Origin of the sequence: Nocardia sp. NPDC058114, from assembly GCF_042884695.1 — a bacterium.
GTDB lineage: Bacteria > Actinomycetota > Actinomycetes > Mycobacteriales > Mycobacteriaceae > Nocardia.
Genome location: NZ_JBHVTK010000007.1, coordinates 172,622 through 287,964, shown reverse-complemented (window position 1 = coordinate 287,964; position 115,343 = coordinate 172,622). Strand labels below are relative to the sequence as shown.

The 115,343-nt window shown below is 68.0% G+C and carries 98 protein-coding genes, 1 tRNA gene and 1 pseudogene (2 of these 100 running past the window's edge); 52 read left to right on the top strand and 48 right to left on the bottom strand.

The window, feature by feature from the left end:
- Positions 1–663 carry the beginning of a cytochrome c oxidase subunit I gene (ctaD, locus tag ACFVVI_RS25670; RefSeq protein WP_378991529.1) on the bottom strand. Its footprint begins 1,080 nt before the window's first position, so only the first 663 of its 1,743 coding nucleotides appear in the window; its start codon is at positions 661–663; its stop codon lies off the left edge, out of view.
- 297 nt (positions 664–960) lie between these two features.
- On the opposite strand from ctaD, the gene ACFVVI_RS25665 reads away from it, so the two are divergent.
- From ACFVVI_RS25665 to ACFVVI_RS25625, 9 genes are all read left to right on the top strand, one after another.
- Complete coding sequence (locus tag ACFVVI_RS25665) at positions 961–1,764, top strand: VOC family protein (protein ID WP_387447206.1); 804 nt, start codon at positions 961–963, stop codon at positions 1,762–1,764.
- A gap of 188 nt (positions 1,765–1,952) precedes the next feature.
- Complete coding sequence (locus ACFVVI_RS25660) at positions 1,953–2,372, top strand: AMP-binding protein (RefSeq protein ID WP_379312008.1); 420 nt, start codon at positions 1,953–1,955, stop codon at positions 2,370–2,372.
- 144 nt (positions 2,373–2,516) lie between these two features.
- On the top strand, positions 2,517–16,043 hold the full coding sequence (locus tag ACFVVI_RS25655) for an amino acid adenylation domain-containing protein (protein WP_387447204.1): 13,527 nt from the start codon (positions 2,517–2,519) through the stop codon (positions 16,041–16,043).
- The gene (locus ACFVVI_RS25650) at positions 16,040–17,050 is read left to right on the top strand and encodes an ATP-binding cassette domain-containing protein (RefSeq protein WP_378633221.1); all 1,011 of its coding nucleotides are present in this window, start codon (positions 16,040–16,042) and stop codon (positions 17,048–17,050) included. The genes ACFVVI_RS25655 and ACFVVI_RS25650 overlap by 4 nt, the downstream gene beginning before the upstream one ends.
- A complete protein-coding gene (locus tag ACFVVI_RS25645; RefSeq protein WP_378991522.1) occupies positions 17,047–17,865 on the top strand; it encodes an ABC transporter permease in 819 nt (272 codons plus the stop codon). The genes ACFVVI_RS25650 and ACFVVI_RS25645 overlap by 4 nt, the downstream gene beginning before the upstream one ends.
- Complete coding sequence (locus ACFVVI_RS25640; protein WP_378991521.1) at positions 17,865–18,653, top strand: ABC transporter permease; 789 nt, start codon at positions 17,865–17,867, stop codon at positions 18,651–18,653. The genes ACFVVI_RS25645 and ACFVVI_RS25640 overlap by 1 nt, the downstream gene beginning before the upstream one ends.
- Positions 18,654–18,701: 48 nt before the next feature.
- The gene (locus ACFVVI_RS25635) at positions 18,702–19,796 is read left to right on the top strand and encodes an ABC transporter substrate-binding protein (protein WP_378991520.1); all 1,095 of its coding nucleotides are present in this window, start codon (positions 18,702–18,704) and stop codon (positions 19,794–19,796) included.
- Positions 19,797–19,882: 86 nt separating this feature from the next.
- Positions 19,883–20,791: a dioxygenase gene (locus tag ACFVVI_RS25630; RefSeq protein WP_387447201.1), complete on the top strand. Its 909-nt coding sequence runs from the start codon at positions 19,883–19,885 to the stop codon at positions 20,789–20,791.
- A 93-nt stretch (positions 20,792–20,884) separates the two neighbouring features.
- Entirely contained in the window at positions 20,885–22,612 is a 1,728-nt protein-coding gene (locus tag ACFVVI_RS25625; RefSeq protein WP_387447199.1) for a PQQ-binding-like beta-propeller repeat protein, read from the top strand.
- A 22-nt stretch (positions 22,613–22,634) separates the two neighbouring features.
- On the opposite strand, the gene ACFVVI_RS25620 is transcribed toward ACFVVI_RS25625, so the two are convergent.
- A complete protein-coding gene (locus ACFVVI_RS25620; protein WP_387447198.1) occupies positions 22,635–23,312 on the bottom strand; it encodes a TetR/AcrR family transcriptional regulator in 678 nt (225 codons plus the stop codon).
- Between the two features lie 95 nt (positions 23,313–23,407).
- Here ACFVVI_RS25620 and ACFVVI_RS25615 point away from each other — a divergent pair, with 95 nt between their 5' ends.
- The gene (locus ACFVVI_RS25615; protein WP_387447197.1) at positions 23,408–24,700 is read left to right on the top strand and encodes a lipase family protein; all 1,293 of its coding nucleotides are present in this window, start codon (positions 23,408–23,410) and stop codon (positions 24,698–24,700) included.
- Entirely contained in the window at positions 24,694–26,247 is a 1,554-nt protein-coding gene (locus ACFVVI_RS25610; RefSeq protein WP_387447196.1) for an AMP-binding protein, read from the top strand. Before ACFVVI_RS25615 ends, ACFVVI_RS25610 begins: the two co-directional genes overlap by 7 nt.
- Before the next feature lie 245 nt (positions 26,248–26,492).
- Here ACFVVI_RS25610 and ACFVVI_RS25605 read toward each other — a convergent pair whose 3' ends face one another.
- Positions 26,493–27,644 carry an epoxide hydrolase family protein gene (locus tag ACFVVI_RS25605; RefSeq protein WP_378991514.1) on the bottom strand — a complete coding sequence of 384 codons (1,152 nt, stop codon included), beginning with the start codon at positions 27,642–27,644 and terminating at the stop codon, positions 26,493–26,495.
- Positions 27,645–27,707: 63 nt separating this feature from the next.
- Here ACFVVI_RS25605 and ACFVVI_RS25600 point away from each other — a divergent pair, with 63 nt between their 5' ends.
- A complete protein-coding gene (locus tag ACFVVI_RS25600; protein ID WP_387447194.1) occupies positions 27,708–28,670 on the top strand; it encodes a helix-turn-helix transcriptional regulator in 963 nt (320 codons plus the stop codon).
- 18 nt (positions 28,671–28,688) lie between these two features.
- Here the strand turns inward: ACFVVI_RS25600 and ACFVVI_RS25595 are convergent, their stop codons facing one another.
- Positions 28,689–29,384 (bottom strand): alpha/beta hydrolase, encoded by a 696-nt coding sequence (locus ACFVVI_RS25595; protein WP_378991512.1) that lies wholly within the window; start codon positions 29,382–29,384, stop codon positions 28,689–28,691.
- 112 nt (positions 29,385–29,496) lie between these two features.
- Between ACFVVI_RS25595 and ACFVVI_RS25590 the strand changes: the two genes are divergently transcribed.
- Positions 29,497–30,474, top strand: coding sequence for a cupin domain-containing protein (locus ACFVVI_RS25590; RefSeq protein WP_387447192.1), 978 nt, complete (start codon positions 29,497–29,499; stop codon positions 30,472–30,474).
- Positions 30,475–30,526: 52 nt separating this feature from the next.
- On the opposite strand, the gene nrdF is transcribed toward ACFVVI_RS25590, so the two are convergent.
- Complete coding sequence (nrdF, locus tag ACFVVI_RS25585; protein WP_056812336.1) at positions 30,527–31,489, bottom strand: class 1b ribonucleoside-diphosphate reductase subunit beta; 963 nt, start codon at positions 31,487–31,489, stop codon at positions 30,527–30,529.
- 393 nt (positions 31,490–31,882) lie between these two features.
- On the opposite strand from nrdF, the gene ACFVVI_RS25580 reads away from it, so the two are divergent.
- The 3 genes from ACFVVI_RS25580 (at position 31,883) to ACFVVI_RS25570 (ending at position 34,950) form a co-directional block, all read left to right on the top strand.
- Complete coding sequence (locus ACFVVI_RS25580) at positions 31,883–32,869, top strand: hypothetical protein (protein WP_387447191.1); 987 nt, start codon at positions 31,883–31,885, stop codon at positions 32,867–32,869.
- A 19-nt stretch (positions 32,870–32,888) separates the two neighbouring features.
- Entirely contained in the window at positions 32,889–33,833 is a 945-nt protein-coding gene (locus tag ACFVVI_RS25575; RefSeq protein WP_387447189.1) for a hypothetical protein, read from the top strand.
- Between the two features lie 136 nt (positions 33,834–33,969).
- Positions 33,970–34,950 (top strand): peptidase, encoded by a 981-nt coding sequence (locus tag ACFVVI_RS25570; protein ID WP_387447187.1) that lies wholly within the window; start codon positions 33,970–33,972, stop codon positions 34,948–34,950.
- On the opposite strand, the gene mgtE is transcribed toward ACFVVI_RS25570, so the two are convergent.
- Both mgtE and ACFVVI_RS25560 read right to left on the bottom strand, forming a co-directional pair.
- The gene (gene mgtE, locus ACFVVI_RS25565) at positions 34,947–36,395 is read right to left on the bottom strand and encodes a magnesium transporter (protein WP_378991507.1); all 1,449 of its coding nucleotides are present in this window, start codon (positions 36,393–36,395) and stop codon (positions 34,947–34,949) included. The genes ACFVVI_RS25570 and mgtE overlap by 4 nt on opposite strands.
- 361 nt (positions 36,396–36,756) lie before the next feature.
- Positions 36,757–37,332, bottom strand: coding sequence for a TetR/AcrR family transcriptional regulator (locus tag ACFVVI_RS25560; protein ID WP_387447186.1), 576 nt, complete (start codon positions 37,330–37,332; stop codon positions 36,757–36,759).
- An 80-nt stretch (positions 37,333–37,412) separates the two neighbouring features.
- On the opposite strand from ACFVVI_RS25560, the gene ACFVVI_RS25555 reads away from it, so the two are divergent.
- Entirely contained in the window at positions 37,413–38,099 is a 687-nt protein-coding gene (locus tag ACFVVI_RS25555) for a DUF899 family protein (RefSeq protein WP_378991504.1), read from the top strand.
- Here ACFVVI_RS25555 and ACFVVI_RS25550 read toward each other — a convergent pair.
- The gene (locus ACFVVI_RS25550) at positions 38,078–38,605 is read right to left on the bottom strand and encodes a hypothetical protein (protein WP_387447185.1); all 528 of its coding nucleotides are present in this window, start codon (positions 38,603–38,605) and stop codon (positions 38,078–38,080) included. The genes ACFVVI_RS25555 and ACFVVI_RS25550 overlap by 22 nt on opposite strands.
- A 185-nt stretch (positions 38,606–38,790) precedes the next feature.
- Here ACFVVI_RS25550 and ACFVVI_RS25545 point away from each other — a divergent pair, with 185 nt between their 5' ends.
- Both ACFVVI_RS25545 and ACFVVI_RS25540 read left to right on the top strand, forming a co-directional pair.
- A complete protein-coding gene (locus ACFVVI_RS25545; protein WP_378991502.1) occupies positions 38,791–39,783 on the top strand; it encodes an LLM class F420-dependent oxidoreductase in 993 nt (330 codons plus the stop codon).
- 41 nt (positions 39,784–39,824) lie between these two features.
- On the top strand, positions 39,825–40,280 hold the full coding sequence (locus tag ACFVVI_RS25540) for an RDD family protein (protein WP_387447184.1): 456 nt from the start codon (positions 39,825–39,827) through the stop codon (positions 40,278–40,280).
- Between the two features lie 17 nt (positions 40,281–40,297).
- Here ACFVVI_RS25540 and ACFVVI_RS25535 read toward each other — a convergent pair whose 3' ends face one another.
- Entirely contained in the window at positions 40,298–40,786 is a 489-nt protein-coding gene (locus ACFVVI_RS25535) for a DUF3558 family protein (RefSeq protein WP_387447183.1), read from the bottom strand.
- A 156-nt stretch (positions 40,787–40,942) separates the two neighbouring features.
- Positions 40,943–41,071, bottom strand: coding sequence for a hypothetical protein (locus tag ACFVVI_RS25530; RefSeq protein WP_378991498.1), 129 nt, complete (start codon positions 41,069–41,071; stop codon positions 40,943–40,945).
- Between the two features lie 118 nt (positions 41,072–41,189).
- Between ACFVVI_RS25530 and ACFVVI_RS25525 the strand changes: the two genes are divergently transcribed.
- Together ACFVVI_RS25525 and ACFVVI_RS25520 are read left to right on the top strand one after the other, a co-directional pair.
- Entirely contained in the window at positions 41,190–42,674 is a 1,485-nt protein-coding gene (locus ACFVVI_RS25525; RefSeq protein WP_378991497.1) for a cellulase family glycosylhydrolase, read from the top strand.
- Positions 42,675–42,745: 71 nt separating this feature from the next.
- On the top strand, positions 42,746–43,186 hold the full coding sequence (locus tag ACFVVI_RS25520; protein ID WP_378991496.1) for an RDD family protein: 441 nt from the start codon (positions 42,746–42,748) through the stop codon (positions 43,184–43,186).
- A 68-nt stretch (positions 43,187–43,254) separates the two neighbouring features.
- Here ACFVVI_RS25520 and ACFVVI_RS25515 read toward each other — a convergent pair whose 3' ends face one another.
- The 5 genes from ACFVVI_RS25515 to ACFVVI_RS25495 all read right to left on the bottom strand — a co-directional run bounded on the left by ACFVVI_RS25515 (position 43,255) and on the right by ACFVVI_RS25495 (position 47,905).
- Positions 43,255–44,037 carry an NUMOD3 domain-containing DNA-binding protein gene (locus tag ACFVVI_RS25515; protein WP_378991495.1) on the bottom strand — a complete coding sequence of 261 codons (783 nt, stop codon included), beginning with the start codon at positions 44,035–44,037 and terminating at the stop codon, positions 43,255–43,257.
- Positions 44,038–44,069: 32 nt separating this feature from the next.
- Positions 44,070–46,199, bottom strand: coding sequence for a class 1b ribonucleoside-diphosphate reductase subunit alpha (gene nrdE, locus ACFVVI_RS25510; RefSeq protein WP_378991634.1), 2,130 nt, complete (start codon positions 46,197–46,199; stop codon positions 44,070–44,072).
- A gap of 11 nt (positions 46,200–46,210) precedes the next feature.
- Entirely contained in the window at positions 46,211–46,684 is a 474-nt protein-coding gene (gene nrdI / locus ACFVVI_RS25505) for a class Ib ribonucleoside-diphosphate reductase assembly flavoprotein NrdI (RefSeq protein WP_378991494.1), read from the bottom strand.
- A gap of 30 nt (positions 46,685–46,714) precedes the next feature.
- Positions 46,715–46,948, bottom strand: a complete 234-nt coding sequence (gene nrdH / locus ACFVVI_RS25500; protein ID WP_358063548.1) for a glutaredoxin-like protein NrdH — start codon at positions 46,946–46,948, stop codon at positions 46,715–46,717.
- A 387-nt stretch (positions 46,949–47,335) separates the two neighbouring features.
- The gene (locus tag ACFVVI_RS25495) at positions 47,336–47,905 is read right to left on the bottom strand and encodes an NAD(P)H-dependent oxidoreductase (RefSeq protein WP_378991493.1); all 570 of its coding nucleotides are present in this window, start codon (positions 47,903–47,905) and stop codon (positions 47,336–47,338) included.
- 96 nt (positions 47,906–48,001) lie between these two features.
- Here ACFVVI_RS25495 and ACFVVI_RS25490 point away from each other — a divergent pair, with 96 nt between their 5' ends.
- Together ACFVVI_RS25490 and nadE are read left to right on the top strand one after the other, a co-directional pair.
- Complete coding sequence (locus tag ACFVVI_RS25490) at positions 48,002–48,649, top strand: TetR/AcrR family transcriptional regulator (RefSeq protein WP_387447281.1); 648 nt, start codon at positions 48,002–48,004, stop codon at positions 48,647–48,649.
- A gap of 6 nt (positions 48,650–48,655) precedes the next feature.
- Positions 48,656–49,480: an ammonia-dependent NAD(+) synthetase gene (nadE, locus tag ACFVVI_RS25485; protein ID WP_378633155.1), complete on the top strand. Its 825-nt coding sequence runs from the start codon at positions 48,656–48,658 to the stop codon at positions 49,478–49,480.
- Between the two features lie 24 nt (positions 49,481–49,504).
- Here the strand turns inward: nadE and ACFVVI_RS25480 are convergent, their stop codons facing one another.
- From ACFVVI_RS25480 to moaA, 3 genes are read right to left on the bottom strand one after another with little or no spacing between them, the layout of a single operon-like run.
- The gene (locus ACFVVI_RS25480; RefSeq protein WP_387447182.1) at positions 49,505–49,867 is read right to left on the bottom strand and encodes an iron chaperone; all 363 of its coding nucleotides are present in this window, start codon (positions 49,865–49,867) and stop codon (positions 49,505–49,507) included.
- 2 nt (positions 49,868–49,869) lie between these two features.
- Positions 49,870–50,112, bottom strand: coding sequence for a MoaD/ThiS family protein (locus ACFVVI_RS25475; RefSeq protein WP_056812377.1), 243 nt, complete (start codon positions 50,110–50,112; stop codon positions 49,870–49,872).
- Positions 50,105–51,163, bottom strand: a complete 1,059-nt coding sequence (gene moaA / locus ACFVVI_RS25470; protein ID WP_378991486.1) for a GTP 3',8-cyclase MoaA — start codon at positions 51,161–51,163, stop codon at positions 50,105–50,107. The genes ACFVVI_RS25475 and moaA overlap by 8 nt, the downstream gene beginning before the upstream one ends.
- 142 nt (positions 51,164–51,305) lie before the next feature.
- Here moaA and glp point away from each other — a divergent pair, with 142 nt between their 5' ends.
- From glp to ACFVVI_RS25455, 3 genes are read left to right on the top strand one after another with little or no spacing between them, the layout of a single operon-like run.
- Positions 51,306–52,511 (top strand): gephyrin-like molybdotransferase Glp, encoded by a 1,206-nt coding sequence (gene glp, locus ACFVVI_RS25465; RefSeq protein ID WP_387447181.1) that lies wholly within the window; start codon positions 51,306–51,308, stop codon positions 52,509–52,511.
- Positions 52,508–53,590, top strand: a complete 1,083-nt coding sequence (gene moaCB / locus ACFVVI_RS25460; protein ID WP_387447180.1) for a bifunctional molybdenum cofactor biosynthesis protein MoaC/MoaB — start codon at positions 52,508–52,510, stop codon at positions 53,588–53,590. The genes glp and moaCB overlap by 4 nt, the downstream gene beginning before the upstream one ends.
- On the top strand, positions 53,583–54,014 hold the full coding sequence (locus ACFVVI_RS25455; RefSeq protein WP_387447179.1) for a molybdenum cofactor biosynthesis protein MoaE: 432 nt from the start codon (positions 53,583–53,585) through the stop codon (positions 54,012–54,014). The genes moaCB and ACFVVI_RS25455 overlap by 8 nt, the downstream gene beginning before the upstream one ends.
- Positions 54,015–54,016: 2 nt before the next feature.
- Here ACFVVI_RS25455 and ACFVVI_RS25450 read toward each other — a convergent pair whose 3' ends face one another.
- The 3 genes from ACFVVI_RS25450 to ACFVVI_RS25440 all read right to left on the bottom strand — a co-directional run bounded on the left by ACFVVI_RS25450 (position 54,017) and on the right by ACFVVI_RS25440 (position 57,528).
- Positions 54,017–55,048: a CobW family GTP-binding protein gene (locus ACFVVI_RS25450; protein ID WP_387447178.1), complete on the bottom strand. Its 1,032-nt coding sequence runs from the start codon at positions 55,046–55,048 to the stop codon at positions 54,017–54,019.
- Between the two features lie 127 nt (positions 55,049–55,175).
- A complete protein-coding gene (locus tag ACFVVI_RS25445) occupies positions 55,176–56,804 on the bottom strand; it encodes an N-acetylmuramoyl-L-alanine amidase (RefSeq protein WP_387447177.1) in 1,629 nt (542 codons plus the stop codon).
- A 187-nt stretch (positions 56,805–56,991) separates the two neighbouring features.
- A complete protein-coding gene (locus ACFVVI_RS25440) occupies positions 56,992–57,528 on the bottom strand; it encodes a sigma-70 family RNA polymerase sigma factor (protein ID WP_378991478.1) in 537 nt (178 codons plus the stop codon).
- A gap of 242 nt (positions 57,529–57,770) precedes the next feature.
- Here ACFVVI_RS25440 and ACFVVI_RS25435 point away from each other — a divergent pair, with 242 nt between their 5' ends.
- Entirely contained in the window at positions 57,771–58,106 is a 336-nt protein-coding gene (locus ACFVVI_RS25435; RefSeq protein ID WP_378991476.1) for a hypothetical protein, read from the top strand.
- A gap of 9 nt (positions 58,107–58,115) precedes the next feature.
- On the opposite strand, the gene ACFVVI_RS25430 is transcribed toward ACFVVI_RS25435, so the two are convergent.
- The 3 genes from ACFVVI_RS25430 to ACFVVI_RS25420 form a co-directional block, all read right to left on the bottom strand.
- Entirely contained in the window at positions 58,116–59,603 is a 1,488-nt protein-coding gene (locus tag ACFVVI_RS25430) for a nitrilase-related carbon-nitrogen hydrolase (protein ID WP_387447176.1), read from the bottom strand.
- 76 nt (positions 59,604–59,679) lie between these two features.
- On the bottom strand, positions 59,680–60,360 hold the full coding sequence (locus ACFVVI_RS25425) for a response regulator (RefSeq protein WP_378991474.1): 681 nt from the start codon (positions 60,358–60,360) through the stop codon (positions 59,680–59,682).
- Positions 60,357–61,451 (bottom strand): sensor histidine kinase, encoded by a 1,095-nt coding sequence (locus ACFVVI_RS25420; RefSeq protein ID WP_387447175.1) that lies wholly within the window; start codon positions 61,449–61,451, stop codon positions 60,357–60,359. The genes ACFVVI_RS25425 and ACFVVI_RS25420 overlap by 4 nt, the downstream gene beginning before the upstream one ends.
- A 215-nt stretch (positions 61,452–61,666) precedes the next feature.
- On the opposite strand from ACFVVI_RS25420, the gene ACFVVI_RS25415 reads away from it, so the two are divergent.
- Entirely contained in the window at positions 61,667–62,635 is a 969-nt protein-coding gene (locus tag ACFVVI_RS25415) for a cation diffusion facilitator family transporter (RefSeq protein ID WP_378991472.1), read from the top strand.
- A 510-nt stretch (positions 62,636–63,145) separates the two neighbouring features.
- Here ACFVVI_RS25415 and ACFVVI_RS25410 read toward each other — a convergent pair.
- Positions 63,146–66,505, bottom strand: coding sequence for a WD40 repeat domain-containing protein (locus tag ACFVVI_RS25410; RefSeq protein ID WP_387447174.1), 3,360 nt, complete (start codon positions 66,503–66,505; stop codon positions 63,146–63,148).
- A 99-nt stretch (positions 66,506–66,604) separates the two neighbouring features.
- On the opposite strand from ACFVVI_RS25410, the gene ACFVVI_RS25405 reads away from it, so the two are divergent.
- From ACFVVI_RS25405 to ACFVVI_RS25395, 3 genes are all read left to right on the top strand, one after another.
- Positions 66,605–67,102, top strand: a complete 498-nt coding sequence (locus tag ACFVVI_RS25405; RefSeq protein WP_378991469.1) for a hypothetical protein — start codon at positions 66,605–66,607, stop codon at positions 67,100–67,102.
- A gap of 214 nt (positions 67,103–67,316) precedes the next feature.
- Positions 67,317–67,967 (top strand): hypothetical protein, encoded by a 651-nt coding sequence (locus ACFVVI_RS25400; RefSeq protein WP_387447173.1) that lies wholly within the window; start codon positions 67,317–67,319, stop codon positions 67,965–67,967.
- Positions 67,967–68,647 (top strand): hypothetical protein, encoded by a 681-nt coding sequence (locus ACFVVI_RS25395; RefSeq protein ID WP_387447172.1) that lies wholly within the window; start codon positions 67,967–67,969, stop codon positions 68,645–68,647. Before ACFVVI_RS25400 ends, ACFVVI_RS25395 begins: the two co-directional genes overlap by 1 nt.
- Positions 68,648–69,182: 535 nt before the next feature.
- Here ACFVVI_RS25395 and ACFVVI_RS25390 read toward each other — a convergent pair.
- Both ACFVVI_RS25390 and ACFVVI_RS25385 read right to left on the bottom strand, forming a co-directional pair.
- Positions 69,183–70,544, bottom strand: coding sequence for a lipase family protein (locus ACFVVI_RS25390; RefSeq protein ID WP_387447171.1), 1,362 nt, complete (start codon positions 70,542–70,544; stop codon positions 69,183–69,185).
- Positions 70,541–71,689 carry an esterase/lipase family protein gene (locus tag ACFVVI_RS25385; protein ID WP_378991461.1) on the bottom strand — a complete coding sequence of 383 codons (1,149 nt, stop codon included), beginning with the start codon at positions 71,687–71,689 and terminating at the stop codon, positions 70,541–70,543. Before ACFVVI_RS25385 ends, ACFVVI_RS25390 begins: the two co-directional genes overlap by 4 nt.
- Positions 71,690–71,881: 192 nt before the next feature.
- On the opposite strand from ACFVVI_RS25385, the gene ACFVVI_RS25380 reads away from it, so the two are divergent.
- Positions 71,882–73,156 carry a PucR family transcriptional regulator gene (locus ACFVVI_RS25380; RefSeq protein ID WP_387447170.1) on the top strand — a complete coding sequence of 425 codons (1,275 nt, stop codon included), beginning with the start codon at positions 71,882–71,884 and terminating at the stop codon, positions 73,154–73,156.
- 43 nt (positions 73,157–73,199) lie between these two features.
- On the opposite strand, the pseudogene ACFVVI_RS25375 reads toward ACFVVI_RS25380, so the two are convergent.
- A pseudogene (locus tag ACFVVI_RS25375) lies at positions 73,200–73,526 on the bottom strand (transglycosylase family protein); the annotation flags it as partial.
- Between the two features lie 397 nt (positions 73,527–73,923).
- Here ACFVVI_RS25375 and ACFVVI_RS25370 point away from each other — a divergent pair.
- Positions 73,924–74,418 carry a DM13 domain-containing protein gene (locus ACFVVI_RS25370; RefSeq protein ID WP_379314650.1) on the top strand — a complete coding sequence of 165 codons (495 nt, stop codon included), beginning with the start codon at positions 73,924–73,926 and terminating at the stop codon, positions 74,416–74,418.
- A 66-nt stretch (positions 74,419–74,484) separates the two neighbouring features.
- On the opposite strand, the gene ACFVVI_RS25365 is transcribed toward ACFVVI_RS25370, so the two are convergent.
- Positions 74,485–75,117 (bottom strand): response regulator, encoded by a 633-nt coding sequence (locus ACFVVI_RS25365; RefSeq protein WP_378991457.1) that lies wholly within the window; start codon positions 75,115–75,117, stop codon positions 74,485–74,487.
- Between the two features lie 93 nt (positions 75,118–75,210).
- Positions 75,211–76,407 (bottom strand): sensor histidine kinase, encoded by a 1,197-nt coding sequence (locus ACFVVI_RS25360; protein ID WP_387447169.1) that lies wholly within the window; start codon positions 76,405–76,407, stop codon positions 75,211–75,213.
- Positions 76,408–76,730: 323 nt separating this feature from the next.
- Between ACFVVI_RS25360 and ACFVVI_RS25355 the strand changes: the two genes are divergently transcribed.
- Positions 76,731–77,291, top strand: coding sequence for a heme-binding protein (locus ACFVVI_RS25355; RefSeq protein ID WP_378633096.1), 561 nt, complete (start codon positions 76,731–76,733; stop codon positions 77,289–77,291).
- Positions 77,292–77,341: 50 nt separating this feature from the next.
- On the opposite strand, the gene ACFVVI_RS25350 is transcribed toward ACFVVI_RS25355, so the two are convergent.
- The gene (locus tag ACFVVI_RS25350; protein ID WP_387447168.1) at positions 77,342–78,295 is read right to left on the bottom strand and encodes a DNA polymerase domain-containing protein; all 954 of its coding nucleotides are present in this window, start codon (positions 78,293–78,295) and stop codon (positions 77,342–77,344) included.
- A 176-nt stretch (positions 78,296–78,471) separates the two neighbouring features.
- Here ACFVVI_RS25350 and ACFVVI_RS25345 point away from each other — a divergent pair.
- The 3 genes from ACFVVI_RS25345 to ACFVVI_RS25335 all read left to right on the top strand — a co-directional run bounded on the left by ACFVVI_RS25345 (position 78,472) and on the right by ACFVVI_RS25335 (position 80,439).
- A tRNA-Glu gene (locus ACFVVI_RS25345) sits at positions 78,472–78,544 on the top strand.
- A 126-nt stretch (positions 78,545–78,670) separates the two neighbouring features.
- Positions 78,671–79,276, top strand: coding sequence for a QsdR family transcriptional regulator (locus tag ACFVVI_RS25340; protein ID WP_378991452.1), 606 nt, complete (start codon positions 78,671–78,673; stop codon positions 79,274–79,276).
- Positions 79,277–79,293: 17 nt separating this feature from the next.
- Positions 79,294–80,439 (top strand): acyl-CoA dehydrogenase family protein, encoded by a 1,146-nt coding sequence (locus ACFVVI_RS25335; protein ID WP_378633088.1) that lies wholly within the window; start codon positions 79,294–79,296, stop codon positions 80,437–80,439.
- A 55-nt stretch (positions 80,440–80,494) separates the two neighbouring features.
- On the opposite strand, the gene ACFVVI_RS25330 is transcribed toward ACFVVI_RS25335, so the two are convergent.
- The 8 genes from ACFVVI_RS25330 to ACFVVI_RS25295 all read right to left on the bottom strand — a co-directional run bounded on the left by ACFVVI_RS25330 (position 80,495) and on the right by ACFVVI_RS25295 (position 88,103).
- Complete coding sequence (locus tag ACFVVI_RS25330) at positions 80,495–81,715, bottom strand: cytochrome P450 (RefSeq protein WP_387447167.1); 1,221 nt, start codon at positions 81,713–81,715, stop codon at positions 80,495–80,497.
- The gene (locus ACFVVI_RS25325) at positions 81,712–82,965 is read right to left on the bottom strand and encodes a cytochrome P450 (protein ID WP_387447166.1); all 1,254 of its coding nucleotides are present in this window, start codon (positions 82,963–82,965) and stop codon (positions 81,712–81,714) included. Before ACFVVI_RS25325 ends, ACFVVI_RS25330 begins: the two co-directional genes overlap by 4 nt.
- Positions 82,965–83,513, bottom strand: a complete 549-nt coding sequence (locus ACFVVI_RS25320; protein ID WP_378633469.1) for an ATP/GTP-binding protein — start codon at positions 83,511–83,513, stop codon at positions 82,965–82,967. The genes ACFVVI_RS25325 and ACFVVI_RS25320 overlap by 1 nt, the downstream gene beginning before the upstream one ends.
- A 43-nt stretch (positions 83,514–83,556) precedes the next feature.
- Entirely contained in the window at positions 83,557–83,901 is a 345-nt protein-coding gene (locus ACFVVI_RS25315) for a DUF742 domain-containing protein (RefSeq protein ID WP_378991448.1), read from the bottom strand.
- A complete protein-coding gene (locus tag ACFVVI_RS25310; protein WP_378633077.1) occupies positions 83,898–84,308 on the bottom strand; it encodes a roadblock/LC7 domain-containing protein in 411 nt (136 codons plus the stop codon). Before ACFVVI_RS25310 ends, ACFVVI_RS25315 begins: the two co-directional genes overlap by 4 nt.
- Positions 84,305–85,699 (bottom strand): sensor histidine kinase, encoded by a 1,395-nt coding sequence (locus tag ACFVVI_RS25305; RefSeq protein ID WP_378991447.1) that lies wholly within the window; start codon positions 85,697–85,699, stop codon positions 84,305–84,307. Before ACFVVI_RS25305 ends, ACFVVI_RS25310 begins: the two co-directional genes overlap by 4 nt.
- 197 nt (positions 85,700–85,896) lie before the next feature.
- The gene (locus ACFVVI_RS25300) at positions 85,897–87,102 is read right to left on the bottom strand and encodes an SGNH/GDSL hydrolase family protein (RefSeq protein ID WP_387447279.1); all 1,206 of its coding nucleotides are present in this window, start codon (positions 87,100–87,102) and stop codon (positions 85,897–85,899) included.
- Between the two features lie 2 nt (positions 87,103–87,104).
- The gene (locus ACFVVI_RS25295; protein ID WP_387447165.1) at positions 87,105–88,103 is read right to left on the bottom strand and encodes a saccharopine dehydrogenase NADP-binding domain-containing protein; all 999 of its coding nucleotides are present in this window, start codon (positions 88,101–88,103) and stop codon (positions 87,105–87,107) included.
- A gap of 118 nt (positions 88,104–88,221) precedes the next feature.
- Here ACFVVI_RS25295 and ACFVVI_RS25290 point away from each other — a divergent pair, with 118 nt between their 5' ends.
- Positions 88,222–89,136, top strand: a complete 915-nt coding sequence (locus ACFVVI_RS25290; protein ID WP_387447164.1) for an AraC family transcriptional regulator — start codon at positions 88,222–88,224, stop codon at positions 89,134–89,136.
- Between the two features lie 3 nt (positions 89,137–89,139).
- Here the strand turns inward: ACFVVI_RS25290 and ACFVVI_RS25285 are convergent, their stop codons facing one another.
- Both ACFVVI_RS25285 and bla read right to left on the bottom strand, forming a co-directional pair.
- The gene (locus tag ACFVVI_RS25285; protein ID WP_387447163.1) at positions 89,140–89,280 is read right to left on the bottom strand and encodes a hypothetical protein; all 141 of its coding nucleotides are present in this window, start codon (positions 89,278–89,280) and stop codon (positions 89,140–89,142) included.
- Between the two features lie 6 nt (positions 89,281–89,286).
- Positions 89,287–90,204: a class A beta-lactamase gene (gene bla / locus ACFVVI_RS25280; RefSeq protein ID WP_387447162.1), complete on the bottom strand. Its 918-nt coding sequence runs from the start codon at positions 90,202–90,204 to the stop codon at positions 89,287–89,289.
- Between the two features lie 168 nt (positions 90,205–90,372).
- Between bla and ACFVVI_RS25275 the strand changes: the two genes are divergently transcribed.
- From ACFVVI_RS25275 to ACFVVI_RS25265, 3 genes are read left to right on the top strand one after another with little or no spacing between them, the layout of a single operon-like run.
- Positions 90,373–91,248: a LysR family transcriptional regulator gene (locus ACFVVI_RS25275; RefSeq protein WP_378991439.1), complete on the top strand. Its 876-nt coding sequence runs from the start codon at positions 90,373–90,375 to the stop codon at positions 91,246–91,248.
- 26 nt (positions 91,249–91,274) lie between these two features.
- On the top strand, positions 91,275–92,168 hold the full coding sequence (locus ACFVVI_RS25270; RefSeq protein ID WP_378991631.1) for a serine hydrolase: 894 nt from the start codon (positions 91,275–91,277) through the stop codon (positions 92,166–92,168).
- Positions 92,169–92,208: 40 nt separating this feature from the next.
- Positions 92,209–96,288, top strand: coding sequence for an arabinosyltransferase domain-containing protein (locus tag ACFVVI_RS25265; RefSeq protein ID WP_387447161.1), 4,080 nt, complete (start codon positions 92,209–92,211; stop codon positions 96,286–96,288).
- Positions 96,289–96,352: 64 nt separating this feature from the next.
- Here ACFVVI_RS25265 and ACFVVI_RS25260 read toward each other — a convergent pair whose 3' ends face one another.
- Positions 96,353–97,441: an alpha/beta hydrolase gene (locus ACFVVI_RS25260; protein WP_378991437.1), complete on the bottom strand. Its 1,089-nt coding sequence runs from the start codon at positions 97,439–97,441 to the stop codon at positions 96,353–96,355.
- Between the two features lie 259 nt (positions 97,442–97,700).
- Here ACFVVI_RS25260 and ACFVVI_RS25255 point away from each other — a divergent pair, with 259 nt between their 5' ends.
- Positions 97,701–98,864: a metallophosphoesterase gene (locus tag ACFVVI_RS25255; protein WP_387447160.1), complete on the top strand. Its 1,164-nt coding sequence runs from the start codon at positions 97,701–97,703 to the stop codon at positions 98,862–98,864.
- Positions 98,865–98,903: 39 nt separating this feature from the next.
- On the opposite strand, the gene ACFVVI_RS25250 is transcribed toward ACFVVI_RS25255, so the two are convergent.
- Positions 98,904–99,611, bottom strand: coding sequence for an LppP/LprE family lipoprotein (locus ACFVVI_RS25250; protein WP_387447159.1), 708 nt, complete (start codon positions 99,609–99,611; stop codon positions 98,904–98,906).
- Between the two features lie 175 nt (positions 99,612–99,786).
- On the opposite strand from ACFVVI_RS25250, the gene ACFVVI_RS25245 reads away from it, so the two are divergent.
- From ACFVVI_RS25245 to ACFVVI_RS25220, 6 genes are all read left to right on the top strand, one after another.
- Positions 99,787–100,143, top strand: a complete 357-nt coding sequence (locus ACFVVI_RS25245) for a PadR family transcriptional regulator (protein ID WP_378991431.1) — start codon at positions 99,787–99,789, stop codon at positions 100,141–100,143.
- Positions 100,143–101,477: a permease prefix domain 1-containing protein gene (locus ACFVVI_RS25240; RefSeq protein ID WP_387447158.1), complete on the top strand. Its 1,335-nt coding sequence runs from the start codon at positions 100,143–100,145 to the stop codon at positions 101,475–101,477. Before ACFVVI_RS25245 ends, ACFVVI_RS25240 begins: the two co-directional genes overlap by 1 nt.
- 48 nt (positions 101,478–101,525) lie before the next feature.
- Complete coding sequence (locus tag ACFVVI_RS25235; protein ID WP_387447157.1) at positions 101,526–102,923, top strand: 3' terminal RNA ribose 2'-O-methyltransferase Hen1; 1,398 nt, start codon at positions 101,526–101,528, stop codon at positions 102,921–102,923.
- Positions 102,924–105,443: a polynucleotide kinase-phosphatase gene (locus ACFVVI_RS25230; RefSeq protein WP_387447156.1), complete on the top strand. Its 2,520-nt coding sequence runs from the start codon at positions 102,924–102,926 to the stop codon at positions 105,441–105,443. It begins immediately after the preceding gene.
- A gap of 77 nt (positions 105,444–105,520) precedes the next feature.
- Complete coding sequence (locus ACFVVI_RS25225; protein ID WP_387447154.1) at positions 105,521–107,011, top strand: DUF4246 domain-containing protein; 1,491 nt, start codon at positions 105,521–105,523, stop codon at positions 107,009–107,011.
- Between the two features lie 9 nt (positions 107,012–107,020).
- Complete coding sequence (locus ACFVVI_RS25220; protein WP_387447152.1) at positions 107,021–107,188, top strand: DUF4352 domain-containing protein; 168 nt, start codon at positions 107,021–107,023, stop codon at positions 107,186–107,188.
- A 67-nt stretch (positions 107,189–107,255) separates the two neighbouring features.
- On the opposite strand, the gene ACFVVI_RS25215 is transcribed toward ACFVVI_RS25220, so the two are convergent.
- Positions 107,256–107,945: a class I SAM-dependent methyltransferase gene (locus ACFVVI_RS25215; protein WP_378991423.1), complete on the bottom strand. Its 690-nt coding sequence runs from the start codon at positions 107,943–107,945 to the stop codon at positions 107,256–107,258.
- A 37-nt stretch (positions 107,946–107,982) separates the two neighbouring features.
- Positions 107,983–108,627 (bottom strand): dihydrofolate reductase family protein, encoded by a 645-nt coding sequence (locus tag ACFVVI_RS25210; protein ID WP_387447150.1) that lies wholly within the window; start codon positions 108,625–108,627, stop codon positions 107,983–107,985.
- Positions 108,628–108,687: 60 nt separating this feature from the next.
- Here ACFVVI_RS25210 and ACFVVI_RS25205 point away from each other — a divergent pair, with 60 nt between their 5' ends.
- On the top strand, positions 108,688–109,206 hold the full coding sequence (locus ACFVVI_RS25205) for a winged helix-turn-helix transcriptional regulator (RefSeq protein ID WP_378633032.1): 519 nt from the start codon (positions 108,688–108,690) through the stop codon (positions 109,204–109,206).
- A gap of 3 nt (positions 109,207–109,209) precedes the next feature.
- Here ACFVVI_RS25205 and ACFVVI_RS25200 read toward each other — a convergent pair whose 3' ends face one another.
- Entirely contained in the window at positions 109,210–110,226 is a 1,017-nt protein-coding gene (locus ACFVVI_RS25200) for a fatty acid desaturase family protein (RefSeq protein WP_378991421.1), read from the bottom strand.
- Positions 110,227–110,440: 214 nt separating this feature from the next.
- Entirely contained in the window at positions 110,441–112,756 is a 2,316-nt protein-coding gene (locus tag ACFVVI_RS25195) for an ATP-binding protein (RefSeq protein ID WP_387447148.1), read from the bottom strand.
- A 174-nt stretch (positions 112,757–112,930) separates the two neighbouring features.
- Here ACFVVI_RS25195 and ACFVVI_RS25190 point away from each other — a divergent pair, with 174 nt between their 5' ends.
- The 3 genes from ACFVVI_RS25190 (at position 112,931) to ACFVVI_RS25180 (ending at position 114,245) form a co-directional block, all read left to right on the top strand.
- Complete coding sequence (locus ACFVVI_RS25190; RefSeq protein ID WP_387447146.1) at positions 112,931–113,404, top strand: Zn-ribbon domain-containing OB-fold protein; 474 nt, start codon at positions 112,931–112,933, stop codon at positions 113,402–113,404.
- 150 nt (positions 113,405–113,554) lie between these two features.
- Positions 113,555–114,040 (top strand): nuclear transport factor 2 family protein, encoded by a 486-nt coding sequence (locus ACFVVI_RS25185; protein ID WP_387447145.1) that lies wholly within the window; start codon positions 113,555–113,557, stop codon positions 114,038–114,040.
- Between the two features lie 40 nt (positions 114,041–114,080).
- Entirely contained in the window at positions 114,081–114,245 is a 165-nt protein-coding gene (locus tag ACFVVI_RS25180; RefSeq protein ID WP_387447143.1) for a type II toxin-antitoxin system prevent-host-death family antitoxin, read from the top strand.
- A gap of 469 nt (positions 114,246–114,714) precedes the next feature.
- On the opposite strand, the gene ACFVVI_RS25175 is transcribed toward ACFVVI_RS25180, so the two are convergent.
- Positions 114,715–115,343, bottom strand: partial view of a hypothetical protein gene (locus ACFVVI_RS25175; protein WP_387447141.1) — the 3' end only. 898 nt of this gene lie beyond the right edge of the window; the window shows 629 of its 1,527 coding nt (coding positions 899–1,527); the start codon falls outside the window, past its right edge; it ends in the stop codon at positions 114,715–114,717.

Genomic DNA, 115,343 nt, shown 5'->3' with positions numbered 1-115,343 from the left:
CACCAGGACCGAGGTCACCGCGATGTTCCAGGTGAAGATCGGCATGCGGAACATGGTCATACCGGGTGCGCGCAGGCAGACCACGGTGGTGAGCATGTTGACGCCACCGAGGATGGTGCCCAGACCCGACACGGCCAGACCCAGGATCCACAGGTCGGTGCCGACACCGGGCGAGTGCAGGATGTCGGTGAGCGGCACGTACGCCGTCCAGCCGAAGTCCGCCGCGCCGCCGGGGGTCACGAAACCCGCGGTCGCCATCGAGCCACCGAACAGGTACAGCCAGTAGCTGAACGCGTTCAGTCGCGGGAAGGCGACGTCGGGGGCGCCGATCTGCAGCGGCAGGATGATGTTGGCGAAGCCGAACACGATCGCCGTCGCGTAGAACAGCAGCATGATCGTGCCGTGCATGGTGAACAGCTGGTTGAACTGTTCGGGCGAAAGGAACTGCAGACCCGGACGGGCCAACTCGGCGCGCATCAGCAGCGCCATGAGTCCACCGACCAGGAAGAAGCTGATCGCCGTCACCAAGTACATGGTGCCGAGCACCTTGGGGTCGGTGGTGGTGACCGCCTTGTAGAGGAACGAGCCCTTCGGACCGGTCCGGGCCGGATACGGTCGAGTCGCTTCCAACTGAGGGACTGGCCTGGGCTCTACCGCAGTCACTGATCCTCCTGAAGATGCCTGTACGTCACTCGCAGAGCCGGCCGCGCCTCCATGACGGACAGCAGCAGACATGCGTTGGAGTGAATCGTAAACCGTGCTGCCGCAGCATTCCGCGCGGGTCCTACTCTGTGTCGTATTCGGCGCGCCGTAGTTCGCGATCCCGATCTTCCTCCGCAGGTCGCGTGGGTGCAACGGTTGTCGGCGATGACTTTTCGGCGGTCGGCGCGTCATGATCGATGCCGACGCGCGAACATGCCAGCGTCGCTGACGCGCTACCCCTTCAGCCGAGGAGAAGTCATGTCGTTCAGCCCGAAACCCGGCGATCCCACCTGGGTCGACCTCTACACGACCGATCTCGACCGCGCGATCGCCTTCTACGGCGAGCTGTTCGGCTGGACCGCCGAACGCGGCGGCGAGGAATTCGGCGGCTACACCACCTTGCGCAAGGACGGGCGGGCGGTGGCGGGTGCGATGGGCCGCCACGACGATCCCGGCGACCCGTATCCGGACCGCTGGACCGTCTATCTGAACTCCCCCGATGCCCTGGCCACGACAGCCGCGGCGAGCGCGGCGGGCGGCAATGTGATCGTCGAGCCGATGGCGATCGCCGATCTCGGTGCGATGGCGGTACTGGCCGATGTCGGCGGAATCGGTGTCGGCGTCTGGCAGGCCGACACCTTCGCCGGCTTCGACGCGGTCGGCATCGTCGCGGACGGGACCTGGACCGACCATGTCGGCGTCCCGTCCTGGTTCGAGCTGATGACCCGCGCCTACGACGAGTCGCTGGTCTTCTACCGCGACGTCTTCGGCTGGCGCGACACCCTGACGATCGCCGACACCGCGGACTTCCGCTACACCACCATCCACACCGTTCCCCCCATGGGCGGCGGCGTTCTCGACGCCAACGGTCACCTCGCCGAGGGCGTGCCCGGCTCGTGGACGGTCTATTTCGGCGCCGACGACGTCGACAAGTCCGCCGAACACGCGGTGGCCCTCGGCGGCACCATCGCCTTCGAACCGATGAACACCCCCTACGGCCGCCTCGCCGGCCTGATCGACCCCATCGGCGCGCATTTCAGCATCGGCGGAAACGCCCGCTGAGGCGAGGCCACGGCGGTCGGCGGTGCGTGCACGAGGCCGCCGCCGCCGGGGTTCGCCCACCCAGGGGTGGTAATCGATCCCCCTGGGAGTCGGCGCATCAACGCTGGGGTTGCTGTCGGATCCCCCTCCCGAAGACGAGATTAGAGGTGTACCCACAGACACCCGTCAAGCCTTCGAAGGGGAACACGATGAGCACCCTGGTCACCGCACCCGCCGGCAACGTCATCCCGATGCGCAGCCGCTCCGGCGCGCCGGTCGCCGGTCAGCTCGCCGACGCCGATCTGGACCGTTGGGCGAACCGCCTGGCCCGGCTGCTGCTCACCCGTGGCGCCGACGCCGGCGACCGGATCGCCCTCGCTGTCGACCCCCGGATCGAGTCGGTGGTCGCCGAGGCCGCGGTGCGCAAGATCGGTGCGATCCCGGTGTCGCAGGCCGAGGGCGCGTCCACCGCCCCCGGCGCCGGATTCGGGATCACCACCAAGGCCCGCCGGGGCGAACTCGGCGGCGGCGCCGACTGGCTGGTGCTCGACGACCGCTCGACCCTGCAGCGCTATCTGGTCACCTCCGACGCGCCGCTGGCGGCCACGGAACTGCGCGCAGTCTGCTGAACCCATTCCGATGCGCTCGATACAGGTTCAGAATGAACATAGAGCGCAGTACGCAACGGCGGGTACTACCTACCAGGTAGCTACCCGACGGTCGGGAACCAGAGGTGAACGCCCAGCTCCAGACATGAGAACGCAGGTTCGCTCATGATCCAGTCCTCTTCGCATGCGTCGGATGCCGTCGCACCCGAAGGCCCTTTTCCCTTGTCGGCCGCCCAGCGCGGCATCTGGTTCGCCCAGCACATCGCGGGCGATACCCCCATCTCCATCGCCCAGTACGTGGAGCTGTCCGGCGCGGTCGACCTCGCGCTGCTGATCGACGCGGTCCAGCGGACCGGTCGTGAGTTCGGTACCGGCTATCTGCGGCTGGTCGATATCGACGGTCACCCCCATCAGGTCGTCGATCTGACCCTCGACGACGACGTGGCCGAACTGGATCTGCGTGACCGCCCCGACCCGGAAGCGGCCGCGCACGCGTGGATGCGCGCCGAGTACACCGCACCACTGGATGTGATGCACGACCGATTAGTCCGCATCGCCCTGGTGCGTGTCGCCGAGGATCGCTGGTTCTGGTACGCGCGCATGCACCACATCGTGCTGGACGGGATGGGCGCGCTGGCGCTGGTTCAGCGCGTCGGCGAGCTCTACAACGCCGCCTTCGACGGCCGTGAGCCGCCGGCCACCAAGGCCGAGCCGTTGCAGAAGATCGTCGATGCCGATCTGGCCTACCGCACCTCCGGCCGTTTCACCACCGACCGCGACTACTGGCGCGAGCACCTGGCCGCGCTGGCCGATCCGGTGACGCTCGCCGGCCGCGACGCCGAGGTCGACGCCCACCCCAACCGGGTATCGGGCGCGCTGCCCGCGGAGACCGGAACCCTGCTGGATTCGGTTGCGGCATCGGTGAATTCGGGTGTCGCGCCGACCGTGGTCGCGGCCTTCGGCGCCTATCTCGCCGCGATGACCGGCGCGCCGGAAGTGGTGCTGAGCCTGCCGGTCTCCGCGCGGACCTCGGCGACCCTGCGTCGTTCGGGCGGCATGCTCGCCAATGTCGTGCCGCTGCGCGTGCGCCTCGATCCCACCACCACCGTCGGGGCGGCGATTCTCGCCGTGCAGAGCGAGCTGACCGGCGCGTTGCGACGCCAGCGCTACCGCCAGGAGGACATCGTCCGAGATCTCGGCTGGGCGATGGACGAGGCGGCCTCGTTCGGCCCCGCCGTGAATCTGATGATGGTGGACACCAAGATCGCGCTGGGCCCGGTCGTCGGGCGGCTCCACGTGCTCACCTCCGGCCTGATCGACGACCTGTTCGTCAACCTGTACCCGGGCGTCGGCGGCGAGAGCACCCACATCGACCTGCAAGGCAACGCGAACCTGTACAGCGACGCCGACCTGGCGGGCCATCACGAGCGATTCCTGCTGTTCCTGCATCGGTTCCTCGTCGCCGGGCCGGACGCCCCGCTGTCGACGGTGCCCGTTCTCTCGGATGCCGAGCAGGCGGCCTCGGTGCCCGCGCGCGGCCCGGCCGGCGTCGCGACGCGCACCCTGCCCGAGATCCTCGCGGCGGGCGCCGCGCTCGACCCGGACGCGGTGGCGCTGCGCTGGGGTACCGACGACACACTGAGCTATCGCGAGGTCGACGACTACACCAATCGCCTGGCCCGCCTGCTGATCGCCGCCGGCGCGGGGCCTGAACACGCGGTAGCGCTGTCGATTCCGCGGTCCGCGGAGTCCGTGCTCGCCACCGTCGCGGTGGCCAAGACCGGTGCGCCGTTCGTTCCCATCGATCCGACCTACCCCGACGATCGCATCGAGCACATGATCGACGACAGCGGGGTGGTCACCGGCTTGACGGTCGACGAGGCGCGAAAGTCGCTGCCCGACAAGGTCGATTGGCTCTCGCTGGACGACCCGTTGATCACCGCCGAACTCGCCACCCATGACCCCGCGCCGATCACCGATGCCGACCGCACGGCCGCGATCGCGGCGGATCAGGTCGCCTATGTCATCTATACCTCCGGGTCGACCGGTCTGCCCAAGGGCGTGCTGGTCTCGCATCGCGGCCTGGCGAACCTCGCGGCGAGTTCGGGGGCCGGGTTCGGGGTCGAGCCGGACTCTGTGGTCGCCCACGCGGTCTCGCCGAGCTTCGACATCTCGGTCGAGGAGATCGTGGTGACGCTGGCCGCCGGTGCCACCCTCGCGGTGGTCCCGCCGTCGGCCTACGCGGGTGAGGACATGGCGCACGTGCTGCGCACCCACCGCGTCACCCATCTCAATGTCACCCCGGCGGTTGTCGGTTCACTCGACCCGGTGACGCTGCCCGACCTGCGCACGATCGTGGTCGGCGGTGACGCGTGCCCGCCGGAACTGGTGGCGAAATGGGCCGGGCGCTCGCTGATCAACGGGTACGGGCCCACCGAAACGACCATCACCACCACCCTGAGCGAACCGCTGGTGCCCGGCGCCCCGGTGACGATCGGCAGCCTGGTCGGTGGCGTCTGCGGCCTGGTCCTTGACCCGTGGCTGCGCCCGGTACCGGCGGGCACCGTGGGTGAGCTGTACCTCGCGGGCCCCGGTGTCGCGCGCGGCTACCACCGGCGCAGCGGCTTGACCGCGAGCCGGTTCGTGGCGAATCCGCACGCACCCGGCGACCGGATGTATCGCACCGGCGATCTGGTGCGCTGGACCGACGCCGAGGGCCGCGTCACCCTGGAATACCAGGGGCGCAGCGACTTCCAGGTGAAGGTACGCGGCTACCGGATCGAACTCGGCGAGATCGATGCCGCGTTGCAGCGGCTGCCCGAGATCGACTTCGCGATCACGCTCGGTGCCGAGTCGCCGACCGGCGCCACCGCGCTCGTCGCCTATGTCACGGCCGAGCCGGGTGCCGAGGTCCATCCAGAAGCGGTGAAAGCCGCTGTCGGCGAAACGCTTCCGGCCTATATGGTGCCCGCCGTGGTGATGGTGCTCGACCGGGTGCCGCTGACCCCGCTCGGCAAGGTGGACCGAAAGGCATTGCCCGCACCGGACTTCGGTGCGCGCACCGTCGCGAGCCGGGCTCCGTCCACGCCGCGCGAGGAAGCGTTGGCAGCCCTCTTCGCCGAGGTGCTCGGACTCGGCACCGTCGGTGTCGACGACAGTTTCTTCGCGCTCGGTGGCGACAGCATCGTGTCGATCCAGCTGGTCTCGCGGGCGAAGGCCGCCGGTATCTCGTTCAGCGCCCGCGATGTCTTCGAACGCAAGACGGTCGCCGCGCTGGCCGCTGTCGCCGACGACACCCAGGTACCGGTGGTGGACGAGCTGCCCGGCGGCGGGGTCGGCGCGGTGGAGCTCACCCCGATCGTGCACGCGATGGTCGAGCACCCGGACACCTGGGGACGCTACGGGCAGGCCGTCCTGATCGGGCTGCCCGACGGTTTCGACCGTCCGCGGCTCGCGGCGGCGCTCCAGGTGCTGCTCGACCAGCACGATCTCCTCCGCTCGTCGCTGCGACCGACGGCCGACGGCTGGGAATGGGTGGTGGCCGAGCCCGGTGCGGTCGACGCCGAGGATCTGATCGAGGTGACCCGGGCCGACACCGAGGACGCGGTCGAGCGCGCCTTGCAGAACGCCGCGGACCTACTCGATCCCCCCGCGGGTGTCGTCGCCCGGTTCGTGTTGGTCGAACGCGCCGACGCCGCCCCACTGTGCTGGCTGGTCCTGCATCACCTGGTCACCGACGGTATCTCCTGGCGAATCCTGTTGCCGGACTTGGCGACCGCATCCTTCGGCGGCACGCTCGACCCGGTCGGCACCTCCTTCCGCCGCTGGGCGCACAGCCAGCCCGAGAACGCCGCGACACGTCTCGACGAACTGCCGATCTGGCAGCGAATCCTGGCCACACCCGACCCGCCGTTCGCCCGCACCGACCGTCGCAGTGCCCACCGCGCGACGACCACCTCGACTCTTTCCGATCGGTCCGGCGACACGGCCCAGACCGCCGCGCCGGCTACCGCCTCCGAGCTGTCCGACCCGGTAGCGGAGACCGCCTGCGCCTTCGACCCCGCCCTCGACATGGTCGCCACGATGGCGCAGTGGCAGTCGACGGTGCCTTCGGACGTCGCACAGACCGTCTTGCACGGCGTGCCCGAGCAGTTCCATTGCGGCGCCGACGATGTGCTGCTGGCCGCGCTCGCCATGGCCGTATGCCGATGGCGCGACCGCACCGGCGCACTGCTGACGCTGGAGGGCCACGGCCGCGACGAATCCCTGCTGCCCGGCGCCGATGTCGCGCGCACGGTCGGCTGGTTCACCAGCGTGTACCCGGTCGCACTCGACCTGACCGGGATCGATCTCGGCGACGCGTTCGCCGGCGGCCGTGCGGCGGGTTCGGCGATCAAGGCCGCCAAGGAGCAGTTGCGGTCGGTCCCCGATCGCGGCGTGGGCTTCGGCTTGCTCCGCTATCTGAACGACGAGTCCGCCGCGGTACTGGCCGGCGCGCCGACACCCCAGCTGAGCTTCAACTATCTCGGCAGGGCGGTGACCGGCGACGATCCCTGGGTTCCGCGACGTTTCGCCGCGACCAACGACGACCGAGCCCCACTGGCCGCCGTCGTCGATATCAACGCGGTGCTGACCGATGCCGGGCTGGAAGTCACCTGGGCCTACGCGAGCAGACTGCTCGACGAGGCCGACGTGCGCGCGTTGGCCGAGCTGTGGTCGCAGGCCCTGCGCGCACTCGTCACCCATGCCGCGACCGGCGACGCGGGTGGCCGCACCCCCTCGGATTTCGCGCTCGTCACGGTCGATCAGCCGCAGATCGAGCGCTGGGAGCACACCTACCCGGCGCTCACCGACGTCTGGCCGCTCTCGCCGCTGCAATACGGCCTGCTCTTCCACGCGCTCTACGACTCCGACACCGCCGACGGTTACACGGTCCAATCACTGCTCACCCTCGCGGGCACGGTCGACGCCACCCGGCTGCGCGGTGCCGCACAGGCGCTCGTCGATCGGCACGAGAACCTGCGTGTGGCCTTCGTCGAGACCGACGACGGCCCGCGTCAGCTCGTCCTGTCCGCCGCCGAGATCCGTTGGGAAGAAGTAGATCTCACCGAGATCGCGGACGAAGACCAGCGAGCTCGCGAGCTCGACCGAGTGATCGAGCTCGACGCGCTGACCCGCTTCGACCTGACCCGGCCCCCGTTGCTCCGCTTCACCCTGGTCAGGACCGGCGCGGAAACGTTGCGGCTCATCATGACCAATCACCATCTGGTGCTGGACGGTTGGTCGACGCCGCTGCTGGTGCGGGAGCTGCTCACCCTGTACGTCACTGCGGGCGACACCTCGATGTTGCCGCCCGCCCCGTCCTACCGCGACTTCCTGTCCTGGCTCGGAGACCAGGATGCGGAGGCGTCGCTGTCGGCGTGGAAGCAGGCCATGGCCGGGATCGACACGCCGACCCGCGCCGTCCCCACCCTCGTCGGCATCGAGTCGACCGAGACCGCGATGCTCTCGCACGATCTGTCCTCCGCCACGGTCGCGGTACTCGAATCCGCGGCCAGAGAAGCGGGTGCGACCGTGAACACGCTGGTCCAGGCCGGTTGGTCGCTACTGCTGGCCATGCTCACCGGTCGCACCGATGTGGTGTTCGGCGCCACGGTGTCCGGTCGGCCGCCGGAGCTGCCCGGTGTCGAGGAGATGGTCGGGCTGTTCATCAACACCGTCCCGGTGCGGGTGACGCTGGATCCGTCGGAAAAGGTCCGCGACCTGCTTGCTCGCGTGCAGGCAGAGCAGGCGCGGCTCATGGACCACCAGCACGTCGGCCTCGCCGCCATCCACCGCGTGGTCGGGCTGGCCGAATTGTTCGACACGCTCACCGTTTTCGAGTCCTACCCCATCGATCGGGAGGCGCTGTCGCAGGCCTTGGACATCGCGGGCATGCGGGTGCTCGATGTCGAGGGCACCGACGCGACGCCGTACCCGTTGAACCTCATGGTGATTCCGCTGCGCGGCGAGGCCGGTGCGGGCGACGCCCTGCGCATCACGGTGAAGTTCATGGCCGATCAGCTGGAACCCACTGCGGCACAGATACTCCTGGACCGGTTCGTCCGGGTGCTCACCCAACTCGCCGAGAATCCGCACACCCTGGTTTCGCAACTGCGAAATTGCAGCGACGCCGAACTGGCCACGCTGGCACCGGTGCACGGGCCACCGCCCTTGCCGATGCGCACGCTGCCCGACATCCTCACCGCAGGCGCGCGCATCGATCCCGACGCGATCGCGGTCAGCTCGGGCGAGCTGCGAATGAGTTACGGCGACCTCGACGCCTGGTCCAACCGGTTCGCCCGGGTCCTGCTCCGCCGCGGGATCGGGCCTGAGATCTTCGTCGTGCTCGCGCTCACCCGGTCGCTGGAATCGGTGGTCGCCGTGTGGGCACTGGCCAAGACGGGGGCGGCCTTCGTCCCGCTGGATCCGAGCTATCCGGTGGAGCGGATCGAGCACATGCTCACCGATTCGAAGGCCCCGATCGGCGTCACCGTGACGGCTACCGGCGAAGACCTGCCCGGGTCCATCGACTGGCTGCTGCTCGACGACCTGAACACCATGCGCCGCGCCATGCTGGTCTCGGACGCGCCGATCACCGACGCCGAACGCGGCGGCCCGCTCGATATCGACCACACGGCCTACCTGATCTACACCTCCGGTTCCACCGGCAAGCCGAAGGCGGTTCTGCTCAGCCATCGCGGCATCGCGAATCTCGTTGCTGCCCAGCGCGAAACCCTGGCGCTCGACCCGACCGCCAGCGCACTCCAGGTCGCCTCTCCCAGCTTCGACGCCTCGGTCTTCGAGATGCTGACCGCGCACGCGGCGGGTGGACGCCTGGTGGTCTCACCGCCGGAGGTCTACGGCGGCGGCGAACTCGAGACGCTGCTGCGCACCGAGCGGGTCACCCACGCGGTGATCACCCCGTCGGCGCTGGCGACGATGGAGCCCACCGATCTCACCGAGCTGCGGGTGCTGTCGGTGGCCGGTGAGGCGGCCACCCCCGAGCTCATCGAGAAGTGGGCCGCGGGCAGGCGGATGGTGAATCTGTACGGCCCCACCGAGTTCAGCATCTGGGCAACCGGTCCCGCCGAACTGCTCCCCGGCGAACCGGTCACGATCGGCGGACCGATTCGCGGTGCGACACTGGTGGTGCTGGACAGCTGGTTGCGTCCGGTGCCGGTCGGCATCGCCGGTGAGCTGTATCTGGCCGGGCCCGCGCTGGCGCGCGGCTACTTCAACCGGTTCGAGATGACCGCGAGCCGGTTCGTCGCCAACCCGTTCGGCGTCGCCGGGGAACGGATGTACCGGACCGGCGACATGGTGCGCTGGGTCACGGGCGAGAACGCCGCGCTCACCCTGGAATACCTGGGCCGCAGCGACTTCCAGGTGAAGATTCGCGGCCTGCGGATCGAACTCGGCGAGATCGACGCGGTGCTCTCGCGCGACGCCGAGGTCGACTACGCGGTGACGATCGGACGCGAAGGACCGGCGGGCGCCACCGTGCTCGTGTCCTACGTGCTCGCCGTGCCCGATGTCGCACTCGACACCGAACGGTTGCGCGCTCAGGTCGCGGCGGAACTGCCGGGATACATGGTGCCCGCCTATATCGTCGTCCTGGACGATATCCCGCTCACTCCGGTCGGCAAACTGGACCGCAAAGCCCTGCCGATACCGGACTTCTCGGCCACCCAGCAGTCCTACCTCGCACCGCGCACACCGATCGAACAGGCCGTCGCCGCGGTGTTCGCCGATGTCCTCGGCAGCGAACGGGTGAGCGTCGACCAGTCCTTCTTCGAACTCGGCGGCAACTCGCTGAGCGCGACGAAGGTTGTCGCCCGGGTCAATTCGGCGCTCGGCTCCACCATCGCGCTGCGTGATCTCTTCGACGCGCCGAGCGTCGCCCAACTGTCGGCGCGGGTCGTCCCCGCCGCCGAGGGCAGTCCTGGCCTGCCCGCGCTGGCTCCCCGCCTGCGCCCGGACCGCATCCCCCTGTCCCCCGCCCAGCAGCGTATGTGGGTGCTCAATCAACTCGACCCCGACTCGTCGGCCTACAACATCGCGATCGCCCTGCGCCTCACCGGAACCCTCGATGTGGAAGCCATGCGCCGCGCTCTCGCCGACGTGGTCGAACGACAGGAGAGCCTGCGCACCCGCTATCCCGCCGACGCCGAGGGCCCGCGTCAGGTTGTCGTCGGCATCGATACCGCGGTTCCGTCGATGCCGCTGATCGACACCGAAGACGGCGCGCCACTGCGTGAGCAGATCAACGAACTGGCAGGCACCGGCTTCGACCTCACCCGTCAGGCACCACTGCGTGTCGGCCTGTTCCGCCTCAACAGTCACCCAGCCCAGACCGGACCCCGCAATGCCTATCGATCCGAAGACCCTGTGTCAGTGCATGTCATCGTCCTCGTCGTACACCACATCAGCGCCGACGGCGCATCGATGGCCCCCCTGGCGGCGGACCTGGTCGCCGCCTACTCGGAGCGGGTGTCGGGTACAGCACCCACGCAGCCGCCGCTCACGGTGCAGTACGCGGACTTCGCGCTGTGGCATCGCGAGCTTCTCGGCAGCGCGACGGATTCGGAGTCCGTGGCAGCACAGCAGATCCGGTACTGGCGCGAAACACTCGCGGGCGCACCGGATGCGCTGGAACTGCCCACCGATCGCCCCCGTCCGGCGGTGCAGACCATGAGCAGCGACGATATCGACTTCACCGTCGACGAACAGACCCACCGTGCGCTGATCGACTTCGCCGCCGCGAACAATGTCAGCGTCTTCATGGTCGTCCACGCCGCCCTCGCGGTGCTGCTGGCCCGGCTCGCCGGTACCGGCGATGTCGTCATCGGCACGCCGATCGCGGGTCGCGGTGCGGCCGCGCTGGACGATCTCGTCGGCATGTTCGTCAACACCCTCGCCCTGCGCACGCCGGTCGACCCCGGCACCGGCTTCCGGCAGCTGCTCGCCACCGTCCGCGACACCGACCTCGACGCCTTCGGCCACGCCGACGTACCGTTCGAGCAGCTCGTCGCGGCACTCGACCCCACCCGGTCGACCGCCCATCACCCGCTGTTCCAGGTGTCGCTGTCGCTGCAGAACTTCATCGAACCGGTGCTCGAACTGCCCGGGCTGCGTTTCGAGGTCGAGGACTTCGACCGCCGATCCTCGGCCTTCGACCTCACCCTGGACCTGCGCGAACGGTTCGACGAGACCGGCCCGGCGGGCATCGACGGCGTCCTCACCTACGCGACAGATCTGTTCGACGCCGCCACCGTCACCTCGTTCGCGACCCGATGGCGGCAGGTGCTCGCCACCGTCCTCACCGACATCGACATCCGCCTCGCCGATATCGACCTCCTCGCCGAATCCGAACGCGCGGAACTCGTCCCGGTCCACGGCCCCGCTACCGCGGGCACGACGACCTTGGCCGACCTGCTCACCGCCACCGCCGCGACCTTCCCCGACCGACCAGCCCTGGTTGCCGGCACTGCGACGGCCACCGCGACCCGGGCCACCGGCACCATCTCCCCGACCGAGCCCACCTCCGCCGACGCCGCGGCACAACCCACACAGGTATCCGACACGATCACCTACGGTGCGCTGCACGCCCGGTCGAATCAGTTGGCCAGGTTGCTCATCGAGGCGGGAGCGCACACGGAATCTGTGGTAGCCCTCGGTCTCCCCCGGTGTGTCGAGCTCCACGTCGGCATCTGGGCCGCGGCGAAGGTGGGCGCGGCGTTTCTGCCGGTCGACCCGAAACATCCGGCGGACCGCATCGACCACATGCTCTCCGATTCCGGCGCGCGAGTCGGGATCACCCTCGCCGCATACCGGCCGCAGCTGTCCGACACCACCCACTGGCTGATCCTCGACGACCCCGGCTTCGCCACCCGCGTGGGCGCCACCGACGACGCGGACCTCACCCCCGCGGAACTGCCGGTTCCGATCAGGGTCGAGAACCCGGCCTGGATGATCTACACCTCCGGCTCCACCGGTACCCCGAAGGGCGTCACCGTCACCCATCGAGGCTTGGCCGACCTGGTCGCCTCCCAGCGCACCGACCTCGCCCTCGACGAACACGCCCGGGTGATGCAGGTGGCCTCGCCGAGCTTCGACGCGTCGATCTTCGAGGCGCTCATGGCCTTCGGCTGCGGCGGCGCCTCGGTGATCGCCCCGCCGGATGTCTTCGGCGGCGCCCCCCTCGCGGAACTGATCGCCGCCGAGCAGGTCAGCCACATGGTGATCACGCCGTCGGCACTGGCCACCATCGATCCCGCCGACGTGTCGAGCCTGCGGGTGCTCGCGGTCGCGGGTGAGGCGGTCGGCCCCGATCTCGTCGCGCGCTGGTGCGGCGGCGCCGGCGGGCGGACGATGGTCAACCTGTACGGCCCGACCGAATACACCATCTGGGCAACAGGTTCCGCGCCGCTGTCCGCTGCGGAGCCGGTGACCATCGGCGCTCCCGTTCGCGGTGCGTCCGCACTCGTCCTCGACGACCGCCTGCGCCCGGTACCCGTCGGCGTCGCGGGTGAGCTGTACCTCGCGGGCACCGCGCTCGCGCGGTGCTACCACGCGCGGCCGAGCTTGACGGCAGCCCGATTCATCGCCGACCCCTTCGGCCTGCCCGGCGAATGCCTCTATCGCACAGGTGATCTGGTCCGGTGGACTCGCACGAACACCCCGGTACACAGCGTCCGCGCCACTCGGTCCGACAGCCCCGCCCTGTCCGAGAACCCCGCTGGCACGTCTCCAGGATTGGCGCTGGAATACCTCGGCCGCACCGACTTCCAGGTGAAGGTGCGCGGCCAGCGCATCGAGCTCGGCGAGATCGATGCGGTGCTCGGCGCCATCGACGGTGTCGATCTCGCGGTGACGCTGGGTGTTCCGGGGCCCACCGGCGCCACCGCCCTCGCCGCCTACCTGGTGCGCATGCCCGGCGCCGACCTCGACATCGCACATATCCGCGCCCTCGCCGCCGACACGCTCCCCGCGTACATGGTGCCCGCCGCGTTCGTGGTGCTGGACGAGATCCCCATCAACGCGGTCGGCAAACTCGACCGAAAAGCACTGCCGGAGCCGGTGTTCGTCACCGACGACACCCCGTACCGCGCACCGGAGACGCCGACCGAGCTGGTACTCGCCGAGGTCTACGCCGAACTGCTCGGTCGCGCACGGGTCGGCATCGACGACTCCTTCTTCGCCCTCGGCGGCGACAGCATCCTGGCCATCCAGCTCGTGACCCAGGCGAAGCTGCGCGGCGTGCACTGCACGCCGTTGCAGGTCTTCGAACACCGCACGGTGGCGGCGCTCGGTGCGGCCGTCGATGCCGCCGAGACGGTGGAAGCGCTGGCCGAACTGCCCGGTGGGGGCACCGGTGACCTGCCGCTGACACCGATCGTGCACTACATGGTCGAACGCGGCGGCGACTTCGACCGGTTCGCCCAGACCGCGGTGCTGGAACTGCCCGTCGGCATCGAACGCGAGCAACTCGTCGCCACTGTCTCGGCCGTGATCGACCGGCACGACATGCTGCGAGCCCGCCTGTGGGCAGCCGAGGACGGCTGGCGGCTGCGCGTGGCCGACCCCGGTTCGATCGAGGTCGACGCACTGGTGCACCGCACGGCCTTCGACGCCGCCATCGACCCGATCGAGCTGCGCGAATACGCCCAGACCGAGCTCGACTCCGCGATGAACCGACTGAATCCGGCGGACGGGGTCGTCCTGCAGTTCGTGTGGCTGGATCCGGTCGGCGACGCCGGCGCGCACACCGGGCCCGGACGCCTGATCATCGTCGCGCACCATCTCGCGATCGACAGCGTGTCGTGGCGAATCCTGGTGCAGGACTTGATCGCCGCATGGGCCCAGGTATCGGCGGGCGCCACCCCGATCCTCCCGGATATCGGCACCTCGATGCGGCGCTGGTCGCACGCCATGACCGAGCAGGCCCGTTCCGAGCGGCGCCGCGCCGAACTCCCGTACTGGCAAGCGGTGGTGCACGGCCCCGACCCGCTGCTCGGCGCCCGTCACCTCGATCCAGGCACCGACCAGGGCCAGACCGTCCGCCGCCTCGACATCGAGGTCGACGACAACACCACCACAGCGCTGCTCACCACCCTGCCCCGCCTGTTCCAGGGCAGTGTCACCGACGCGCTGTTCGCCACCCTGGCCGTGGCGCTGGTGCGCTGGCGTGCGCGCAGAGGCGTGGACGAGCCCTCGGCGCTGCTGCGTCTGGAAGGCCATGGCAGACAGGAAGAAGTCGTGCCCGGCGCCGATCTGTCGCGGACCATCGGCTGGTTCACCAACCTGTACCCGGTGCGCCTCGATCTCGCCGACATCGACATCGACGACGCGCTGGCGGGCGGCCCCGCCATGGGCGCGGCCATCCGCCGGGTCAAGCACGATCTGCTCGCGGTCCCCGACAAGGGCATCGGATTCAGCCTGCTGCGCTACCTGAATCCCGAAGCAGCCGAGCATCTTCCGACCCGGCTCCCCGGCCAGATCTGTGTGAACTACCTGGGCAGGCACACCTCGGTCGACACACCGCCCGGCCTGGAAGGTCTCGGCTGGCTACCCACCGACGCGCTCGGTGAGCTCGAGGCGGCCGAGCATCCGGAGGTGCCGATCATGTCGCCCATCGATATCAACGCCATGGTCGTCGGCAACCGGCTACAGGCCGACTTCGGTTACGCGGCACAGCTGCTGGATCGTGCGGACGTCGCCGAACTCGCGCAGCTCTGGGTCGAGGCACTCGACGCGGCGGCGCGATTCGCCGAAACCCCCGCGGCCCAGCTCGCTTCGGCCGACGAAGCCGCCGCCATGACCGCCCGCGCGGCAGCGGTCGCGGAGCCCGGACCGACCGGACTCGGTCTCGACGTGCTGCTACCGATCCGCCCCGACGGCGATCGACCCGCGCTGTTCTGCGTCCACTCCTCCTCCGGAATGTCGTGGAGCTACCTGGGGTTCGCCGAACAGCTCCGGCCGGGCCGCCCGATCTACGGGCTCCAAGCACCCGACCTCAGCGGCCGCGAACCCTCCGCCCGTTCCATCGAGGAATTCGCCCAGCGCTACGTGCGCGAGATCCGCGCGGTGCAGCCGAGCGGCCCCTATCACCTGCTCGGCTGGTCCTTCGGCGGACTCATCGCCCAGGCCATGGCGGTGCAACTGCAGGCGGCGGGCGAGCAGGTCGGCGTCGTGGCACTGCTGGACACCGATACCGCCGACATCGACGGCGACACCATCGAGCGCCTGTCGCCGGGTGCCTTCATCAACACCTTCGGCGCCATCTTCGGCATCGACGACGTGCCCGCCGAATCGACCGCCGAACAAGCGGCCGAGCTCATCACCGCCCGGCTCGGCGGGGTCGAGCTCATCGACGCGGCCACGATCGAGCGCATGGCGGGCTCCTACAACGCCTCCGCGGGCACCCGGACCGGATATCAGCGCCCGGTCTACCACGGCGACGTCGTCTATTTCCGCGCCACGGTCGATCCCGCCGAATGGATGGGCCCCGACGGCTGGCGGCCCTACGTCACCGGCGCCATCACCGACCACGACGTCGACGTGACCCACGACGACATGACCAATCCCTACGCACTGTCGATCATCTCGCCACTGCTCGATGACCACTTGGAAGCAGGAGACCGGATATGAGCGTCGAACACACTCTCGTGCAGAGCAACCCGCGCACCGGCGGCGTCGTGGTCGAAGGGATCGAGAAGTCCTTCGGCGACGTGCACGCGCTGCGCGGCGTCGATTTCGAGGCCGCCCCCGGTGAGGTGCTCGGCATCCTCGGCCCCAACGGCGCGGGCAAGACGACGATGGTGAACATCCTGTCCACCCTCGTCACGCCCGACAGCGGGCGGGCGGTGGTCGCAGGCCACGACGTCGTCGCCGACCCCGCCGCGGTGCGCAAACGCATCATGCTCACCGGGCAGTACGCCGCGCTCGACGACATGCTCAGCGGCTACGAGAACCTCGTCATGTTCGGCAGGCTGATGGGGCTGCGCAAACCGGCGGCGCAGGTCAGGGCCAGGGAACTACTCGGCGAATTCGATCTGGAGAAGGCGGCGAATCGGCGCGTCGGCACCTATTCGGGCGGCATGCGGCGCCGCATCGACATCGCGTGCGGTCTCGTGGTGCGACCCGATGTCGTCTTCCTCGACGAACCGACCACCGGCCTCGATCCCCGCAGCAGACAGGGCGTCTGGGATCTGGTGCGCAGCTTCAAGACCGCGGGGATCACCACCCTGCTCACCACTCAGTATCTGGAGGAGGCCGACGCGCTCAGCGACCAGATCATCGTGATCGACCACGGCGTGGTGATCGCCTCCGGCACCGCCGACGAGCTGAAACACCGCACCGGCGGAAGCTACTGCGAGATCGTGCCGCTGGATCTGGAAGGGCTACCCACCATCGTCGCCGCGCTCGGCTCGCTGCTTCCCGCGGAGAACCTGGCCGCGCTCACTCCCGAATCGGATCGCATCACCATCCCCGCGCCCGACGGTGCCAAGACACTCGCCGAGGCCCTGCGGCGACTCGACAACGCCTCGGTCGAACTCGTCGACATCGCCCTGCGCAGGCCCTCGCTCGACGATGTGTTCCTGCAGCTCACCGGTCACCTCGCCTCGACCGAGGACGAATCGGCGGCCACCCCATGACCGCCATCACCTGGAACACCTCCGTGCGCGCGACACCGGAGACGGTGCAGCAGTGGTGGGTCCTGAGCACCCGGCTGATCGTGCCCTCGATCAAAACCGGCGAGTTCCTCGCCTCGGTGCTCGCGCCCGCGGCCTTCACGGCCAGCTTCTACATCCCGCTGAAAACGGTGATGACGTTCTCCGGCAACGGTTTCAGCAGTTACGCCCAATACATGATGCCGCTGGTGATCCTGCAGGCCGCCGCGTTCACCGCCATCTCGGCGGCGTTCCGCTCGGCCACCGATTCCGTGGCGGGCCTCAACCGCCGCTTCGGCGCGATGCCGCTGCGCCCGCTGGTTCCGGTCGCGGCGCGGATGTCGGCCAACCTGTTCCGGCTGCTGATCGCGCTGGCCGCGGGGATCGCCGCGGGCTATGTGATCGGCTTCCGATTCCGGCTCGACGCCGCGCACACCCTCGGCTATCTGGCATTCTCGGTACTCATCGGACTCGCGTTCACCCTCGGCGCGGATGTGATCGGCACGCTGTCCAAGAGCCCCGAAGCCACCTCGCAGGCGCTGCTGCTGCCCCCGTTGATCTTCGGCATGCTCTCGACCGGTCTCGCACCGGCGAGCCAGTTCCCGGAGTGGATCCAGTGGTTCGTGCGCAATCAACCGGTCTCCCAGTTCGCGATCGTGTTGCGCGCGCTGGCCGGTGACACCAAGGGCAACGCCGGGACGGTGACCTGGTCGCTGGTGACCCCGTCGCTGCTCTGGCTGGCCGCGATGCTGGCGATCTGCGCGCCGGTGGCCATCCGGCTGAGTTCCAGGAGGGCCTGATGGCAGAACACTCGGAGACCTCGGCGGTGTCGCTGCTACGGCACACACTGATCCAGACCGAGCGGCTGCTGGTGCGCTGGGCACGCAACCCGGTCACGCTGCTCGAGACCTTGCTCATCCCCTGTCTGCTGCTGGTGATGCTCAATATCGTGGTGGGCGGTCAGATCGAGAAGTTCACCGGCGACGATGCCCTCTACGGCTCGGTGCCGATGGTCGCCCTCGTCGGCGCGCTGTCCGGCGCCGTCGCGAGCGGCGTGCTGCTCGGGCGTGAACGCGACGCGGGTCTGCTGGCCAGATTCTGGGTGCTGCCCGTGCATCGTGCGTCGGGCCTGATCTCGCGCATCCTCGCCGAGGGCTGCCGGATCCTGCTCGGCACCGTGACGGTGCTGATCGTCGGCTACCTGCTCGGGTTCCGCTTCCACCACGGTCCACTGGCCGGCCTGGTATTCCTGGCGATCCCCGTGGTGTTCGGCCTCGCCTTCGCCACCATGGTCACCGCCGTCGCCGTCTACAGCGCGAAGGCCTCACTGGTCGAGGGCATCACGATCCTGGCCTCGCTGATGATGTTCTTCAGCACCGGATTCGTGCCGCTCGTCGCCTTCCCGACCTGGATTCAGCCGGTGGTGCGCTACCAGCCGATGTCGGTGGCCGTCGACGCGATGCGCGGACTGTCCGACAAGGGTCCCATCGCCGTACCGCTGCTGCTCACCCTCGCCTGGTCCGGCGCCGCGCTCCTGGTGTTCGCCGTGCCCGCCGCCGTCGGCTTCCGGCGCGCGAGCCGCCGGTAGCTCGGCCCGCGGCATTCACGCCGTCGGCTACGCAGTACCCTCGTGCGCATGCTGGCGAGCGTCCGAAACCGCACCCGATTCCGTCGCACCGCAGAGCAGGGCGGGCGCGTCCGCTCACGCGGCGTCGTCGTGGCTGCCGCGGTGCTGTGCGCCGCCGTGTTCACCGCGGGATGCGCGGACAAGCACGACGACGCGAGCACGATCATCCGCACCACCACGAATATCGCCGGTGCGGGCGTGGTCGGGGCCGATCGCGACACCGCGACCGCGTGCCCGTTGCCGAGTGCGCCCGACGCGGGCCCCGGCGGCACCCGAACGGTGACTCACACCGCCGGTACCTCGCAGGTTCCCGCCGACCCGCAACGCATCGTCGTGCTCACCACCTCGGCGCTCGACGCGGCCTGCGCGGTCGGTCTGTGGGAGCGGGTCGCGGGCGCGGTGACCCTCGACGGCGACCGTTCGCAGCCGATGTACCTGGGGTACGGCGTGGTGAAGGTGCCCAGCATCGGACCGATCGGTCAGCCCGATCCGGCTCGCATCGCCGAGCTGAAGCCCGATCTGATCCTCGGCGACGTCGCACCGGCCGCGGGCGGGTACGAGGCGCTGAGCAAGATCGCCCCCACCGTGCTGATCGGTGCGGGCGGCAGCTGGCAGTCCGATTTCGCCGCTTATTCCGCGGGGATGAACCGCAACGATGCCGCCGAAACCGCCCTGCAGAACTACCTCACCGAGGCGCACGACCTCGGCGCCGCACTGAACGCGCGCCAGTCCCAAGCTTCGGTGCTGCGCTTCACCGCCGACACCACGCAGGTCCAGGGCGCCGAAACCTTCGCCGCCCACGTCCTGTCCGATGTCGGCGTCCAGCGTCCGACCGCCCAGCGCGGACCGTCCTTCGACATCACCGAAGCCGACCTCGCCACCAAAGCCGAAGGCGACGTCATCTACGTGATGTTCGACGGCCCGGACGGCGAGAAACACGGCAAACAGGTCCTGCGCTCCGACCAGTTCGAGGAACTGGGCGCCTCGACCGACAAGCGGGTCTTCGCGGTCGACGACAAGATCTGGCACACCACAGGGCTCACCGCCGCCCGCGCGGTCCTCACCGACCTGCGCAACAGCCTCAACGGTTACGTCACCGATTGACTCCCAGCTGACTCCCAGCGTCTTCGCAGTCCCAGCGCAGTCCACCTGCTTAGCGTGGTCGGCAACAAGGCAGCGAAGGAGCAGCTATGGGTGAGCACGATCTGGGACTCGGGCACGATCTTCGAGTGATGTCACGGCGGCGAGCGCTGAGTTTCCTCGGCGTCGCCGGGGTCGCGGCAGCGGCGGCGGGTTGCGCGGCCGCGACCGACAGCTCCGGCACGAGCACGAGCTCGGCCGGCAGCGCCACCTCCGCGTCAGCGCAAACACCCGCCGCGGCACCGCAGGAGACGGCGGGCCCCTACCCGGGTGACGGTTCCAACGGACCCAATGTCCTGATCGAATCCGGTGTGGTGCGCTCCGATATCACCACCAGCTTCGGCGCGTATTCCGGTACCGCCCAGGGTGTTCCGATGACACTCACGCTGAATCTGCGCGACCTCGTGAAGAACGCGGCAGGCACCGGAATGGCGGTGTACGTCTGGCATTGCGACCGCGAGGGCCGGTACTCCCTCTACACCGAGGGCGCCACCGAACAGAACTACCTGCGCGGTGTCCAGGTGGCCGACGACGACGGCACCGTACGGTTCACCTCGATCTTCCCCGCCTGCTACGCCGGGCGCTGGCCCCACATCCACTTCGAGGTCTACGACTCCCTCGCCACCGCGGTCGCGGGCGACAACGCGCGCCTCACCTCCCAGATCGCCCTCCCCCAAGACGCGTGCACCGCCGTCTTCGACGCCGACTCCGGCTACGTGAACAGCACCCGCAACCTGTCCGGCGTGACCCTCGCCTCCGACGGCGTCTTCGGAGACGGCTGGGACGCCGAACTGGCCACCGTCACCGGCACTCCGGCCACCGGCCTGTCCGTCGCACTCACCATCGGCGTAGCAGAAAAATCCCAGAACACCCAGTCCGACAACGGTTTCCCGGGCTCGCCTCCCTCCGGCAACGGGGCGCCGGGCGGCCCACCGCCCGGCGGCCCAGCACCCCGCTGACGAGTCCGCGGGTACTGACGCTGAACGGTCGGGTAGCCGTGAGCCCGCTATCCTCAGGACGCGACTCTGTCGCGCCATCGCTGGGGAGGGTCGATGAACAACAGCCGCACTACGTCTTTGCCACGGCTACCGGACTGTTCGCGGCTGGCAACGTCGACCGCAGCCCTCGGTACCGCGGTACTGATCGGTGGCGTCACGCTCGGCCTCTACAGTCGGTTCCTCGCCGCGGCGAACCCGGTCACGCCACAAGACGATGCTCCAGCCGAGCTACCCGATGCCCTGGGAATGTCGGCCATCGTGGTCGGCGGCGCGGCACTGCTCGTCGTCGCTGTCGTTCTCCTGGCGGCGCGACGACTGCGCGCCGCAGGTTTCGGCAACCCCGGCGTGACGATATATCTGGTCTCGGCCGTCGCCATCGGGCGCACAGTGCAACTGCACGTTCCGTCCGTCACGGAGCAGATATTCGAGCACTACACAGCCTTTCCCCGGCTGCCCACCGCGCTCGCCGCCTGGGTTCTCGTGTGCCTCGGCATCCTTGCCCTCTGCTATCCCCTCACCGTCGCACCACGTTTCACACCGACGACGCGCACGATCGCGGTGCCTGCCACGATCGGCCTGCTGCTGTGCGCGCTTGCCACCGGCGCGGCGCTGCGGGCCGGTGACGACGACCGGTCCGTCGACCATCGCACCGCCGCTTCGGTAGTCGCACCGCCGATCCCGAATCGACTGGGGCAAGAGCGATTTCGCATGGACCTGGAGGAAGGAAGCAGCACAGTCGTCGGTGGTCCCGGCTTCGTCGTCGGCACCACAGCCGGCATCACGGCCTATGACGGAGCGACGGGCACTTTCCGCTGGAACTACCTACGGCCGGACGCCGCCGAAAGCGGTGTTTTCCACCGCGCGGAAAACCTGCTGTCCATCCCGGCCGAGAATGTTGTCGTCACCAGCTGGAACCACCTGGGGTGGATCGCATTCGACGCCACCACCGGCGAAAAGCTCTGGACCGAATCCGAATTCGCCGATGACAGCCGATCCGAGATGCGAGTCGCCCGAGGCTTCGGCACCGCCGGCGAAACCGCGCTTGCCTTGGTCGATGACGAACTCTTCGGCGTTTCGCTCGGTAACTTCGCCCGGTACGACGCTCGCACCGGGCGACACATGTGGTCCGAACCTGCCCCACCCGAGGGTTGCGCCAAGAAGGGGTCGCAGATCGCGGTTACCGCCCCCGCGGTCTACCGCCTCCTGATCTGCCGCAATGCGGAGTCCGCGTGGACCACCGTTCTCGCACTCGATCCCGCTACCGGCACGCAGATCGCGAAGCGGGATCTCCCCAACCCCGACCCCGATCGCGCACCGACGGTTTCCGTGCGCAAGGACGCGCTGTCGGTCGACTGGCGCTACCGGAACGCACCGCTCGACCACCTGGTCGTCACCTCTCCCGAACTGCTCAGCATTGCCGCCGTCACAGCCGGCCATGTCGAGGTGATCGCCCTCGATCCCGCGACCGGCACGGTCGTCACCATCTCCGGGGATACCGGAATCACTCTGTCGGAGGGTGGGGATCCAGCTCGGTCACGGGCCGACCCCGTAGCACGATCGGTCAGCCTGAAACCGTCCGACTCGATGCTGCTGACCGAAGAACTGGTCACTGTCAGGGGGGAGCAATTGCGTACCTGGCGGCGAGAAGACCTCGCCGAGAACCCATCCCCGGTACCACTCGGATCCGGACAGGCTTCCCAGATCATTGCCGCACCCGGCATAATCCTGGTCCCCTTCACCGACAAATCCGCAGGCCGACAGCTGATCGGATTCGCGCCCTGACCACAGGCGCCGCACAGCGACCTCAGTGCCCTGAACGGTCCGCGGCGGCGGCCAGTCCCAGGTGCACGATCTCGATGAAGGCCGTGAGATCTCTGATCAGGACGTCGATGTCGCCTGTCGCGCCCGCGTCGGTGTGGAGCCAGTCGGCGACGGTTTCGAACAGGCCGCCGATCGCGGAGACAGCGAGGGCGTGCAGGTCGACGCCGATTCCCGCGGGGGGCACGAATCCGTATTCGCGCCACAGGGTTTCGAGGAACTGGGCGGCCCAGCGGCGGTTGACGCGCCGCTGCTGTTCGACCTTCGCCGAAATGCCGCTGGCCTCACCGAAAGTCACCTTCGCTACCCGGGGGTCGTCGACCATCGAGTGGGCGAAGGCGCCGATCACGGCGGCGACCACCTCGTCGCGGGTGCCCGGGGATTCCGACAGCGCGGTGGCGACCCTGTCCTGCGCGCGTTCGCTCTGCTGCTGCAGCAGCGCCAGATAGCAGTGTTCTTTGCTGTCGAAGAGCTCGTAGAAGGCCTTGTTGCCGACGAAGGCGGTCTGGCAGATCTGCTCGATCGCGGTGTTGACGTAGCCCTCGGCGGCGATCAGGTCGAAGGCGGCGGCCAGGATCTGTTCGCGCCTGCGCGCGCGGCGCTGTTCGGCGTCCAGGCCCTGGATGCGCCGGGAGCGGACTTGGCTCTTGTCGGTCGACGTCACGCAGCTCAGCCTACAGATTGCCGAATATAAACAAGAACTCTTGTTCTCAACAAGACGTCATGCTGTAATCAGCATCACCTATCGAAGGAGATGCCATGCAGCGCAGCACGGCCACCTGCCGGTCGCCCCGGCTCCGACGGCTCGGCGCCCGAGCCCTGCCCCTGCTCGCGATGACGGCGCTGGCGGCAGGGGGTCCGGCGGGCGCCCAGGATTTCGAACTGCCGCCACTGCCGAACGAGGCGCAGGTGTATCCGGCGGTCGTGCCGATCCCCACACCGCAGCACGACCCCTGGTACGCCGATCCGGCCGACCTCGCCGGCTACGCCAACGGCGAGGTGATCCGCAGCCGGGTGGTGCAGACCCACGTGCTCGGCCTCCCGGCTCCCGTACACACCACCCAGCTCCTGCTCCGCAGCTCCGACGTACACGACAACCCGATCGCCACCGCCACCACCGTGCTGATGCCGGGCATTCCGTGGCCGGGTCCCGGTGCGCGCCCGCTGATTTCGTATCAGGAGGCGATCGACAGCCTCGGCCGCCAGTGCAATCCGTCCTACACCCTGCGCGCGGGCATCCAGAAGGAGGTGGCCATCATGAGCCAGTTCCTTGCGGCGGGCGCGGCCGTGGTGGTCACCGATTTCGACGGCACAGAGAACACGATCATGTCGCCCAGCGAGGGCCGGATGGTGCTCGACGGCATTCGCGCGGCCCAGCGCGGCGGTCTCGGGCTCGACGCCGCACCGGTGGGGCTGTGGGGCTATTCCGGGGGCGGCAACGCGTCCGCCTCGGCCGCCGAGCAACGCCGCCACTACGCTCCCGAGCTCGACATCAAGGGCAGCGCACAGGGCGGAATCCCCGGCGACAAGGTCGCGATCGCCCCGTTCGCGATCTCGGGACAGCAGCCGCAAGCCAACTTCACCGGCTGGCTCGCCGTGCTCGGACTGGCTCGCGAATACCCCGAATTCGACGCCCAACTACAGCGATACCTGACTCCGGAAGGCCGCCGAGTGGCCGACGACCTGCGGGAACGTTGTCTCTACACTTCCGTGGCGACCACCCTGCTCCGCCCGATGACGCAGTACCTGACCGATCCGGAGGCCGCGCTGGCCGCCGCGCGACCCGCACTGTCCGCCGCGAGTTTCGGCAGACCCGAGAACACCCCCGATATGCCGCTGCTGATGTGGCATTCGACCACCGATCAACTGCTGCCCGCCGAACTGGCGATCGACACGATCGCCGCCGGCTACTGCGCCCGCGGCGTGAACATGCGGATGATCCGGGTGCCGTTCTCCGAGCACATCAGTGCCGAGATCGTCCCCGAACTGGGCACGGTCGCCTGGTTGCTCGCGGTCACCGCGGGCGCCGACCCGGGGCCGCGAGTATGTTGAGCGCCGCCAAGACCTCGCTACGCCAGATCCGCGCCCTGGCACGGGCCGGGATCATCGATCCGCGTCGTCCCGCGCAGATCCTGCGCACCGCCCGCACCATGCGCGCGTTCGGCCCGATCGCCGGTGGGATCCGTTCCTCGGCGCGCCGCGCACCCGACCGCATCGCGCTGATCTGCGACGGCGAGCGGGTCAGTTACCGGGAACTCGATCAACGCACCGACGCACTCGCGGCCAGCTGGCACGCCGGCGGCCTCGACGCGGGTGACACGGTCGGCGTGCTCTGTCCCGACGGAGTGCGGCTCGTCGAATCCATGGCCGCCACCGCGAAACTCGGCGCTCGACTGGTGCTGCTCAATACCGGCTTCGGCGCGGCGCAGTTGCGTGACGTGCTGGACCGGGAGCGGGTCAGCGCACTCGTGCTCGACCCCGCCCTGTCCACGATGGCTCAGGATCTACCCGAACGGATAGTCCTGCTGGACAGCGTGATTCGCTCCGACGCCCCACCGATCGGCACCCCCGCACAGCAGGGCGGTTTCGTCCTGCTCACCGGCGGCACCACAGGGACGCCCAAGGGCGCACCACGACGAGTCGAATCACCTTTGGCCGCCGCACAATTCGTCGACCGGGTCCCGCTCCGACGCGGGCAGACGGTGCTGCTGTGCGCGCCGCTGTTCCACGGCACCGCGCTGTCCCAGTTCATCCTCTCGCTGAATCTGGGGTCGACGATCGTGCTGCACGGCAGGTTCGACGCCACCCGCGCGCTCGCGCAGATCGCCGAGCATCGCGCCGACATGGTCGTGCTGGTACCGACCATGCTGCGCCGCGTCCTCGATCTGGGCCCGAAGTCGTTGTCCACCACCGATACCAGCTCCCTGCGAATCGTGTTCACCGCCGGAGCGGCGTTGCCGTCGGCGTTGGGCACCAGGGCGATCGACACCTTCGGCCCGGTGATCTACAACTTCTACGGCTGCACCGAAACCGGTACGGCCACCATCGCGACCCCGCGAGACTGGATCGCCGCACCGGGCACCGTGGGCAAACCCCCGGTCGGGATCACCGTCGCGCTCTACGACGCCGACGGCACCCGGATCACCGAGCCCGGCGCGGTCGGCACCGTCTACGTGGGCAACACCATCGCCTTCGAGGGCTACTCCGGTGGCGGGTCCAAGCAACTCCGTGGCGGTTTGATGAGCACGGGCGATCTCGGTCATTTCGATTCCGGCGGAAGGCTTTTCATCGACGGACGCGATGACGACATGATCGTCTCCGGCGGTGAGAACGTCTTCCCCGGCGAGATCGAGGACCTGCTCTACCGGCACCCGTCGATCACCGAAGCGGCCGTGATCGGTGTCCCCGACGAGGAATTCGGTCAGCGGCTCGCCGCGTTCGTGGTGGCCACGGGCGAGATGGACGCCGAGACCGTGCGCGACTACGTGAAAACCCATCTCGCCCGTTTCAAGGCTCCCCGCGACGTGCTGTTCGTCGACGAACTGCCCCGCACGCCCACGGGCAAGATCGATCGCCGCGGTCTGGCCGCGCTCGGCTGAACGGACCAGGCGGCGCCGACGAGGGGTCGGCGCCGCCGGCTCGATCGAGAAAACCACTGGTAGACGGCCGATTGCTATCATGGCCAGCAGTGCTCCATGACGTCGCGACGCCGCTCGGCCACCCCAGCGCTCGAGGAGGAACCATGGCTCAGCATTCCGATGATCGAGTCCCACCCGCATCCGACGACGCCGCCGATCTCGACCTGCCGTGGGCGCCCCGCGACCACCGCCCTGGGACCGCTGACTCAGCGCAGTCCGCGAAAGAACGCGCGGATGTCGCCGACCAGCAGGTCCGGCACTTCCATCGCCGCGAAGTGGCCGCCTCGATCGAACTCCGACCAGTGCACGATGTCGGCGGCGGCGTAGCGCCGGATCGCGATGTCCTCGGCGAAGACCGCGACGCCGACGGGCGTGGTCAGCGGCGTGGTCTCCCTGGAGCGGACGTGGGTGGCCTCGTAGTACAGCGCGGCGGATGAACCCGCGGTGCCGGTGAGCCAGTACAGCATCACGTTGGTCAGCAGCCGATCCCGGTTCACCGCGTCCTCGGGCAGGCCCGCGGCCGGGAACGTCCACTCCTTGAACTTCTCCACGATCCACGCGAGCTGGCCGATCGGCGAATCGTGCAGGCCGTAGGCCAGGGTCTGCGGGCGTGATGCCTGGATCGTGAAGTAGCCGTTGCCCTCGCCCTTGAACCGGGCGAGGCGCTCCAGCCGGGCGAGCTCGGCGGGCGTCATCGTCGCCTTCTCGTCGTCGGAGACCGGGCCGAACGGGATGTAACCGAAGGTCGCGGCATTGACGTGCACGCCGATCACCTTGTCACCGCCCGCGCGCCCCACCTCCGGCGTGACGAACGCGCCCCAGTCACCGCCCTGTGCGCCGTAGCTCTCGTAACCGAGCCTGCTCATCAACTCCACCCACGCCTTGCCGATGCGCGCCGGATCCCAGCCCTCCTCGGCGACCGGACCGGAGAAGCCGAAGCCGGGCAGCGACGGGATCACCAGGTGGAAGGCGTCGGCCGGATCGCCGCCGTGGGCCGCGGGGTCGGTGAGCGGACCGATCACATCGAGGAACTCGACGACCGAACCCGGCCAACCGTGCGTGAGGATCAGCGGCGTGGCGTCGGGATTCGCCGAACGTACGTGCAGGAAATGGATGCGCTGGCCGTCGATCTCGGTGGTGAACTGCGCGAACTTGTTCAGTTCCGCCTCGGCCGCGCGCCAGTCGTAGGAGGTGCGCCAGTATTCGGCCAGCTCGCGCAGGTACGCGACCGGCACACCGCGACTCCACTCGGCGCCGGGCTGCTCCGCGGGCCAGCGCGCGTCGGTCAGCCTGGCCTGCAGACAGTCCAGCTCGGACTGCGGGATGTCGAGGTGAAACGGGATGATCTCGTTGCTCATGAGGACAACGTTATGACCACAAGCGGACACCTTCTGTCCTATAGAACTGGCAGAGTCGAATTCGTGAAAGAAACTTCGGCGCGGCTGCTTCGGCTGCTCGCGCTCCTGCAAACCCGGCGCGAATGGTCCGGCGACGAGCTCGCCGCGCGCCTGGACGTGAGCACCAGAACGGTGCGCCGCGATGTCGACAAGCTGCGCGCGCTGGACTACCCGGTCCGCGCGGTGAAGGGCATCGACGGTGGGTACCACCTCGAGGCGGGCGCGCAGCTGCCGCCGTTGCAGCTCGACGACGAAGAAGCCGTCGCGATGGCGATCGCGCTGCGCACAGCGTCGATCAGCGGAGTGAGCGGCATCGGCGAGACCGCACTCAGCGCGCTGGTCAAACTCGAGCAGGTGCTGCCCGCGCGATTGCGGCACCGGGTGCACGCCATGCAGGTCTCGAACGTCCAGACCCCCGGCCGGGCTCGCGTCGATGTCGATCCGGCGGTGTTGTCCGCCATCGCGGCCGCGTGCCGCGACCGTCAACGCCTGCGATTCGACTATCGCAGCGGCGACCGCGAATCGCGTCGCGAGACCGAACCGCACGAACTCGTCACCTGGGGCCCACGCTGGTACCTCGTCGCCTGGGATACCGACCGCGACGACTGGCGCACCTTCCGCGTGGACAGAATGCAGCCCACCATCCCGGTGGGCCCGCGGTTTTCGCCGCGCGAGATCCCCGGTGGCAACGCGGCGCAACACGTGGCGAAAGGTGTCGCCCAACTCTGGCCCTACCGCGCCACCGTGCGGCTACACGTCCCCGCCGACTCCGAACAAGCGCGCTCGGCCGCCACCTACGGCACCATCGAACCGATCGACGCCGACACCTGCCGCCTGGAGATCGGCGCCGACAACCCGCGCGGCCTGACCTTCCTCCTCGGCGCCCTCGACACCGATTTCGACATCGAACGCGGCCCCGAACTGACCGAGCACCTACGCCGGATCGCCGCCCGCTACTCCCGCGCGATCAGCGTGGCGCCGGAGTAGCGCGGCGACGAAGCCGGGTCAGCCCGCGATGTCCAGCGCGGCCGCGTCGATCAGATCCACGACCGCGCCGGGCTGCGAGGCCAGCGAGGCATGGCTCGCGGCGAGTTCGATGGTCTTGCGCGGGTTCATCCGCGCGGCCATCCGCCGCTCGTTGTCGGGGTGGATCATCCGATCCTCGGTGGACACCTGGTACCAGGTGGGCTTCACCTTCCAGGCAGGCGCGGTCACCGTGTCACCGAACGTCGAGCCGAGTGGCGCCTTCTGCGTCACGGCCATCACCAGCGCTTCCTCGGAAGTCAGGTCCTGGCAGAAGCTTTCGTGGAACTTGTCCTGCGCGATCCACAGGTAACCGTCGGAGTCCGGCGCGATGTTCGCGAACGCGGCGGGCGGCAACTGCTCGCTGATCGCACCGGGGCTCTCCCCCGCATCGGGCGCGAAGGCCGCGACGTAGACCAGGCCCGCCACGTTGGGCAGATCACCGGCTTCGGTGATCACCGCGCCACCGTAGGAGTGACCGACCAACAGCACCGGGCCGTCGATCTGCGCCACCATTTTCCTGGTGCGCTCGGCATCGTCGGCCAGCGAGGTGAGCGGGTTCTCGACCGCGTACTGCCCCGGATAACCGCGTCGGTTCAATTCCACGATCACCTTCGCCCAGTGCGCGGCGCCACCCCAGAATCCATGGACCAGAACGATTGTCGGCTTGGCAGCCATTGCGAGGCCTCTCTCTCGGTCGGATTTCTCGCCTGCCGGATCGGCCCGATACCGCGGAGCCGATTGACGCGACGAGCACCATTGACGATATTTGGATGATGAGGCAAATACCATGACCAAAGACCCGGTATATTTTGCCGATCAACCGATCGTCGGTGATCCCCTCGCGCAAGACACCACCCTCGACGCCCTGTCGGACATCCTGCACACCGTCCGGCTGCGCGGCGATCGGCTCATCCGCTGCGCACCCCCGGCACCCTTCTCGATCGGGCTGCCCGGCGGCATCCGGCTGCTGCACATCGCCGAACGCGGGGACCTCGAGCTCCGCGTGGGCGGCCGGTCCTACACCCTGCGTGACGGTGATATGGCGCTGCTCGCGCGCGGCGACCCGCACGTGATCTCCGTGGGCACACCCTCGGTGCCCGCGCGCGGGCTCACCGCCGCCGACAGCGTCCGCCGCGTCACCGAACTCGCCGATCCGGCGGCGCCACGCTGGGTCACCGGCACCTTCGGCGTCGAGGAGGCTATCGCCGATCCACTGCTGTCGGTCCTGCCGCCGGTGGTACTGATCCGGGCGGGAGGCGACGACCGTGATTGGCTGACGCCGAGTCTGCACCTGCTCGTCGTCGAGATCACCGACGCCAGACCCGGTGCCGCAGTGATGATCTCGCGCATCCTGGACCTACTGTTCATCCACGCGCTGCGGGCCTGGTCCGCCGACGACACGACCGCGCCCGGATGGCTCACCGCCGCCCTCGACCCCGCCCTCGGTCCGGTACTCACCAGGATCCACAACAATCCGGACCGCGCGTGGCCGATCGCCGAACTCGCGGCCGAGGCCGCGATGTCGCGGTCCACGTTCACCGATCGGTTCACCCGGCTGCTCGGGCAGTCACCCGGCGCCTACGTCACCGACCGGCGCCTCGAACACGCGGCCCGCCTTCTCGGCTCGACGGCCGAACCGGTCGGCCGGATCGCCGGCGCCGTCGGCTATCACTCGGAAGCCGCGTTCAACCGCGCTTTCCACCGCCGGTTCGGCATGCCACCGCTGCGGTGGCGCAAACGCGGTCAGCCGAAGACCGCGCCATAGACAACGACGGCGCACCCGAACAGGTGCGCCGTCGTTCACAGTACTGGTGCGCTCAGAACTCCCAGTCCTCGTCTTCGGTGTTGATCGCCTTACCGATGACGTAGCTGGAACCCGAACCCGAGAAGAAGTCGTGGTTCTCGTCGGCGTTGGGCGACAGGGCCGACAGGATCGCCGGGTTCACCTCGCACTCGTCCTTCGGGAACAGGCCCTCGTAGCCGAGGTTCATCAGCGCCTTGTTGGCGTTGTAGCGCAGGAACTTCTTGACGTCCTCGGTGAGGCCGACCTCGTCGTAGAGGTCCTGGGTGTAGTCGACCTCGTTGTCGTAGAGCTCGAAGAGCAGCTCGAAGGTGTAGTTCTTGAGCTCGTCGCGCTCGGCCTGGGAGACCAGCTCGAGGCCCTTCTGGTACTTGTAGCCGATGTAGTACCCGTGCACGGCCTCGTCGCGAATGATCAGCCGGATCATGTCGGCGGTGTTGGTGAGCTTGGCCCGCGAGGACCAGTGCATCGGCAGGTAGAAGCCGGAGTAGAACAGGAAGCTCTCCAGCAGCGTGGAGGCCACCTTGCGCTTGAGCGGGTCGTCGCCGTTGTAGTAGCCCAGGACGATCTCCGCCTTGCGCTGCAGGTTGCGGTTCTCCTCCGACCAGCGGAAGGCCTCGTCGATCTCCTTGGTGGAGCACAGGGTGGAGAAGATCGAGCTGTAGCTCTTGGCGTGCACCGACTCCATGAACGCGATGTTGGTGTACACCGCCTGCTCGTGCGGGGTGATCGCGTCGGGGATCAGCGAGACCGCGCCGACGGTGCCCTGGATGGTGTCGAGCAGCGTCAGGCCGGTGAAGACCCGCATCGTGAGCTGCTTCTCGTCGGGCGTGAGGGTGTTCCAGGACGGGATGTCGTTGGACACCGGGACCTTCTCGGGCAACCAGAAGTTGCCGGTCAGCCGATCCCAGACCTCGGCATCCTTCTCATCGGGCACCCGATTCCAATTGATGGCCGACGCCCGATCGATGAGCTTCATTCCGCCTCCACACCTTTCCGCCAGACCTGTTGACCCGCACCCGCCGCCGTGCGCGAAGCCCTTCACCCACAAACACTACTCGTAGTGGGTGACAACCTCGGGGAGCACTACAGCTTGTGTTGCGGCGCGCGGAACTCGACCCGACCGGCCGAACACCCACACCACACACGCGGCCCCCATTGTGCGGCACGATCGCGAACTCACCACCATCGCATCGCCAGTGATTCGCCACATGTGTGCCGACACCCGCTGCACCGGTGAGCGCCGCCACTGCCCGGCGCACCCTGGCCCGGTGCGGATCCGGGGCGCCGATTCCGGCACACTGGGCATTCGACACGGCTCGAACGTGAGCCGGAGGGAGGCGGGAGTCATCCCGCGCGAGGGGGATTGTCGATGCTGTGGCGTCGTTGCGCGGTGGCCGCCGCTGTCATGATCGGGCTCACCGCCTGCCAGGAGGAGCTGCCCGGGCACCGGCCGGTCACCCCGATCGAGGCGGCGTCCGCGATGCCCGCGTACTGGAAGACGGCGCCGACCTCCGACGATCAGCGCCTCGAACTGCTGCGTCGGCTGCGCGCGATCGACCCGTGTGCGCTCATCCCCCGAACCGACCTGGCGAAGATCGGCACCTTGCTCGCGGTCGAGAACGACGGCCCGAACAAGTGCGAAGCAACGTTCGACTCCACTGAGAGCGGCAAGGGCACCTCGGTCAGCTGGGCGATCGGTGTCGCGCCGACCGGGTACGGCTGGGGACAGTCCCGGCGCGAGGAGGTCGACGGCATCACCGTCGGCGTTCTGCGCGATCTCGACAACGGCCCCCAGGTCGAAGGACAGCTCGACCGAAGTTGTCTCGCCACCGCGGCTTTCGCCAATACGACCACGCTCCCGGTCCACGTGCGAACACCACTGGGCACCGAACCGTGCCCGGCCGCCCAGTCCGCACTGGCCCGCGCAATGGGCGGACTCGCCGCCGAACCAGCACAGGGCACCTCCCCGGACACCCCGCGGACCGCGCTGCACGGCAAGGACCCGTGCGAGGTCGCCACCGCGCTCGACACTGCGGTCACCGTCCTCGACCTACGGATATGGTCCTGCCAGTTCACTTTCCGAGGTGCGGCCATCGATGTGGACTACGGCTACGAGGCGCGCGGCTACGCGGACACCGGCAAGTCCCTCTTCACCGTCAACGGCCACACAGGGTACGGCCCCAGCGACGACACGAGCGAATATGCCTCGTACACAGCGATAGTCGGCCCCAGCCTGCCCGGACCCGGATCCGAGCCGATGGGCCCCGCCGTCCCCACCATCCGGGTCTTCGGCACGGACCGTGCCGCCCTCGAATCCGTCCTCCGTTCGACCACCGAACTCTTCCCCGCCACCTGACCGGACAAGGAGAACCCCTGTGCGACAGCTCATCCTGATCGCCACCGCAGTGCTGACGATGGTCGCCTGCGGAAGCGAACCCGCACCGGACTTCATGCCCGAGGGTGGATTCTGGTCCACCGCAGCGGTTTCCGATCAGGAGAAGGTCGCGGTTCTGCGCAAGGTCAGGGCGATCGATGTGTGCGCGCTGCTCCCCCGCGTGGCACTGGGCACCCTCGGCACCGTGCGCGACATCGAGAACGTGCATCCGAATCAGTGCCGGCTCAGTATCGCCGTGCCGGGGCATCTCACCGGCATCGACGCGACCTGGAGTACCGGGGTGATGTTCGAGGGCGAGCCGAGCATGGACGGCCCGGTGGACGAGGAGTCGATGGGCGACGTGCGGGTGCTGTTCAACGACGAGCCCGCCGCGTCGGATGATCCGCAGGTGCGCGGGGCCTGTCAGGCGTGGGCGCGGTTCGTGGCGGGCGCCGACCTGTCCTTCAGCGTGCGGGCGCCGCAGGACGCGTGCGCGACGGCGAAGACGCTGGTGCGGATCGCGTTGACCGAGTGGCGCGAGGAGCCGCCCCAGGGTTCCTCGCCGGATTCGGATCGGGCGGTGATCACCGGAGCCGATCCGTGCGCGGTCGCGCCGTTGCTCGGCGTTCGGGTGCCGGTGGCCGATCAACGCGTCACCACGTGCAAGATGAGCGTCGACGGGCACGACGCGATCGTCACCTTCGACTACAACGAGGAACGCTCGATCATCGACGACACCCCGGCCTTCACCGTGGGCTCGCGCCAGGTGTACCGATTCGATACAGCCCAGGCCGACATGGCGTCGCTGTCGGCCGTCGTCGGTCCCGGACTCGCACCGGGACCGACCGACGCCCTGCTCGGTCGGCGCGTGCCGACGGTCTCGGTCACCGCCCACTCGACGATCGCGGAGAAGGTCATGCGCGAAACCTTGCCGTTGGTTCGCTGACACCTGAGCGCCGGTGCGATGACGACAACGTTCTGAGAACGACCTGGCGTGATGTTTGCACGAGAGTTGCCGTCACGGGCAGACTCGGTGGTCGGGCGCGGGTCCGGGCCCGTATCTGTCGAGGACAGGGGTGCCGATGGATCGCAGGATGACGCTGGCCGCTGCCGCGTTGCTCGTGTGCGCCGGATGCGGGAGTGACGACGCGGGCAACCCACCCGATTACGGGGAGCTGCCGCCGCCGCCCGCACCGGTGATACCCGCCCAGCCCCCCGAGTTCTGGTCGAAGGTCCCCCAGGATTTCGCCCAGCGAGCCGAGGTCGCCCAGGCGACCCGCCAGGTCGATGTCTGCGCGCTGCTTCCGCGCGACACGCTGGCACGGCTCGGCGAGGTCAAGAGCGTGACCGTCGGCCTGGATTCGTGCCGGGCCATCATCGGCAGCGACAAAGCCGGTGAGGGCTCGACCCTGACCTGGCACGCCACCCTGCTGAGCAGCCTGTCGGCCGGTGGCCGGGGCACCACGCGGCAGATCGGCGACGCGAACGTCCGCACGGTCCCCGACCGCGATACGGGCGAACCGCGGGCCTGCGGCGTGACCGCCCAGTTCCCGTCGAGCGCGGCCTTCTATCTCGGCCTTTCCACACCGGGCAAGAACCCGTGCGCGGTCGCCGACGAACTCGTGCCCGGCATGATCGAGCGCTGGCGACAGTCGCCGAAACAGGGCACCTCCCCCGACACCGCGCCGACGGTGCTGCTCGGCGCGGATCCGTGCACGGTCCGGGGCAGACTGGCCGGCGCCGTCCCCGACGACGAACAGCGACTCACTCAGTGCCTGTTCGGTTATCGCGGCGAGAAGATCACCGTGAGCTACGAGTACCGCGTGCCCGAGTATCTCGCCGCCAACAGCACCGAGGACCACATCAACGGCCGCACCGTGCACCGCTCGGTCTCGGTGTACGACAGCTCGATCCCGATCTACACCGCGGCCGTCGGCCCAGAACTGCCCGCCGAATCCACCGTTTTCGGCAGGCGCATCCCCGTGGTCGAGGTGGTCGCCGCCACCGACGACGTCGCGAAAGACGTCATGGCACAGGCGCTCACACTCTTTCCGCAGCGTTAGATCCCCAGCACGAGCTTCGCGGTCGTGAAGTAGATGATCAGCCCGGTCGCATCGACCAGGGTGGTCACCATCGGCGCCGACACGACCGCGGGGTCGATCCGGAACTTCTTGGCCAGCAACGGCATCGTGCCGCCGATGGTCGCCGCCCAGCCGCAGATGACCACCAACGTGATGGCCACGACGATGGCGATCTTCGGCCCCACGAACACCGTGCCGATCAGCAGTCCGGCCGCGGCCAGCATGCTGCCGAGCACCAGCCCGACCCGGCATTCGCGCCAGATCACCTTGAACAGATCCGAGACCCGCACCTCGCCGACGGCCAGCGCGCGCACGCACGCCGTCGCCGCCTGCGCACCCGCGTTGCCGCCCGCGCCGATCAGCAACGGGATGAACAGCGCCAGGCTCGCGGCCTGTTCGAGCGTCGTGGCGAACATGTCGGTGACACTCACGGTCAGGGTCGCCGCGAACAGCAGCAGCATCAACCACAGCGCCCGATACCGCGCCAGCTGGAACACCTTGGCGGCCATGTAGTGGCCCTCCCACGGCGCCGAACCGGCCTGCTTGGCGACGTCCTCGCTGTCGGCGGCCTCGAGCACCTCCATCGCGTCGTCGATGGTGAGCAGCCCGACCACCCGGTCCTCGCTGTCGACGACCACCAGGTTGATGAGGTTGGTGGAACTCATCAGCCGGGCGGCCTTCTCCGCGGCATCGGTGGCCCGCACGAACGGCGGCTCGGTGACGACTAGCTCGGACACCATCGCGTCCGGCGCGTGCAGCACCAGCTCGCGCAGTTCGACGATGCCGGTGAGGCGGCGGCCGCGATCGACCACGGGCAGCGTGTAGACCGTTTCGGCGTTGGCGCCCTTGGCGCGCACACAACCCAGCGCCTGCGCGACGGTCAGATTGTCCGGCAGCGCAACGACTTCCGGCGTCATGTACAGCCCGACCGAGCCCTCGGGGTAGCCGAGCAGCGTGGCGGTCATCCGGCGCTCGCGCGGGCTCAGCCCGGCGAGGACCTTCTTGGCGACCTTGGCGGGCGCTTCGTGCAGCATGCGGGCGCGGTCGTCGGGGTCCATCGCCTCGACGAGATCGCGAAAGCTCTTCTCGCGCAGGCCCTGCAGGATCTGCTGCTGGTCGACCGGCTCCAGCTCCTCGAACACGCTGAGCGCGCGCTCCTTGTCGAGCAGCCGGAACACGACACCGGCCTGCACGGCGTCCATGCGGGCCAGCGCGTCGGCGATGACGTGCGGCGGCCGGTTGTCGAGCCAGTCCAGGCCGCCACAGACCCGGTGGGTCTCGACGATGTCGCGCACCGATTCGGACAGGATCGCGAGCGCCTCGGTGACAGCGTGGTCTTCCACCGCCGCGCGGCGTGGTGAAACCACTTCGGGCACAACGGTTTCGGTGGGCACATGACGGGTGGTGACGAGATCGACGTTCGACATGATCGAGTCCTCTGGCGTGACAGCGCGCACGCCTGCGGCACGGACAGCTACAGGATGCGCGAGAAGTGGAACGAGTGACGGTGGTTCACACCGCGGGGCGTCCACCACCGAGGCCGGCACGCACAGACCGGACCGAGCAGGTCAGGATCGGCAGTACGAGGACGAAGGGGTGACGCCGCGCGGCCTTCGACTGGGAGGTTCGTTGCACATTGCAACCCCACCTCCTCGCAGTCGCCGCGGGTGATCGCTCCGCGGATCGCTTGGAGTACCCACTCGGGCACACCCTTCCACTGATGAGACTACATGCGAGGGCCGATCGTTTCACCTTCAGCTCGCGTACCACTGGTCACAGTGATACCGATCACACCACCGACGGCAGCCCCGCGATGACCGTGTCGACGGCCTGTTCGGCGAGCGGCCACAGTTCGGCGCGGTCCAGGTGCCGCAACGGCCCGCGCAACGCCAGTTCCGCGAATCCGTGCACGGTGGACCAGCAACTCCAGGTCGCACCCGCACGCGCCGCCGGAGCGAGCTCGCCGATGTGCACCATCATGTCGAGCGCGTCGGCGAGGGCGAGGTAGGCGGGCGAGTCGACGACCGACTCGGGCGAGGTGTCACCGGCACCGAAGAACGCGACCGCGAACCAGCCGGGCTCGAGCAGCGCGAACCCGATATAGCCGAGACCGACCGCGCGCAGGCTCGCACGACCGGTCGCGGGGCTGCGCTCCATCCCCTCGGCCATCCTGGACTCGATCGCGGCCGAGACCGCGCGCAGCAGGGCGCGCCGGTCGGGAAAGTGCCGGTAGGCGGCGTTCGGCGTGACGCCGACCTGGCGGGTGACCGCACGGATGGTCAAGGCGCCGGGGCCGCCGGCCCTGGTGAGTTCCAGCCCGGCCTCGACCAATGCCGCCGCGAGGTCACCGTGGTGATAGGCCAACTCTTGAAGCCCCTTTCGCCGGAGTGTACGGTGTGAACATATCAAATGTGCACGCCGTACACATTGAAGGGTGGCTCACCATGACCGCATTGCCCACCATCGTCGATCAGGACGTCTGGCAGGCCGAACTCGATCAGCTCCGGATCCGGGAGAAGGCCGCGACCCGCGAACTCGACGCCGTCGCCGCCCAGCGCCGGCGCATGCCCGCCGTCCGCCTGCCCGACTACACGCTCACAGCCGAAGACGGCAGCGGCGTTTCACTCGCCGAGGTCTTCGACGGACACTCGCAACTGATCACCTATCACCACATGTGGACACCGGGAAACACCTGGCAGTGCCCCGGCTGCACCGGCCTCACCGCGCAGTACGCACGACTGGACTTCCTCGACGGCTACGACGCGCGATTCGTCATCGTGACGCAGGGGCCGATGGACGAGGCACTCGCCTACAAGAAGCGCGTCGGCAACGCGATGACCTGGTATTCGACCGCCGACAGCCCGTTCGGCGCCGACATGGGCGCGGGCCCCGGCGCGGGTTTCGCCGTGAACACTTTCCTGCGCGACGGCGACACCGTCTACCGCAGCTGGCACACCGACGGCCGCGGCACCGAACAACTCGCCTACACCTTCGGCCTCATCGACGCGCTTCCCTACGGCCGCCAGGAGGAATGGCAGGACAGCCCCGAGGGTTGGCCGCAATCACCGACCTACAGCGGGTGGCCGAGCAGCAAGGACATCGCCGCGTCCTACGGCGATCCGAGCGTCTGACCTGCGAGATCCGCGCCGACCGCACGCTCGACCGCGGGCCAGTCGGGCGTGTGGGTCAGCCACGACGGGATCGGCCCGGTCTGCGCGCCGAACAAGTACAGCCTGGGCACCAGATCGCGCAGGGTCGCGTGCACTTCGAGCCGGTCGTCGATCATGTGCGTGATGCCGAGTTCGGCGCAGTGCGGCGCCTTGCCCGCGCGAGTTCTGCAGAAGCGCAAGTGTTCTCGGGCAATGCCGGTGCGGGCGGCGAAGTCGTGATGGTCGAGCCATTGCCTGGTGCGCTGTTCGATGCGCGGACCGCATTTCGAGATCACCCAGGCGTTGCCGTCGAAGCGGCTCACCAGCCGGTTGAGCACCGCGAACGCGCCGGGACCGGGTGGAGTGCTCATTGCTTCGTCGAAGCCGCCCGACAGGAATACGGTGTCCGCGGCGCCCGGTGTGAGCGCGGCCCCCTGAATCACTCGGCCGAAGTCGACGCCGAGGCGGGGTAGCGAAATATTGTTCATACGTCTGCAAGCATGCCCGGGTTTTCCCCGCGTGCCAACTGATTTTCGGCGCATAACGGCCGGTCCAGGGTTCAGCGCGGTGCGCGCACAATAGTTGCCTGAGCGCGTAGAAGTGGAACAGTGGATCTCGACAGCCGCGGCGTGTGGCGCGCCGCTCGAGTTCCATTCACTCCAGGAGAAAACCTGTGCGCTTCGGCATCTTCGTTCCCCAGGGCTGGCGGCTAGATCTGGTCGGTATCGAACCGGCCGACCAGTGGTCGGTGATGCGCGAACTGGCCCAGCGGTTCGACGCGGGCTCCGATTGGGAGTCGATCTGGGTCTACGACCACTTCCACACCACGCCCGTTCCCACCGACGAAGCCACCCACGAGGCGTGGACGTTGATGGCGGCGTTCGCGGCCACCACCTCCCGGGTGCGGCTGGGCCAGATGTGTACTGCCATGAGCTACCGCAACCCCGCCTACCTCGCCAAGGTGGCAGCCACCGTCGATCTCATCTCGGGTGGCCGGGTGGAGATGGGCATCGGCGGCGGCTGGTACGAACACGAGTGGCGCGCTTACGGTTACGGCTTCCCGTCCGCCGGTGAGCGCCTCGGCCGCCTCGACGAAGGTGTCCAGATCTTCCGCGAGGCGTGGAAGACCGGCCGAGCGACCCTGGACGGCAAGTACTACCAGGTCGACGACGCCATCGTGCACCCACGACCGTTGCAGGAGAACGGGATTCCGATCTGGATCGCCGGTGGCGGCGAGAAGAAGACCCTGCGCATCGCCGCCAAATACGCTGACTACACCAACTTCAGCGGCGACCCCGACGAGTTCGCCCGCAAGTCCGACATCCTGCGCCAGCACTGCGAAGAGGTCGGTACCGATTTCTCCGCCATCACCCGCAGCTCGAACTTCAACGCCATTGTGGGTACCACAGAAACCGAAGTGCAGGAACGACTCTCGACCATCGTCGACCGCTTCACTCCCTTCCTCGGCGCCGATGAGGCGAAAGCCCGTGTGCACGAACAGTTCGCAGCCAGCGCGGCCGTCGGCACCCCGGAACAAATCGTCGAACGCCTCACGAAGGTGAAGAACCTCGGCCTCGCGTACACCATCGTCAACTTCCCCGAAGCCGCCTACGACACCTCCGGCATCGAACTCTTCGAACGCGAGGTGATCCCGGCATTGGCGTAATCCACGGCCGGTCATAAGCGTCGCCACCTACCTTTTCGTCCATGAGCGACCCGGTGACCGTGCGGAACGAGGCGAAGGTTCTCGCCGCCGGATACGAGCGAGATGTTGACGGCCGACTGATCTTCGTTCCCGCGGTCCCCGACAAGCCGGAGTCGAAACCCGAGTTCCCGCTGCTCGCGACGAACACACACGGCAGCTCCACCTGGATGTGGCTCGCGTTCCCCATCGACATGGCACTGCACCTCGCGATCGGCGCCGCTGTCTGGTTCGTGTTCCCGACCCCGGTGGCCTTCGCGTACGGCGCCCTGGCCTGGCTGGCCGCCTCGTTCACCCACCGGACCTTCGTCCAGCGCCTCACCCGAACAACGCTCGGCAAGTCGCTGTTCGGCCTTCGAATCCGCTACGCCGACGGCACCTACCCCACCCTCGGCCGCCTCGTCGCAGAATGGTTTCGCGGCGCCGGTTGCACCATCGAACTCTGCTGCTCGTTCGGCTGAACCCAGTCGGACTCGGCTCAGGTCGGGAAGGTCGGAATGATCGAATCGCCCATGTGGCGCAGGGTGGCGCAGGCGTCGGCGGTCTGCTGGGTGGGGTTGTTCACCACGACCATGCGGATGACGCCTTGGGACGCGGCGAAGAGGATGTCGCAGGAGGTAGGGGTGTCGCCGAGGCGACGGCCGGCGCGGCCCGCGACCGTGTAGTCCGTGAAAGGTGTCGGACCTGCTTCCTTCTCGAACTCCGCGAGAGTTCGCGAGGTCGAGAACACCCTCAGGTAGGCGGTGGCGCCGGTCCATTCGCAGGTCTGCCAACCGGCGGACACCGCACCTGCCGCCACCTTCGTCGCGGGGTCGACACCGGCCTTCTGTAGTGCGTCCGCGGTGACTCCGGTGCACGGCTCGAACAATGCCTTCGGTTGCGCGGCCTCGGGCTCCGCGCTCGCGCATCCGACGAGCGTCGCCAACGCCAATCCTCCGGTCGCTACCACCATGAGCGCGCGCTTCATCCGTTCCCTCTCACCGTGCATCGCAAAACGCGGCCACGTTAACAAGGCTCGCAACCTCACCGAGCGATCGTTCGACAAGACTTGGTCCGGTCACCACCTCACTCACACCACGACTGTGACGAACACCCACACCCCGCACCGGCCACAGGCCGAGGGTTACCCCCGTTCACTGCCGGCGTGCTCCGACAGCGGATCCGCGATAGCCCAGCCCGCGGCCAGCAGCTCGTCGACAGCGGCGGCCAGGCAGATCCGGCATCGAACACGAAGCGATTCAGGCTCTTTCATGATTGTGGCCTTGACCACATCATGGCGGTCCGGCTATGTTCTCTCGCCAACAGACTTGGACATTCGTTCAGTTGAACGAGCGTCCACCTGGGGATCGAGGACGCAGATGATGAGGACGATGAGGCGACCGGTGCGCTGGATGACGGCGCTCGCACTCGCAGCCGGGCTGGCCGTGAGCAGCGCCCCGGTGACCGCCGACCCCGCGAGACCGCTGACGCCCCTGCGGGCACAGGGGTCGGCGTTGATCGACGGGTACGGACGCACCGTGCTGCTCCACGGGGTGAACACCGTCGACAAGGACGCGCCCTACCTGCAACCCGGTGACGGATTCACCCTCACCGACGAAGCGGCGGCGACACTGGCTCGGCACGGGTTCACCACAGTCCGGCTCGGGGTCTCGTTCGACGGACTGATGCCGACGGCGGGTGTTGTCGATACCGCCTACCTAGACCGGGTCGAGAATGTCGTGGATACCCTTGCCGCGCACGGCATCTACACGTTGCTCGACAATCACCAGGACGGATTGTCGAAGATCTGGAACGGCAACGGGTTTCCCGAATGGGCGATCCGCGCCCGGCCCGCGGACGGTGAGCCGAATCCCGGATTCCCGCTGTACTACCTGATGCCGAGCATGAATGCCGGGTGGGACGAGGTGTGGAACAACACCTACGGGGTGCTGAACCATCTGGGGGTGGCGCTGGGCGCGCTCGCCGAGCGCATGACCGGGCGCGCGAGCGTGCTCGGGATCGAGTTGCTCAACGAACCGTGGCCCGGCTCAGCGTTTCTCACCTGCTATCCCGACGGCTGCCCCGACTTCGACGTGAAATATCAACGGGCGCTGCAACAGCTGACCGATGCGGTGCGGGCACGCAATGCCACGGTGCCGGTGTTCTGGGAACCGAATGTCACCTGGAACGAGACCATGCCCAGCCACCTGGGCAAGAATCCACCGATCACCAGCCCGAACATCGTTTTCTCCCCGCACGATTACTGCATTCCCAGCCAGCTCGCGATCTACCTCGGCCTGCCCGAGGAGCTGCGCGCCCTGTGCCCGCCGCAGCAGGACCGGACCTGGTCGAACATCGACGCGTTCGCCGACCGCACCGACATCCCCACCATGGTCACCGAATTCGGCGACGGCGATCCGACTGTGTTGCGCAACACCACCACCCGGGCCGACGAACGGTTCGTCGGCTGGCACTACTGGCATTACAGCGCCCGCGACGGTGATCCTTTCCGCGGTGAACTCGGGCGCGAACTGGTCCGCACCTATCCACAAGCCACCGCGGGAATTCCCGATGGCATGGTCTTCGACTCCAGCACAGGTGATTTCGCGTATCGGTACCGGCCTCGCCAGGCCTCGGCGCCGACCGAGATCTACGTCTCGGATCTGTTCCATCCGGACGGCTACGAGGTGAAGGTCACCGGCGGCCGGGTCACCTCGGCGCCCGGCGCGCGCATCGTTACCGTGGAAGCCGACGGCACCGACCCGGTCACCGTTCGCATCCACCGCCCCGGCTCGGCGGGAGCGGATCTTCCCTCCGGCGGTGGCACCGGCTCGGCATCCGGATTCCCCTGGCTGTCATCGGGATCCGCGGGCTGACACCGGCGGTGATCAGGTCGGCAAGGTCGGCACCGGGTGCTTGTTAAGCGGTGTCGACCACGCTGACCTCCATGAGCAACGCAGCACCGTCCCGGCACGCGACGCGGGAGCGCGGATACGAACGTGACGCCGAGCCGATGTTCGTCACATCCGAAACGCGGGAGCGCTCGACAGACGAATTCCCGCTCACCGGACGCACTTCCAGCGGCGACGAGACCGGCGTGATCCCCGCGTTCCTCATCGATATGACGCTGCACGCCGCGATCGGCGCCACCGCCTGGTACCTCGCACCCGGCCCGACAGCCGTCCTGTACGGCCTCCTCGCCTGGCTGAGCGCGTCCTTCCTGCACCGCACGGTCATCCAGCACCTCACCCGGACAACGATCGGCAAGTGCCGGTACGGACTCCGACTGCGCTACGCCGACGGCACCTACCCGTCGACCTGGCAGCTCACCGTCCAGTGGTTCCGCGGCGGCTGGTCCTGCTTCGACCTCTTCAGCACTACCGACTGACACCAGGGACCGGATCGGCTCGCGACAAAGAATTTGGATTGCCTGACCCATCTGCTGGCAGCGAGGGTTCAGCTATCGGCATCCGGTTTGGGATCGTCGCGCGTCGCAAGATCCTCAACGCAATACGCACAAGATTCTTTGAACACAGCCTTGTTCGTATGATAGCGAGTGTGTGCGTTACGTCTGCTAGAGGGCATTGGCCGCCCCTTCCGAACAGCAGACATCTTCGCTCGAGTCTCGGCGCTGGCTGTCCGCCCGTAGTTCGGATTTCCCGCGCCGGTTCTCGTCTCCGAAAGGCGCAGACGCGATTGCTCCGACATCACACGGCCGAATCCAGGGTGTTCTGGGCCGAACTTCCCATAGTTCGGATTGGCTTCGCCTTCGTATGTGCCTTTGCGTTCGAGCGACCATTTCTCTCGCTGTGAAGCCGAGTGAGTGCGCCCGTGAAATGGATTCTCTTCGCCGTACCGACTCACACCGGGCCGACCAGTCGACCGGATCCGCGCCGCCTCCCGCATTTCCGCAGTCCAGACCACCCCAACAGGCCCGAGTCCGCCATCAGCCAGGTTGAGTAGCGGCTGGCCTTCCTTACGAAGGTACGCGATCCAATCGATCTCAGCCCGACCGAGCTTCTTCAGGCCCCATACCCAATCCAGGACATCCGCTATCACCTCGTCGCGGTCCTGTTTTCGCAGCCAGTCATAGAACGGGGTCTTTCGACCAGTGCTGGCGACCTTGAAGTGCTGACGGAGTCGCACATGCTCCGACTTTGTTGTCAGCCCTACGTAGCGGTAGTCGAACTCGGCGCGGAGGCGAACTCCGTAGATCACACCAGCAGTTGCCGTGCCCATCTGACCTCCGCGCCGAGTTTGCTAACGAGGAATTACAGCATGCAGCTGACGCAATTCTCTATTTCAGTCCCTTGCAAGGCCATTTGGCGCAATCGGATGTAGTAGAGCGTCTTGATTCCCTTGCGCCAGGCGTAGATCTGGGCTTTGTTGATGTCGCGGGTGGTTGCAGTGTCTTTGAAGAACAGGGTTAATGACAAGCCCTGGTCCACGTGCTGCGTGGCCGCGGCGTAGGTGTCGATGATTTTTTCGTAGCCGATTTCATATGCGTCAGCGAAGTACTCGAGATTGTCGTTGTCCAGGTAAGGGGCCGGGTAGTAGACGCGGCCGATCTTGCCTTCCTTACGGATCTCGATCTTCGACGCCACCGGGTGGATCGAGCTGGTCGAGTGGTTGATGTAGGAGATCGAACCGGTCGGCGGCACGGCCTGCAGGTTCTGGTTGTAGATGCCGTATTCCTGCACCGAGGCCTTGAGCAGACGCCAGTCGTCCTGGGTGGGGATGCGCACGCCGGCGTCGGCGAACATCTGAGCCACCTTGTCGGTCTTGGGTTCCCATGCCTGGTCGGTGTACTTGTCGAAGTACTCGCCGCTGGCGTACTTGGAGTCGGCGAACCCACCGAACGCGGAGCCGCGCTCCTTGGCGATCAGGTTCGAGGCCCGAATCGCGTGGTAGACCACGGTGTAGAAGTAGATGTTGGTGAAGTCCACACCTTCTTCGGAGCCGTAGTGGACCCGCTCACGCGCCAGGTATCCGTGCAGGTTCATCTGACCGAGGCCGATGGCGTGGGACTCGTTGTTGCCCTGCTCGATCGAGGGCACCGAGAAGATGTGGGTCTGATCCGAGACGGCGGTGAGCGCGCGGATCGAGGTCTCGATCGTCTGACCGAAGTCGGGCGAATCCATCGCCTTGGCGATGTTGAGCGAACCCAGGTTGCACGAGATGTCCTTGCCCACCTTGGAATACGACAGATCATCGTTGAATTCCGAGGGGGTGGAGACCTGCAGGATCTCCGAGCACAGGTTCGAGTGGGTGATCTTGCCCTTGATCGGGTTGGCCCGGTTCACCGTGTCCTCGAACATGATGTAGGGGTAGCCCGACTCGAACTGCAGCTCGGCGATCGTCTGGAAGAACTCGCGCGCCTTGATCTTCGACTTGCGGATGCGCTTGTCGTCGACCATCTCGTAGTACTTCTCGGTGACGTTCACATCGGCGAACGGCACACCGTAGATACGCTCGACGTCATAGGGCGAGAACAGGTACATGTCCTCGTTCTTCTTCGCCAGCTCGAAGGTGATGTCGGGGATCACCACACCGAGCGAGAGCGTCTTGATGCGGATCTTCTCGTCCGCGTTCTCGCGCTTGGTGTCGAGGAAACGGTAGATATCGGGGTGGTGGGCGTGCAGGTACACCGCGCCCGCGCCCTGACGCGCACCCAGCTGGTTCGCGTAGGAGAAGGAGTCCTCCAGCAGCTTCATGATCGGGATGACTCCCGAGCTCTGGTTCTCGATCTTCTTGATCGGGGCACCGTGCTCACGAATGTTGCTGAGCAGCAGCGCGACACCGCCACCGCGCTTGGACAGCTGCAGCGCGGAGTTGATGGAGCGCCCGATGGACTCCATGTTGTCCTCGATACGCAGCAGGAAGCAGGACACGGGCTCGCCGCGCTGCTTCTTGCCGGAGTTGAGGAAGGTGGGGGTGGCGGGCTGGAACCGGCCGTCGATGATCTCGTCGACCAGGTTGCTCGCCAGCACCTCGTCGCCGGCGGCCAGCGTCAGCGCGACCATGCAGACGCGATCCTCGAAACGCTCCAGGTAGCGCTTACCGTCGAAGGTCTTGAGCGTGTACGAGGTGTAGTACTTGAACGCGCCGAGGAAGGTCGGGAACCGGAACTTCTTGGCGTAGGCCTGCTGGAACAGCTGCTTGACGAAGGGGCGACCGTACTGGTCGAGCACCTCGGTCTCGTAGTAGTTCTCCTTGACCAGGTAGTCCAGCTTCTCGTCCAGATTGTGGAAGAAGACGGTGTTCTGGTTCACATGCTGCAGGAAGTACTGGTGCGCGGCCTCGCGATCCTTGTCGAACTGGATCTCGCCGTTGGGGCCGTACAGGTTCAGCATCGCGTTGAGGGCGTGGTAGTCGAGCACCTCGCCCGCCTCGCCGCGCACCGCCGACTGCTCTAGGCGTGCTGACTTGCCTGCCGGTGCTGTGGTTGCTGTTGCCAAAACAATCCCAATCCCTCTCGGACGCGCGCGACGTCCTCAGCGGTTCCCATGAGTTCGAAGCGATACAGATACGGCACCCCGCATTTTTGCGAGATGATGTCTCCTGCAACGCAATAGGTATCGCCGAAGTTCGTGTTGCCGGCCGCGATCACCCCGCGCAGCAGCGCGCGGTTGTGTGGGTCGTTGAGGAACTTGGCGACTTGCCGCGGAACGAGGTCCTTGTCGGGACGCTCTCCACCCATGACGTGCCGACCACCACCATAGGTGGGGGTGATCAGCACGTAGGGTTCGTCGATCCGCGGCGATTCAGCGGTGGTGTGTAGCGGAAGTCGAGTTGCCGGGAGACCGAGCTTCTCGACGAAACGATGAGTGTTCTCCGAAGCGCTGGAGAAGTAGACCAGCCCGCCCGGAGTCCTCTGCTCGGGCATGGCGCCTCCTTACCGGCGAACCGGTGCGAACTAGGCAGCCGCGACGGCGAGCGCCTTGATGCGATCGGGACGGAAGCCCGACCAGTGATCGTCACCCGCGACGACGATCGGCGCCTGCAGGTAGCCCAGCGCCATGACGAAGTCACGCGCCTCGTCGTTCTCCGAGATGTCGATGACGTCGTAGTCCACGCCGACCTTGTCGAGAGCCTTGTAGGTGGCGTTGCACTGCACGCAAGCGGGCTTGGTGTACACGGTGATGGTCATGATGGAAGTCCCTCTCTCCTATGCCTGATCCACAGCCTGTGATCCGTATGCAATGCACGAACGGGTGATGCTGCGCAAACTCCTGGATCTAGCGAAGAAAGCCCTGCTCGCAACCCCTTCCCTTGGGCCCGATCAGTGGTGGCTCCACACCGTCTTCCAGTACGACAGACACTACACCTAGTGTCCGACAGATGGGAACAACACAAGGTGTTGCGAGTCGCACGGATGTAATTCCCACGCGGTAAGTCCCAGGACGGGCCACCGGCCAGCAGGGAAAACAGTGGTTCAGATCACGATTTCATCTACCGGCGAGTCTTCAGCAAACTCGGTGGACAGCGAAAGGGCGTCGCATCCGTGACGGATGCGACGCCCTGCCGAACGACCAGCTTACGCCGTGACCAACGTGCCGTTCACCGCGGCGACCAACTCGTGCACGGTCGCGCCGAGCTGGGTCAGCGCCTCGGCGTCCTCGGCCGGATGGGTCTGCGCGAAACGCTCGCCGATGGTCGCGAACTGCGCATGCGCCGACTCGACGACGACGCCGCCCGCCACGCCGACGGACTTGACGGTGTCGCCGTGCGCCCACGCTGCGGCGTTCGGGCTGATCGACGCGCTCACCACGGCGACCGGCTTACCCTTGATCGCACCGGCGCCGTACGGACGCGAGGCCCAGTCGATGGCGTTCTTCAGCACGGCGGGCAGGGTGCCGTTGTACTCGGGGGTGACCAGCAGGACGGCGTCGGCCGCGGCGACGGCGGCACGCAGCGCCTCGGCCTGCGCGGGCACCTCACCGGGAACATCGAGGTCTTCGTTGTAGAACGGAATCTCGCCGAGACCCTCGTAGATGGCGATATCGACACCGGCGGGCGCGGTCTGTACGGCAGCCTCGGCCAGGCGGCGATTGATGGAGCCCGCGCGCAGGCTTCCGACGAGAGTAAGGATGCGGGTCTCGCTCATTGCGACTCCTGGTGTACTCAGTGGAATGATCCAAGTTTCATCCGACATTAACCGGACCCCGGTCCGATTACTTCCCGCGGAGGACGTGTGAGCGGCGTGAGCTATGGCACACCCCAGTCCGACGAGCCGCCCCTGCTGGGGATCGGGCGGCCGCTGCCCGGCAGCGCGGAACCCGTCGAACGTGCCGACGCCGCGCGCAATCGCGCACTGCTGCTCGACGCGGCCCAGCAGCTGGTGCGCGAGCACGGCGTCGACGACCTCACGATGGACGCGCTCGCCAAACGCGCGGGGGTCGGCAAGGGCACGGTCTTTCGCCGGTTCGGCAACCGAACCGGGCTCATGCTGGCCCTGCTGGATCACTCCGAGCAGAAATTCCAGGCCGCGTTCATGTTCGGGCCCGCGCCGCTCGGTCCCGAGGCAGGCCCGGTCGAGCGGCTGATCGCCTTCGGGCGCACCCGGCTGCTCGATATCGAGGTCGAGGGCGATCTGCACCAGGCCGCGGAGAAGGACGGGCGTTTCGGTGGCGGACCCTACGCCCTGCACAAGGCGCACGTCATGCTGCTGCTTCGCGCGATCGGCGTCGACGGTGAGGTTCCGCTGATCGCCGACACCCTGCTGTCCACACTGACGGCGGCGCTGGTCATCCACCAGGTCGAAGTGCTCGGCTACACGCGCGATCAGATCGGCGACAACTGGGAATGGCTCGTTCGCCGGGTCGTTTCGCCTGTCCCCCAAGTAGAGTGAGAACGCATGGGGACACTGCGTGAACAGATCATTGCCGAATTGGGTGTGCTGCCCGAGATCGAGGCGAAGCAGGAGGTCCGGCGGCGCGTCGACTTCCTGAAGGACTACCTGGCCACCACCCCGGCCAAGGGATTCGCCCTCGGGATCAGTGGCGGCCAGGACAGTGCGCTGGCCGGTCGGCTGTGCCAGCTGGCCGTCGAGGAGCTTCGCGCCGACGGTGTCGAGGCGAAGTTCCTCGCGGTGCGGCTGCCCTACGGCGTGCAGGCCGACGAACACGACGCGCAGACCGCCTTGAATTTCATCGACCCCGATCGCACGGTCGTGGTGAACATCCGGCCCAGCGCCGATGCGGTGGGCATCGAGGTGGCGGGCGCGCTCGATCACGAGCGCCTGCGCGACTTCGTGCGCGGCAACATCAAGGCGCGTGAGCGGATGGTCGCCCAGTACGCCCTCGCGGGCCAGGAAAGCCTGCTGGTGGTCGGCACCGATCACGCGGCCGAAGCGGTCACCGGGTTCTTCACCAAGTTCGGCGACGGCGGTGTCGACCTGACTCCCCTCACCGGTCTCACCAAGCGCCAGGGCGCGGCCCTCCTGCAAGAACTGGGCGCCCCCTCGAGCATCTGGTCCAAGGTCCCCACCGCCGACCTCGAAGACGACCGCCCCGCCCTCGCCGACGAGGACGCACTCGGCCTGCGCTACGCCGAGATCGACGACTACCTCGAAGGCAAGGACGTCACCCCCGAGGTGGCCGCCCGCGTGGAGTCGATCTTCACCAACACCCGCCACAAGCGCACCGTCCCGGTGACACCGCTCGACACCTGGTGGCGCTAGGGGCGTGCTCCCGGCCCCACCGGATCAGCAGATCTGGGCGCCTTCACCGGACGCGGTAGCTCGCAGCAGGTCCCGAACCAGCTCGTAGTCCGGTTCTTTGCGAAAGCGCAGGCATCCTTTGCCCATGTCCTGGCTCGCGAGACGGTCGGCGAACGCCGCGCGGACGTCGGAGCGCAGGAGGTAGAAGGAGATGTAGTGCTTCTGGCCGGCGAAGGCGACCTCGCCGGTGCCGTCGCGTTCGTAGGCGGGCATCCCGTAGGACATCACCTCGGTGAAGCCCGGCAGCTCCTGGAGGCACAGGTCGCGCAGCCTGGTGAGCGCCTCGCGGCGATCCGCCGGGACTTCGGCGAGGTAGGTCGCTACGTCGGGGGCCTTGCTCTGGACCACGGCTAGCCGCCCGCGAAAGGCGGGAGAACGTCGACTCGGTCGCGGAGCATGGCCGACGGGTCGCGGGTGAGCTCGTCGCCGATGAGGAAGGCACAGACGCCGACGAGGCTGTCGATGTCGGAGCCGTAGGTGGCGGCGAGAGTGGCGCGCAGGTCGGCGACGGTGGCGCCGTCGGGGAGGTCGAGAGATTCGGTGTTCTTGCCGACCGCGTCGGCGATGGCGGCGAAATAGCGGACCTCAACCACCGATGGCTCCCATCGTGCGTTCCGGGGGGACGAAACCGGCGGCGTCGATACCGTGACCGGCCCATTTCTGCCACATGGCACCGCGCCACAGTTCGGCGACCTCGTCGTCGTCGGCGCCTGCCCGCAGCGCGGTGCGCACGTCGAACTCCTGGTCGCTGAACAGGCACGAACGCAGCATGCCGTCGGCGGTGAGCCGGGTGCGGTCGCAGCTGTCGCAGAACTTGCGCGTGACCGTGGCGATGATCCCGACTGTTGCCGGGCCACCGTCGACCAGCCATTTCTCGGCCGGGGCGGACGGGTCGGCACGGGCGGTGGGGGTCAGGGTGAAGCGCTCGCCGAGGACGTCGAGCAGGTCGGCGGCGGTCACCATGTGATCGCGGGCCCACTCGTGGTCGGCGTCGAGGGGCATCTCCTCGATGAAGCGCAGTTCGCACTGTTCGGCCAGGCACCACGCGAGCAAGTCGGCGGCGCCCGCCAGATTCTGGCGCATCAGCACGGCGTTGACCTTCACCGGCGCCATCCCCGCGTCGCGCGCGGCACGGATGCCGTTGAGGACCGACTCCAGCCGGTCGCGGCGGGTGAGGCGGGTGAAATCTTCCCGGTCGACGGTGTCGAGGGAGACGTTGACCCTGGTCAGACCAGCCGCGGCGAGCTTATGGATGCGATGTTCCAGGCCGACGCCGTTCGTCGTCATAGCCAGCGGGGTGCCGGGCACCGCCGCATGACAGCCCGCGATGATCTGTTCCAGTTCACGGCGCATCAGCGGTTCGCCGCCGGTGAACCGCACCTCCCGCACACCCAGCTCGCGCACCGCCAGCGACACCAGCCGCACGATCTCGTCGGCGGTGAGCAGTTCCTGGCGCGGGATCGGCGGCAAGCCCTCTTCGGGCATGCAATAGGTGCAGCGCAGCGAACACTTCTCGGTGATGGACACGCGCAGGTCGCGAGCGATCCGGCCGAAGCGGTCGACGAGGAACGGCGTCTCGGGCCTGCCGTCCAGGGACGGCCGCTCCGATCGCACGGCGGGTATCCCCATCTCGACCAGCGTCATCTCTACAGTATGACCCGTAAGGCCCGTCACATTCCGTGCGCCGGGCCGATTCTTCGCGAACTCGTCAGCTCACCGTCGCCCACCCACCACCGTGAGCAACACGACCCCGACCGGCCCCGACACCGACGATTAAGCTGGCAGCATGACTCCCCGGCCCGCTACCGCGTCGGCGCGCAGCGTCGACGAGTACCGCGACACCGTCGCCGCGCTGCTGGCCCGCCTCGCCGACCGCCCGGATGAACAGGTGCCGGTCCCCGAGGCGCTCGGCCGCACGCTGTCGGCCGATGTGGTGTCGCCGATCGATCTGCCGGTGTTCCGTAACTCGGCGATGGACGGCTACGCGGTGCGGGCGGCCGATGTGGCCGTCACCCCGGTCACGCTGCCGGTGGCCGGCGTGGTGGCGGCGGGTAGGCCGGGCACCGACGCGCTGCCCGCCGGATCCGCGGTGAAGGTGATGACCGGTGCGCCGATGCCCCCCGGCGCCGACTGTGTGGTGCCGGTCGAGGATGTGCAGGCGGGCGAGGGGCGGATCGTGGTCGAACGTGGCCGCGGACGTGGCGAATTCGTGCGCGAAGCCGGTACCGATGTGCGCACCGGCGAGCTCGTCGCGCGGGTAGGCACGGTGCTCGCGCCCCGCCATATCGCCGCACTGGCCGCTGTCGGCCTGCCCACGGTGCCTGCCCTGAGCCGATTACGCGCTGTCTGCATCACCACCGGGGACGAACTCCGGCCCGCGGGCGCCGCGCTGGCCCCGGGCCAGATCTACAACTCCAACGGCATCGCGCTGGCCGCCGCGTTGCGGGCCGACGGTGTCGAGGTGGTCGAGGTCGCGCACAGCACCGACGACCCCGCGGTGTTCACCTCGGTACTGCACGCCGCGACCGCCGTCGCCGACCTGGTCTTCACCTCCGGTGGCGTGTCCAAGGGTGACTTCGAGGTCGTCAAGGATGTGCTGGGCCCGCTCGGCGGGACCTTCGGCTCGGTCGCGGTGCAGCCGGGCGGACCGCAGGGCTACACGGTGGTCGACGAGGTCCCCGTGCTCAGCTTCCCGGGCAACCCGGTGAGCACGATGGTGTCCTACGCTGTGTTCGCGCGCCCCGCCGTACGCGCGCTGGCCGGATTGCCGGAGCTCGTGAGCGGCGAGACCACTCTGCTCACACCGCTTCGCTCCCCCGCCGGTCGTCGCCAATACCTGCGCGGCCTGCTGACCGAGGACGGGGTGGAAGTGATCTCGGGCCCCGGCTCACATCTCATCGCGGGGATGGCCTGGGCCGATGTCCTGGTCGACGTTCCCGCCGAGGTCACCTCGCTGGCCGCCGGTGTCGCTGTGCGAATCTTATCGCTATGAGCGAGTTGTCCCACGTCGACCGCGAGGGTCGCGCGCGCATGGTCGACGTCAGCGCGAAAGCCGACACCACCCGGATCGCTGTCGCCGCAGGCGAATTGCAGACGACCGCGGAAGTGATCGCGTTGGTGCGGGCCGAGGGAATGCCCAAGGCCGATGTGCTGTCCACGGCACGACTGGCCGGAATCGCCGGTGCGAAAAAGACTTCCGAGCTGATTCCGCTGTGCCATCAGCTGGCGTTGTCGTCGGTGAAGGTGGAGTTCGGGTTCACCGAGACCACCATCACAGTCGAGGCGACGGCGAAGACCAAGGGGCCCACCGGGGTCGAGATGGAGGCACTGACCGCTGTCGCCGTGGCCGGGCTGACCCTGCACGACATGGTGAAGGCGGTGGATCCCGCTGCCGTGATGAACGGGGTTCGGCTGGTCACCAAGGAGGGTGGAAAGCACGGGCATTGGGTGCGGCCCGAGGATCGATCCGACACCGGCACACCGGCGCTCGACCGATCGGCACAGGTGGACGCGAGCGCCGGTGCCGAGTCCGCGCTGCCTGCGACCACCGACTCCCAGGGCGGCGCTGCGGCGCAATCGCCTGACGCCCCGATCTTTTCGCGGACCGCGGTCGTGGTTGTCGCGTCTACCGGTACCGCGGCCGGTACCCGCACCGACACCACCGGGCCCGTCCTCGTCGACTGGCTGACCGCGCGAGGTTTTTCGGTGCGTGGGCCACTGGTCTACGCCGATGCCGAGATCGCCGCCGGGCTGGCCGACGCACTCAGCGGAGCGCCGGCGCTCGTCGTCACCACCGGTGGCACCGGTGCCTCGCCCACCGACGCGACACCCGAGGCCACCCGCGCCGTGCTCGATCGTGAGCTACCCGGTGTCGCCGATGCCATTCGGCAGCGTGGGACCGCGAAGTTCCCCCTCGCCGCGCTGAGTCGCGGCGTTGCCGGGCTGGCCGGTGGGACCGTTGTCGTGAACCTGCCCGGTTCGCCCGGCGGGGTGAAGGACGGGACGGCGGTGCTGGAACCGCTGTTGGATCATCTGCTCGCGCAAGTAGCCGGAGGCGGCAACCATGAGTGACTTCGGTGCGGTTCGGCTGGCGACCATCAGCGATCACGACCTCGATCCCCTCGCCGTCGAAAAGGCGGTCGAAGGACCGGAATTCGGCGCGGTGGTGGTGTTCACCGGCAAGGTGCGCAACCACGACGGTGGCCAGGCGGTGACCTCGCTGGAGTACTCCGCGCATCCCCAGGCCGAGCGCTTCCTGCACGCGATCTGCGCGGAAGTGGCGCAGGCGAGCGGACTTCCGGTCGCGGCGACGCATCGCATCGGGTCACTCACGATCGGCGGGCTGGCGATCGTGGTGGCGGTGGCCGCGCCGCATCGGGCCGAGGCGTTCACCGTCTGCGCCGAGCTGGTCGACCGGATCAAGCACGAGGTGCCGATCTGGAAGCGGCAGTTGTTCGCCGACGGGCTTTCCGAATGGGTCAACGCCTGCGGCTGACGCTACTGCGTGGCGTAGCGCCACACGCCGAGCATCTCCTGCTCGTCCAACGGCGTCTCACCGTCGAAGACGGTGTCGTGCAAGCGCTTCAACGCCGCGACCGTATCCAGTCCGGCACCGATCAGCACCAGATTCGAGACACGGCGCTCGCCGCGCGCCCAGCTTCCGGGGGTGACGACCACGTGCCTGCCTACCAGGTGGACTTCGAACTTACGGCGCTCCCCTGCCACCGCGAACGCGACACATCCCTTGGCACGGAACAGTCCTGACGGCGGATCTTCCAGAAAGGCCACCAGCGCACGCGGATTCAACGCGCGCTCGCTCGTGAACGCCACCGAGACGTAGTCGTCGTGAAGGTGGCGATGGTCGGGGTCGTCGTGATCATGGTCGTCGAGCAATGTGTCGAAGCTCAGTTGCTCGGCTGTTTTCAGCTGCTCGGGTGCCCGATCGTCGAACAGCAGACCGGGGTCGATGCGGCCGTGCGTCGTCGCGTACACCGGCACCTGCCCGACGCAGTCGGTCAGCTGTGCGCGCAAATCGGCCAGCGCCTCGGCCCCGACTCGATCGGCCTTGTTCACCAGCACCAGATCCGCCATCCGCAGATGGGTCACCAGCTCAGGATGTTGCGTGCTGGTGGCGGCGAACTGCTCGGCGTCGACCACTTCGACCAGGCCGCCGTAGGTGATGCGCGGGTTGGGGTTGGCGATCACCATCCGGATCAGGTTGCGCGGCTCGGCCAGTCCGCTGGCCTCCACCACGATCACATCCACCGCGCTGCGCGGCTGCGCCAGCTGCGCGAACAGATCGTCGAGTTCGGACACGTCCACCGCGCAGCACACACACCCGTTGCCGAGCGACACCATCGCGTCGACCTGCCCCGCCACCAGCATCGCGTCGATGTTCACCGCCCCGAAATCGTTGACCACTACCCCGATCCGGGTTCCCCGATTGTTGCGCAACAGGTAATTGAGCAGGGTCGTCTTCCCCGAACCGAGAAACCCAGCAACGATCACGACAGGAATCACCGCACCCATGCTGCCACCCTGTCACCGCGGCGACGTCGACCGGTCCACCACGCCGGATTCCTCCGTCCGTCCCCATGCAGCACACCGCCCACCCCTGCGATCAGAGGTGGGCGGGTCGACGTGCGGCCAACGGCGGTCAGGACGGGCTGAAAACCATGCCTACCAGGGTGTACGCGAGATTGATCAGCTGGCCGGGGATGGTCGACTCGTCCATGCCGAGCGCTTGAGCCAGCGGCATGAGCAGCGTCATGACGGTGGTGATCGGACCGCCGAGCGTGCTCAGATCGAGCTCGGATTCGTTGGGCGTCGCCTGGGTTTTCGGGCTGGTGCCGCGGTTCTTCGGGGTGGTGGTGGACGGTGCGGCGGGAGCCCCGGGTGACGCGGTGCGGGCCGGGGCGCCGGGAGACGCGGTGCGGACGGGGGCTACCGGACCCGGGTTCGCGATCGGGACCCGTTGGGGGATCGGAGCAGCAGTGGCAGGCGCGTTGGCGTCGGCGGGAGCCGGGCGCTCGGACGGTGCCGTCTGTTCGCTCGGGCCGCTGGGAGGCGCGGACGAATCGGCCGGTGCCCGGTCGGGCGCGGGAGCTTGCGCAGGTGCCGGTGCGGGAGCGTGGGCGGGCGCTTTCGCTCCCGGCGTCGCAGTCGTCGAAGCGGGCGACTGGGCCGGTGCGGGTGTCGTCGTGTCGGATTCCGGCGTCGACGCGGTGGTCCCGCTGGGCTTCTTCGACGGCTGCGTGGGCTCGGCCGGATCGGTGGTGGGCGCCGGCGCGCCGTTCGTACCCTCGGCGGGAGTTCCGGCGGCGTTGGGATCCTCGGCCGGGGCGGAAGCTCCGTTCTGGCTCCCTGCCGGTCCGGGCGCGGGTGCGTCGGTGCTGGGCGTGGGGGTCTCGGTCGGGTCGGCGGCGGGTGCGCGCTGGGGTTCCTGTGCGGTCGTCGCGACCGGGATCCGACCCGGCGCGGCGGCGTAGGCGGGAATCGGCTTGTTCAGCAGGAACCCGACGACGCCGGTCGCGATGGCGACGGCGTGCTCGAGCTGGCCTTCGCGCGATTCCAGGCGGGCGGCGTCGCCGACATTGGCGCCGTTGCCCATCTCGACGAACACCAGCGGCACCTGCGTCAGCGCCGGGCCCGCCACATCCTCGCGGGTCTGCAGGCCCGCCTTGACGCCCGCGTAGTTCGCGGGTGAGAAGCCGGCCGCCAGGTAGGCGTCGCGGACCGCGCTCGACACGAGTCGCCCACCACCGGATTGCGCCTTGTCGGCGATCGAGTCGGGAATGGGGAGCTGGGGCACGATCATGTGGAAGCCGTGCTGGTCGGGGCCCGCGCTGTCGGCGTGAATGCTCACCGCCACGTCGGCACCGGACTGGTTGGCGGCGCGGGCGCGATCGTCGACGCAGCCGCCCCACCCGGTGTCGTCGGCGCGGCTCAGCACCACATCGGCACCCAGTGCCTCCAGAGACGCGCGCACGAGCTGGGCGACATCCCAGTTGATGGTGTGCTCGGGGATGCCGTTGAGCGAGGTCATGCCGGTGGTCTGGCAGTCCTTGGTACCGCCGCGACCGTTGTCGACCTGGCGGCTCAGGTCCTCGGAATGCGCCGTCCCCTGATGACCGGGGTCGAGAAAGATCGTCTTACCGGCGAGCTGCTCGCTGGTCGCTGGTTCAGGGGCGGCGTGGGCGGTCACGGGGACCAATCCCGACAGCGACACCACCACCGCGGCGGAGACGGTAGAGCAGATTCCGGCCTTGATGATGTTTGGTTGCATGTTCGGTCGGTGCTCCGGGACCGGAGCACCCCTCCCTTCCCATTGGTAACACCTGGTAACACCAAACCCAGTGGTTCACTCTTGCAACGTTGACAACCACAGGGCAAGCACAGTTACCGAAATGTAACTGGATAGGAGTATCAAAAGACGCTGGTCGGATGCCCAGATGAGCCGTCAGCAGGCTAGGTCAGGCAACTTCTGGCAATTGGCGCAGCGACCGCAGCGCATAGTGAACCCGGGTCTTCACGGTCCCGATCGGAACGCCGAAATCGGCGGCGACTTCCCGGTAGCCGCGGTCGTGCAAGATCACCTCGGTCACGGCTGCCCGCTGCGGTTCCGGGAGTCGGGCGAGGAGCTGATCGACCAGTAACCCGTCGACCAGTCCGTCGGCGAAATCCGGTTTGCCGCAGACGGACACCTCGGTGATATCGTCCCAGCCCACATCACCGGGGCGGATGGCTCTGGCCCGCACGATGTCGATGATGACGTTGTGTTCGATCGCCAGCAGCCAGGTCCGCACGCTGCCCTTGCGACCGTCGAAGTCGTGGCACGAACGCCAGCCGCGCAGCAACGTTTCCTGCACCGCGTGCTCCGCCAGGCCCGCGTCGCTGAGACTGCGCATGGCCCGCCAGTGCAGCAGACCGCGATCGGTGGCCAGCACCTCGGCCAGCCCGTCCCTGGTACACAGGCGCGCGCAGTGCGCACCGCAGGAGTTGTCCGTCATATGGGGTTATCGCGGCAGACCGCGACGATGACAACGCCGCGCGTTAAGCGACTCTTCAGGATCCTGCTGGGGCCGTGCCGGAAGGTAGTTCTTGCGAGCCCGGCCGGGCCTGCTCCAGGAGGGGGGAGCAGGGACGCCGGGCTCGTTCGTTTCCGGGCCCGATCATTGCGGGTTCGCGCATTCGAGCGAAGTCCAGCACGATCGGACCGGGGCGACGACAATCGCCCGCGAGGAGCGAACAAGTGGACATCCATGCATATCCGACCGACGCGCAGACGCCGGTCGACCGGGCGGAGGCCACCCGAGTGGCGGCCGAACACCTACCAGCCGACCTGCCGGGTCACGATCGGCAGATCGTCGAATTCGCCGACGGCTTCGCGGTTTTCGCGGTGCAGCCGTTGCACGCGCCACCGGATCGGCCGATCCCGATCGGCGGCTCGGTGTACGTGATCGACAAGGCGACCGGGGCGGTGTCGTTCTGGCCGACCTATCCGACCGGCGTGATCGCCGCGCACTACGCGCTGCTCTTGGCGGCGGGACAGTTGGTCGTCGCCGATTCCTGGCCCGATCAGGACTGATCGAGTAGTTCACGAGGTCTCCTCGGTCGAGTGGCCAGGGCGACGCAGGGCGGCGAGTCCGCAAGCCACAGCCAGTGCGATCGAGAGTGCGCCGAACCAGTCGCCCCAGCGGACGTAGGGAGTGTGATCGCCGGCGGTGCGGATGTCGGCCAGCACCGTGTGGGTTTCGGTGATGCCGGTGCGGACCGAGGCTCGAACGGCGCCCTGTGCGTCGACGGCGGTCAGCTCGCCGAGTTGGGCGGGGCGGGCGATGGCGATGCCAGATTCGACGGCCCGTACCGCCGCCATCCGGCTGTGTAACCAGTGATCGACGCTGAAGTCCAGCGCAGGAGCGAGCAGGAGCGTCGCCCCGTCGGCGCGGTTCTGGCGAACGAGGGCCGGGTGGTCGAGGTCGGCGCAGATCGCGAGCGCCCACGGGCGGCCGGGGATCTGGACCGGGGTCGCACCGCGTTGCAGGCCGGACTCGAGCCCGGGGACGAGATAGCGCTTGGCATAGATGGTTTCGCCCGGATAGGCGATGGCGGCGTTGACGGTGCCGCCCGGTTGCTCGAGTTCCAGGCCGACGACCACGTGGATGCCACGACGAGCGGCTACGGCGGTGAGCGGGTCGCGCAACAGGAAGAGTTCGGATCGTCGTGCATGCCATGCCTTCTCGGAGAACACGATGACTTCGGCGCCCTCATCGGCGAGTTCGTCGACGGCGGTGATGGCCTCGGCGATCATCCGCGCACCGTCGGGCGATGCGACAGGAACATACATCGGCGGCTGCGCGAGAGCCACCAGCCCCACCCGCGTTACCGGACCACCGCTCGCCGCCGCGGAACACCACAGACCCGTGCCGATGGCGAAGGTTACGGCCACGGCCGTCACGACCGCTGTCCTCAGCAGGCGGGGCGTTCGGATGCCGGGTGCCGTCATCGTGCCAACGGCACCGGGCACCGCGAGCACGAGGAAGCTGATCCCCCACACCCCGGTGAGCGAAGCGACACCCACGATGGGGTCGACCTCGGCCTGGGAGTAGCCGATGCTCCACCACGCGCCGATCCCACCGACCAGACCGAACAGGAGCTCGACGGCAGTCCATGCGGCGGGTAGTGCGAGCACGGCCCACCCGAACCTGTGCTGTATCAACAGCTTTCGGAAGAGCAGCACACACGCTCCGAAGGTGAGTGCGCTGCCGACCAGCAAGGCGACGGCAGTCACCCTGGGTTGTTCCAGAGTGTCGGTGAAATAGGACCAGTACTCGGCGTTGCCGCCGAGCCAGGACAGCACCGCGGCGGCGTACGCCGCCGCGGCTGAGCGCCGCGGCGCCAGCCACAGCACCGGGAGCGGGGCGAGGAGGGCGACTCCGGGCACCGGGTGCAGGCCGGTGCCGATACTCCACAGCACCGCCGAACTCACGGTGGCGGCCGACCAAGTCGTCAGCTCCCGACCGGGCGATCGTCGGCCGGTTCGCCCGGAGAACTCTTCGCGTACAGCCTCTTCAGTAGATGTCACTCGACAATCGTCACGGCGGAGCGGGGCCCCGCACATCGCCCGTGCGAGCGGACTCGTCTCCCTCTCGCGAGTGAGATCACCTCACACCACCCGGCAATTGATTGTCCCCCGGCGCCACCATTCCGGATTCGTAGGCGAAGACCACCGCCTGCGCCCGATCGCGCAGCCCCAGCTTCGAAAGAACGGAGCTGACATGAGTTTTCACGGTGTGTTCGGTGACGACCAGCCGCGCCGCGAGTTCGGTGTTCGATCGGCCGGCGGCGAGTTCACGCAGAATGTCGCGTTCCCGCGGGGTCAGCATTGCCAGCTGCGCGGACGCTTCCGGGTGGGCCCGCGCGCGTCCGGCGACCTCGGCGATCAGCCGCCGCGTCACCGAGGGAGCCAGCAGGGCGTCACCAGCGGCGACAACTCTGACGCCACCGATCAATTCGGCCCTGCGGGCGTCTTTGAGCAGGAACCCGCTCGCACCCGCCCGCAAGGCGGCATAGACGTACTCGTCGACATCGAACATGGTGAGCACCAGCACTTTTGCCGCCGTCTCGGCGCAGATCCGAGCAGTGGCCGCCACCCCGTCCAGCCGGGGCATCCGCACGTCCATCACCACCACATCGGGGGTGAGCCGCCGGGCTGCCGTCACCGCTTCCACGCCATCGCAAGCCTCCCCCACCACCTCGATGTCGGGTTCGGACTCCAGGATGAGGCGGAACCCGGCACGGAACAATTCCTGGTCGTCGACAACGAGCACCCGCACGGTCAACTCCTCTGTGCCAGTGGCAGATCGGCCGACACCACGAACCCGGCACACGTCGGCTCCGCCCGCAGCGAGCCACCGCACGCCTGGACCCGTTCGGCCATCCCGACCAAACCGAAGCCCGTCTGGCCTGCGTCCGCCCGCGCATGCTCCACGGCGGTGCCGTCATCGGCGATCCGCACCCCCAGCCGACCCGATGACCAGCTCAGCGCCACCTCGACCCGCGTCGCCTTCGCGTGCTTGCCCGTATTGGTCAGCGCCTCCTGCACGATTCGATACGCGGCGGCATCGGCTTGCGGTGAGATCGGCACGCGGGTTCCGTGCTCGGTGAAACGCGCGGCCAGACCCCCGTGTTCGGCGAGGGCGACCAGATCAGCGATAGCCGCTACGCCCGGTTGATGCGGCGGATCGTCCTCGCGGAGCACACCGATACTGTGGCGCAGTTCCCGCAGGGCATCACGCCCACCGTCGGCGATCGCCGCGAAGGCCACGTCGGCATCCGCCCGATCCAGCAGCGGACCGGTTTCGGCGCGCACGATCATCGCGCCGACCGTGTGGGCCAGCCCGTCGTGCATATCCCGCGCGATCCGCAACCGCTCGCGGACCACCGCGGCCTCGCGTTCGTCGTCGAGACGTCGTGTCCGTTCGGCGAGCGCGTCGATCTGCGCCTGCTTCGCGCGCACGCCCGACCCGAGCGCCCATGCCGTCATGAACGACATCGCGGCATAGGCGTACGAATCAGCGGGCTCGCGTGGCACCAGCAGCGACACCAGAATTCCCACCGCGACCAGTACGAAGGTCAGCCGGCGCTGCCGTGCCGAACAGTGCGCCGCGATCGTGTACACACAGACGACCGTGCCGAACGGCAGCACCGGCAACGCGTGTACACAGCCGAGCGCCGTGATCGCCGGGCCGACCACACACAACACACCCACCGGAGCCCGGCGCCGCCACAACACCGGTGCCGATGCGAGGACCGACAACCCGACGACCCACCACGACGCACCGACGACGAGCGCGGGCACGACGCTCGCGGCCGTGACGACGGCGGCGATCAGTGCGTCCAGCGGCGACGGATGTTCCCGAGGTACTCCCACGACGTCCCAGTCTGTCCGGAAACAGTCCACCGCACCTCACTCTCGAGAGTGATTCGATGGGCGGCACCACGACCGTACGCTCAGGCATAGGGTGGAATTCGACGCGGCAACATCCGATGACCAGCGACGATCACGCTCGACCAAGAACGAATTGCACACATAGCGATGTGTGCATATGATTGCGACCGATCGGACCGCAGGAGAAGGGGAACGCGATGGGCGCAGGGCACGGGCACGACCACGGGGTATCGGCCGACAGCGATCGACGCTGGCTGGCCGGCGCGCTGGCGGTGATCGTCACCTTCCTGATCGGCGAAGTGATCGTCGGCATCATCGCCGATTCGCTGGCACTGCTCTCCGACGCGGCACACATGACCACCGACGCCGCCTCGATCGCGCTGGCGCTGTGGGCGATCCGGCTCGCGGCGCGACCGGCGACCGGTCGGATGACGTTCGGCTGGAAGCGGGCCGAGATCCTGTCGGCCCAGGCCAACGGGCTGACGCTGCTGCTGCTGGCACTGTGGCTCGGCTACGAGGCGATTCGCCGGCTGTTCGAGCCGCCGGAGGTACACGGTTGGCTGGTGTTGATCACCGCACTGGTCGGCGTCGCCGTGAACGTGCTCGCGACCTGGATGATCAGCCGCGCCGATCGCACCAGTCTCAATGTCGAGGGCGCCTACCAGCACATCCTCAACGACCTGTTCGCGTTCATCGCCACCGCCGTCGCCGGTCTGATCATCATCCTCACCGGCTGGGTCCAGGCCGACGTCGTCGCGACGCTGATCGTGGTGGCGTTGATGATCAAGGCCGGCATCGGGCTGATCAAGGCGTCGAGCCGGATCTTCCTCGAGGCCGCGCCCGAACATCTCGACCCGGCGCAGATCGGTCGCGACATGGCCGCGCGCGACGGCGTCACCGAAGTCCACGACCTGCACATCTGGGAAATCACCTCCGGCTCTCCCGCACTGTCGGCCCACGTTCTCGTGCGGCCCGGCCATGATTGCCATGCGGTCCGCGAGGACATCGCGCACATGCTCGACCACGACCACCACATCGAGCACGTCACCCTGCAGGTCGACCACGCCAGCCCGAAACTGCTCGACATCGGCAACCGCGACTCCCACCCGTGCGCCGACTCGCACGGCCCCAAGCACGTGCCCGAACAAGCCCCCCACACCCACTGACGAGGGAAGGCCCCACACCCGTCGGGTGCGAGGCCTTCTCGTCGGTCACGCGCTAGCGAGGACCAGGTCGTTTCATCGACCTATGGGGCTGATTCAGCCGCCGAAGGAACCGGTCCACAGGGTGTCGACCAGCCCGTGGAGTGCGGCGCCGAGGGTGTCGAAGAGGCCGCCCAGGGCAGCGCTACCGGTGTCGATGATAACGGGGATCATAGTAATTCCTCTGTTTCTCGCATAGGCCCAGCCGGAGCTGGCTTACGAATGGCATATCGACGCTCAAACGCGACGGGTTACGGAATTTCCGATTTAGTGACACTGGTAACAGTACGGCCACAACACCAGCTCTACCTGGCATTTTCGCGCGATACCCACTGTTCCTTAAATAATTCTGAGAACTCTATGAGATTCATAGTGCGACATCCGATAAGGCCACATTTCCGTTGCCCCGAGAAATAGGGGCACCGCTACACACCGTCACACACAAATGCGGATATTCCGGTCAGGGCGTATCGGTCAGCGCGCCGGGCAGGTGTTCACATAGGCGTGGCCGGGGAGGGCGACCACCCATTCCTCGCGGGTGATCGGGGTGGTGCCGCTGGCGCAGATCCGATCGGCTTCGGCGGCGGCGTCGGTGCGCCATTGACGCAGGGTGCCGTCGACCGCGGACTCGGTGAGGACAGCACCGTCCGCGGCGAAGGCCAGCATGGTGGGTTGCCGGTGGCGCAGCCCCCGGGCGATGGTGGCGTAGGCGGTGGGGTGCGCCGGGTCGGAGTAGTCCCAGAGCAGGATGGTGCCGCTGACGATGTCGTCGATGGCGAGCAGGGTTCCGTCCGGATCGAACGCCACCGAACCTGCCGAGCCGTTGGCGCCCGCGGGGGCGGCAAGGGCACGCGGCGGGGTACCCGGCGTGCCGAGCTGGTAGACGAAGGCGCCGGTGAGAGTGCCGACCGCGAGTGTGTTGCGCGAACTCAGGGCCAGCGCGATGGTCTGCCCCGGGGTTCGCAGATCGGACAGTTCGGCGATCGGCTGCGCGGTGGAGGTGGTCGAGAAGACGCTGACATTGCCGGTGCGGTGGCTGCCCACGGCGAGCAGGCCGCCGTCCGGGCTGAACGCGAGCGAGGTCGGGTAGCCACGGCCGAATCGGATACTCGACCGCAGTCGGGGCTCGCCGGTGACGTCGAAGAGATCGACGGTCTGGGTCATGCTGCGGCCGATGGCCAAGGCACCGTCGGGACTGAACGTGACGGCGCGGATGTCGACGCCTGCCGCGCTGAGTGGCGCGCCGACACGACGCGGAGTCACCGGGTCGGTGATGTCCCATACCTGGATCGTGAATTCGGTTCTGGTCACCGCCCTGGCCGCGTTCGGGGCGATCGCGACGACGTCGATCAGGCCGGCGGGGTCGCCGTCGAGCAGCGCTCGATCGGTGGCGTAGGGCGTTCTGGCCAGACTTCGTAAACGGGGGAACAGATCCTGCGGGAGGGCAGGCTGGTCGGGTGGAAACCGGAACAGCGTCAGCGAGCTGGTCGACACGACCGGGCCCGGCAGCTCGAACACATGCACGGCATGGTCGAAACTCGTTGTCACCAGCGACCTTCCACCGCGCAGGAAGCGAGCCCGCGCGACCATGTCGATCGGGAAGGTGACCAGCTCCTCGCCGGTGTCCAGATCGCGAATGCGCGCCCGGGTGTCGCCGCCGACGATCACGGCGGATCGACCGTCCCCGGTCGGTGATACGTCGAGGTATTCGTTGGCGCCCCGCGGCACGGTGGGCATCGGGTCGAAGCCGCCCGCGCCTACTCGCCAGCGCGCGACCTCGCCCGGATTGAGACCGACGGCCAGCACGGTGCCGTCGCCGTTGAACTCGACCGACCTCGCCTCCGCGCCGCCGGGCCGTTCGAGGCGGCGGTCGAACGCCGGTGTCTGCTCCCGGTCGAGGGTCTCGATGTTCCAGGCTCGCACCGTGGTGGTCCAGATGCCGCCGAACAACGACGGCACCGCCGCGACGAGCGTGCAATCACTCAGGGCGACCTCCGCACGCTGCCCCGAACCGGACATCGTCGGCAGGGCGACCGGGTGCGCGGGATCGTCGCCGAGGCGCCAGCTCGCAATCGTCGCGCTGTGGGTGCCGATGGCGACGAACCCGAGGTCGGGACTGAGCGCTGCCGACGAAGGCAACCGGCCGCCGAGCGGGAGCTCGGTCACCAGGCGCGGTGCATCGTGGTCGGCGATGTTCCACAACGCCGATCGCAGATCGCCCGCGACCACCAACCACTCGTGGTCGGCGCTCATCGCGAGACCCCGGATGTGCCCGCTCCCGGTGTCGAACCGTGGCCACCGATCGACGCCGGACTCACTCACCCGCACCAATTCCACGGAGCCGTCACCCTCGCCGATCGCGATCACGTCACCCTGCGCGGTGGTCGCGATGCGTGGTGCGTCGGGATCGAAGACCACCCCGCGACCGAGCACGACACCGGGACTGATCCGGATCGGCGCGTTCGTGGCGGTGTTCTCCAACAGAGCGGACCGCGCCTCCTCGGTCTCAGCGGTGCGATAGGCGGCAAGGGCGATCTGCTGGGACAGCGCGGGATTGAGATTGCCGCCACCCCGGGCGACGCCGGCGAACAGGCGCGAATTCGATTCCGCGCGGGCGGCCGCGTTCTCGATGCGCAGCTGGACCACCTTGGTCACCGACCCCACCGCCAGCAACACGGCCAGCCCGGCCGCGACGGAAACGATCCACAGCGCGAGGTTGGCCCGTGTGCGGGTCCGGGCGATCGCTTCGGCCACCGTGCGGGCGGCCGAGATCCGGTCGGCGTAATTCTGTGGCGCCTCGTCGGCGGCTTCCCGCAATGCCTCCGACGCGACCACCACGCGCAGCGACGAGCGTTGCGCGGCAGTCAGTTTGCCCGCATAGCCACCGACTGCCGTCAGATTCGACCCGGACAGGCCCGCGGTGACCGCGCACTCGGGGTCGAGTCGACGGGGCCGCAGCTTTCGCAGCAGGGCGTGCCGCGGTGCGAGATCGTCGAGGGCGACCGCGAACGCCGCGCCCATCGACGCGCCGTTGATGTCGTTGGCCGGAGCGCTGCCGTGCGTCGAGACCGACCATCGCACACAGGCGTCGGTGCCGGCCAATCTGCTGATGCGCCAAGCCTTTTCGAGGCTGTCGGTGAAGGCGCGATCGGCCTGGAGGAAGCCCATCCGCGCCGGGTCGGGGTGCAGGCCGCTCGGTCCGCCCCGGACCTGGTCGAGGCGCAGCACGCCCACCTCGCCACCACCGCCGAAGCTGGCGAACAGCACGCTGATCCGGCTGCTGCGCACGACCGGGAGGGTATGTCCGGACAACTCCAGCGCGGCCATGATGGCGTACCCGCGCGCCGCGCGAGCGCCCTGGCCGAGGAGATGGCGCACGATCTCACCGAGCGGAGCATTCGCACTGGTGATCGGAATGCCCGCGGGCAGCAACTGGGTACCCACCGAGGTCAGACCGGCACGTTCGGCGTGATCGAGAAAGGCCGCACACGCGTCGTCGGTGTCGATCGAACCGGTCAATGCCCGCGCCAGCACCGCCATCGCGCGTGCGGCGGACAGATCCGCGGTGATCCGGCGGTCCTGCGCGTCGGGATCTTCGGCTTCTTCCTCGAGCAGATCGTCCGCGGCGAGATCCTTCCAGCGGGCCAGCGACTGCCTCGCCAGCACGCCCGTCTCCCGCCGGTGGTCCAGCAATCGGCGCGCGGCATCCGGCCCGGTCGCAACAGCAGCACGGCACAGCGCAAGCCAGCGTTGCGACGCACCGGTCAGCTCGATCAGCACCGCGTCATCGGACAACAGCGCGTCCGTCGGCTGATCGGTCGATTCGCCTGCCATGTCTCCCCCATCTCCCTCCGGGCAGCACCGGCGACCCTGCCGAGAATGCCCCGATACGATGGAATTCCAGCACACCACCGATCGACCCAGGGGACCACGTTGTCGAGACGACACATCGCCGGACGCACCCTGACCGCCGCGGCCCTGCTCGTCACGATCCCGGTATCGGCGAGCTGCGCCGACGACGCGGACACCAGCGCGAAGCCGACAGCCGTGGTAGCGCAGGAGATTTCCGCACCGCCGCCGCTGCCCAGCGCCGACGAGGTCGAGCAACTGATGCGACGGTTGCTCGACACCACCGTGTCCAACGCCGAGAAACTCGAGCTGATCCAGGGCATCGGGAGCGACCCCGAGCTGCCGAACCGGGTCGCCGACGCGCCCCGCCAGGGCGGCGCCACCATCGCGCTCACCATCACGGGTACGCGCACCGCACCGCCCGGCATGATCGCCGACGGCACGGCTTCCATCAACAACAGCCCGCCGCAGCCGCTCATCGTGAACTTCATCGTCGAGGACGGGAAGTGGAAGGTCGAAAAGGCCTGGTACTGCCAGATCGCGTTCTCGTTCATGGTCGCCTCCCCGGCGTGCCCGACCTGATCCGCGTGGACACCGTCGATGCCGACTGAGCGAACCGCTCCGGGCCGCAACCGCATCTGTGTAGGAGCCGATCGACCCGACAGGAGGCTCCGCGATGCGACATGCTCGACCCGGTACCGCGCGCCACTGTCTGCCCTCGGCCCGGCCTACGGCGCGGGCAGCGTCGAGAAACCGAGCCGTGGTGTGCGCGTCGTCGGCCGAGCGGGGGTGCCGGGTGAGCACTGAGCCCTTGGACGAATGGCTCGGCGCATCCTGGAGCGAGGTCCCCGAACGCCTGCGCCCGGCGGTGGTCGATCACATCTTCGGCGCCGATCTGGTCACCATGTCGACCTATGCGGCAACCAAAGCGCGCTACGTCCTGGATCGGCTCGACCCGGACATGCGCAGCGACTTCGAAGACGTCGCCCAGAACACCATGGTCGAACTCACCGCGACGCTGCCCACCGAGCGGATCCGGCACTGGAAAGCGCTGGTGCTCAAGAAGCTGCAGTGGCAGGTGCTCCAGGACCGCCGCAGTCGCACCGCCGAGAAACGTCACCCCGGCCAGCGAGTCGACTACGAGTCGGCGGTCCTGATACTCGAGGATCACCGGTGCGGCGACGCCGAGAACCGGCTCGCCGACCGCGCTGTCCTGCGGGACGCACTGGCCTCGATCACGCACGCGGAGACCGCCGCCGTGCTCCGCGCGACCTTCGTGATCGCCGCGGACGGCAGCTATACCGATGTGCAGACCACCGGCGAGGTGGCCGCAGACCTGCGGTTCAGCCAGGAGAAGGTCAAGCGATTGCGCGCGGCAGGCGCCAAGTTGCTGCGCGAGGCCGTGCGCGCGCAGCTCGACGCCCGGGACAACGAGGAGACAGCGTAATGGCGCCGGATCATGACGCGGACCGGTTGAGTCTGCCTGTCGACATCGACATGCTGATCGCCTTCGCCGCGTCCGACAGCCCGGACGCCGACGCGGAGTCCGCCGCCGCGGGGGCGCGGATCGCCGAGCGACTGTTGCGCGCAGGCGCGGTGTCGGGCAGCTCAGCCGCGCTCGGCGACCTCGGTGCGCGCCGGGCCGCGATGACGGTGCCCGGCTGGTCCGTGCAGCCGCTCGCCGCGTCGTCGGACAGCGAGCAGACAACGACTCGCACGGTGCAGAAGCAGCGCGACCGGGAGTTGGGGATCGAATTCACCCGCTCGCCCGCGGGCGCGGAGCAGACGCGAATCTCGGTGCACTCGTTCGGCGCTCGGGCCGCGGCGGGCGACATCGTGCGGATCTCGGTACGCCTCGGCGGCGACCGCACCGAACTGCTCGTCGTCCTCTACGCCGGTGACGACGGCACGCTCACCGGGCAGGCCGTCACCAGGGCGCTCACCATGTCCGAGGATCTCGAGATCTCGCTGTTGCCGGGTACGGCGCTCGACAGCACGCACGTATCGGCGGTGACCGATGCGGTGCGCTGCTCGCTGACGGCCGGGCGCAACGCTTGGCGGCGGGTGGCCAAGGGCCTACCCGCCGGTGATCCGGTACGGGCGGCGATCATCGCCGGGTTGAGCTGATCGTCGCGGATTGTCGGGCAAGGCACGGAACCCGGCTGCCGGAGATGTTCGTCCGGCAACCGGGTTCGGATACGCCCAGGGAGGGCGCGCCGACGGACCGGGTGGAACCCCCCTGCGGCTCCACTCGGCAGCGGCGGCGCAGCCTCACTCCCAGGGCAGTAGTACTTCACCGACGTCGCCGCAGTGGTGGCGTCGACGTCGGTGAAACCCCTCACCGACACTGATGCCGTGCGAGGGGCAAACGGTTCGCCGCGAACCGCCGCCGGGGCATGGCGCATCTCTGTTCCGACGGCCGGTGCCGGTGCCGGTAGTGAGGAACACGGGGATGACACCTTCGAGGAACGACACGGCGCGGCAGCTCGCCGCGTCGGCCGATCTCGAGGCGGCGCGGCGACAACGAGACACCGACAGCCGAAGACGGCGCGACACCGCGGAGTTCGTCGCGCTCCGGCCGCTGCGTGGCGAGGCTCAGCTCACGGCGGCCGCTGCTGACACACCACCACAATCGAGCACGCGTCTCACGGAGTACACCGACTCAGCATTCGACCGCGATCGAGGCATCACCGACCACGTCCGGATGTTCGGCATCGCTGTGACGCAGGCTGGTTCGTTCCGGTGATACCCCACCGATCGGCCTACCTGCCAGCATGCGCAGCGCCAGCCGCACGAACGCGAAGTGCGTACGCAGGGCCCGCGGTGAACGGGCGACGGAGGCAACGGTGCACGTGCCGGTCGGTGCGGGAATTCCAGCGAATCTGTCGGTGAGCCAGTCGAGAATCGCCGGGACGATGAGGAATTCGAGTGGCAGGTGCGAACCGCGGCGCACGCGCAGGTAGCGCACGGTCGCCCCGGCCTGCTCGTACCGGCGCACGTGGGCGTCGATATCGGCGACGGCGATCACCTCGTCGTTCACCCCCTGGACGATGAGCAGGGGTGCGGCGGGCGCGCGAGTGCCGGGTTCGATGTCGGCGAGGATGCGGCGCAGGACGGGCTCGGCGAGCAACTCCCCCATGCCGCCGCGCAGATGCCGGGTCACATCACGACGGGCGAACCGCAGCAGCAGCGCGAAGGTGCTGCGCTCCTCGGCCTCACCGAGCAGACCGCGATATCGCGCGTCGAGGTGATCGCTGAGCACCGGATCGAGCTCGGGATAGGCCTGCCGCAATCCCGCGACGAACGCCGCCGGGAACCCGGCGAACCATCCGCCGTTGAGCCGCACGAACGCGGCGGCCGGGTCACCCACCGGTGATCCCGCCGCCGCACCGACGATATTCAGCTCCGGCGCGTACTCGGCGGCCAGTTCGGCGGCCCACGCCGTCGCCAACCCGCCACCCGAATAGCCCCACAGGGCAACCGCCGTGGTGGGCGTCAACGCCATCGGGGCGAAGCCGAGCGCGGCCCGAATCCCGTCCAGCGCACGGTATCCGGGTTCACGTGCCGCTCCGAACCGGCCACCCGCCCCTTCGTGATCGGGTACCGATACCGCCCAGCCCTGCTCCAGGGCCATCGCGATGATCGGCAGCTCGAGCGGCGCGATCGAACCGATCGTCCATGCGCCGCTCCGCAACGCGTACGACGGAAAGCACTGCGGGGCCACAGCATCGATCGCGCACTGGAACGACACCAGCGGCCGTGGACGCGCGGCAGCGCCCCACGGCAGCAGCACTGTCGTCACCGACACTTCCGGCGCACCGTCGAGATCGCAGGTGCGGTACAGCAATTGCCAGGCCGTGATCCGCTGCCGGATCACCCCGAACAGCGCGACGTCCACCGGCCGCGACCGCACCACCGTCCCCGGCGCGAGCGCGTCGAAACCGGATGGAGCGTCGTAGAACGGGTCGGCGGGCGGGAGCAGCGGCGCGGCGCGGCTGGTCGGCGCCGGGGCGTCGACGGTCATAGGCTGCCGCCGCCACCGAAGAACCAGGGGTTGAACGTGCAGGTCAAGGTGGGACTACCTTCCGGATCGAGGGCACGCAGCGCGATCGAGGCGGCGCGCGGGGAATACATCATGGTCAGGTGGTCGGAGACGTCCTGCTCGCAGCCGTTCTGCAGGGCGATGTTGTCGACAGTCGCGTCCGGCCCGGCCCGCAGGAAGGCGAGGTCGAGGGGATTCATCACCTCGTCGTAACGGGAACCGACCACGGTGTAGGCGACGCCGGGCACAGTGTCGCCGGTGGCGTTGAGGGTGGTGTAGAACGACGAGCCGACGGCCTGTTCGACATTGGCGGCACCGATGATCGGCCGGTAGAAGCCCATGATGTCGATGCCGGCATTGTTGATCATGCGGCCGAGGGTGGCGATCCCGAGCAGCGAGGTGCCGTGGTGGGTGGCGCCGAAACTGACGAGCTTGCCGACCTTGCCCTGGCCGCCCTCGAACTTCAGGTAGTGATTGGCGATGGTGCCGCCCTGGGAATGGCCGACGATGTCGACCTGGTCCGACCCGGTCGCCGCGCGGACTCGTTCGATGAAATCGGCCACCTGACGGGAGGAGTCGGCCATCGGGCCCACCCCGTAGCGCCCCGGCAGCACGGCGCCGAGTCCGCCGGCCTCCAGCAGCCCGGATTTGCCGAAGTTCAGCGCGAACACGCAGTACCCGGCCTCGGCGAGGCGGGGCGAGAGATAGGAGAAGGTGTCGTAGGCGTTGAGCCAGGTGCCGTGCAGCAGCACCACCGGGCGCGGGTGCTGCGCCGAGGGCTTGCAGTCCCAGCGGTTGGCGCCGGGCGGCGCGGCGTCGGGGTGGAGCAGGCCGTAGGCGAAGGCGGGCAGGTAGGCCGACATCTCGGGGCCCTCACCGACGGCGTCGGAGGCGCGGCTGCCCGACGAACCCGAGCTGCTGCCCGAGGCGCTGCCGGTGTCGGCGATGGCGGTGGGTGTGCGGCCGTCGGCGGCGGCGACCGTGCCCGCGTTCACGTATTCGGCCAGCGAGGCGATCGTCGGCTCCAGGGTGGGAGCCGCGTCGGCCGGGCCTGCGGCCACGGTCAGCGCCGCGGCGATGCCGATTCCGCACAGCGCGCGGCGAAGGGAATGCGTCGTTGCAATCATGGTTTCACTTCCGTAGATCCGCGTCGACGAACAGGTGGCTCGGACGCGCTCTGCGAATCTATGACCCAGGACACAGTGATGTCACTGCACCGGGCAACGAGAAACTCTGGACCGGATTGGCGCGGGAGCCAAGTTCTGTACGTTTTCGATCGGATGGTCCACTACCGGGCTGTCGTCGGACACAATCGAGTCATGCTCGCCGAACACCCCGTTTCCGAACTCCCCGCTCTGCCCGCGCTGACCGCTCGGCTGCTGACGCGGTGGCCACAGATCTCCGAACGCATGCTCGCCGACGGTCTCGGCGCCAACGCGCCCGCCGAATTGCCCGACGGACACTTCACCGCGGAAGTGCTGCCGACCATCTACGCGTGCGGGCGGGCCGTGCTCGAGGCGATCGGCGCCGACCGCGAGTTCACCTACGCCGAGGTCGCGGCCTTCGTCGCCCCGGTCGCCGAGCGTCACGCCGAGGACCGGTTGCCGTTGCCGATGCTGATCGGCGCGATCCACGGCTCGGCGCAGTCGGTGTTCGCGGAGGCGCTGTCGCTGGCTCTGCCCACCGAGACCGCGGAGATGGCGCGGGTGGGCAACCGCCTGCTCGATCTGCTGCGCCATATCAACATGACGGTCGTGGAAACCTACACCGAGGTCGAGCAGTCGATCTATCACGCCGAACGCGAGGCGCGCCGGGAGCTGTGTTCGGCACTGGTGCGCGGCCTGCCCGCCGAGGAGCTCGCCGCCCGCGCCGACACGATCCTCGCCGATCAGTACACGGTGCTGGCGGTCCATCTGAGCGAGCCACCGCGCGTTGGCACCGCGGCCAACCTGGTGACCAGGCGACGGATCCGGGTGTTGCAGCGCGCTTTGGACGAGCTCACCGGCACCACCACCCCGGCCACCTTCGACGGCGCTCACGGCATCGCGTTGCTGAGTCACAGTTCCGAAACCGACATCCTCGACGCGGCGAAGTTCGACGAACTCGCCGACCGCCTGCGGGCCCAGTTCGGGGTACCGGTGTATCTGGCCGAATTCTCCGGTGTCAGTCGTGACGCCATTCCCGCCGCGGCGAAGGACGCGACCGAACTGACCGAACTGGCGCGACTACGCGGCAAGCCCGGCGGCTGCTACCGGCTCGACGATCTGCTGCTCGAATATCAGCTCACCCGGCCCGGCCCGGCCCGAGAACGCCTGGCGCATCGGGTGATTCCGCTTTTGAGCAGTCCGCACCTGATCGATGCGCTGGAAGCGCATCTCGTGCACGGCGCCGACCGCAAAACTGCGTCACGACTTATTCACGTGCACCCGAATACTTTTACCTATCGCCTGCGCAGGATCGCCGAACTCACCGGTCTCGACCCGGCCGATCCGAAAGATTCACGTATGCTCGCCGCGTCGCTCACGGTGTATCGACTCGATTCCCTGGAGAACGAAAAAACCCGCTATTCGACGTGTGCATCGAATAGCGGGTAATTCGTTTCCCGACAAGGAAAGTCTTACTTGTCAGCGCTCTTTACAGGTAGGCGCTGCACACGGGCCAGGCGCCGGGACCCTGCGCGGCCAGCACGTTCTCGGCCACGCGGATCTGCTCTTCACGGCTGGCGTTGTCGGCGGAGCCCGCGCCACCGTAGGCTTCCCAGGTGCTCTGCGAGAACTGCAGGCCGCCGTAGTAGCCGTTACCGGTGTTGATGTTCCAGTTGCCTGTGCTCTCGCACTGCGCCACGGCGTCCCAGTTGTTCGCCGAGGCGGTTGCGGTGGTCAGACCGGCCGGAACGGCGATCATCGCGCCGGCAACAGCGGCAAGACCAAGGGCACGGGTGGTGAACTTGCGATTGAAAGACATAAAGTATTTCCTGCCTGCGCCCACCGACTCGGTGATGAAAACTACCGCGTCCCTGCCCCTCAGTCATGTCGGGGATCCTCGAATCACGGGGCAGGCTTTCTGGCGTTCTGCGATTCGATTCGGCTCGGGTTGTTGTTCAAGCCGTGATCGAATGTAGCCGGTTTGCGACCTGAGATCACGTACCGATCACGACGCCATTTGTAGCGAGCATTGTCCAAACGAACACCGTTCACCCCTGGTCGACCGTAATAAATCCGTAATCACACCACTGTCGTTATAGCGTCGTAATGTGACGGGGCTCATAAGGAATCAGAGACCCCGATCACGTTTCTTTTCCGGCAATTCGGGCAGTCTGCCCACGCCCGGCCGGGGGATGATGAATGAAAAGGAGGCGCACATGAGCACTCGCCGGACCCTGTTCACCGTCCTCGCGCTCGGCGTGGTCGCGGCCGTAGGCGTAGGTCTCTATCTGTTCCAGCCGTGGCGACTGTTCACCACGGTCACCGTCGACGAGGCACCGATCGTCGCGGTGGACGGCGCGCCACCGCCGGTGATCGCCGAGGGCACCTTCGTCTCCCACGAGCACGACACCTCCGGCACCGCCCAGCTCCAGCGCACGTCGGAGGGCACCGTCGTGCTCCGGATCGTCGACCTGAAGACCTCCGACGGGCCTGCCCTGCACGTCTGGCTCACCGACCAGCCGGTGATCGTCGACGACTGGCACAACTTCGACGACGGCGACCGCATCGACCTCGGCGCCCTGAAGGGAAACGAGGGCAGCCAGAACTACGAACTGCCCGCCGGTACGGATCTGGCCACGGTGAAGTCGGTCAGTATCTGGTGCGAGCGCTTCCACGTGTCCTTCGGCGCCGCCACGCTCGCGCCCGCGTAGGCGCAGCCCTGTCCGATCAGGGCCTGCCCCGACCCTTCAGCCATGCCTAGTGGGCACTCGAATCCCTCAGGCGAGCAAGCGCCGCTCGGTGGCCACCGCGACCGCCGCCGCACGGGTGTCGACCCCGAGTTTGTCGTAGATGCGGCCCAGATGCGTTTTCACCGTGGCCTCGCTGATGTGCAGTGCGCGGGCGATCTCGCGGTTGCCGAGGCCGTGGGCGAGCTGACCGAGGATGTCACGCTCACGCGCGGTGAGCGTGGGTCCTGGATTGCGCATCTTGGCCATCACCTTGGCGGCGACCGGCGCCGACAAGGCGGTCTGCCCGCCGGCGGCGGCGTGGATGGCGGCGAACAGTTCCTCCGGCCGCTCGGCCTTGAGCAGGTATCCGGTGGCGCCCGCCTCGATCGCGCGGGTGATGTCGGCGTCGGTGTCGTAGGTGGTCAGCACCAGGACGTGCGGGGTGGGGGCGGGCTGGGAGGTGATCCGGCGGGTCGCTTCGACACCGTCCATGTCACTACCGAGCTGCAGATCCATCAGCACCACGTCGGGGTGCAGGCTCGCGGCCAGCGTGACCGCGGTCGGTCCGTCGGCAGCCTCACCGACAACCTCGATACCGGGCGCGCTCGACAGCAGTGCGTGCAGTCCGGCGCGGACGACCGCGTGATCGTCACAGATCAACAGGCGCACGGTGGTGGTCACGTGCCGATGTTAGTGCGCGCGTTCCCCGACGATGCGAATCCCTTCGCGGGCCGGCGCCGGCGCGGTCAGCGGATGTTCGTGGCGGCGATCGCTTCAGTGGCCGGCGATCGCGTCGTCGATGATCCCGGGCGCGAGCGGAATCGCGGCGGAGAGCACCGTGCCGTCGCCGGCCGCGGATTCGATAGTGCAGGTGCCGCCGAGTTGGCGCACTCGCGCGCGAATCGCGGGCAGGCCGTGTCCGCGATGTTGTTGCGGGTCGGCCTGCGCGTCGGGGTCGAAGCCGCGTCCGTCGTCGGCAACGTCGAGCACGATCTGGTCGTCGAGGCAGGTCAGGGTGATCGTGGCGGTGGTGGCCGCCGCGTGTTCGCGCACATTGGCCAGCGCGCCCTGGGCGATGCGCAGCAGGGTGGCCTCGACCCGCTGGGGCAACGGGCCCGGCGCTCCTTCTATATGGCAGCGCACGGTCAGGGTGTCCGTGGTCTCTCGCTCGGCGAGTGCGGCCAGCGCGGCGGGCAGGGATCCGCCCGCGGCGAGGTCGGCCGGGGCCAGATCGTGGACGAACCGGCGAGCCTCGGTGAGGTCACGTTCGGCGATGGCGGCGGCCGAGCGCAGATGCGTGTGCGCGAGTTGCGGGTCGCTGTCCCACACCAGGTCGGCGGCTTGGAGCAGCATGCGCTGACTCGACAGTCCCTGGGCCAGGGTGTCGTGGATTTCCATGGCCAGTCGTTGCCGTTCGGCCAGGGTGCCCGCCGTGCGTTCGGTGGCCGCCAGTTCCTGTCTGGTCCGCACCAGGTCGTCGATCAGCGCGGCCTGCCGTTCGGCCTGACGGCGCATTCCGACGAACAGCGCCGTGGTCACCGCCGCCACCGCGGGTGGGGCGAGCACCAGATTCGGATCGAGCCAGCCGGCGATGCGCACCTGACTCGACACCACCAGCGCGGTGAGTACCACGACCAGAATCACCGCGACCCGCTCCGACAGAATCCGCAGCCCCGTGTACACCAGTGGCACCGCGCACCAGGCGAAACTCGGCGCGAGTACCACCAGCACCGACCAGGTGAGCACCAGCATCGCGAACCACACCAGCCGACCCGACTGACGCAGCTCGCTCAGCGCGTACAGCACCGCGAGCACCACGGAGAGGACGACGATCAGCGGCGTCGACCGCGTCTCGCTGTGCCGGATCAGCCACCGCATCAACGACGCGGCGAGCAGCACATAGAACGCACTGTGGACGATGACGGCGAGCAGGCGCGTGTCGTCTCGCTGGGCGCCGAGCAACTGAGCCATGTCATCCACCTGGGTTCTCGGCGGCTGCCGCCGCGGTTGTCGGCCTCTCGACCTCGATCTTGCCTCCCGCGAGCACTTCGGCGTCGCACCCTCCGGTCGGTCCGGGTCGAGGCGGCCGAGAAAACAGCTCGGCCTGGGCGAACTGTTGATTCTTCCCGATGATCGCCCGCGGTGGGTCATCCGATCGGTTGACCCCGGTGTCGGCCGATCCGGCCCCGGAGTGCAGCCGGTACGCCGATCCGCGCGGGCCCGCGAGCGAACAGGATGGATATCAACAGGCCACGGCAGACCGCCGGCCGGCCGAGATCCGCACAGGAGCAGCCATGACCGCCAAGTCCACCACCCGCAACCGTCTCATCATCGCCGGCGCCACCGTCGGTGTCGTCGCCGCCGGTGTGGTCGGTGTCGTGACGGTCCAGGCGCAGGATCAGGACCCGGCCACCCGCACCCCCGTCGTCGTCAACGCCGCCGACGCCAACCTGGCCCAGTCGACTCACCTGTCGATCGCCGCCGCCACCAAGGCCGCGCAGACCGCCCTCGACGCCGCCGCCAAGGAGAACCAGCGGGTGAGCGTCGCGGTTGTCGACCGCAACGGCAATGTCATCGTCACCCTGCGCGGCGACGGCGCGGGCCCGCAGTCCTACGACGCCGCCCAGCAGAAGGCCTTCACCGCGGTCTCCTGGAACGCCCCCACCACCGAACTGGCTAAGCGCCTCGAGTCGGCTCCCCATCTGGCCGACATCGACGGCACCCTCTTCCTCGGTGGCGGCGCCCCGGTGAAGTCGAACAACGCCCCGATCGCGGGCATCGGCGTGGCAGGCGCTCCGAGCGGTGACCTCGACGAGAAGTTCGCCCAGGCGGGCGTCGCCTCGCTCGGGAGCTGATCAGGATCTGAAGTACTGTCCCCCTGCCGAATTCGGCAGGGGGACAGTGTTCATTCGGTGCGCCGGGCGCGCGCCCGGCGTTTGCCCTCGTGCATCGCCTGGACTCGGGCGATCGGAATGGTGTGGCCCTCGGCGATCAAGTCGGCTGGAAGTACTTGTGGCGCAGGCATTTCCGTGTCCCACGGGTCAGCGTCACCGAGCAGGTCCCGCGCCGTACGCAGAGTGAAGTCGGCGGGGGTCACCGAGTCGATGTCGTTCCAGCGCACGGGAAAAGACACCGGTACACCCGGACGGATACGCGGGCTGTATGCCGCGATCACCGTTGCGCCACCGGCTCGCGTGGAGTCGAGAAAGACCTTGCCCGCGCGGTCCTCGCGGATGAACGCGGTGGTTCCGACGGTGGGGTCGATGCGCTCGGCCCTGGCCGCGACGGCCCGGGTCGCCGCCGCGGCGTCCTCGATCGCGACGCCGGGCTCGATCGGCACGTAGACGTGGAGTCCCTTGGCGCCGCTGGTCTTCACCGCACCGGCGAGCCCGTCGGCCGCCAGCGCGGCCCGGATCAGCTGCGCACCCGCGGCCGCGTCGCGAAACGTCTGTCCCGGTGAGGGATCCAGATCCAGCACCAGGTGCGTCGGTCCCGCGCTGTGGTCGACCGGCAGCAGCAGCGGGTGGTATTCCACCGCGCGCTGGTTTCCGAACCACAGCAGCGTGCGCACGTCGTCGCCGAGCGCGTAGGTGACCTCGCGATGCGAGCTCTCGGCCCACACCGTCGCGCGCGGAACCCAGTCCGGAGTGTATTTCGGCAGGTTCTTCTGCATGAACGGCTCCTGCCCCGGCCGCACCCGCACCACCGACAGCGCCCGCCCCCGCAACACCCGAACGAGCCGCTCCCCCACGAACTCGAGATAGTCGACCAGGTCCCGTTTGGTCGCCTCGGCCCCGTCGAACAACGGCTGATCGAGATTGCTCATCTCCACCCCACCGCGCAGCTCTTTGCTGGTCATGGCCCCACCTTGCCCCGCTGCCAGAGGGCGGTCAACCGGTCACGGACACAAACCCGCCGCCCGGCCCCAGCCGAACGCAGGGCGCCTCGATCTGCGGTCACCACCCGTTTTGGTCGATCACCAGGTCGTCGGCTATCGTATGTTCCGCGCGGCTCACCCCGGTGAGCTGTAGTTCTGGCCCCGTCGTCTAGCGGCCTAGGACGCCGCCCTCTCAAGGCGGTAGCGCGGGTTCGAATCCCGTCGGGGCTACAGAGGGAACTCCTCGGTCATGGTGACCGGGGAGTTTTTTTATGCCCGCGTCTTGTGCCCGGAGTGCAACACATTGACAGACGTTGCACGGTTCATACACTGTAGGAAACGGTGCATGGAGGTGACGTGATCGAGCAGACGGCGTTGGAGAAGCGACTCCAGGACGCCGCGGCGCGTCCCGATGCCGTGAGCGCGTTCCGCGCCGCCAGGGCCGTATTCCTGGCCGGGCACCGACTCGAGATGAAGGAACTCGCCGTCGCGCTCGGGGTGAACCGGGCGACGCTGTTCCGATGGGTCGGCGGGCGCGACGAACTACTCGCCGAGGTGATCTGGTCGGTCGCCGAGCCGACCTTGCGTCGCGCGGCCGCCGCGGCTCCCGGCCACGGCGCGTACCGCATCGCGACGATCCTCGGTGATTTCGCGCAGGCCACCAACACCTCCTACGCCTTCCGCCAGTTCCTGCTGCGCGAACCCGAGCGGTCGCTGCGACTGCTCACCACACGCGCGGGATCGGTGCAGCACCGCGTCGTCGCGATCGTGGAAGAGCTACTCGCCGAGGAGATTTCGGCCGAGAATCTCGATCCGCTGCTGCCGGTGCCCGAGTTGGCGCTGCTGCTGGTGCGGATCACCGAGACCTTCATCTACACCGATGTGATCAGCGGTGAGGAACCCGACGCGGCCAGAGTTGTCCGGGCGTCTTTGGTTCTGCTGGGCGAACGGCCCGAACAGTAAGTCAGCGAAAGGACACCATGAAGCGCTCCATCTTTACCGAGGACCACGACGCCTTCCGCGCGTCGGTCGCCGAGTTCGTCAAGCGCTCGATCGCGCCGAATGCCGAACGCTTCGTCGAAGAACGGGCGATCGACCGCGAAACCTGGCTCGCGGCAGGCGAACTGGGCTACCTCGGCCTCGGCGTGCCCGAGGAGTTCGGTGGCAGCGACGCGGGCGACTACCGGTTCAACGCGGTGTTCGGCGAGGAGCTGTCGAAGGCGAGCGCCGCGATCGCGTCCTCGTTCGGCATCCACTACGACGTGTGCGCGCCCTACATGGTCGAGCTCACCAACGACGAACAGAAGCAGCGCTGGCTCCCGAAGTTCTGCACCGGCGAGATCATCACGGCCATCGGCATGACCGAGCCGTCGGGCGGCTCCGACCTGGCCGCGCTGAAGACCACCGCCGTGCGCGACGGCGACGACTGGATCGTCAACGGCTCGAAGACGTTCATCACCAACGGTTTCAACGCCGACCTGGTGATCGTCGCCGCCCGCACCAGTCCGGAGAAGAAGGCCAAGGGCATCACGCTGTTCGTCATCGAGACCGGGATGGACGGCTTCACTCGCGGGCGCAAGCTCGACAAGGTCGGCCAGCCCGAATCCGATACCGCCGAACTGTTCTTCGACAATGTGCGCGTTCCCGACGCCAACCGGCTCGGCGAGGTCGACCGCGGCTTCATCGCCATGATGGAGCGGCTGCCGCAGGAACGCATCGGCGCGGCGATCTCCAACCTCGCCCATGCCTCGGCGATCCTGGACGAGACGCTGCAGTATGCCAAGGAGCGCAAGGCATTCGGGCAGCAGATCGGCAGCTTCCAGTACAACAAGTTCCTGTTCGCCGAGCTGGTCACCAAAATCGAAGTGACACAGGCGTTCGTCGATCAGGGCATTGTCGCCCACGCTGCCGGTGAGCTGTCCGCGGTCGACGCGGCGAAGGCCAAGTGGTGGTCGGCGCAGGTGCAGAACGACGTGCTCGACGCGTGTGTGCAGTTGCACGGCGGCTACGGCTACATGCGTGAATACCGGGTCGCGCGGGCGTGGATGGACGCCAGGGTGACCAAGATCTGGGCGGGCTCCAACGAGATCATGAAGGAACTGATCGGCCGCGATCTGGGTCTGTAGCGCACGGATAGCGTCGCGCCCGGCGTAGGAGCCACCGGGCGCGACGCGTCGCCGGTCAGTTCAGGATGATCGGCAGCGCGGCCAGATCGTTCTGCGTGAGCACCGGCAGGTTGCCGATCTCACTGTCGGGCACGGCAAGGCGCAGCTTCGGGAAGCGGGCGAACAGCGCGGGCAGCGCGATCGCGGCTTCCAGACGCGACAGCGCGGCGCCGGGGCAGATGTGCGGGCCGTAGCCGAAGGCCAAGTGGCGGTTGGCGGTCGAGCGCGTCACGTCGAACTCGTCGGCGGTCTCGCCGTGCACCGCGGTGTCGCGGCCGACGGCACGGTAGGACATCACCACGCCCTCACCCTTGGCGATCACGGTGTCGCCGACAACGATGTCCTCGGTGGCGAAACGCATCAGCAGGTGCGAGACCGGGCCGTCCCAGCGCAGCGATTCCTCGATGACCTGCTTCCACTCCACATCCCCGGCAAGGACTTTCGCCAGCTGCTCGGGTTCGGCGAGCAGCGCGCGCACGGTGTTGATGATCAGGCTGACGGTGGTCTCGTGGCCCGCGGCGACGAGAGCCTTGATGTTGCCGATCGCCTCTTCCTCGGTGAGCGGCTCGCCGCCCTCGTCGGCGGTGACGAACGCCGAGGTCAGATCATCGGCCGGGTCGGCGATCTTCTGCCGGACCAGGTCGGTGAAGTACACATCGAGGCCGCCGATCACCTCGAGGCGCTCGTCCTGCGGGGTCATCACCGAGAAGAACTTCTTGTACCACTCGAGCAGCTGCGCGTGGTCTTCGCGCGCGACGCCCATCAGGTCGCCGACCACGCGCATCGGCAGCGGGTAGGCGAAGACCTCCTTGAGGTCCACGGCAGCGCCGTCGGCGCCGGCGGTTTCGAGGTCGTCGAGCAGGTCGGCGGTCAGCTGTTCGATCACCGGGCGTAGCTCTTCCAGCCGCCGCGGGGCCAGTGCCTGGGCCGTCTTGAGCCGCAACCGGCGGTGCTCGGCACCGTCGACGCTGAACATCGAACGGTCGACGAGGACCATCCCGATCAGCGGCCACTGGGTGGTCACCACGCCGTCGGCGTACAGCGACCACGCGTTGATGTCCTTGACCAGCCGGGTGTCGGTGGTGAGCTGACGCGCGAGGGCGTGATCGGTGACCGTCCAGGCGGGCACACCGAGCAGGTCGATCCGGGTGATGGGACCGAGTGCTCGAAGTCGGGCGGTTTCCCCGTTGAGGTCACCGACCATGGGGTCGATGGCGAAAGGGCATGGCGAGCTCACGAGAAACCTCCGACGGGTCGAACTGGTGTGAAACGAACGGGCAGTGCGGTCATGCCCCGAAGGAAAGCCGAAGGTCGCCGGGTGAGCTGGTCGGCGGGCACCCCGAGGTCGACATCGGGCAGCCGGTCGAGCATCACCTCGATCCCGGTCCTCGCGATGATCTCGGCGATCTGCTGCGCCGGGAAAGGGCAGCGATATTCACCGTAACTGAACGCGAAGTGCGCGTTGTTGCCGGTGGGTACCGAGCCGCCATCGGTAAACGATTGGCGCACATGCGGATCCAGATTCGCGGCCGCGAGACCGAGCAGCAGCAGGTCGCCCGAACGAATCGTCTTGTCGGCGAGACGGGTGTCGCGCGCTGCCCAGCGCCCCGCCAGAATCGAGGTGGGACCCTCTTCCCAGAGCACCTCGTTCATGGCCTCACCGACACTGCGCCTGCCACCGCCGAGCGCGTTCGCGAACCGGTCGTCGGTGAGCATCAACCGCATGGAGCTGCCGAGCCAGTCGGCGGTGGTGAGGTGACCCGCGGCGGCGATCGCCATCAGGTCGTTCATGTATTCCTCGTCGGTGAACGGCTCGGGGTCGGCCAGCATCATCGAGGCCAGATCCCCAGCGGGACGTGCCCTTTTCGCCGCGACCAGGCGGGCCATGTGCTCGGCGAAGCGGGCGTGCCCGGACTGGGCGTCGGCGCCACCGTCGGCGAGCTGTTTCATCGCCAGGGCGAGGTCTGCCGCGTCGATGTCGGGCAGACCGAGGATGCGCGCCAGAGCGAGCGCGGGCAGCGGCACCGCGAACTCGGCGATCAGGTCGGCGCTGCCGCGACCACAGAAGCCGTCGACCAGGCGGTCGGCCAGTTCCTCACAGGCTCTGCGCAATTCGAAGTGATCCACCGCGTCCAGCGCCGGTTCCACCATCGCCAGGTGCCTGCGGTGTTCGGCGCCCGCGGTGAAGTAGATCGAGGGCATCGGGTGCCCGATCATCGGCAGCAGCGGCCAGTCCTCCGGGACCCGGCCCCACTGATTCCACAGCGACACATCGCGCGGGAACAGCAGTGGATCGCTGGTCACCTGGTGCAGTTCGCGATAGCCGATGATCAGCCACGCCGGAAAACCGCCCGGCAGCTCCACCTCGACGACCGGGCCGTGGTCGCGGCGCATCCGCCGGTAGACCTCGTGCGGTTCGATGTGGAACTCGGGCCCGCTCAACGGCACCGCGCCGGTGATCGGGCAGGCGCCGGTCGGTGTGCTCATCAGACGGTTTCTCCCTGCGGGACAGCGGAATACAGGTGCTCGACCAATGTGATCAGCACCTGCTTGCTCGATTCGCGCGAGCGCGCGTCACACATCACCAGCGGCACCGCCGGATCGAGATCGAGCGCGTCACGCACCGCTCCGGGCGAATGGGAATCGCCGAAGTCGTTGCAGGCGACCACGAACGGGGTGCCCTGATGTTCGAGCCGGTCGATCGCGTACCAGGAGTCGCTGATCCGGCGCTGGTCGACCAGCACGATCGCGCCGAGCGCACCGGCGAACAGCCGGTCCCACAGGAACCAGAACCGCTGCTGACCAGGAGCTCCGAACAGATACAGCACGTGTTCGTCGTCGAGGGTGATGCGGCCGAAGTCGAAGGCGACGGTGGTGGTCGACTTGCCGGGCACACCGCTGGTGTCGTCGACACCTGCCCCGACGTCGGTCATCGTGGCTTCGGTGTCGAGGGGCCGGATCTCGCTCACCGAGCGCACCAGTGTCGTTTTGCCGACACCGAATCCGCCGATCACCACGATCTTCAACCCGTGCATTGCCGTGCTGTGCAGCGGCGCTCGAGCCCGCTCGGGCACGTTCTCAGAGCTTGCGAAGTCCAACGAGCACCTTCTCGAGGGTGGAAGCGTCCAGCGACATCGCCGCCGACAGCGGTGGGCGCACCGTGATCTTGCCCGAGGCCAGCAGGTCCGACAGCACGACCGTGGCCACCCCGACGGGCAGGCGCAGCTCGGCCGCGATCTCCACCACGGCGGTCGGCGCCCGGCACATGTCGAGGATCGCGGCCTGCTCCGAGGACATGCCCGCAGTGGGCGCGGACTCGCTGACCACCAGGGTGACCAGGTCGAAGTCCTCGGTTACGGGGGCGCGTCCGCCGGTCAGCGTATAGAAACGGTCGGGATCGTCGTCGCGACCCGCCCTGGTCACTCGATCGCTCCGCGTCTGGGCTGGGCAGCCAGATGCTCACCGAGCTGTTCGACCAGCTCGTGCATCGTGTGGCCGACCAGACCGGCATCGGCGTCCTCGGCGGCGACCACCGCCAGGTGCGCGCCGCGCCCCGCCTCGACCACGAACAGGATGCCGCCGTAGAACTCGGTCATCGACTGGCGAACTCCGCCACGCCCGTCACCGAACTCCACGGATGCCCCGTGCGACAGGCTCTGGAATCCGGCGGCGATGGCGGCCAGCTGATCGGCGCGGTCCACATCGAGTTCCGGTGTGTGGCAGATCTTGAGCCCGTCGCCGGACAGCAGCAGGGCATGCCTGGCGCGCGGGGTGCGGGCGAGCAGCTTCTCGAGCAGCCAGCCGAGGTGGGCGGGGGCGGTGGTGGTCATCGGTCCTCCATGGGGTCGGGAGCCGCGGCGGCGCTGCCCGGTTCGTGGCTTGCGTTGGTGCGGCCCGGCGCGGAGCGCTGGAAGGCACCGAGGGCAGTGGGCTTGGCCGGTGCCGCCTTGGCGGCGGGTGCGGCGGTGAGACCTTCGGGGTGGACCTGGGCCAGGGTGTCGCCCCGGCGGCGTTTCGGCAGCGAGGGCGAGGTCGGGACCGCGCCGTCGGTCTCCGGTCGCGCGTGCTGGCCGGCCGGCTCGCTGAAATCCATGGTGCCGGTGTCGGTTCTGCGCGGGATCGGACTGTCGAACTGGCTCAGCGTGGCGGGTTCGGCGAAGCGTGGCGCCGCCACCACATTGCGACTGCGGCGTTCGGCGCGGGCGGTGAGCTCGCGCGGGATGACGACGACGACCGCGGTGCCGCCGATCGCCGACGGCCGATACGACACGGTGAGTTCGTGTTTGCGCGCCAGATGCCCGACCACCGCGAGGCCGAGCCGGGTACCCGACAGCGAGGCGAGATCCACGCCCTTGCCCTTGTGATCGCGCCCGGTGACGGCGGATTCGGCGCGGCGCAGCGCGGAATCGCTCATGATCAGGCCGCTGTCCTCGATCGTGATCACCACGCCCGCGGGCACTTCCGCGGCGTAGACGTGTACCTCGGTGGTGGGCGGCGAGAAGTTGCAGGCATTGTCGAGGAGTTCGGCCAGTGTGTGCATCACGCCTTCGGCGGCGTGCCCGGCGATGCCGACCTCGGCGATCGCCCGCAGCCGGACGCGCTGATACCCGGCGACACGGCCCATCGCGCCGCGCAGAATCGATTCCATCGCGATCGGTTTCGCCCAGCGGCGGCCGGTGCGCGCACCGGACAGGACCGCGATGCTGTCGGCCAGTCGTCCGGCCTGGGCGGTGCGATGGTCGATGTGGAGCAGGTCGGTGAGTACTCGCGGGTCGGCGTGGCGGTGTTCCATCTCCCGCAGTTCGGCCAGCATCGAGGTGGTCATCGCCTGGATGCGGCCGGCCGCACCGGCGAAGGCGGCCAGTGCCGCCGCGCCCCGGCGCGAGTTCTCCTGGGCTTCCCACGCGTACGCGGCGGTGTGCTCGTCGGCCTGGGTCAGGCGCGCGCTCGCCTCGGCCACGGTCGCGGCCAGTTGCTGCTCGGCCTGCTGGGCAGCGGCCAGACTCGCACGCGCCTGCGCGCGCTGACGCAGGGCGAACCACACCGCGGGGCAGCCGATCAGTGCCGCGGCCACCGCCGCGGCGAGCACCGGGATGCCGATGGCCGGTGGCGTGAACACCGCGGTCACCGCGGCGATCGCCACCACCGCCACGCCGGCGCCGAGCACCACAGATCCGGCGCTGTCGCCGGACGCCTTCGGCGCAGCTACTGTCTGTGCCATCGGCAGTACTTCCGCAGTACTCACAGGCCCCCTGCCATAGTGGTCGATCAAACACGCAGCAAGGCAGCCTGTTTCGAAGTCGGAGTCGAGCATATCGAGCCCCCGCCCGACCTGCCACTCGACCGATCAGGGTTCACCGGCCGTTGGGGTACGGGTCAGTATCGGGCCTGGTCACGGCAGGTGGGGCGAGACGGCGATCACGTCGCCAGAGCAGGTGCGATGACCGTTGCCATGGCTCGGTAGCCGGAGTCGTTGGGATGCAGGTGATCACCGCTGTCGAACGCGTCGGCGAGGCGGGTGCGATCACCGGGAGTGGCCAGCGCTCGTTCGAGATCGACCACCGTGTCGAAAGCGCCCGACTCCCGAATCCAAGTGTTCACCTCGGTCCGCAATCGTTCCTTCTCCGGCGAGTAGTACGCGGAACCGGCGAACGGCAGAATGGTCGCGCCGACGATGCGCACGCCCGCCGCGCGCGCCTGCGCGATCAAGTCGCGGTATCCGACGATGAGCTGCTCGGTCGAAACCGGCGGGAAGACAACCCCGTCCGGGCCCGCACTGCCCGACAGGCCGATGTCGTTGATCCCGATCAGGACGACGGCGGTGCCGACGCCCGGTTGGTCGAGAACATCGCGACGGAACCGCGCCAGCGCGCTGTCGCCGAGCACGGTCGAGTCGGTGAGCAGCCTGTTGCCGCTGATTCCGGCGTTGACCACCGGGCCGTGGTGGCCTACCGCCGCGAGCTGGTCGGGGTAGCGCAGGTCGGCGTCGGGGGTGGAGCGGTAGCCGTCGGTGATCGAATCGCCGAAGGCCACGGTGACGTCGCCGGTGCTCGACCGCAGCGTCTCGATGCCCGCCACGTAGTACCAGGACTGCGAGGTGTCGGTGAACTGCGCCGCCGACGGGTCGTCGGCGTGATCGCCCTGCGCTCGGTAGCTGGTGGCCAGCGACTGGCCGTGCTGAGTCGCGGGGCCGGTGGGTCGGTCGAAATAGAGCGTGACCGCGATCGATGACCCCACGGTGCGCACCGCGTCGCTGATCACCTCGGCCCCCGGTGCGATCACGAAGGTGGACTGCCCGCCGACGCTCAACCCCCGCACCGATTCCGGGACGATCGCCGCTCCCCCCGCGCTGGCGGCCACCGTCGCCGCCGACACGGGCAGGGGGTACTCGCCGAAGCGATTCGACAACCGAATCCTGACTTGTGGCCCCTCCTGCGACAGGCGAAACACCTGTCGCACAGTCTGATCGGCGAAACCCATCGCCGACCAGTTCTGGTAGACCGGGTACTGCACAGCGGTCGTCCAGGCACTCGACCACGAGGTTTCGGTGCCGCGCGCACCGAACGCCACCAGGATGAGCGCGGCCACGGCGGCGACGGGCGCGGCGATCCACCGCGGGCGCACCGTCAACGCAGCGACCATGTCATGCCGAAAGCCGCCAGAGCGTCGAGGAATTCGACCGGCTCGAACAGCTCGGCGGGTGCCTGCGCGCCCGGCTTGCCCACACCGGCGGCGATTCGCGTCGCGACCTCGACCGCGAGCTGGGCGCTGTTGCGGTAGGCGTCGGGACCGCGGCCGATCCCACGCAGGGTCCGGCCGTCGCGGTGGATGTCGACGACCATCGAGTACGCGGCCGGGGCCGACGGTGTTTCGGGCGCGGCGTCCAGATCGGCTTCGGTGACGGTGCCGACGATGTCGAAAATCGACTTCGCGAGTACGCCCTCCACCGAGCGTGCCGTGGTGTGGCGCGGAATCGTCACCACGGAGGGTTGCGGAAACTTCAGCACTGCAATGGGTTCCGTCTCGTCTGGAAGTAGGAAGGTGGTCCGGCGGGGCTGGGGACCGGTGTGGAATTCGCCGTCGGACCAAGACAGGCCGCCACTGGTGAAGACATCTAGATTCTGGAAGACGGTGCGCATACTTCCGCGCGAGCCCTCACCGCCGGGCGTGGCGACATGGCTCAGGACGATCTCGTCGGCGCCGCCGAGTCGCTCGGCGCCGAGGTGGGCGAGCAGGTCGCCGAAGATCCCCGCTTCGGTGGTCGCGGTCGAGAGCGTCACCCCGGCTTGCGCCGCGAGCGGGCCGAATTCGGCGAAGACCTTCTCGACGAAGAGCTGTTCCCCCGCGACGTCGACGTAGTGGACGCCGGCGGCGATGGCGGCGCGCAGCACTCCCTCGCCGCGACCGGTGTAGTCGGGCAGCGTACTGATCACGGCGTCGACGTCGGCGAACGCGGCGACGAGCGCGGCGTGATCGTCGGCGGCGGCGACGCGGACCTCGGCGGCGAGTCCGGCGAGCCGCGCGGCGTCGCGGCCTACGGCCACGGTCTCGATACCGCGCTCGCGCAGTTCCCGCACCGCGAATGTTCCGACGTGGCCACTGGCTCCGTAGACGGCGATCCTCATGTCGTGCTCCTTGTGCTCATCGGGCTGATTAACACAGCGTATGAACCATTCGTGAGACACGAAATCATCCAGAATCTTGTCTGGATATCCGACCGTCTCTGCGAGTACCGTTTTGAACATGGATCTGCTGAGCGATGTCCTGGCCACCGCGAAGACCGGCAGCCCAGCCTCCGGCATGTTCGTGCGGCACGCGCCGTGGGGTCGGGCGTATCCACGCCTCGAGAGCGCGGGCTTCCATGTGATTCTGCAGGGTTCGTGCTGGCTGACGCGACCCGATGCGCAGCCGCTGGCACTGGGCGCCGGTGACGCGGTCTTCATGCCTCGCGGGGTGGCCCACGATCTGCTCGACCAGCTCGACAGCCCGGTGACCGAAACCGCGGGCCCCGAGGATGTCCGGATCGTGACGGGGCCGGGCGCTCCCGCGACCCTGCTGTGCGGTTCCTACCAGCTCGCCACCGACCGAACCCATCCACTGCTGACGGAACTGCCCGAGGTGGTACACATTCCGGCCCGGCTCGGCACGCATCCGTCGCTGCGCGCCGCGGTGGACCTGCTGGCCGACGAACTCACCCACCCCCACCCCGGCGCCGACGCGGCGATACCCCCACTGCTGGACCTGCTGCTCCTCTATCTCCTGCGCGCCCGGCTCGCGGACTCCGCCCAGACGACCGGCTGGGCGGCCGCGGTCGCCGACCCGGACATCTCCCGTGCCCTGCGCGCCGTCCACGACGACCCCGCCCACGGCTGGACCGTCGAATCCCTCGGCGCCCGAGCAGGTCTCAGTCGCGCCGCCTTCGCCAAACGTTTCACCACGCTGGTCGGCGAGCCCCCGCTGACATACCTCACCCGCTGGCGCATGCTCACCGCTGCCCGCCTGCTCCGCGACACCGACCATCCACTCTCGACCGTCGCGAGGCACACCGGATACAGCTCCGAGTACGCCTTCAGCAAGGCCTTCAAACGCGAATTCGGCACGGCACCTGGCCGATACCGCTCGACATCGACCGAGGTCCTGCTGGCGGGCGCGCGGTAACCGTCAGCCGAGCACAGCCGTAGCCTCCACCTCGACGCGCAGATCCGGCTCACCGAGCGCAGCCACCCCGATCAACGTGATCGGCTTGACCGGATCCACACCGAGCTTCGCCGCCCTGGCAACGCCTTCGCCGCTCCTCGACACGCGATATCAGTTGAGTTGGGCTACAGCGGCTTTCGTCGCCTCGGCGACGAGGTCGTTGGAGGGTTCGGCGTTCTGGTCCGGCTTGGTGGTGAGGACGGCGAGGACCAGGGGCGCGCGGTGAGGGGGCCAGGCGATAGCTACGTCGAGAGCGGAGCCGTAGGCGGGGCTGCCGGTTTTGTCGCCGACGATCCAGTCCGTGGGCAGACCTGCCTTGATGCGTTTGGCGCCGGTCTTGCTCGCCTTCAGCCACGTGGCGAGTTGGGTGCGTTCGGGCTCCGGGAGGGCGGTGCCGACGACGAGGGCACGGTAGTTCGCCACCAGGGCGGCAGCGGTGGTGGTGTCGCGTTCGTCGCCGGGGATCGCGGTGTTGAGTTCGGGCTCCCAGCGATCGAGACGGGACACGGTGTCACCCAGGCTGCGCAGAAAGGCGGTGAATCCCGCTGGGCCACCCAGCAATCGGAGCAGCATGTTGCCCGCGGTGTTGTCGGACAGGGTGATCGCCGCGTCGCAGAGCGCGGTGACGGTCATGCCGGTGTCGACGTGTTTCTCCGTCTCCGGCGAGTTCACGACGATGTCGGCCGCGGTGTAGCGGATGACCTGGTCGAAATAGCCGGTGGACAGCGGATGCGCCTGCAGGAGTGCGCCGCACGCCACACCCTTGAAGGTCGAGGCCATCGGGAAGCGTTCGCCCTCCCGGTAGTCGACCGTGGCTCCGCTTGCGGTGTCAACTACCGACAGACCCAGTCGGGCGCCGTATTTCGCCTCCATGTCGGCGAATGTCGCGGTGGCGGGCACGGCCGCCGAAGTACTCGGTGCCGGTTCGGCGGCGTTGCGCGAGCAGGCGGTGCACGTCACGGCCGAGATCGCCAGCGCGACGGCGGCGATCCGGGTGCGGAGGCGGGGCGTCAGTGTGGAGGAAGTCACCGGTGCACGCAATCATCGCAGGCCGGTTCGAAGCCAATACCGGACAGCGGGCTGGACGAGTCGCACCCGATATCACCGCAGGTGAACAGCGGTAAGGCGACAGGGAAGACCGATATCCACCAGCTCGTCCGCCCAGATCGACCGAGCCGTGGCAAGAGCGCTGGTTCAATGGCCGATATGGATCTGATCCGCCACCTCCGGTTCTTCGTCTCCGTCGCGGACGAGGGCCACTTCGGGCGGGCAGCAGCGGCACTCGACATGACCCAACCTCCCCTGTCGCAGGGGTTGCGCCGCCTCGAACAACATCTCGACGTCGAACTCATCCACCGCACCAGCCAGGGCGCGCTACTCACCACCGCGGGCAAACACCTGTTGCCGCGCGCCCGGCTGCTCGTCGACGACGCCGACCGATTGCTCGCCGAATCACTGCGGATCGCGCAGCTCAGCGGGACCGTGCGGTTCGCGGCGACGACCGCGCTCCCCGATCGTCTGGTCACCGCGTGTGTCACCGGCTTGCGCGCCGCGGGTGGCAGCGTGGCGACGACACTGGCCACGACCGTCGATCTCGTCGCCGAGGTGCGCGCGGGCATCTGCGATGTGGCGGTGATCGAACATCCGGCGCTGGTCGACGGGGTGGAGGCCGGACCGGTGGTGAAGTTACCGCGCTGGTTGGTGGTACCCGCCGAGCACCGCACCACCACCGCCGAACGACCGACCTTCCCGATGCTCGCCGGACTGCACTTCGCGCATCCACCGCGCGCCGCGAACCCGCCCGCCTTCGACAGCATCATCGACCTGCTGCGGGAACGGGGGCTGGACGCACCACCACTCGCGGCTCCCGACGATCGGGCGGTGTTGGCCGCGGTGGCGGCGGGCACGAGTTTCGGCGTCACCGCCACCTCGCCGACGCCGACACCGGGGGTGGCCTGGCTCACGCTGGCACCGCAGTCGATTGCCTTGCGGATCAGGGTAATTCGCAGAGCGGACGCGGGAGCGCATGCCGATGCGCTGGATCGGGTGCTGTACCGGGAGCGGCTGCGATGAGTGTGTTCGACGCGGCGAGGGACGGCATGACGGAATCGGCGAGTGCCCGGATCCGTGCCGTGTTCGCCGATGCGGGCTGCGTCGGCTGGTTGCACGCCCGGCGCTGCGATGGGTCCGCCGGCGAGATCTCCGTCGGTGGGCACGAGCGGGTGGTGATCGCGTCGGTCTACAAACTGCTGCTGCTGGCAGCGTTCTTGCGACAGGTCGACCACGGCCTGATCGACCCCACCGGCCGGCTCACCATCGATCCCGCCGACTGCACGCCGGGCCCTACCGGACTTGCGGCACTCCATGATCCGGTCACGCTGAGCCGCCGCGATCTGGCGGCATCGATGATGACCGTGTCCGACAATGCCGCCGCCGATGTCCTGCTCGGCGAGGTCGGTCTCGCCGCGGTGAGCGAGCTGGTGCACGAGCTCGCCCTGACGGATACCCGGATCGTCGGCGGGACGGCCGACCAGCACCGCAGCCTCGTCCGCGATACCGATACCCACAGCACCGCAGAGGCTTTCGCGGTCCTGGCGGACAACGACGAGGCGTGGACCGTTTCCGCCTACGACCCCTCCTACGCCAGCGCGACCACACCCGAGGAGATGACCCGGTTCCTGGGGAAGCTGTGGACCGGTGACATATTGTCCACGGCCGGTACGGCATTCGCGCGCACGGTGATGAGCAAGCAGATCTGGCCGCACCGCATCGCCGCCGGATTCCCCCATCGCGGAGTCCTGGTGGCGGGCAAGACCGGCACCATCGGGGTGATCCGCAACGAAGTCGCCGTCGTCGAATTCCCTGGCGAAACACCGGTAGCGGTAGCGGTCTTCACCCGCGCCGCCCGCGCGGATCCGATGCTGCCGGTGGTCGACACCGCGATCGGCGAGGCGGCACGGATCGCCGTCACCGAACTGCGCCGCCCGCGCTGAGGTGACAACTCCCTGACGACCATGGCTAGCATCGTCGTTTGTGGGTGGAGATTCTTCCGGCTTCGGCCGAGTGCAGAAAATCGGGATCGCGGCGGGGGCGCTGGGTGTGGTGCTGGCGGTGGCGACTCCGTTGCTACCGGTTCAGCAGCAGCGCGCGAGCCTGGAGTGGCCACAGCCCCAGTCGATGCAACTCAGCGCGCCACTCGTGGACTACGTGCCGTTGTCGCTCGACGTGAGCATTCCGTGTACGGCGTTGCGCGACATGACCGGCGGGACAGTCCTGGCCACCGTTCCCGCCCAGGCGCCGCGAGCAGGATCGAAAGGCTTGGTCGCGCGCATCGAGGACCGGCCGGGAGCCGGGCGCACATTGTCCGTGGTGCTACGCGACAAGCTGCTGTTGAGCGCGCCGATCGCGGATATCGCGGGGAACGCCCCCGTACAAGAGAGCTCGGCCGCCGACGGCCGGGATGGCACACAACCACCCCCCACCGACGCGGACCGGCCACCTGCCCCCAACGGCACACCGTCCACCGGCGGCACTCCCCCCAACAACGCACCACCCGCCAGCGGCACTCCCCCCAACAACGCACCACCCGCCAGCGGCACTCCCCCCAACAACGCACCACCCGCCGGCGGCACCCCACCCAACAACGCACCACCCGCCAGCGGCACCCCACCCAACGGTGCACCGCCTTCTGGCGGCGCCACTCCCAACGGTGCGCCACCACCCGGCGGCACCACTGCACCTAACGGCGCGCCACCCACCGGCACCACTCCACCCAGCGGCGCTCCCGCTCCTGGCAGCACTCCCCCTTCGGGCGCGGTTCCGCCGAACGGGCCGAGCGGTGCGCCGTCCTCGACGACGAAGCCACCGGGCGGCGCGCCCGGAGCAGCCGTGCCCGAGACCGCACGCGACGCCCGATGCGGAGCGCTGACCGTGGTTTCCACCGGCTCGAGCACGACCGCCGAGCTCACCGGTATGACCCGGGCCGACGGATCGCCGATGAAGACGACCGTGGACGCTGATGTGCGCCCGCAGGTGGTCGGGGTCTTCACCGAGTTGGATCGCGGACGGATGGGAGACGCGCGGCTGCATGCCGAGATCGATGCGCGGTTCTCGTCGAGTCCGAGTGGCTGGAAGCTGGCGGCGATCGTCGGGGCGGTGTTGAGCGCCTTGCTCGCCCTGATCTGCCTGCACCGCGGCGACGCTCGCGACGGCCGCCGGACGCGTCGCGTTCTGCCCGCCCGGTGGTGGCGGTTCACCGGTCTCGACGCGGTGGTCGCGGGCACATTGGTCAGCTGGCATGTGTTCGGCGCCAACAGTTCTGACGACGGCTACATCCTCACCATGGCACGCGCGTCGAAGGAAGCGGGCTACACCGCCAATTACTACCGCTGGTTCCAGGTCGCCGAGGCACCGTTCGGCTGGCCCTACGAGGTGCTCGCCCAGATGACCCGGGTCAGCGAGATCGGGGTGTGGATGCGGTTGCCCGCATTACTCGCCGGGTTCGTGTGCTGGCTGGTGCTCAGCCGGGAAGTGTTGCCGCGCCTGGGTTCCGGTGTACGCGCGAGCGGGGTCGCGCGCTGGACCGCGGCCCTGGTGTTCCTGTCGATCTGGCTGCCCTACAACAACGGCCTGCGTCCCGAACCCCTGATCGCGGTCGGCGCGCTCCTCACCTGGTGCTCGATGGAACGGGCGATCGCCACCCGCCGCCTGTTGCCCGCCGCCGTCGCGGTGCTGATCGCCGCGTTCTCCCTGGCGGCCGGTCCCACCGGATTGATCTGCGTGGCAGCACTGCTGGCCGGTTCGCGACCGGTGCTGCGCACGATCATCGCCCGCGCCAGACCGGCTTCGGGCGCCGGCGCGTCCGCTCGCGCAACTGTGGTCCTCCGATACGCCGCACTCGTGGCCCCGATCGTCGCCGCGGGCACTCTCGTACTGGTCGTCGTCTTCGCCGACCAAACCTTCTCGACCGTCCTCGAAGCCACCCGCGTGCGCCAGCTCGTCGGCCCCGACATGTCCTGGTTCGAGGAACGCACCCGCTGGGATTCCCTGCTGTCGGTCAACCCCGACGGCTCCCTGGCCCGGCGCTTCGGCGTCCTCGCCATGCTCCTGTGCCTCGCGGTCGGCATCGCCGCGACGCTGCGCCGCGGTCGGATCCCGGCGACCGCGCGTGGCCCGGTGGCCCGAATCCTCACCGTCGTCTTCATGGCACTGCTGCTGATGATGTTCACCCCCACCAAGTGGACGCATCATTTCGGCGTCTACGGGGGCCTGGCGGCCGCACTCGCCGCGATCACGGCTGTGGCGCTGGTCCGCGTCGGCCGGAACTATCTGCGAACACTGTTCGCCGCCGCGGTGCTATTGCTGCTCGCCGTGAGCTTCACCGGCTCCAACGGGTGGTGGTACGTCTCCGGCTACGGGGTCCCGTGGCCCGACCGCGCCCCCACGCTCGGCGGGATCGAGGTGTCGACCCTCTTCCTCGCCGCGACGGCCGCAACCCTCCTCGCGGCCCTGTTCCAGTACTACCGTGCAGGCATCGAGCCCTCGGCCGTAGGGGACGGTGCCGATGGCCTCCGCGACCCGGGCGATGACGACGGTGGCACCGGTGATCACGGAACCGATGGCGATGCCGCCGGTTCTGACACGAGTCGAGTACTCGAACGCGGAAGCGGCGTGCAGCGGAAGTCCGGTGGCGGTATCGGGCGCAGGCCGAATCGCAAGATCCCGGCCGTCGCACCGCTGACCGTTGCCGCAGCGGCCATGGTGCTGTTCGAAGTGGGTTCGCTTGCCGCGGCGGCTGTTTCGCAGTACCCGGCATATTCGGTCGGGCTGTCGAATCTGCGCGCGCTGACGGGTGACCGGTGCGCGATGGCCGATGACGTTCTCGTCGAGACGAATACCGCCGACTCCCTGCTGACCCCGTACAACGGCACCGTCGCCGACGGGCTGGCCGCCGAGAACACCGGCTTCACCCCGAACGGTGTCGGAAGCCTCGCCCCCGATCCCGGTCCCGGCCAATCCTCCGCCCCGCCGTCGGGTTCCGGCCCCAGCCCCAGCGGAAACGGACCCGGCGGCCCAGGCCCCGGCGGAGGTGCACCCGGCAGCTCAGGCCCCGGCGGAAGTGGACCCGGCGGTGCGAGCCCCGGCGGCTCAGCACCTGGTGGGGGCACTTCTCCAGGTGGCGTGAACGGGACGCCGGGCAGCAACGGCGGCTCTACCGAGGCACCACCGAGCGGTCCGAACGCGGGACCACCCGGCGCACCCGGCGCGTCCGGTCCTGCCGTGGCCGGCGTGAACGGCAGCACGGCGGCATTGCCGTTCGGCCTCGCCCCCGAACGAACACCGGTACTCGGCAGTTACTCGACCGGCGAACCACAGCGAACGCAGTTGACGACGCAGTGGTATCGGCTGGATCTGGCCGCCGCACAGCAGAATCCGGTGTACCGGGTGATGATCCTGACAGTGGCCGGTCGGATCGAGTCCACGGCGCCCGATGGCTCACGCATGCCAGGGCAGCGCTTGCGAGTGGAGTTCGCTCGTCGGGCCGAGGACGGAACCACCACCGCCCTGGGCGATGCGGTCCCGCCGACGGTGGGTGGCGCTCCGGGCTGGCGGAACCTCCCGATCGCGCTGGATCGAGTTCCTGTGGGCACCACTGCCGTTCGTCTCGTCGCCGACGCGGCGGAGCCCGACCCCATGCAGTGGCTCGCGATCACCCCACCGCGCCTGCCGAAACTGTCGAGCCTGAACACCGTCGTCGGCAGCACCGACCCGGTCCTCGCGGATTGGCATGTGGGACTGGCTTTCCCGTGCCAGCGTCCGTTCGACCACCACACCGGTGTCGCGGAGATGCCGATCTGGCGAATCCAGCCCGACAAGCTCAACGCCCAGGTCTCCGAGACCTGGCAGGGCGACACCGGCGGCGGCCCCCTCGGCTGGACCGGAATGCTCATGCAGTCACGCACCATCCCGGCCTATCTGGCCGACGACTGGACCCGCGACTGGGGCGAGCTCCAACGCCTCACCCGCACCGTCGCCGCACCACCGGCCGACATCACCGTGCGCACCGAGCTCCGCTGGGGCCTGACGAACGAAACCCCGATCAAAACCAGCTGACCGCCGCAAACGCGAACCGCCGCTACCCGAGCACGGGTAGCGGCGGTTTCGGTTGTGGCAGAGGCTACTTCGGCGGTTCACCACCGGCGGGCGGGCCACCGGCCGGAGGCCCGTCGACGGGCGGTGCGCCACCGGCGGGCGGGGTCGCGCCCGCGGGCAGCGGCTTGCCGATGTTGCGCGCCATGTCGGGCATCAGCCGGATGGCGACCTGTTCCCAGGTGCCCCAGTTGTGGATGCCGATGTCGGGGAAGTCGTAGCTGACGTTCTCGTAACCCAGTGCGGTCACCCGCTTCTCGAACGAGCGGGTGTTGGCCAGGGCGATCGCCTCCAGTGGCATGCCCTGGGTGATCGCGTCGACCGAAGACAGGTCCTGGTCGGCGGGCTTGGCGCTCCCCGCGGAGACGTAGAGGCGGGTGTTGTTGGCGATCAACTTCTCGACGAACCCGTACGGGTCCATCCGCTTCCACTTCTCACTGCCCGCGGGCGCCATCGCCTCGATGTTGTACCCACCGCTGGCGATCATCGCCCCGCCGAGCGCCTCACGCATGCCGGGCATCGACATGTGCAGGTAGCCCGACAGCGACCCCGCGTAGGTGAACTGCTCGGGGTGGTAAGCCGCCATCAGCATCGCCGCGCTACCGCCGCTGGACAGGCCGACCACACCGTTGCGGGTCGCGCTGAAGCCCAGCCGGGACTTCATCGCCTCCGGCAGCGTCTTGGTGATGAAGGTTTCCCACTGGTAGGTGTTGACCTTGCCCTGGGTGTCCTCCCAGCCGCCGATCGCCGAACCGGAGTCGGCGCTGGGCAGCATCGACCCGTCGGGGTTGACGCCGAAGAAATTGCTCGGCTGCTCCCAGTCGGCGTAGAAGCTGGACTGCCCGCCGACCGGCATCACGACGTTGATGTTGAACTTCGCCATCTGCGCCGGGATGGTGGTGTGCTTCTCCCACCCGTTCAGGTCGTCCTCGGCGCGTTCGCCGTCGAGCAGGTAGACCACCCGATCGGTGTTGCCGTCGGCCGCGCGGATGATCCTGGTGTTGATCTCCCCCATCGACGTATCCACCCGGAAGTCGATCGCGGACGGGTCGGCATCGGCGGCGGCAGGCGCTACGGAGGCGCCGAACGGCACCACCACCACGACGGCGCCTGCCATCACTCGCCGAAGAACTGTTCTTACCCCACGCATGATCGGTGTTCTGACCTTCCCGTCTGTGCGGCCTCGCCGCTTCCCCACTCGACCCGCCGCGGTACTGCACCTGCGCGCGGGGCCCTGTCGGGCAGCATAGCGCGCACCCGATCCCAGGGGTACATCGAATTGTGAAGTGGGGCAGCCCGCTTCGTGCGCCCGCTCCGAACTGCGGATTCTCGGCGAAGGGCGACGTCGGCGGAGCGCTACCCTGGGAGGTCGATTCGTGGCCGCGCCCGGCCGCCCTGCCCAGAACGGGAACGCCGTGAAGCTCGCCGTACGCCTGATGCTGTTGTCGCTGGTCCTCGCAGTGCTGTTCGGGGTCCCCTGGTGGACGGTGGTCTCGGCGCCGACCGGTGGCAGCGGCACGCTGTTCTGGATCGGAACGGCGATCGCCGCGGCCGCCCTCGTGTGCCTGCCGCTCACGATGTTCCTCGGGCACGGGCCCGCGCAGTCCGATCCGGCGGTGATCGTCGGCGACACCCTGCTCGGGGTGCTGTGGGTGGTGTTCTCCTGGTCGGTGATCGGGCTGCTCGTGCGGGGCGCGCTGGCCGTCGGCGGGGTCGACGGTGCCCGGATCGTGGCGGCAGGAGTGCTGGTGATCTCGGCTGCGCTGGTCGGGTGGGGCGTGTACGAGGCGCGCCGGGTGCCGCGGGTGCGCACCGTCGACGTCGCGATTCGTGGGCTGGCGCAGGGCCTGGACGGGTTGCGCGTAGTGGTCGTCACCGACACCCATTACGCCGCGCTGAATCGGCGGCGCTGGTCGGAGCGCGTGGTCGAGGTGGTCAACGCGCAGCGGCCCGATATCGCCTGCCACGCCGGTGACCTCGCCGACGGTTCGGTCGTGAAACGCCAGGCGCAGGTCGATCCGCTCGGCAAGGTCGAGGCGCCGCTCGGCCGGTTCTACATCACCGGCAATCACGAGTACTTCGGTGACGCGCAGGGCTGGATCGACTACATGGCCTCGCTCGGCTGGCAGCCGCTGCACAACCAGCACAGCGTCCTGACCCGCGACGGCGACCGGCTCGTCATCGCCGGCATCGACGACCCGACCGGCGTCGGCCTGCCCGGTCACGGTCCCGATCTGCCCGCCGCGCTCGCGGGCGCCGACCCTTCGCTGCCGGTCGTCCTGCTGGCCCACCAGCCCAAACAGATCGCCGACAGCGCCGCGGCGGGCGTCGCGCTGCAGATCTCCGGTCACACCCACGGCGGGCAGATCTGGCCGTTCCACTACCTCGTCCGGCTCGACCAGCCGGTGGTCGCGGGCCTGAGCAGGCACGCGAACAACACCCAGCTCTACACCAGCCGCGGCACCGGTTTCTGGGGTCCCCAGCTTCGGGTTTTCGCCCCCAGCGAGATCACGGTGCTGGTGCTGCACCCGGACAACTGAGCCCCAGTTGCCCACCGCACAGGGGCGTCCGAGATCGGATCAGCGGTGCGGCTGGGTGACTTCGGTCGGCAGCGTGCCGCCCATCACCACCTTCGAACCGTTCCACGAGTAGGTGATCGTCGCCGGACCGCCCTGCGGCGCGGCAAAGGGTTCGTCACCGGCGAGCCAGCGATAGTCGACGGTCACCGCGTTGTTGCTCGATCCGACGACGGTGGTGAAGGCATACGGCTCAGAAGTGCCCGTGCCCAAGTATTTTCCGTTGCGGAAGAACAAGAGGTGGATCGGCGCACCCGCGGAGTTGCCGCCGATGGCGCGCACATACAACAGCTGCCCACAGCTACCCGGCTGATCACTCGAAGCCTGTCCGGCGACCCAGCTTCCCTCGAGGCTCGCGAGGGCGTTCTGCACACCGGTCGAGGCCGGGTCTATGCAGCGACCCGGTCCACTGATGTTGTCAGCGGGGGCGGGAGAGGTGGTGTCGGGGGCCGGGATCAGCGTGGGAGCTTGTGTGACCGGCGGTGTTTCGGGCTCCGGCGCGATGGTGGCGCCGGGCTGGGGCGCGGCGGTCTCCTCGGCAGCGGGCGACCCCGGGGCCTGGGTACCCGGCGCGGGCGCGCGGGAGGTCGACGAAGCGGCCGTCGCGCGAGAGGTCGATGTGCTTGTCCCTGAACCACTCTCGTCGGTGCAGCCTGTGACCAGTGCCGCGGCGACGGCGATGAGCGCGCCCATTCGAACTGCGTTCTTCATGGTTCCTCGATTCTGTGTCCCCTACGCGCTGTAGCGCGTACATGCAGACTTCATCGGGGCCCCCGACACGGTCGTTAGGCGATTCAACGGAATCCTCACCCTAGGGTGCGACATCCACACCCATATACCTAGATCTGCTAGGTTGTTACCTAGATCTTCTAGGTATAGGAGTGCGATGCGGATAGACAAAGACCTGGTGGCGGCCTCGGCGACGCCGCTCGTGCTCGGGATTCTGGCCGAGGGCGAGTCGTACGGCTACGCCATCCTCGAGCAGGTCAACCAGCTCTCCCACGGGCGGATGCAGTGGACCGACGGGATGCTGTACCCGCTGCTGCACCGGCTGGAACGGCTCGGGCACGTGTCGTCGACGTGGCGGGTGTCCGAGGGCGGACGCCGCCGCAAGCACTACCTGATCACCGAGTCGGGCCGGGCGGCGCTCGCCGAACGACAAGCCCAGTGGAGTGTGGTCGCCGAGGCGCTCGACCAGGTCTGGCGCAGCGCCACCCAGCCGGTCGAGAAGGGGTGGGCGTGATGGAGACCGAATTGCAGGCCCATATCGACCAGTGGCGTGGGTACGTCCAGCGTCATCGTGCGATTTCGGTCGCCGACGTCGACGAGATGGAAGACCATCTGCGCGAACAGATCTCGACCTTGCAAACCGCGGGCCTGTCGGGCGAGGAGGCATTCCTCGTCGCGGTGAAACGGATGGGCAGCATGGACGCGATCTCCCGGGAGTTCGCGCTCGAGCATTCCGAAAGGCTGTGGAAGCAGCTCGTTCTGGTGCCGGAACAGTCCGAGGGCGGCGCGAAAAATCGAGAGCTGATGGTGGTTCTCGCACTCGCGGCGGGGGCGGCGGTCACGGTCAAGGCGGGCTTCACCTGGCTGGAGGGCCCCGCCTTGGGCCGCAACATCAGCCTGCTCGTCTTGCCGTTCCTCGCAGGGTATTTCGCGTGGAAGCGCCAGATTTCCGCGCGGGTCGGCGCCGTGCTGCTCGCGCCCGTCGTGCTCACCGCACTCGTGCTGAACCTGTATCCATTCGAGCCCGAAGGGGCGACCGAGATCATCGCCGCGATCCACGCGCCGATCCTGCTGTGGCTGGTGGTCGGTTTCGCGTACACGGGCGGCGACTGGCGATCCGGGCGGCGGCGAATGGACTTCATCCGGTTCACCGGGGAGTGGTTCGTCTACCTGACCTTGCTGGCACTCGGCGGCGGCGTACTGATCGGACTCACGGTCGGCGCTTTCGGGACCCTCGATTTCGACATCGAGCCGGTGATCGAGGACTGGGTGCTGCCCTTCGGCGCCGCGGGCGCGGTGATCGTCGCCGCCTGGCTGGTCGAGGCCAAACAGAACGTCGTGGAGAACATCGCGCCGGTGCTCACCCGGGTCTTCACCCCGCTCACCATCGTCATGCTGTTCGCGCTGCTCGCCGCCCTAGCGACCACCCGCAGCCTGACCGCGATCGACCGCGATCTACTCATCCTGATGGACCTGATCCTCGTCTTGGTCGTGGGCCTGCTCCTCTACACGATCTCAGCCCGCGATCCGCTGACCCCACCCGGCTTCTTCGACCGCCTGCAGCTGGTGCTGGTGTTCACCGCGCTGGTCGTCGACGCGACGATGCTGGCCGCCATGCTCACCCGGATCGCCGAGTTCGGCTCCACCCCCAACAAGGTGGTCGCGCTCGGACTGAACGTGGTGTTGCTGGTGAACCTCGTGTGGTCGGGCCACCTCGGGCTCGGCTTCGTGCGCGGCAGGAAGACCTTCGCCGCTCTCGAGCGTTGGCAGACCGACTACCTGCCCGTCTACGGAGTGTGGGCGGCCGCCGTGATCGTCGCCATCCCGCCCTCGTTCGACTTCCGATGATCTCCGGACTCGGCGAAAATCACTGGCGGTCCGTGACACGATCATCAAGTGCTCTTGACGATCTCCACGACTCACACGCCGGCGACCGACCTCGGATACCTCGTGGTCAAACATCCCGACCGCGTGCAGTCGTTCACGACCACCGGCGGCACGGCACACGTCTTCTATCCACAGGCCGATGTCGATCGCTGCACCGTGGCCCTGCTGCTCGAGGTCGATCCGGTGGAGTTGGCGCGACCGAGCAAGGGGCACAACGGGTCCGCTTTCGGGCGCTATGTGAACGACCGTCCGTATGTGGCATCGAGCCTGCTGTCGGTGGCGATGGGCAAGGTGTTCCGGTCGGCGCTGAACGGCACGAGCCGGGACCGTAAAGAGCTGGCTGAGACGGCGATTCCGTTGGAGATCGAAGTCCCCGCCGTACCGTGCCGTGGTGGGACCGAGATCGTCGAGAGGCTGTTCGCGCCGCTGGGTTGGACGGTGTCGACCACCTCGGTGCCGCTCGATCCGGAGTTCCCGGAATGGGGCCCGTCGCCCTACACCCGCCTCCGTTTGACCGGGACGCTGCGGCTGGCAGAGGCACTGAACCACCTCTACGTGCTGTTGCCGGTGCTCGATGACGCCAAGCACTACTGGGTGGACGCCGACGAAGTCGACAAACTGCTGCGCGCGGGCGAGGGCTGGCTCGGCGCCCACCCCGACCACGAACTGATCGCGCGACGCTATCTGGCCGGACGACGGACACTCATGCTGTCCGCCCTGGAACGCCTGCGCTCGGCGGACGAGGTGGTCGACGATGCCGAAATCCCCGGGGACGCGGTCGAACGCGTCGAAGCCGCCGAGCGCCGCATTCCTTTGGTGAAGCTCCGCACAGAGGCGGTGCTCGCCGCGCTCGCCGACACCGGCGCAGCGCGCGTCCTCGATCTCGGTTGTGGCCCAGGCGCTTTGCTTCTCGCGCTGCAAGCCGAGCCCCGGTTCACCGAGATCGTCGGCGCCGATGTCTCGAGCGCCGCACTCTCGATGGCGGAGCGCCGCTTGAAGTTCGACCGGATGCCGGATCGGCAGCGAGCCAGGATCACCCTGATCCAATCCGCGCTGACCTACCACGACAACCGGCTGCGCGGCTTCGACGCCGCGGTGCTCATGGAAGTGATCGAACACGTCGACGAGTCCCGGTTGCCCGCGCTCGAACGCGCCGTCTTCGGGCACGCCGCACCCGGCGCGGTGATCGTGACGACGCCGAACGTGGAATACAACGTGCACTACGAGACCCTCGACGGTCACCGTCACGACGATCACCGATTCGAGTGGACCCGTGCGGAATTCGCCGCCTGGTGTGCCCGCGTCGCCGAGACCTTCGGCTACATCGTCGACATCCGCCCGGTCGGCGACCACGACCCGCAGACCGGCTCCCCCACCCAGCTCGCGCTGTTCCGGAAGGCCGCGTAAATGAACATCGACCTCCCCGAGCTGTCGCTCATCGCCCTCGTGGGTATCTCCGGCTCCGGCAAATCCACCTTCGCCCGCGAGCACTTCAAGCCCACCGAGGTGCTGTCGTCGGACTTCTTCCGCGGCATGGTGGCCGACGACGAGAACGATCAGTCCGCGACGAAGGACGCCTTCGACGCGCTCGGCCACATCGCCGGGATCCGGCTGCGCGCCGGTCGACGCGTCGTCATCGACGCCACCAATGTGCAGAAGCACGCGCGGGCCGAATTGGTCGCGCTGGCACGGTCTTTCGATGTGCTGCCGGTCGCGATCGTCCTCGATACGCCCGAAGCTGTGGCGTGGGAACGTACCCAGGCGCGCACCGATCGCGACTTCGGGCGCAATGTGCTGAAGCGGCAGAGTCAGGACCTGCGGCGTTCCCTGCGCGAGCTCGGTCGCGAGGGTTTTCGCAAGGTGCACGTCGTCAGTGATCCGGCCGAGGTGACGATCACCTACGAGAAGGCGTGGAACGACCGGCGTGAGCTCACGGGGCCGTTCGACATCATCGGCGATGTGCACGGCTGCCGGGCCGAATTGGAAACGCTGCTGGGCGAACTCGGATGGACGCTGGTTCGCGACGAAGCCGGGCGTGCTGTCGATGCCACCCACCCGGAGGGACGTCAGGCGGTCTTCGTCGGTGACCTCGTCGACCGCGGGCCCGATTCCCCCGGAGTACTGCGGTTGGCGATGGGGATGACCGCGAGCGGAAACGCGCTGTGCGTGCCGGGCAATCACGAGCAGAAGCTGCTGAAGAAGTTGCGTGGCAAGAACGTCACGGTGTCCCACGGCCTCGCCGAGACGCTCGAGCAATTGGGCAGCGAGACACCGGAGTTCATCGAGTCCGCGGCGCAGTGGATCCACGACCTCGTGAGCCACCTGCGGTTGGACGGTGGGCGGCTCGTGGTCGCGCACGCCGGACTGAAGCAGGCGTACCACGGTCGTGCGTCCGGGCGGGTTCGCGACTTCTGTCTCTACGGCGAATCCACCGGGGAGACAGACGAATACGGTTTGCCGGTGCGCTATCCGTGGGCGCGGGACTATCGCGGTGCGGCGATGGTCGTCTACGGGCACGTGCCGACGCCGAAGGTGGAGTGGATCAACAACACCGTGTGTCTCGACACCGGTGCGGTGTTCGGCGGCGAGCTGACAGCGCTGCGCTACCCCGAGAAGACGTTCGTCGCGGTGCAGGCCGAGCGGATGTACTACGAGCCGATCCGGCCACTCGCCGATACCGAATCCACGCGCGACAACGAGACGCTCGACCTCGCCGACGTCACCGGGCGCAGGCACATCAGCACCGAGCACGGCACGGTGATCGTCGATGCCGAGAACTCGGCGGCCGCGCTGGAGGTGATGAGCCGGTTCGCGATCGATCCTCGGCTGTTGCTGTGGTTGCCGCCGACCATGTCCCCGCCGTCGACATCGACCGTCGAGGGGTATCTCGAATATCCCACCGAGGCGTTCGCCGACTATCGCGCGGCGGGCGTGGACAAGGTGGTGTGCGAGGAGAAGCACATGGGGTCGCGGGCCGTGGTGCTCGTGTGCCGTGACAAGGCAGCGGCCCGTTTCGGGGTCGGTGACGGCTGCTCCGGTGCGATCTACACCCGCACCGGCCGGTCGTTCTTCAACGATCCGGCCCTCACCGAGGCGCTCCTGGATCGCGTCCGCGCGGCGGCCGCACCACTTTTCGACGAACTCGGCTCGGACTGGCTGCTCCTGGACTGCGAACTGCTGCCCTGGTCCGCCAAGGCCGCGGTGCTGATCCGCACCCAGTACGCGGCCGCAGGCGCCGCCGCACGGTCGGCGCTGCCCGCCGCGGTCGCGGCACTCGACGCCGGACTGGCCCGTGGGCTCGACCTCGGCGAACTGCGTGCCCACACCGCCGCCCGCGCCGAGAACGCGGACAGCTTCACCACCGCCTACCGCCGATACTGCTGGCCGACAACAGGACTCGACGGCGTACAGATCGCCCCGTTCGCCCTCCTTGCCTCCGAAGGCGCCGGCTACGCCGACCGCGACCACGGCTGGCACCTCGACATCAGCGACCGACTCGTTGCGGCCGACCCCGTGACCTTCCGCCCCACCGGCCGCCGAATCGTCGACCTGTCCGACCCTGCCGCCGAAGCCGACGCCACCACCTGGTGGCTCGAGATGACCGCGGCAGGCGGTGAAGGCATGGTCATCAAGCCCTACGCCGGCCTCACCCATCGCAGCAAGGGCAAACTCGTCCAGCCCGGCATCAAATGCCGAGGTCGCGAATACCTCCGCATCATCTACGGCCCCGACTACACCACCCCCGAACACCTCACCCGCCTCCGCGACCGCACCCTCAGCCGCAAACGCACCCTTGCCCTGCGCGAACACACGCTCGGCCTGGCGGCCCTGGACGCCGTCGCCGCGGGCGAACCGCTGTGGCGCGTCCACGAATTGGTCTTCGCCATCCTCGCCATGGAATCCGTGCCAACCGACCCTCGCCTCTGAGCTTTTCGGCGGTCAAATAGTGTCGTCTCCGGTATTCGCACCGTGCGGCTCGCCAGAACTGTTGAGAGAATTGAGAATTGACTCAGCTCGCCCCGTTTCCGTTGCCCTTTCGTGCCGCTCATCTGGTGGCTGTCGCACCGGTCAGGACGGTGCGCGAGCTGGAGATGATGCGATTGAGCGCCGCTGTTCGGGAGAAATCGCAGTGGCATCAGAAGCTGCAGGACGCCGGCATCGTCGCCCGATGGACCCGGGAGGCCGCCGAGACCGGGATGACGGAAGCTCAAATCCGCTATGTGCTCGACGAACTCGCGCATTACGCCGGAATACGCGACGGGGAGACCGGAATCGAGGTGTCCGCTGTCGACGGGGTGTGGCAATCGGACACCCTGATCGACGACGCACTACGGGATCGTCTGCGCGCGGCGGCTCGGGTGTTCGAGGATGTTCCAGCGGCAGAACAAGATTGGCATCCCGGCTCGAACGGACAGGTGCGCGATCTCGTCCATCCCTCGCTGTACTGCCTGGTTCGCGGCGTCAGCCGATCCGACGACGCACCGTGGCCCAGCCCGGCGAACAAGGATGCCAAGTACGCGTACTCGCCGAAATTCCAATGGCTGCCCACCGATGTCGATGTCACCGATGCCGGCGACGTCGCCTTCCGTTCCTACGTCAACAACGTCGACCCGGCTCGCCATCACGCACTCGAATCCGTCTTGCCGGAACTGTTCGCCCGCATGCTCCCGCTGCTGGCCAATGTGCTGACCGACCTGCGCCGACCACGACCGGTGCGGATCGACGTCAACCCCTTCACCTGGTACGAAGACTCCGAACCCACCGAGCCGGCCGATGAGAGCGACGAAGCCCAGGAAGCCTTCGACGCCGCCTGGGACGAATGGTGGGAAAACCGCCGACCGGCCATCCCCGACGCCCCCACTTTTCAGCCGCCCACACCCGTCGACGACAGCGACCGCGTCGACCTCACCGAGCGCAGGTTGCAGGTCATCGTGAAACTCGCCAACATCTACCTCACCCCCGAGAAGCCGGAATATCCGGGCGGTTCGTGGCACGTCGAAGCAATGCTCAACGAAAGCATCGTCGCCACCGGAATCTACTACTGGGACAACGAGAACATCACCGACAGCCGGCTCGGTTTCCGCGCGGCGATCGACGACCCGGAATACGACCAGAACGACGAAACCGGGATGCGCGAGGTCTTCGGTCTCGCCGACGAGGACGCGCTCAACCAAGACCTGGGATCGGTCAAGGCCGAAGCCGGTCGCTGCGTAGCGTTCCCGAACATCCTCCAGCATCGCGTCGCACCGTTCCGGCTCCATGACCCGACCCGAAACGGCCACCGCAAGATCCTGGCCTTCTTCCTGGTCGACCCGTCGATAACCATCGTCTCGACCTCCGACGTCCCACCCCAACAGCCCTGGTCCCCGACATCGACGATGACAGCGGCACAGGCCGATGCCTTCCGCGCGGAACTGATGCGAGAGCGCAAGTTCTTCGTCGACGAACACAACAACGAGCTCTACGAACGCGAATTCTCCCTCTGCGAACACTGATCTCGACGCATGGCGGGAATCCACGTCACCGACGGCACCGCCGTGATGTCGGATATCAACCCGGGAAACTCGATACAGGTGGTCGTGGTCTTCGACGTACCCGCCGGAACCGTGCCGACCACGCTCGAACTGCACGACTCCGCATTCTCTGGTGGCGCCGAGGTCGCGCTTCGCTGAACTGCTGGACCGTAGTCATCTCGTCTCTGTCGGCACTTAAGTTGAGCGACAACGGATTCGACGGCAATCACCAGTCGTAGTACGAGACGACCGATGGTTGGCCGGTGTAGCCGGGACCTGCCTTCGGGTCGGCGCCGAGGTAGGTGGCGGTGAATCGAGGCCGACCGTGGCCGTGGATCTGGCGACGGTTGTATGTCAGGCCCGCCGCTCTGAGGGTTTCGACGACCGCCTCGGTTATCGGTGAACCGTTGGCGCGGCGGATCTCAGCTGGATCGAAGTCGGCGGCGAAGAGACCATCGGGGGTGAGCCAGCTCGCCATCGTCTCGATGAGAGCCAGTTTGTCGCCGATGTAGTGCAGGCCGTGCACGCAGGTCACGAGGTCGGCTTCGCGAGGCGGGGTCCAGGTTGTCGCCGAGGTGGTGAGCAGGCGCAGGCGTGGGGTGCGGGGTTTGTTCAAGAAGAAGTCGACGAGGTCGAGGCCGATGATGGTGACGTCGGCGGTCGGGAATTCGCGGTCGAATCGTTCCTCCGCTTCGAGCAGGGCCCGACCGGAGCCGCAGCAGACGTCGATCCACGTGACCCGGGCGGTGGGGTCGGCGCGCAAGCGCTCGGCGAGTACCTCGTAGGGGTCGAATCCGAGTTCGCGGGCGTAGCTGTTCACCCCGGACAGTCCTCGGCCGCGGTTCATCGCGTTGTTCGCGACTACCGAGGACTGTTCCAGCGTCAGGTCGTCGAGCAGGACGGGATCTGTTGGCACCACACAATTATCGCTGCCGCGCAGGTCACGCGATACTTCAGCGACGCCAGAAGAAGTGGTGGACGACTCCGCTGGGGCTGGGGACATGCTCGTGGTGGAAGCGGTCGTCGTATTCGTCGGGGCTTTCCCACAGTCGTTCGCCCGCACCGATTTCCACCGGTGCGACGACGATGTGCATGGCGTCGATGAGGTCGGCGGCGAGGAATTCGCGGACCGTGGCGACGCCGCCGCCGATGCGTACATCCTTGCCGTCGGCGGCATCCAGAGCCTGCGCGAGCGCGTCCTTCGGGGCGGCATCGATGAAGTGGAAAGTGGTGTCGGCCAGGGTGAACGACGGGCGCTCGTGGTGGGTGAGGACGAAAACCGGAGTGCGGAACGGCGGGTTGTCGCCCCACCAGCCCTGCCAGTCGTAGTTCTCCCACGGTCCACGCTGTGGGCCGAACTTGTTGCGGCCCATGATTTCCGCGCCGATGTTGAAGGCGTAGTCGCGCGTGATGTAGTCGTCGAGGCCGTAGGTACCACCGGGTTCGGTGCGATTGGGCCAGTGCGCGGTGGCGCCGGCCCAAAACATGAGGTCAGAGGGTTCGGCGTGACCGAAGGGGCGTTCCAGACTCTGCCCCTCCCCCGCGCCGTACCCGTCGCTGGAAATGCTGAAGTTCTGAACGCGGACCATCTGAGCCATCGAGGTGCCCTTTCTGATTGCAATGTGCAAGCAGTGACGAACGTATCCTAGACTGATCCTATGTCGCAACCAGTTGCCCAGGAGAAGTTGCCGGTGCCGCCGGGCAAGTCGGGCTGCCCGATCAACCTCACGGTCGAGCTCCTCGGCGACCGCTGGAGCCTGATCATCCTGCGCGACATCATGTTCGGCGGGCATACGCATTTCCGGGAACTACTCACCGGGTCCATCGAGGGCATCGCCTCGAACATCCTGGCCGCACGGCTCGCCAAACTCGTCGCCGCGGGTCTGCTCACGCGCGACGACGACCCCAGTCACCGGCAGAAGGTCGAATACCACCTCACCGAGGCCGCGATTCAGCTCGTTCCGGTGCTGGCCGCGCTGGGCGCGTGGGGCGCGCGATGGTTGCACACGGCGCCGGAGCTGACGGTGCGCGCGGAGTTACTCGCCGCGGGCGGGCCCCCGATGTGGGAGCGCTTCATGGATGAACTGCGCGCCACCCATCTGCGTGGCGCGCCGCTTCCCGACGACGGGGTGCTCGCAGAACTCACCGCCGCCTACCTCGCGGCGGCCGGCGAGTAGGCGTCAGCGGGCCGCTTGGCGGCCGACTTCGTTCAGGTGGGTCATCGCCTGGCGGTACGACTCGAACAGGCCGGTCTCGCAGTAGGGAACATCGATCTCGGCGCAGAACTGGGCGACCATCGGCTGGGCACGGCGCAGGTTGGCGCGCGGCATCGACGGGAACAGGTGGTGCTCGATCTGGTAGTTCAGCCCACCCATCGCGGTGTCGACGAGGAAGCTGCCGCGCACATTGCGCGAGGTGAGCACCTGGCGACGCAGGAAGTCGGTGTTGTCGCCGTCCGGCAGAACTTCCATGCCCTTGTGGTTGGGCGCGAAGGTGGAACCCATGTACAGACCGAACAGACCCTGCTGAACGGCGATGAACACCAACGCTTTACCCGGCGACAGCACCAGGAACGCGGCCGAGAGCAAGCCGATGAAATGCGCAGCCAGTAGCGCGCCCTCCCAGATACGGTTCGGGATCGGCCAGCGGAACACCGCGACGATGCTCTTCCAGTGCAGGCTGCCACCTTCCAGGAGCAGCAGCGGGAAGAACAGCCACGCCTGGTAGCGGAAAATGAACCGCCGCCAACCTGTTCCGGCCCGCGCACGATCACCGGAGAACGCGAGCACGCCCATCGCATCCGGGTCCATGCCCTCGGTATTGGGGTGGGCGTGATGCCGGTTGTGGTTGCTGGTCCACCACCCGATGCTCAGCCCGATGGCGAGATTGCCCGCGATCAGCCCGTACAGGTAGTTGGCCCGCCGCCCGGCGAAGATCTGCTTGTGCCCGGCATCGTGGCCGAGGAACGCGATCTGCGAGAACACCGCGGCCAGGAACACCCCCACCGCCAGCGTCCACCACGAGTCACCGATGGCGAAAAATGCCACCCAACCAGCTACGAAGGCGACTGCGGTCAGCGCGCTCTTCCACCCGTAATACCCCACTTGCCGGTCGAGCAGGTCCGCCGCCCGGACGCGACGCAACAGGACCGAGTACTCACTGCCACGCACGGGAACGACATCAGACGCGATAACCACGCCACAAGCATGGCGCATGCAGGCCACGTCCGGGTGAACGGGTTGCAGATCGGCGACGACTGGCCGTGCCGCCACCCGAATCCGGTCGTCCTGCTACCCGGCCCGAACAAGGACACCATCACCTGGCAGACCATGTCGCCGGTCCTCGCGCCATCGCACCCGAGATCCGCGTTGCCGCGATGGTCACTCGATCCGACCGGATCGCCAGTGATGCCTACTCTCGATGGTGAGCGACCACCCACGCCGCGACCTGTGCGCGAGTCGCGCAGTGCAGTTTGCTCAGGATGTGCTCGACATGCCCCGCCGCAGTGCGCTGCGAGATAACGAGTTTCTCCGCGATGGCCCGGTTGGTCAGGCCCTGCGCGATGAGTTCGGCTATCTGCTTCTCGCGGCGGGTGAGTACGTCCACCGCGGCAGGAACCTCCGCCGCCGCGGACGAATCCTCTTCGAGGGCGTAGGCGAGCGCCGCGTCGATATCGAGATCGTGGCCCTGGCGCATCGCCGCCTCGAAGGCGCGCGGGCCGAGCGCGCGAGTGGCATCCTGCTGCGCCTGGGTGTGGTGGCCGAACATCTCGAGAATACTGACCGCCTGGCTGCCCACGGATTCGCCGACCGCCATGGCCGCCCCGACGAGCACGGCAGCCCGCTGCGCCCGGCGCTGTGCAGCCGCGACAAAGGCCAGGGTCGCCAGACAGCTCGCGACGCCCGGCCAATCCTCGATCATCCAGGAAACCCGCAGACTCTCCTTGACCAGCACCGATCCGCGCTCGAGGTCACCGCGCTCGACCGTGGCAAAGGCGAGCTGCGCGACCGCGTAGGACCGGTAGACCGACTCGCCGTGCGCTGTGGCGAGCGCCAGCGCCTGCTCGTTGCACGCCATGGCGAGGTCCGTTTCCTGCAGCAGACCGCACGCGACGCCGAGGCCGAGCAAGCTCGACACCTGATGCAAGACATCACCGGACGCCTCGAATACCGGCACTGCCCGCGCGAGCCGTGTCCTCGCATCGGTGAGATCGCCGGAGAACAACGACAGCAAGCCATGTGCGCCGTCGACATACGCGCACAACAACTCGTCATCGCTGCCTTCGGCCAACGAACGCGCCTGTTCGATTCGCTCGGACCCGGACTGGATGTCTGTCTGCATCGCGGCCAGCACTGTGTCCGCGCACAGTGCCGCGATGTGCGCCAACGTGGCCCCGCTCGTTCTCTCCAATACGCGACCGAGCCAATATCGGGCCTCGCTGACCCGCTGCCGCGCGACCCAGAACTCGTAGAGGGCAACCGCGATCCGTTCGGCCGATTCCGCCTCGTCGGGCTCGGCCAGGCAGAACTCCATCGCCTCACGCAGATTCGGCTGTTCCCGGTGCAGCCGATCGATCCATTCCAGTTGCTTCGGCCCCGCCCATTCGGTGTACGCCCGCAACGCCAGGCGTTCAAACCAATCCCGGTGGCGGCGCTGCAATTCCTTCTCGTCGCCGCTACCGCGCAACCGTTCCCGGCCGTACTCGCGCAGCGTTTCGAGCATCCGGTACCGGACGCCGCCGTCACCGCGGGTCGCACGGATCAGGACCGACTTGTCCACCAGCGAACCCACCAGGTCGAGTACCTCGCCGGGATCGAGTCCGGCACCGCAGATCGCCTCTGCGGCATCCAATTCGAAGCCGCCCGCGAACACCGTCACCCGCGCCCACAGCTCTCGCTCACGGTCGCTCAGCAGGTCGTAGCTCCAATCGACGCACTGGCGCAGCGTCTGTTGACGGGTCGGCGTCGCGCGACCGCCACCGGTGAGCAGTCGATATCGGTCGGTGAGCCGTTGCAGGATCTGCTCCGGCGACATCGACCGCAGCCGGGCCGCGGTCAACTCGATGGGCAGCGGCAGGCCCTCGAGTCGTCGGCATATACGTGCGACGGTGATCTTGCTGTCTTCGGTCAGCTCGAAGCCGGGGACGGCCGAGCGCGCGCGGTCGACGAACAGCGCGATCGCGTCACACCGCAACATCGCGCGTAAGCTCGGCGACCCCTCCGCTCCGGGAACCGACAGTGGCGGCACCGGGACCACCACCTCCCCGCCGATGCCGACCGGCTCCCGGCTGGTCGCGAGGATGTGCAATCGTGGCGCGGCACGCAGCAGCGATTCGGCCAGCGAGGCGATCGTGTCCACCAGGTGCTCGCAGTTGTCGAGCACCAGGAGCAGATGGCGCGTGGCGACGAAATCGACGAGCAGTTCCTGCGGCGTCTGGGCCGTCCGCCCCACCAGTCTCAGTGCGGACACTGCGGCCCCGGCCACCAGATCCGGTTCGCGAACCTTTTCGAACTCGACGAGCCAGACCCCGTCGTCGAACGCTCGGCGCACCTCCTCGGCCGCCCGGATCGCCAACCGGGTCTTGCCTACCCCGCCGATACCGGTCAACGTCACCAGCCGCGCCTCGGACAACAACTGTCTGACCTCGACGATCTCGCGTCCTCGGCCGACGAATTGAGTCAATTCCGCGGGGAGATTTCCCAGCGCGCTCTGACTGGTTGGCGGCATCCGACATGCCTCGCATTCGATGGCGGAATGGTCCAGAACGCCAGGTTACGCCGTGTAGACCACGGCACCGCCACACCACCGCAACCTCCCGGACGCCGGCTGCAGAAGTAGCCCGATTTCCGAAAAACGGGTATATCGACCGTCCCCGTGACGCCGTGCTCGGAGGACGCTGAAGTGACGGTCAGCACCATTCCCGGAGGTCCGATGCACCCACCCGATCCAGTCGACAGCGATACGGCCGGCGACAACGACATGCAGCACGTGGAAGACGTGTTGATGATTCGCCGGTGCACCTGCTGCTCCACGCTGTTCGCGGCGGTGACCCTCGGCTGCTCGTCCTGCATCTCCGGCAGCCTCGAATGGCTGCCGTCGGCGGGCGCCGGTTCGATCGTGTCCTGTCGGGTCGTGGATCGCGCCGCGACCGGAATGCGCGGCATACGACCGTTGACGATCGCCATTGTCGAGCTCGACGAGGGCCCGTGGGTCTACACATCCATCGAAGGCGGGCTCCCGCCGCTGCAGAACTGCCCGGTGCGTGTGCAATTCCAGTCGTGTTCCTGGGACGACAGGTTCCCGGTCTTCGCCGTGAGCGCCGGTCGGCCGATGTCGGACGATCAGCGCCGGGCCGCCAGCCGTATCAGTGTCTGAGCGGCGGAACGGCCGGACCGTGGTGTACTGACCTGCGGCCGCGGCTCGGAACAAGAACGTGACGCATTCACCGGAAATACAGATCCGACTCAGGGTGGTCGCGGAGCATCGCGTCAGTTCGCTATCGTCACGATGACGAGAGGACGCCGCATGTCCGCTGAACAGTTCGTTGCGAACTTCATCGACTTCTGGGATCGGCCGTCCGTTGATCGAATCCCCGAGATTCTGCATCCGGACGTGGTGCTGACCCAGCCGCTGTCCCCACCGATGCACGGCATAGCCGCGGCGCAACGAGAGTTCGCACAGATCTGGCGATTCCTCCCTGACCTCCGGGCGCACGTCGACCGATGGCGCGGCGACGACGACGTGGTCTTCATCGAGTTCCGGTTGCTGGCGCACGTAGGACGCCACCGCATCGAATGGCCGAACGTCGACCGCATGATCCTTCGCGACGGCAAGGCGATCCAGCGAATGAACTACTTCGACCCCCTACCGGTGCTGCCCATCGTTCTGAAACACCCGTCGCTGTGGCGGCGCTGGTGGGTATCGGGCGCGGCACGCCCCTGGCGGACCGGCCATCGGATCGACGACTACCGAACTATCACCGGAGGCGACCCGGCGACGGCGCTGGATTGAAGACCGAGCCGATATCGGCTTTGCGGCCGAAGGGCCTGTCGTGATCACAGATCGGGGCGAGGACGCTTTCGTGCTCTTGTCTATCGACGAGTACCGGCGACTGAAGGCCGACAGCCAGGACCTCGTTTCCCGGCTGAGCATGGACGACGAGATCGCGTTCGAACCGGCGCCGCTGCAGGTGGATCTGAGGGTCGCCGACCTGTGACTTCCCTCCAGACCAACGTCATCAGCGAGTTGCGCAAGTCGGCACAGTCAGCAAACCCAGCGGTGCGCCGCATGGGTAGCACTTCGTGGCAAAATTTGCCGTGGAAGCTCCCGCTGTCGGTGCCGTAATCCGGCTGAACAGTGGCCAGTTCGACGCCTCCCCTTTCAGCGGCCCCTGCCGACCGCGTATCCCCTACACTTGCGGCCCGCGAAGGGCGCGATCACCCCTACGCGGCGTGCAACAGCGGCACCGATCGGCAAACCAGGTAACCCGCAACTCGTCGACGACTTCGCGCGCGATCGATCCGTACGGCGAGTTCGGCAATCGCGCTTAACGATTGGTGTCGACGTCGGCGCCCGTCAGGACAGGACACCGTCGGAGCTAGAGCACTGGCCTTCGCGGACAACGACACTCGGCCCGCCACCGAAGAAGGTCGCGGGCCGAGTGGTTGGCCGGAACGTGTGGCGGGTTAGGGCTTGGCGTCCACATCTGAGGTGAGGTCGGTCCACGACCGGCCTTCGATCTTGTTGACCGCGAAGTTGATCGCAGCCGCGGTGTTCTCGGCCTTGCCGTCTGCGATCAACTTGGTGATCAGCCTGCCGTCGTTATCGGTGCCGACCTTGATCTCGCGCGTTTTGGGCTTGCCATCACTCGCGACCTTCCGGCCGGTCAGATCGATCCAGTGCTTGCGGTAGCGGAGCCAGTCGATCTTGTCGATACGATCCTCTAACTCCGCCGGGGTCAGCTTGGGCTGCTGTGGGTCGGCGTTCTCGACCGCCTTCAGGAATGCCTGCTGGGCCTCTTTTGCGGTCTGGTGACTGTCCCCACCGCCCGCGGTGTTGATCGCGCTCGCGAGGGGACCGAGCTCGTCACGACGGCTGTCGTGGAACACGATTGCAAGGGCCTTGAGCGCGAACGCCCATCCGTGGATGTACAACCGACGGTACGGCTCGGAGTCCTTCGGGGTGAGGTCGAGCCACTTGTCACCGAACTTGTCCTCGAGCAGCGTCAGGAACTCCTTGCAATACGGCAGGAAATGCTCGATGTGGTAGATCTTGATCTGCTCGTCCTTCTTCGTGCCACGACTGATCACGTTGA

Coding starts and splice junctions, on each gene's coding strand:
- ACFVVI_RS25665 (WP_387447206.1), top strand. CDS start 961: ATGTCGTTCAGCCCGAAACCCGGCGATCCCACCTGGGTCGACCTCTAC.
- ACFVVI_RS25660 (WP_379312008.1), top strand. CDS start 1,953: ATGAGCACCCTGGTCACCGCACCCGCCGGCAACGTCATCCCGATGCGC.
- ACFVVI_RS25655 (WP_387447204.1), top strand. CDS start 2,517: ATGATCCAGTCCTCTTCGCATGCGTCGGATGCCGTCGCACCCGAAGGC.
- ACFVVI_RS25650 (WP_378633221.1), top strand. CDS start 16,040: ATGAGCGTCGAACACACTCTCGTGCAGAGCAACCCGCGCACCGGCGGC.
- ACFVVI_RS25645 (WP_378991522.1), top strand. CDS start 17,047: ATGACCGCCATCACCTGGAACACCTCCGTGCGCGCGACACCGGAGACG.
- ACFVVI_RS25640 (WP_378991521.1), top strand. CDS start 17,865: ATGGCAGAACACTCGGAGACCTCGGCGGTGTCGCTGCTACGGCACACA.
- ACFVVI_RS25635 (WP_378991520.1), top strand. CDS start 18,702: ATGCTGGCGAGCGTCCGAAACCGCACCCGATTCCGTCGCACCGCAGAG.
- ACFVVI_RS25630 (WP_387447201.1), top strand. CDS start 19,883: ATGGGTGAGCACGATCTGGGACTCGGGCACGATCTTCGAGTGATGTCA.
- ACFVVI_RS25625 (WP_387447199.1), top strand. CDS start 20,885: ATGAACAACAGCCGCACTACGTCTTTGCCACGGCTACCGGACTGTTCG.
- ACFVVI_RS25615 (WP_387447197.1), top strand. CDS start 23,408: ATGCAGCGCAGCACGGCCACCTGCCGGTCGCCCCGGCTCCGACGGCTC.
- ACFVVI_RS25610 (WP_387447196.1), top strand. CDS start 24,694: ATGTTGAGCGCCGCCAAGACCTCGCTACGCCAGATCCGCGCCCTGGCA.
- ACFVVI_RS25605 (WP_378991514.1), bottom strand. CDS start 27,644: ATGAGCAACGAGATCATCCCGTTTCACCTCGACATCCCGCAGTCCGAG.
- ACFVVI_RS25595 (WP_378991512.1), bottom strand. CDS start 29,384: ATGGCTGCCAAGCCGACAATCGTTCTGGTCCATGGATTCTGGGGTGGC.
- ACFVVI_RS25590 (WP_387447192.1), top strand. CDS start 29,497: ATGACCAAAGACCCGGTATATTTTGCCGATCAACCGATCGTCGGTGAT.
- nrdF (WP_056812336.1), bottom strand. CDS start 31,489: ATGAAGCTCATCGATCGGGCGTCGGCCATCAATTGGAATCGGGTGCCC.
- ACFVVI_RS25580 (WP_387447191.1), top strand. CDS start 31,883: ATGCTGTGGCGTCGTTGCGCGGTGGCCGCCGCTGTCATGATCGGGCTC.
- ACFVVI_RS25570 (WP_387447187.1), top strand. CDS start 33,970: ATGGATCGCAGGATGACGCTGGCCGCTGCCGCGTTGCTCGTGTGCGCC.
- mgtE (WP_378991507.1), bottom strand. CDS start 36,395: ATGTCGAACGTCGATCTCGTCACCACCCGTCATGTGCCCACCGAAACC.
- ACFVVI_RS25555 (WP_378991504.1), top strand. CDS start 37,413: ATGACCGCATTGCCCACCATCGTCGATCAGGACGTCTGGCAGGCCGAA.
- ACFVVI_RS25550 (WP_387447185.1), bottom strand. CDS start 38,605: ATGAACAATATTTCGCTACCCCGCCTCGGCGTCGACTTCGGCCGAGTG.
- ACFVVI_RS25540 (WP_387447184.1), top strand. CDS start 39,825: ATGAGCGACCCGGTGACCGTGCGGAACGAGGCGAAGGTTCTCGCCGCC.
- ACFVVI_RS25535 (WP_387447183.1), bottom strand. CDS start 40,786: ATGAAGCGCGCGCTCATGGTGGTAGCGACCGGAGGATTGGCGTTGGCG.
- ACFVVI_RS25530 (WP_378991498.1), bottom strand. CDS start 41,071: ATGAAAGAGCCTGAATCGCTTCGTGTTCGATGCCGGATCTGCCTGGCC.
- ACFVVI_RS25525 (WP_378991497.1), top strand. CDS start 41,190: ATGAGGCGACCGGTGCGCTGGATGACGGCGCTCGCACTCGCAGCCGGG.
- ACFVVI_RS25520 (WP_378991496.1), top strand. CDS start 42,746: ATGAGCAACGCAGCACCGTCCCGGCACGCGACGCGGGAGCGCGGATAC.
- ACFVVI_RS25515 (WP_378991495.1), bottom strand. CDS start 44,037: ATGGGCACGGCAACTGCTGGTGTGATCTACGGAGTTCGCCTCCGCGCC.
- nrdI (WP_378991494.1), bottom strand. CDS start 46,684: ATGCCCGAGCAGAGGACTCCGGGCGGGCTGGTCTACTTCTCCAGCGCT.
- nrdH (WP_358063548.1), bottom strand. CDS start 46,948: ATGACCATCACCGTGTACACCAAGCCCGCTTGCGTGCAGTGCAACGCC.
- ACFVVI_RS25495 (WP_378991493.1), bottom strand. CDS start 47,905: ATGAGCGAGACCCGCATCCTTACTCTCGTCGGAAGCCTGCGCGCGGGC.
- nadE (WP_378633155.1), top strand. CDS start 48,656: ATGGGGACACTGCGTGAACAGATCATTGCCGAATTGGGTGTGCTGCCC.
- moaA (WP_378991486.1), bottom strand. CDS start 51,163: ATGACGCTGGTCGAGATGGGGATACCCGCCGTGCGATCGGAGCGGCCG.
- glp (WP_387447181.1), top strand. CDS start 51,306: ATGACTCCCCGGCCCGCTACCGCGTCGGCGCGCAGCGTCGACGAGTAC.
- moaCB (WP_387447180.1), top strand. CDS start 52,508: ATGAGCGAGTTGTCCCACGTCGACCGCGAGGGTCGCGCGCGCATGGTC.
- ACFVVI_RS25455 (WP_387447179.1), top strand. CDS start 53,583: ATGAGTGACTTCGGTGCGGTTCGGCTGGCGACCATCAGCGATCACGAC.
- ACFVVI_RS25450 (WP_387447178.1), bottom strand. CDS start 55,048: ATGGGTGCGGTGATTCCTGTCGTGATCGTTGCTGGGTTTCTCGGTTCG.
- ACFVVI_RS25445 (WP_387447177.1), bottom strand. CDS start 56,804: ATGCAACCAAACATCATCAAGGCCGGAATCTGCTCTACCGTCTCCGCC.
- ACFVVI_RS25440 (WP_378991478.1), bottom strand. CDS start 57,528: ATGACGGACAACTCCTGCGGTGCGCACTGCGCGCGCCTGTGTACCAGG.
- ACFVVI_RS25415 (WP_378991472.1), top strand. CDS start 61,667: ATGGGCGCAGGGCACGGGCACGACCACGGGGTATCGGCCGACAGCGAT.
- ACFVVI_RS25410 (WP_387447174.1), bottom strand. CDS start 66,505: ATGGCAGGCGAATCGACCGATCAGCCGACGGACGCGCTGTTGTCCGAT.
- ACFVVI_RS25395 (WP_387447172.1), top strand. CDS start 67,967: ATGGCGCCGGATCATGACGCGGACCGGTTGAGTCTGCCTGTCGACATC.
- ACFVVI_RS25390 (WP_387447171.1), bottom strand. CDS start 70,544: ATGACCGTCGACGCCCCGGCGCCGACCAGCCGCGCCGCGCCGCTGCTC.
- ACFVVI_RS25385 (WP_378991461.1), bottom strand. CDS start 71,689: ATGATTGCAACGACGCATTCCCTTCGCCGCGCGCTGTGCGGAATCGGC.
- ACFVVI_RS25380 (WP_387447170.1), top strand. CDS start 71,882: ATGCTCGCCGAACACCCCGTTTCCGAACTCCCCGCTCTGCCCGCGCTG.
- ACFVVI_RS25370 (WP_379314650.1), top strand. CDS start 73,924: ATGAGCACTCGCCGGACCCTGTTCACCGTCCTCGCGCTCGGCGTGGTC.
- ACFVVI_RS25360 (WP_387447169.1), bottom strand. CDS start 76,407: ATGGCTCAGTTGCTCGGCGCCCAGCGAGACGACACGCGCCTGCTCGCC.
- ACFVVI_RS25355 (WP_378633096.1), top strand. CDS start 76,731: ATGACCGCCAAGTCCACCACCCGCAACCGTCTCATCATCGCCGGCGCC.
- ACFVVI_RS25350 (WP_387447168.1), bottom strand. CDS start 78,295: ATGACCAGCAAAGAGCTGCGCGGTGGGGTGGAGATGAGCAATCTCGAT.
- ACFVVI_RS25335 (WP_378633088.1), top strand. CDS start 79,294: ATGAAGCGCTCCATCTTTACCGAGGACCACGACGCCTTCCGCGCGTCG.
- ACFVVI_RS25325 (WP_387447166.1), bottom strand. CDS start 82,965: ATGAGCACACCGACCGGCGCCTGCCCGATCACCGGCGCGGTGCCGTTG.
- ACFVVI_RS25320 (WP_378633469.1), bottom strand. CDS start 83,513: ATGCACGGGTTGAAGATCGTGGTGATCGGCGGATTCGGTGTCGGCAAA.
- ACFVVI_RS25310 (WP_378633077.1), bottom strand. CDS start 84,308: ATGACCACCACCGCCCCCGCCCACCTCGGCTGGCTGCTCGAGAAGCTG.
- ACFVVI_RS25305 (WP_378991447.1), bottom strand. CDS start 85,699: ATGGCACAGACAGTAGCTGCGCCGAAGGCGTCCGGCGACAGCGCCGGA.
- ACFVVI_RS25295 (WP_387447165.1), bottom strand. CDS start 88,103: ATGAGGATCGCCGTCTACGGAGCCAGTGGCCACGTCGGAACATTCGCG.
- ACFVVI_RS25290 (WP_387447164.1), top strand. CDS start 88,222: ATGGATCTGCTGAGCGATGTCCTGGCCACCGCGAAGACCGGCAGCCCA.
- ACFVVI_RS25275 (WP_378991439.1), top strand. CDS start 90,373: ATGGCCGATATGGATCTGATCCGCCACCTCCGGTTCTTCGTCTCCGTC.
- ACFVVI_RS25270 (WP_378991631.1), top strand. CDS start 91,275: ATGACGGAATCGGCGAGTGCCCGGATCCGTGCCGTGTTCGCCGATGCG.
- ACFVVI_RS25260 (WP_378991437.1), bottom strand. CDS start 97,441: ATGGCAGGCGCCGTCGTGGTGGTGGTGCCGTTCGGCGCCTCCGTAGCG.
- ACFVVI_RS25250 (WP_387447159.1), bottom strand. CDS start 99,611: ATGAAGAACGCAGTTCGAATGGGCGCGCTCATCGCCGTCGCCGCGGCA.
- ACFVVI_RS25245 (WP_378991431.1), top strand. CDS start 99,787: ATGCGGATAGACAAAGACCTGGTGGCGGCCTCGGCGACGCCGCTCGTG.
- ACFVVI_RS25240 (WP_387447158.1), top strand. CDS start 100,143: ATGGAGACCGAATTGCAGGCCCATATCGACCAGTGGCGTGGGTACGTC.
- ACFVVI_RS25230 (WP_387447156.1), top strand. CDS start 102,924: ATGAACATCGACCTCCCCGAGCTGTCGCTCATCGCCCTCGTGGGTATC.
- ACFVVI_RS25220 (WP_387447152.1), top strand. CDS start 107,021: ATGGCGGGAATCCACGTCACCGACGGCACCGCCGTGATGTCGGATATC.
- ACFVVI_RS25210 (WP_387447150.1), bottom strand. CDS start 108,627: ATGGCTCAGATGGTCCGCGTTCAGAACTTCAGCATTTCCAGCGACGGG.
- ACFVVI_RS25205 (WP_378633032.1), top strand. CDS start 108,688: ATGTCGCAACCAGTTGCCCAGGAGAAGTTGCCGGTGCCGCCGGGCAAG.
- ACFVVI_RS25195 (WP_387447148.1), bottom strand. CDS start 112,756: ATGCCGCCAACCAGTCAGAGCGCGCTGGGAAATCTCCCCGCGGAATTG.
- ACFVVI_RS25185 (WP_387447145.1), top strand. CDS start 113,555: ATGTCCGCTGAACAGTTCGTTGCGAACTTCATCGACTTCTGGGATCGG.